The sequence below is a fragment of the Mesorhizobium loti genome, from assembly GCA_014189435.1.
GTDB classification, from domain to species: Bacteria; Pseudomonadota; Alphaproteobacteria; order Rhizobiales; family Rhizobiaceae; genus Mesorhizobium; species Mesorhizobium loti_G.
This window is the reverse complement of record CP050293.1, coordinates 1,840,003-1,955,072: the sequence shown is the minus strand read 5'-3', so window position 1 is coordinate 1,955,072 and position 115,070 is coordinate 1,840,003. Positions and strand designations below refer to the sequence as shown.

Below are 115,070 nucleotides of genomic sequence, written 5' to 3'. Positions count from 1 at the left end.
AAGCCGGGCATGCCGTGCATGGCTTCGACCTGATGCCGGAGAATCTCACCGTCGCGCGCGAACACGGCGTCGTCATCATGGCCAACGGGCCGGCCGCGGTGAAGGATGCCGACGTGGTGATCACCATGCTGCCTGCGGGCAAGCATGTGCTGTCGGTCTATGAGGACATCGCACCCAAGGCGAAAAAAGGCGCGTTGTTCGTCGATTCCTCGACCATCGACGTCGAATCGGCGCGCAAGGCGCACGCCATTGCCGCCAAACACAGCCTGCTGTCCATCGATGCGCCGGTCTCGGGCGGCACCGGCGGTGCCGCGGCCGGCACGCTGACCTTCATGGCCGGAGGTTCCGGCGATGCCTTCGCTGCCGCCGAGCCGATCCTGAAGCCGATGGCCGGCCGCATCGTCCATTGCGGCGGCGACGGCGCCGGCCAGGCGGCAAAGATCTGCAACAACATGATCCTCGGGATCTCGATGATCGGCGTCGCCGAAGCCTTTGTTCTGGCCGAAAAACTGGGCCTGTCGCATCAGGCGTTGTTCGACGTCGCGTCGACCTCGTCGGGGCAATGCTGGTCCTTGACCACCTATTGCCCGGTGCCTGGCCCGGTGCCGACTTCGCCCGCAAACCGGGACTACAACCCAGGATTTGCAGCGGCACTGATGCTGAAAGACCTGAGATTGTCCCAGGAAGCCGCGCAAAGTGCCGGCGCGGTGACGCCACTTGGTGCCGAAGCAGCCCAGCTCTATGCCTTGTTCAACGCCCAGGGACATGGCGGCACGGATTTCTCCGGCATAATTAATTTTCTCAGGGGTAACCCAGCGTAACCAACGGATTTGGTGGACTTTTTTCGATTTTCTTCGACAGAAGAAATGCAAATTTAGATTTGCTTAAGCTCTCGATAACTCCGCGGTAACGATGTCCCTATAAAACGGATTGCGAGGCGGACATATCGCATCCGCCCGGCGCTCCGGATCAGGTCTCGCGTACCGGAGCCCGTAAGTTTCGCAAAGTGTCTGAGTAGCGAAGCGCCATGCGTATCTGGCAAAGCCGCGTTCCCGATGGAGCGCGGTTTTTGCGTTTTGCCCTGCAGCGCGTTTCGAGGCATCGACCAACCCCGGATTGTGCTTCGGGATGCCTCACATACGCCCACGCGCGCCTTCCGGATCATAGGGCGAGTCGGCGATCACCTTTGCCGCGCGGCGCTCGCCGAGGATCGAAACCTCGAGCCCGGTGCCGGGCGACACAAGTTCCAGGGGCAGCAGCGCAAGTGCGATGTCGTGACCAAAAGTATAGGAGTAGCCTGCCGAAGTGATATGGCCGACGAATTCGCCTTTGCGGTAGACGCCCTCGAAGGCGAACGCGCTCGCATCGTCCGTATCGATCGACAGTGTGGCGATCCGGCGTGCCGTTCCCTGCTTCTGTTTTGCGACCAGTGCGGCGCGGCCGATGAAGTCCCCCTTGTCGAGGCTGACGAAGCGGTCGAGACCGCTTTCCCAGGCAGACAATTCGAGATTCATATCGCGATACATGGCGCGGTAGGATTTATCGAGACGGAGCGATTCCAGCGCTTGAAGTCCGACCAGCCTCAGCCCGTGCGCCTCTCCCGATGCCAGGAGTGCATCCAGCAAATGCCGCTGATAGCAGAGTGGGTGATAGAGTTCCCATCCCAGTTCGCCCGAATAGTTGACGCGCAGCAGGCGTACGTCGCTGGCCATGCCGACGGTCCCGGATTGCACGCTGAACCATGGGAAGGCTTCGTTGGAGAGGTCCATCTCCGTCAGCGGCTGCAAGATGTCGCGCGCCTTCGGTCCAACCACTGTGAAGCTGCCGCGATCCTCCGTGACGTTGCGCAGATGCACGCTGCCGTCCTTCGGCAGCAGCCGGCTGAGATCGTCAAGGTTCCAGCGCTCGGCGCGCGGCGTCGATATGAGATAGAACAAGTCGCTCTGCAGCCGTGCCACCACATACTCGGCCTGCACGCCGCCGGCCGGCATCAGGTGATGGGCAAGAGCGACACGGCCGGGACGAGGCAGTCTGTTGGCCAGGATTCCGTCGAGCCAGTCCCTGGCGCCCGGCCCGCTGACCTCGAACTTGGTCATGGGTGTCATCTCGACCAGGCCAGCGGCCTGGCGGACAGCCTGAACCTCTGCGGCGACGTGGTTCCCTTTGGGGGTCCAGCGCCAGCTATACACGTTGCGCGCTTCGACACCCGCTGGCGCGAACCAGCTTGGCATCTCCCAGCCGTTCAACACATCCCATACCGCGCCGAGCTGGCTTAGACGGTCGTAGGACGGGGCCGTTTTCTGCGGTCGCGCCGCTGGCATGTCCTGGCCCGGATAGTGCTGTGCGGCATGGGTGCCCCAAGCCTCCCGGACCTTTGCCCGGGTCCAGTTCTTGTTGGCATATTGGCCGAACCGGCGGGGATCCAGCTCCGCCGTGTCGATGCTGTTGCCACCCTCCACGATCCGTTCGGAGAGGTAATAGCCAATCGCACCGCCCCAAAGGATGCCTCCCGGCACCCCTTCGGCGAGCCAGACATTCTCCAGGCCCCACGCCTGCCCCATCAGCGGCAGTTCATCGGCTGTCATCTGGAAAGGTCCTCGCACATTCCGCTTGATGCCGGCGCGTCCGAGCGCGGGGACCAACTCGGTCGCGCGCTCCCAATTCCAGGAAACGGCGTCGAAATCCTCATCGAGCAGATCGGCGCCGAACCATTCCGGGACGCCGTTTTCGGCGAACAGCTTGAGCTGCTCGGTACGCTCATAGGGGCCGAACATCAGCCCGTCGCCTTCTTCGCGCAGATAGCCCTCGTAACCCTCGTCCCTGAGGATCGGCATCTCCGGAAGACCAAGCCGTTTGCGTTCCACAATTTCGGGAACCGCCTCGGTGATCCAGTACTGATGCAGGATCGGGATCGCGGGAATGTCCAGGCCCAGCATGGCGCCTGTCTGGCGTGCGTAATTGCCGGTCGCAAGGATGACATGCTCGCAGACGATGTCACCGCGTGAGGTCCTGACCCTCCACTCGCCGCTCGGCATGCGTTCGAAGCCCACAACCTCGGTATCAAGATGGACCTTCGCGCCGAGGTCGCGTGCGCCCTTGGCCATGGCCTGGGTGACATCGGCCGGTGCAATGTGGCCGTCATCGGGATGATAGAGGGCGCCCAGCATGCTGTTGTTGTCGAGCAGCGGCCAGATCTCTCGCGCTTCCGCGGGCGATACGATCCGGGCCCGCACACCCTGGACCTCGGCGACGTCCATATAGCTTCTGTACTCGTCCAGCCTGTCGCGCGTGTTGGCAATGCGCAGTTGGCCGCATTTATGCCAGCCGACGTTCTGGCCCGTCTCGGCCTCCAGGCCCTCATAGATTTCAATCGACCTGGCGATCATGCGGCCGACATTGCGGCTGCGCGCGTAAGAGGGGATGAGCCCCGCGGCATGCCATGTCGACCCAGCCGTAAGCTGTGTTCGCTCCAGCAATGCCACATCGGTCCAGCCGCGCTTTGCAAGGCCGTAGAGGATGCCGGCACCCACGCAGCCGCCACCGATCACGACCGCACGAACGGAACTCACCATATGCGCTTGCCCTTGTATGAGATGTCACCGGTCCACATGAACGTGTGCGCATACTGTCAGACAGCATATGGTTTTTCAGCACATTTCCTTGTCTGGAACGCAGCAGAGGTCACCCGCCTGTTGGGCCACAAAGCCAGCCGAACTGTTAGCTGTCGCGCTACGCGTAGGCCGTGGTTTTGCCCCTGCTATATTCCGATTGCAGCATTCGGGATCGGGACATGATCTTCGTTGATCAGCACGATCGGCGCGTCGGCTCCCTCGACCCTGACGACCAGCAGGCGCAGGCTCCACGTGCCGGCTGTGCGGACAGCGGTTGAGTAGGCGGTGCCCTTGCCTTTGGCGCCGTGGACCGGAATGCCGAACTGGGCGTCGCCCGCCCCATTCGCATTGACATTGAGATGGCCACCGACCCAGAAACTGTCGGCCAAATCATCACCCAGCGCCGCCTTGACGCGGTCGTCGGCGCGAAGCCTGTCCATCGTCATGTGGTAGGCATCGCTGCCTTTCAGCACGTAGGGGATGCTGCCGACCATCGTCGCGCAGCCGCCGATCCCGACCACCCAAACGGCAAGGCCGGCGATTGCCCAATTGCGTTGCGTCTTGCGAAACTGCTCGGCGTCGCGCCAGGCGCGGTTCTGCCAGGCCCAGCGGCTGCCGCGCGCGCCCAACACGATGATCATGATGATGTTGACGACAGGAATCAGCGCCAGCAGCGCGATGAAGGTGCTGTTGCCGATGCCCCAGATCCAGTTGAGGAAGAAGGCGCCCCAGTTCCAGCGGTCGAGTTCGGCTGGAATTTCAGCCGGCTGGTTGAGCGGTTGTCCGGCCATCGTGTCCCCCATCGGTAACTGCACCGACTGGTTCTAGCGCATGCGCTCCTCGATGCGCAAAATCAAAGTTTCTGCAACCTCGGTCAGGTCTTGTTGGACAGCCGGCGAAAATTCGCTTTCACGGCACGGCTTGCCGGCTTCAGCGCGGCGCTGATCGAGCGTTCCGCAGCGACACCGTTGAACAGCGACGGCGTGCGACCGGAAAAGACTTCCGGCCAGAACCGCGATGCCGACTGCAGGAAAGACATTTGCGCCGCAAACGCGCCTTCGGCCATGGCGGCGGTCTTTTCGTTCACCGCACGCGCCGTCTCCGTGCTCCATGGCTGGCTGCTCCCGCCATCCATGGCCATCAACGGCAGCCGCATCATTGCCACCAGCGGCGCCAGCATCAGGTCGCCGCCGATGCTGGCCGCTTCTTGCGTCCGTCGGCTCTTGCCGGTCTTTCTCATGCAAACAAACCCCTTGTCGCGGCCGAATCAGCCGCTGCCCCACACACTACGCGCTGGGGATGGAATTCGTTCCCTCGTCGCTTCAGCATGTTCTCCAGCCGGGCGCTCCTGCCGAGGAACGCCCGGTCCGGGGTCGAGCCCTACCGCTTGCGCAAATCCGTGTGCGCCAGATCCAGCGCCTTCAAAATGCGCTCGCAGGCCATGTCGATCGTATCACGGGTCCAGATCAGCGGCGGCGACAGGATCATCGTGTCGCCGGTGGCGCGCAGCATCATGCCGTTCGCGATCGCGTGGTCACGCACGGTCACCGCCGCACTTCCAGCCGGAAGGAAGCGCTCCTTGGTCGCCTTGTCCTTGACGATCTCGATCGCGCCCATCAGGCCGATCGAGCGCACCTCGCCGACCAGATCATGCCCGGCAATCCGCTCCTGCAACGCCTTGGCGAAGTAAGGGCCGGTATCGTTCCGGACGCGATCGACCAGCCCTTCCCGCTCGATGATCTCGAGGTTCTTCAGCGCCACGGCGCAGGCCACCGGATGCCCGGAATAGGTGTAGCCGTGATTGAATTCGCCGCCCTTCTCGACCAGCGTCGAGGCGATGCGGTCGCCGACCAGCAATGCCGACAGCGGCTGATAGCCCGATGTCAGCGCCTTGGCCGTGGTGATCGTGTCGGGCTCGATGCCGAGCGTCTGGGCGGCGAACCACTCGCCAGTGCGGCCATAGCCGGTGATGACCTCATCCAGCATCAACAGGACATCGTATTTGCGGCAGATGCGCTGCACTTCCGGCCAGTAGCTGGCCGGCGGTATCTTCACGCCGCCCGCCCCCATCACCGGCTCGCCGATAAAGGCGGCAACCTTGTCGGCGCCGGCTTCGAGGATGGCATCCTCGACGGCCTTGGCTGCGCGCAGGCCGAAATCATGATCGCTCTCGCCAGGCAGCGCCAGTTCATAGGCATAGGGCATCATCACATGGACGATGTTGGGCACCGCGCCGCCGAGCTGCTTGTGCATGCCGTCCATGCCGCCGAGTGACGTGCCGGCAACGGTCGAGCCGTGATAGGCCATCTTGCGCGAGATGATGCGGTTCTTCTCCGGCTTGCCCTCCAGCACCCAGTAGTGGCGCACAAGACGCAGCGCCGTGTCGTTGGCTTCCGAACCGGACGAACCGTAGAACACCTGGTTGACGTGCTTCGGCGCGATCTCCGCCAGTTTCTTGGACAGCAGCACCGGCGTCGGCGTCGAGCATTTGAAGAAGGAGTTGTAGTAGGGCAGCTCCTTCATCTGCGCATAGGCAGCCTCAGCCAGTTCATCACGGCCATAGCCGATGTTGACACACCACAGCCCGGCCATGCCGTCGAGGATTTCAGCCCCCTCGGAATCGTAGATGAACGGCCCATTGGCGTGGGTGATGATGCGCGAGCCGGCCTCGCGCAATTCCTTGTGGTCGGTGAACGGGTGGAGATGATGCGCGGCGTCGATCTGCTGAAGCTGCTTCAGCGAATAATTCTGATAGGTCATGATTGTGATCTTTCCTCTGGATTCTATCCGGCCCAGGCCGGGGCGAATGCGTCAGAGGCAAGCGGGTGGCGAATAGCCGATGCGGGCGCACAGCCGCAAAAGCTCGGCGCGCAGCGTGCGCGATGACGGTGTCACCGCGACCCGAAATGCACGAGCCTCAAATGCGCCAACCAACATCCTGACGAGAGCCATGGCCGGCACCTTAGAGCAAAGGATGGTCGAGGTGAACCACCCTTTGCGTCAGCAACGCTTGGTCTGCCGGTTATGCCGCCCCGCTTAGTGCCCTTTGCAGGAAGACGTATTTCATCGCCGTCTGCGCCGCCTGCGGCCGGCGGTCGCCACGCCCGCCATGCCCGCCTTCTGTCTCCTCGAAGAACAGCGTCTTGGCATGGCCGGCTTCCTGCAGGCTTGCGGCCATCTTGCGCGCATGGCCGGGATGGACCCGATCGTCAGCAGTCGAGGTGGTCAGCAGCACAGGCGGATAAGCGGCAGCGCCGTCGACATGCTGATAGGGCGAGTAGGCTGAAAGCCATTTCGCGTCTTCCGGTTTTGACGGATCGCCATATTCGGCCATCCACGAGGCGCCGGGCGGCAATTCGGTGTAGCGCAGCATATCGAGCAGCGGCACCTCGATGATGACGGCGCCGAACAGCTCGGGATGCTGCGTCAGGGAAACGCCGGTCAGCAAGCCGCCATTCGAACCGCCCTGGATGCCGAGCGACCTTGCTGTCGCGATGCCGCGCTTGACGACATCCTGCGCAACTGCCGCGAAATCGTCGAAGCCGTTCTGGCGATTGCCCTTGAGCGCCGCCTGATGCCAGGCCGGGCCGAACTCGCCGCCGCCGCGGATGCAGGCCTGCACATAGGCATTGCCCTTTTCCAGCCACAGCCTGCCGCGCACGCCGGCATAGCCTGGCAGCAGCGGCACTTCGAAGCCGCCATAGCCATAGAGCAGCGTTGGCACCGGACCCTTCTGGTCGCGCCGCCTGACGACGAAATAGGGGATCATCGTGCCGTCCTTCGAGCGCGCCTCGAACTGTTCCGAGATCAGCGGCGAGGCATCGAAACGCGCCGGCTGCGATTTCACGGTGGCGAGCGTCTCGCCATTGTCATCGGACCAGATGATCGAGCTCGGCGTCAGGAAATCGGTGAAGGAGAAGGAGACGGTCGAGCCGAAATGCTCGGCATGGCTGATGCCGACATTGCCGTTTTCGGGCAGCGCGACCGGTTTCAGCGACCAGCTGCCATCCCTTCGCTCGCAGACGACGACCTTGCCGCGCACATTGTCCATCAGGTTGATGAACAGCCGATCCTGCGTACGGGCAATGCCGGCGATGGAAACGCGATATGCCGGCTCGAACAAGGTTTCCACCGGGCCAAGCGCGCCGGTCTCGACCCAGTGCGCCAGATCCAGCGAATAGAGGCCGTCAGGCTTGCAAACCGTGCCGTCGGGCGCCGTCCACGGACTACGCACGCCGAACACGAGCTGATCCCTGAATATTGCCGTGTCGGTCATGTCGTCCGGCAGTGGCAGCTGTTTGTTTTCGCCGGAAGGCAGCCGCAGGAAGATGTGCGAAGCGAAAAAATTCAGCGTCCGGGCCAGGATCAGATAGCGTCTGTCACCGTCGTACTCCAGGGCGGCACCAACGGCGAGATCTTCTTTCTGCGCCTCGAAGATCGGTGTAGCGTCTTCAAGCTTGGTGCCGCGCTTCCACAGCTTGATCACGCGCGGATAACCGGAGTCGGTCTTGTCGGACTCTTCGAACGCGGCGGAAACAATCACGGTGTCCTTGTCCAGCCAGCTGAAGCCGGACTTGGAAGCGGGTGCGCGAAACCCGCCTTCGACAAAGGATTTAGTCGCGATGTCGAATTCGCGCATCTCGCTGGCGTCGCCGCCATCGGGCGACATGCTCACCAGGCAGCGGTTGAAGTCTGGATAGAGTCGGCTGGCGCCGCCAAAAACCCATTTGATCCCCTCCTTCGCCGCAAGCTGGTCGAAGTCGATGATCGTTTCCCAGTCGGGCTTCTCGGTCTTGTACGAAGCAACCGTCGTGCGGCGCCAGAGGCCGAGCACATTGGTCTTGTCCTGCCAGAAATTGTAGACATAGCCAGCGATGGCGGCACCGACAGCGATGTTGTCCTCGGCCGTCATCAGGTCGAGCGCGGTCTGGAACGACGCCTGATAGGACGGATCACCCTGCAGTTCGCCAACCGTGACCTCGTTCTGGCGATGCACCCAGTCGAGCGACTGCGCGGCTGTCCTGTCCTCCAGCCACAGAAAGGGATCATTGGTCGAAGAAGCGGAATTTGGCATCTTGTTGGCAGGCTTGGTCATGAGGTCTCCGATAAAACGCGTCGCTTTTGGCACCGCCAACATCGATATTAAATGTCCGATATTCAATATGTTCAGCGCACGATTGAGGCTTTCCGCCGACCGACGAGGCTCGCGATCGCCAGCGCAAGACACATCAGACCAAGCGTGATCGGTAGACCTCTCGCGCCCAGAATATCCATCGCGCCCCCCGCCAACGGCGGCACGGCGATGCCGCCAACGCCCCACATCAGGGAAAAGGCGGCGTTGCCGGCGACCAGTGTCGAGCCGGTAAAGCGCTCGCCGAGCTCGATGATCGACATTGTGTAGATACCGTAGGAAACCGCGCCCCAGACAAAGATCATCGGCCAGATCAGCGGTGACTCGATGAGGAGCGGCAGGAGCAGGCAGCCGAGCACCGTGATCGCGACGCAGGCAAGCCGCACGACGCGGGCGGAAAGCCTCTCCGCCAGCAGGCCGAGCGGCACCTGCATGGCGATGTTGCCGGCGATCATCACCGACAGCAGCGCCGACATGCGGGTTTCAGTGATGCCGTGATGCGTGCCATAGACCGGCAGCAGGGCCAGCGCGCCCTGCTCGAAGCCGGCGGCTACCACGACGGCAAACAACAGCAGCCAGGCCAGCGGAACGAAGCCAAGGACGGAAACTTGGTGCCCGGCCTCGTCGACCTTGGGCAGGCGCGGCAGCACCGAGGCCAGGCAGATGCCGCACAGCACGAAGGCGAAAATGCCGACCAGAAACGGCGGCCAGCCTTCCGTGCCGACGGCAAGCAGGCACAACGGTCCGGCGGCAAAACCGGCCGAGATGATCGTCGAATAGACACCCATGACGCGGCCGCGCCGCGCCGGCGGCGCCAGCGCGATCACCCAGATCTCGCTCAGCACATAAAGCGGATTGGTCACCACGCCGATCAGGAAGCGCAGCGGAAACCAGAGATAGACATTCTGCGTCCAGCCGATCAGCGCCAGCACGATTGCCGACAGGGCAGCACAAATGAGCGCCGTGCGCCCTGCCCCGAACCGCCGCGCCAGCGCCGGGATCAGCGGTGACGACAGGATGAAGCCGACCGGCGTCATCGCCGCCGACAGGCCGATCATCGCCGGAGAAACGCCCTGGCGCTGGAGAATGAAGCTCAACAGCGGATAAGACAGCCCCTGCGCGATGGCGAACACCGAGACGGTCGCGATCACACCGGTGATCGCGGCCCATTGCATGGTCTCGCCGTCGTTCGATTCCGCCAGAGTCATTGTGCGCACCACTATCGGGCTGCAGGATTAGCGATTGAGTTGGATGGTGGTAAGCCCCCGGCGGCCGAAAACCGCTTGCTCCAGACGATGCTTGTCAGGAGGCTGGGCTTGTCAGGAAGCTCGGCGCACCGACGAGCGATACAGCGCGAACAACACCAGCACCGCGTCGAGGCCGGCGATCACGACCGGCAGGCCGAGCGGGCCGATGCCTTGCATGAGCAGGCCGGCGCCAGGTGGGCCGACGATGCCACCGGCGCCCCACATCAGCGCAAAGGCCGCGTTGCCGGCGACCAGCACCGAGCCCTTGAACCGGCTGCCGAGCTCGACCAGCGCCATTGTGTAGACGCCGTAGCCAACTGCCCCCATCACCAGCAGCACCACCCAGATCAGCGGCGTCATGATCAGCAACGGCAGCAGGGCCGCGCAGGCGCTCGTTGCCAGCGCACAGACGATGATCATGGTGCGGCCGCCAAAGCGCTCCGCCAGAAGGCCGAGCGGTATCTGCAGCAGGATGTTGCCCAGCGACAGCGCCATCACCAGCGAGGCCAGCACGGCTTCGGCCAGACCGTAACTGGCGCCGAAGACCGGGACCAGCGCATAGGTGCTCTGCTGGACCGCCGCCGAGACCAGGACGGCAAGCAGCAGCGCCGGCGCCATTTTGGCAAAGCCGACAAGGCCGCTGGCAGGCTGGCCGTCATCCTCGAAACCGGTGAGCTTTGACGAGACGGCGCGCAGGATCACCGCGCAAAGCGCGAAGCCGCCGACGCCGACAAGGAAGGGCGCCCAGCCCGACGTACCCAGCAGGGTCAGCGCGAATGGCCCGGCAGAGTAACCGGCGCCCAGCATTGTGTTGAACACGCCCATCACCCGGCCGCGCCGCGACGGTGGCGCCAGCGACAGCGCCCACACCTCGCCAAGGATGTAGAGCGGGTTGATGACCACGCCGATGATGAAGCGGATGACGAACCAGGCCACCCAGTCCTGCAGATAGCCGATGCCCAGGAAGCAGAGCGCGCCGATCAGCGAGCAGCCTACCGCCAGGTTGCGTGCGCCGACCAGCCGCACCGCCGCCGGCACGAACGAAGCCGACAGGATCAGCCCGAGCGGCATCATCGCCGCCGACAGGCCAATCAGTGCCGGCGACATGCCTTGCTTCTGCATCAGGAGCGTGAACAGCGGCGAACTCAGCCCTTGCGCGGCGCCGAACATGGCAAGTGCCGCGGTGACGCCGGCAAGCGCTGCCCACTGCGTTCCCGCTTCGCCTTCGCTTGAGCCGGTCGCGACCATGCTGATGCTGTCATCCATATGAAGTGCCGGCCATCCGGCCGGCAAGCCCGACTAGCTACGGGTTGGACCTTGGGAAAGGAAGGGCCGGCGAGCGAAATCCGCTTGCGCCAACGAGGCAACGCAATCAAGCCGATGTCACGGCCGCGCACCTGCCGTTCCGGCATGTCGCTTCCCTCGCCCTAGTGGTCGCCGCCTCCGCAATAACTGGACGGCCGCCGGTCCATTATGCCGCCCGCTATCGCATCGTACGAGGACCATCATGACCGCCGCCCTACAACCCTCAGAACCGGCATTGGCCACCGACCGCGCCCGTCGCGGCGGCCGCGCCGGAAAGCGCGCCGGCGGCTCGGCCGCGTTCGAGCAGCCGGCTTTCCGCCAGCTGAAGAACCCGCTGACGCCAACCAGGCTGGTTTCGGACGACGAACTGGAATCGATCCACCTCGCTTCCTTGCGCGTTCTGCGGGAAATCGGCGTCGACGTGCTGCATGACGAGGCCCGCAGTATCATGAAGGCGCATGGCGCCGACGTGCGCGAAGGCAGCGAGCGGGTGCGCTTCGACAGCGACATGATCCTGGAACTGGTGTCGCACTGCCCGTCGGAGTTCACCATCCATGCCCGCAACCCCGCGCACAATGTGCGCTTTGGCGGCAACAATGTGATCATCTCGATGATGGCGTCGGCGCCCAATTGCTCCGACATCGATCGCGGCCGCCGGCCGGGCAACCAGCAGGACTATCGCAACTTCTTAAAACTCGCGCAGATGCACAACATCCTGAACTGCACGGGCGGCTACCCGGTCGAGCCGACCGATATCCATCCGTCCGTCCGCCACCTCGAATGCATCCGCGATCTCAGCGTGCTCACCGACAAGGTGTTCCACATCTATTCGCTCGGCAAGGAACGCAATGTCGACGGCATCGAGATCGCCAGGATCGCGCGCGGCATCAGCCACGAACAGATGCTGAAAGAGCCGTCCGTCTTCACCATCATCAACACCAATTCGCCGCTCAAGCTCGACGTGCCGATGATGGAAGGCATCATCCAGATGTCGAGCAAGGGCCAGGTCGTCGTCGTGACACCGTTCACCCTGTCGGGCGCCATGGCGCCGGTCACCATTGCCGGCGCGCTGGTGCAGCAGAACGCCGAGGCGCTGTCCGGCATCGCCTTCGCCCAGATGGTCCGCAAGGGCGCCCCCGTCGGCTATGGCGGCTTCACTTCCAATGTCGACATGAAGTCCGGTTCGCCGGCTTTCGGCACGCCGGAATACATGAAGGCGCAGCTCGTCGGGGGGCAGCTCGCCCGTCGCTACAACATCCCCTACCGCACCTCCAACACCTGCGCCGCCAACACGGTCGACGCGCAGGCGGCTTATGAAAGTGTGTTCTCACTGTGGGGCGCCATCCAGGGCGGCGGCAATCTGATGATGCATGCCGCCGGCTGGCTCGAAGGCGGCCTGCGCTGCTCCTACGAGAAAACCATTCTGGACATCGACCTGCTGCAGATGGTGGCTGAATTCCTGACCCCGCTCGACCTTTCCGAAGAGGCGCTCGGCTTCGACGCCATCCAGTCGGTCGGTCCGGGCGGCCATTTCTTCGGCACCCAGCACACGCAGGACCGCTACAAGACCGCCTTCTACTCACCGATCCTCTCCGACTGGCGCAATTACGAGACCTGGGCGGAAGCCGGCTCGCCGACGGCGCTCGAAAAGGCCAACAAAGTCTGGAAGGAACGGCTTGCGTCCTACGAAGAGCCCTATATGGACCCGGCTATCCGCGAGGAACTCAACGCCTTCGTCGCCAAGCGGCGGTCCGAGGGCGGCGCGCCAACCGATTTTTGACCGTCAGTATTGTTGATGAACTGATCATTCGTATGGACTTGATGAACGGTCGACCCCCACTCCGTCGAGCTGCGCTCGACACCTCTCCCCGATCGACGGGGTAGAGGAAGGGCGCGAAGCGATTCCAGCTGGCGCCTTTCCTCTCCCTCCGGAGGGGAGAGGTGGCGCCGCGAAGCGGCGACGGAGTGGGGGAAGCCGTTCATGAAACGCGCAGTCGTCGCAAAATGGGGACAACGAAGAGAGCGCGGAATCTCCGGCAAGCAGGCAATCAAGCGGAAGCGTTGCTTTGGCTTGAACTGAAGGCGCGCAACCTTGGCGGCTACCGCTTTACGCGTCAGTTCTCCATCGGCCCTTTTTTGCGGACTTCACCTGCCGCGAAAAATGGCTCGTCGTCGAGATTGACGGCTCACAACACGCCGGCAGTTCCTATGACCGCCGCCGCGACGACTTCATGCGCGCTGAAGGCTATTCGATCCTGCGTGTTTGGAACCACGACGTCCTGAAACATCGTACTCCGGTCTGTGAAACCATCCTCGCCGCGCTTGATGGCAGGCTGGCCGAGAACACCGCTGCATCCGATCACCGCTTTGTTTTCACACCCCGCTCACCCGATTCAATCTCTTCAAAAACGGACCTATCTTGATGAAATCTCACGTTAAAGCGGTTGTCATCGGCGGCGGCGTCGTTGGCTGCTCGGTTCTCTACCACCTGGCCAAGGCCGGCTGGACCGACATCATGCTGATCGAGCGCTCGGAGCTTACCTCCGGCTCGTCCTGGCATGCGGCGGGCGGCTTCCACACGCTCAACGGTGATCCCAACGTCGCCAAGCTGCAGGCCTATACGGTGCAGCTCTACAAGGAGATCGAGGAAATATCCGGCCAGTCCTGCTCGCTGCATTTGACCGGCGGCGTGATGATGGCCGATACGCCCGAGCGCATGGACTTCCTGCGCCTTGCCCACGCCAAGGGCCGCTATCTCGGCATGGACACAGAGCTGATTACGCCGTCCGAAGCCAAGGCGATGTTCCCGCTGATGGACGAGACCAATTTCGTCGGCGCCATGTGGGACCCGGTCGAAGGCCATCTCGATCCGTCCGGCACCACCATCGCCTATTCCAAGGCGGCTAAAAAACTCGGCGCCGAGATCGTGCTGCGCAACCGTGTCGTCGAACTGACGCAGGAGGTCGACGGCACCTGGAACGTCGTCACCGAACAGGGCACGGTGAAGGCCGAGCATGTCGTCAACTGCGGCGGCTTGTGGGCGCGCGAGATCGGCCGCATGGTCGGCGTCGAACTGCCGGTGCTGGCCATGGAGCACATGTATTTGCTCACCGAGCCGATGCCGGAGGTCGAGGAGTTCAACAAGTCGACCGGGCGCGAAATGATCGGCGTGCTCGACTTCAAGGGCGAGATCTACACCCGCCAGGAACGGAACGGCATCCTGCTCGGCACCTATGAGAAGGCCTGCAAGCCGTGGTCGCCGGTCAACACGCCATGGGATTTCGGCCATGAATTGCTGCCGCCGGACCTCGACCGCATCGCGCCGTCGCTCGAAATCGGCTTCAAGCATTTCCCCGGCATCGAGAAGGCCGGCATCAAGCAGATCATCAACGGCCCCTTCACCTTCGCGCTCGACGGCAACCCGCTGGTTGGCCCGGTACAGGGCCTGACCAATTTCTGGTGCGCCTGCGCCGTCATGGCCGGCTTCAGCCAGGGCGGCGGCGTTGGCCTCGCTTTGTCGAATTGGATGGTGCATGGCGATCCCGGCTTCGACGTCTGGGGAATGGACGTCACCCGCTTCGGCGAATGGGCCGGCCTGCGCTACACCAACGCCAAGGTGCGCGAGAACTATTCGCGCCGCTTCTCCATCCGCTTCCCCAACGAGGAACTGCCGGCCGCACGCCCGGCGCAGACGACGCCGCTCTACGACACGATGCTGGCCAACAATGCGGTCATGGGCGACTCGTGGGGCCTCGAAACCCCTCTCTGGTTCGCGCCGAAAGGCAAAGAGCCGAAGGACATTGTCTCTTTCCACCGTTCCAACGATTTTGGGCCGATCGGCGAGGAAGTGCGCGCCACGCGTGAGCGTGTCGGCGTCACCGAGGTCGCCAATTTCGCCAAATACGAAGTGGCGGGATCGGCTGCCGAGGATTTCCTCAACCGGCTGATGACCAATCGCATGCCGAAGACCGGCCGCATCGTGCTGACGCCGATGCTCAACGAATTCGGTAAGCTGATCGGCGACTTCACCATCGCCAAGGCGGCCGAAGACCGCTTCATGATCTGGGGTTCGTCGGCGGCGCAGAAATACCACATGCGCTGGTTCGAAAAGCACCTGCCGAAGGACGGTTCGGTTCGCATCCACCGCTTCGACCAGACGCTGGTCGGGTTGTCGATCGCTGGACCAAAGTCGCGGGATTTGCTGCAGAAGCTGGTCGACGTCGACATCTCGACCAAAGCCTTCCGCTTCATGGATTTCCGCGAGATGGCGGTCGGCGGCGCGCCATGCCTGGTCAACCGCATCACCTACACCGGCGATCTCGGCTACGAGATCTGGATGGCGCCGGCCTACCAGCGCCTCGTCTATCAGGCGATCAAGGACGCCGGCGAGGAATTCGGCCTGGTCGATTTCGGCATGCGCGCTCTGCTCTCCATGCGCCTGGAAAAGAATTTTCCGACCTGGTTCCGCGAGTTGCGGCCGATCTACGGACCGTTCGAAGGGGCGATGGATCGCTTCATCAAGCTGGAGAAGAACGACTTCATCGGCCGCGAGGCAGCCGCCAAGGAACAGGCGACGGGGCCAAAACTGCGCCGCGTTTCCTTCATCGTCGATGCTGCCGACGCCGACGTCATGGGCGACGAGCCGATCTGGGCCAAGGTCAGCAAGGACTACGGCACGGTTGAAAAGCCGCATGGCTATGGCGCGCCGCGTTTCGACAAGGGCGGCAAGGAAATACGCGGCTCCAAGGCTGCCGAAGGCGCGTCCGCCGTGCGCGGCATCGTCGACGGCGACTGGCGCGTTGTCGGCTGGGTCACGTCGGGCGGCTATGCCCACTATGTCCAGAAGTCGATGGCACAAGGCTATGTGCCGGCCGCTCTTGCCGAGGACGAAAGCGCCGGATTGTTCGAGATCGAGATCCTCGGCCATCGGCGCCCGGCCCGTATCAACGTCGAAGCGCCTTTCGACCCGAGCGGCGAGAAGATGCGGACCTGAGTTCGACCATGGACAGCGCGGGGCCAAAGGGCGGCTTTGGCCGCCACCGCAAGATCATGCCGTTCGAGCCCGGTTCGATCGAAGCCCTGCGCGAGGCCTCCCGCCGGAAGGCGGCTTCGCTCAACCAGCATGTGCTGGGCTATGGCGCGCAGGCAGAAGGTGAATGGGCAGCGGCAGGCATTGCCGCTCCCGACCTGTCTGCCATGCGGAAGTACCGGCTGGAGCGCATCCGCGCCGAGCTGAAGCGCCGTGGCTATGCCGGCGCCCTGCTCTACGACCCCGTCAACATCCGCTACGCCACCGACAGCACCAACATGCAGCTCTGGGTCGCGCACAACCCGACGCGGCATTGTTTCGTCGCCACCGAGGGGCCGGTGGTGCTGTTCGACTATTTTTCCTGCGAGCACCTGTCCGATCATTCCGGCGTCGTCGACGAAGTGCGGCCGGCGGTGTCGTGGATGTATCTCTATGGCGGCGAACTGACCGAGCAGAAGGTCCGCCGCTGGGCCGCCGGCATCGCCGATCTGGTCAGGGAACATGGCGACGGCAACAGCCGCATCGCCGTCGATCACATCAATCCGGAAGGCGTCGAGGAACTGGCGCGGCTTGGTATCTCCATCGGCAATGGCGAAGCGGTGATGGAGAACGCGCGACTGATCAAATCGCCGGACGAGATCCTCGCCATGCGTCGCGCCATCGTCGCTTGCGAGGCAGCGATGGGCGAGATGGAACAGGCGCTGAAGCCGGGGATTTCCGAAAACGAGCTGTGGGCGGAACTGCATCGCGGCAACATCGCGCGCGGCGGCGAATGGATCGAAACCCGGCTGCTGACGTCGGGACCGCGCACCAATCCATGGTTCCAGGAATGCTCGTCGCGCAAGATCGAGGCTGGCGATTTGGTCGCCTTCGACACCGACCTGATCGGCCCTTACGGCTTCTGCGCCGACCTGTCGCGCACATGGCTGTGCGGCGATGCAAAGCCGACCAATGAACAGCGAGACCTGTTCCGCATCGCCGCCGACCAGATCGAACACAACACGGCTCTGATGCAGCCGGGCATATCGTTTCGCGACCTTGTCGAACGCTCGGCGGTGCCGCCGGGAGACTGCTTCCCGACGCGCTACGGCGTGCTTTATCACGGCGTCGGGCTGGCCGACGAATACCCGACGCTGCCGCATGCCAACGACTGGACATCGGACACGCCGGACGGCGTGCTGGAACCAGGCATGGTGCTGTGCGTGGAAAGCTATATCGGCCGGCTTGGCGGGCGCGAAGGCGTCAAGATCGAAGAGCAGATCCTGATCACCGAGACCGGCAACGAAAAGCTTTCAACCTATCCGCTGGATGCGAGGCTGCTCGGCTAGTCCCGCAAGTGCTTCCCGCATTGCCCTGACTGTCTTTTCCGGCGTCGCCCTCGCCGTGATGAACGGCAGGCCTTTGCGCCGTCCTGTCCAGCCGACGACCGCCACCTTTTTCGCCGCCGGCTCGAAAAGCTGCGCCAGCGCCCAGCTTTCGCAGTCGATCGCCGCAACATCGGCCCAGCCTTCGGCAATGGCGACGATCGAAGCGCGGTGGCCGCCGCTTTCGCTGCGTGAGGCAAACATGTCCAGACTCTCGCCCATAGCATCGAGGTCGCGCGTCAGTCCGAGGAATCCCGACATCGAATCGAGACTGTTGAACGTGAAGCGCTTGCCACGGATCAGATCCAGCGGGAGCAAGGGGCTGCCATCCGCAGGCGATCGGACTTCCGGCCCCTCGCCTGTCCGCATCACCAGAGCGCTCGAATAGACCTCGCCCTGCCCGCCTTCATAGGCGTCGTAGCTCGGCTGGCCGACCACCTGCACATGCTTGGACAGGCCGAGTTCCATCGGCCCCCAGCAGGTTTGCGCGAAAAGTAGCGCCGGGTGCAGCCACAGTCTGTGAAAATCGAGTTCGTCCGGCGGCAATGTCGCCGGGTCGGGTGCGATCAATGCACCGGCAGCATCACGAATTCCGCCCGGCACCGGCGGCAGGTCGCCATTGCGGCGCACGATGGCTTGCGGCGCGTCGATGCCCTTTTGCCGAAAGGCGTCCCGCAACCGTACCCATTGCGCGTCGACCTCGCCGCGCACTTCGGGCCAGTCATACATCGGCAATGCCGCAACCAATTCACTCATGCCGACACTCAATCATCATGTCTGGAAAAAGGATCGCAGAAACGCGGCGTCCAATCAGAATTGGCCGACACGGATCCCGGATACGCCGGAAATTATTCCTTGGGCGGCTCGGCGGGAACCGGCGCACTGCCAAGCCCGTTGATGCTGCGCGCCCTGATGCGTGGCTTGAAGGCCCTGCCCGGCTCGGCTTGACGCCGCAGCACCGGGTGCACGATCGGCTCTTTCGCCTTGAAGGCATAGGCTTTGATCAGCGCGAAATAGTTGGGATAGGCATAGCCATTGTTCATCCGCAGCCATTCCTCGCGGCGGTCGCGAAACAGCTTGGGCAGTCTGTACCAGGCCACCGTCGGGGTCTTGTGGTGGACGAAATGCAGATTGTTGTTGAGGAACAGGAACGACAGCGGCGAGCGCTCGACGATCACCGTGCGGCCTTCCGGATGCTCCGACCATTGATGCTCGGCGAAAGTGCGGATCGAGATCAGCGACTGGCCGAGCCAGACCGGCACCAGAATGTAAAGCCACAGCGGGATGCCGAAGCCGAACTGGACGATCGGTATCACGATGGCGAGGCCGATCGCATGCAGCAGCCACGCCTTGCGGATCGCCTTGTCGCCGGCAATCATCTGCTTGGCGTCGTCGATGAAGAAACCGATGCAGGACAGCCAGGGGCCGAGCACGAAACGGCCGGCCATGGTGTTGTTGATCTTGAGCAGGAATTTCATCGTCGGCGGCAGCTCGTCATGCTGCCAGAGCGCCTGGTAATAGCTCTCTGGATCGTCCAGTGGATCGGTCAGCCGCTCGTCGGCGTGGTGGCGCAGATGGATGGTCTTGAAGCGGCGGAATGGCCAGACCAGACCGATCGGCAGGAACACAAAGGCTTCGTTGACCCGCGCATTGCGTGTCGGATGACCGTGCAGCACTTCGTGCATGATCGAAGATTGCAGTGCGGCGGTGAAAGCCAGGACGGCGAGCGCCAGGACGGGGTAGGATGGCCAGAGCAGGAAACCGGTGGCGAGCCATGTCGCGTAACAGAAGAAGGCGAGTACCACGGTCGGCCACTCGATGGCCGGTACGCTGTGTCGCCTGATGCTCTTGCTCGTCATGCTATCGACCACTGTCCCTCAGTCGCCGGAACCCCAATTGGTTCCTGACAGCATTGTGTCAGGAGAAATGATTCCACTCAACGAGACAAAGTGCACAAACTGTTGCGATTGCGCATTTTTGACCGCACATGTTATACATTGTAAACAGACTTAGGGATTCATTTACGCCTGAGACACGCCCAGAGGGGCTTCGGCGCAAATTTTTCCTCAATCGGCCTGGAGCACGGACATGGACAAGCGCGACCTGTCGACGATCTTCCGCGAACGCTTGAAAACGCTCTTGACACGCTCCGACCTCAACCAGTCGGCCTTCGCGACCGCGGTCGGCATCGACCGCTCGGCGCTGTCGCAGCTGTTGTCGGGCGCCTCGACCCGCCTGCCCCGCGCCGAAACGCTGCTCAACATCGCCGCCGAGTTCAAAGTGTCGCTCGACTGGCTACTCGGCCTCAGCCAGGACGAGGGCCTCACCGGCGAAATCCGCGAGAGCCTGGAGATCGAGGAGGCACCCGACGGCTTCGACCGCACGCTGCTGGCCAAATGGCATGCCGAGGCGGCCGGCACCAAGATCCGCTACGTTCCGGCCGGCATTCCCGATCTTCTGCGCACCGAAGCGTTGGTCGACTATGAGGCGGGCATCGCCAACAAGAGCCGCCTGGCCCAGGCCGGAGAAACGCAATACCGCATCGACTACAACAGGCGGCCGGAAACCGACATGGAAGTCTGCATGCCGCGCCACACGCTGGAGATCTTTGCACGTGGGCTGGGTGTCTGGGATCGTTTCCCGGAAGCCGACCGGCGCGCCCAGCTGCTGCATATGGCGACGCTGCTCGACGATCTCTATCCGACCTTCCGGCTGTTTCTCTATGACGGGCGGATGCGCTATTCGATCCCCTACACCATCTTCGGACCCTATCGTGCCGCCATCTATGTCGGCGACATGTATCTGGTGCTCAACGCCACCCAGCCGATCCAGACGCTGATCCAGCATTTCGACAATCTGATCCGCGCCGCCGACATCAACGCGCACGAAGCCTCCAGCTTCGCGCACAGACTGGCCGGCATGTCGTTCCCAACAGGCACTGTCTGAGTTTCGACAATCACCGTAAGGCCCCCCTCCGATTCAGCGATGTCAAAGCGGCAAATCATTGACTACACATAAAGACTTCTTTATATCCTTATTCGACTTCGAAACATGAAAGCCAATCCGATGACGACCACCAACCCGATCGATGCGCTGCTGGCTGAAAAGGGCGTGCTGCTGGCCGATGGCGCCACCGGCACAAATTTGTTCGCCATGGGTCTGGAGGCTGGCGAGGCACCCGAGTTGCTGAACGAGACGGCGCCCGACACCATCACCAGCCTGCACCAGAATTTCGTCGATGCCGGCGCCGACATCATCCTCACCAATTCCTTTGGCGGCACCCGTCACCGCTTGAAGCTGCACCATGCGCAGGACCGTGCGCATGCGCTGAACAAGCGCGCCGCCGAGCTCGCGCGGGCCGTCGCCGACAGAGCCGGCCGCAAGGTGATCGTCGCCGGCTCGGTCGGCCCGACCGGCGAATTGCTGGTGCCGCTTGGCGCCATGACCTATGACGAGGCGGTCGACGCCTTTGCCGAGCAGATCGAGGGCCTCAAGGAAGGCGGCGCCGAAGTCGCCTGGATCGAGACGATGTCGGCTCCCGACGAGATCCGCGCCGCCGCCGAGGCGGCGATCCGCGTCGGCCTGCCCTACACCTACACCGGTTCCTTCGATACCGCCGGCCGCACCATGATGGGCCTGCTGCCCAAGGATATCCACGGCGTCACCGACGGGCTTTCGCAGGCGCCGCTCGGCGTTGGCGCCAATTGCGGCGTCGGCGCGTCCGACATCCTCGCCTCGCTGCTCGACATGACCGAGGCGAAGCCGGAGGCAACGGTGATCGTCAAGGGCAATTGCGGCATCCCCGAATTCCGCGGCACCGAAATCCATTACTCTGGCACGCCCGAACTGATGGCCGACTATGTACGCCTCGCTGTCGACGCCGGCGCGAAAATTGTCGGCGGCTGCTGCGGAACCTCGTTCCAGCACCTTGCCGCCATGCGCAAGGCGCTCGACGCGCACACCAAGGCGGATCGTCCGACGGTTGCCGCGATCGTCGAGCGCATTGGTCCGATGCGCAACAAGGTGGCGACGGAAAACACCGCCGAGACCAGTGAAGCCCGCCGCGAGCGCCGCCGCGGCCGGGCCTGACCTTATCGGTTTTCGATTATTCGCTGTTGTCGGCGTAGCTTGACTGCGCCGACTTGAAGTCGACCACATTGTCGCCGCGCATGGTCATCAGCGCGCCGGATGAGATCGGGTCGGCTATCTGTTCCAGCATGGCGCGGAAACGGTCGTTGGTCAGCGCCGACATGGCGGTGTTGCGGGCAGCGGTGACGTTGTCGCTGATGCGCCTGGATTCTGATGATGGGGCTGATGAAACCGCCGAGGCGTCTCGTGCCGGTGGTATCGAGTTGGCGATAGTCCTGATCTGCAATTTCGGCTCCCTCAAGCCCAGTACACTTGTCCCGTGTAGCAAGAGGGAGTTGCGATCCAGTACCGGAAATGCTGTGCAATTTAACGATCATGCAGGTTAACGCTGCGCCTCGGATCTGTTGAGATTCAGGTCAGGCCGAGTCGAGAATGGTGGTTTTCGAGAACCGGAGCGGAGCGTACTTAAAGTACGTGAGCACCGGAAGCGCAGGGAACCCCCATTCGCAGGCCGGCCTCACCTGAATATCAACAGATCCGAAAAAAGCCGGCAAGGGAATGAACCCCTCGCCGGCCTGCCTCACCCGCCCGCGGTCGGTTTCCCGTATCAGAACGATCCCATCTGAAAGAAACCGGCCGTCATCACCACTACCGGTTACCGCCCAGCGCCGAGGCAAGGCGCACAAGCGAGAGGAACTCGGACCTGTACCCAAACGGGTCGGCTCCTCGAGCGGCAGTGGCAATCTCCATGATCTTGTCGTAACCGAACTTCGCGGTCGCATCCTCGTCGCGCAGCTTCTGGCCAAAGGCCGCAACCGCGACGGAGAAACGCTGGTCGGTGCTGGCCTGGTCGAAGGACGAAATCTCGTTGGCCGAGGTCACCGGCGTGGTGATCAGCTTCGAGACATCCTCATTCGGCAGCTTGTAGCGGATCTTGACGAAGGCATACTCGTCCGCATTGGCGACGCCGCCATTGTCCACCGACGCCTGGCCATAACGCAGCGGATCGATCTGCTCGCCACCGCTGCCCTTGGGCGTGATTTCATAGATCGCGGTGACCGAGTGACCCGAGCCGATATCGCCGGCATCGACCCGGTCATTGTTGAAATCCTCGCGGTTCAGCGCCCGGGTCTCGTAGCCGATCAGGCGGTATTCCGAGACCTTGTTGGGATTGAACTCGACCTGGATCTTCACGTCCTTGGCGATGGTGAACAGCGTCGAGGAGGCATCCTCGACGAGCACCTTTTCGGCCTCGGCCAGCGTGTCGATATAGGCGGCGGTGCCGTTGCCGTTCTGCGCGATGGTCTGCATCATCTGGTCGTTCAGATTGCCGCGACCGAAGCCGAACACCGACAGGAAGACACCGGTCTTGCGCTCGCTCTCGATCAACCGCTTGAGGTCGTCATCATCAGTCTGACCAACATTGAAGTCGCCGTCTGTGGCCAGCATCACACGGTTGACGCCATCCTTGACGAAGGACTTTTGCGCCAGCCTGTAGGCCTCCTTGATACCCGCCTCGCCAGCTGTGCTGCCGCCGGGCGTCAGATTGTCGATGGCATTGAGAATCTTGTCCTTCTCGGACGCCTTGGTCGGCTCCAGGACCGTGCCGGCATCACCCGCATAGGTGACGATCGAGATGGTGTCGTCGGCCTTCAGCTTGCTGACCAGCAGCCGGAAAGCCGATTTGAGCAGCGGCAGCTTGTCAGGCTCGTCCATCGAACCCGAGACGTCGATCAGGAACACCAGATTGGCCTTCGGCTGCTCGGTCGGCTTGACGTCAAAACCCTTGATGGCGACGTGCATCAGCCTGGTCTGCGTGTTCCACGGCGTCGGCATGACGCTGACGGTCGAGTTGAACGGCGTCGAGGCCGAGTCCGGACCCTTCCAGTCATAGGGGAAGTAGTTGATCATCTCCTCGACGCGCACCGTATCGGCCTGCGGCAGGGTGCCCTGCTTCAGCGAGCTGCGCACGAAGGAATAGGAGGCCGTGTCGACATCGATCGAGAAGGTCGAGACCGGGTCCTCGAGTGCTGCATGCACCGGATTGGTCTTGAAATCCTGAACGCGGTCGCGATTTTCCTCCTGCGGCTGCACCTGGTCGGCCGGCAAGGTCGACGGCGGCTGCACCATCAGCTTGGACTCGGCCGGCATGCGGGCAACCCGAGAGGTGCTGGGCGCGCTTGTCGTGCCATCCAGCGCAAACTCGCCGGTCGGGGCTGGCGCCGGGGGTGCAACGTTCGTCTTTCCTGCGTCGGCAGCATCCTGTCGGGGAGCGCCCGTCGCCGATTCCTGCTGCGCCGTGCCACCGGCAACGGTCGATTCGGATTTCGGCGGCGAGGCCGGCGCCACAAGCGCATCGGTGGCGTCGCGGCTTTCCACATCGGCGTCGGCTTTCTTGTCCTTCTCCAGCCCGGTCGGAGCCGGCTTCGGCTCGGCGGTCGTCGGCTTCAGGGTCGGCGGCTTGTCGGCCAGCGTCTCGCTGATCTTCTCGTCGCCGCCGAATTTGGGCGGCTGTTCCCTCAGCAAATGGAAGGTGGCGTATCCGGCGATCGGCAGGGCGACGAGCCCGGCAAGGGCCGGCGTGGCAATGAGTTTCTTTTGCATGATCTCGCTCCAGAGCTTTTGTGCTCGCTCTGTGAGACGAAGCCCGCCAACCGATCCTTGGGTGACAGCAGAAATATTTTCCTGATCGTAGGCGCGCAGGGCGGCTTCGAAAGCACGCGCCTTGGCGTCCTGGGCGGGCGCCGGCACTGCTGCATCGCGCAATCTCTTGAGTTCGTTGTCGTCGACCATGGTCACACTTCCCCGGCCGAGCGCATCAGCGTCTTCAGCCGTTTCTTCGCTTCATGGATGTGCCAGGAAACCGTCGTCTCCGAGATCGCCATCGCCTCGGCGGCGGCCGCGTGGCTCAGGCCCTCGCCATAGACCAGCAGCACCGCATCGCGCTGCTTGTCGGGCAATTGCCGCACCGCCGCCCACAGCGCCTCGGCCGGGTCTTCCGGTTCGGTCGACGTCTCGCCCGAGATCAGCGCATGAACGCCATAGGCCTCGGTCTTGACCGTCTCGCGCGCGGTCTTGCGCATCACGTCGCGCGCCGCGTTCATCGTCACGGAATAGAGCCATGTCGTGAAAGCGCCGCCGCCGCGATAGTCGCGGATCGCCTTGCCGAGCCGCACGCAGACTTCCTGGGCGATGTCTTCGGCATCGGCCTTCTTGCCGCACCAGCGATAGGCGGCGCGATAGACGAAGTCGTAGTGACGCTCCAGCAATTTGCTGAAGGCCCCCCTGTCTCCGCTCTTCGCCCGCCCGATCAATTCGGCGTCGGAGGCTTCGCTTTCATCCAGCATCATCGCCATCATTTGCCTGTTGGACGAAGGCTAATGGCTAATCCTTGGGGCAATGGAAAGATTTTTTTGGAAACGGCCCGATCGTGCCCCCCACGCTCCCGCTTGACACATACATATCTGGACGGTTATACGTCAATCAATAGCCACCGGGTTATCGATCCCAAATGACCAACGCTCACGATGTCCTCTTCAGAACGCTCTCCGATCCGACGCGCCGAGCGATCTTCGAGCGCCTGTGCCGGCAAGGCGAGCAGACGGTCGGCGCCCTGACGGCTCAGTCAGGGGTCTCGCAGCCGGCGGTGTCGAAGCATCTCAGCGTGCTCCGGCAGGCCGGGCTGGTGCGTGACCGCCATGAGGGACGGCAGACCCACTATAGCGCACAGCTCGCAGCGCTTTCTCCCCTGACCGACTGGACGAACCAGATGAACGCGTTCTGGCAAAGCCGGTTCGATGACCTCGAAAATTTGCTCAAAAGAATGGACCAATGACCAACACTGCGACCGAAACGCGCTCCGTCATCGTCGAACGTGAAATCCCCTATCCGCCGGAGAAGATCTGGCGTGCCCTTACCCAACCGCATCTGATCGAGGAGTGGCTGATGAAGAACAACTTCAAGCCAGTCGTGGACCACCGTTTCAATCTCAGCGCGGATTGGGGCGGCGTCGACTGTCAGGTCCAGACGGTCGAGCCCAACAAGACGCTGTCCTACACCTGGGACACCAAGGATCTCGAGAGTGTGGTCACCTGGACGCTCACCGCTACGAGCACGGGAACCCATCTGCGCATGGAGCAGACCGGCTTCCGGCCGGATCAGCAGCCCTATTTCCGCGGCGCCACGGTCGGCTGGCAAAGGTTCCTTACTGCCCTGGAAGACGTCCTGGCACGGCTGGATTGAAACCGCCGGCAAGCGGATCGCTGGTCCGCTTCGGCTCGCTTTGACGGGAGGTGCCATTGGACTGGAACAAGTGGATCCGGCAAATTCATCGCTGGCTGTCGATCATCTTTACGCTGACCGTCATCACCAACTTCGTCACCATGGCATTTGGTCAACCTCCCGCCTGGGTGGTCTACTCGCCGCTCCTGCCGCTCTTCCTGCTGCTGTTCAGCGGCCTGTACATGTTCGTGCTGCCCTATGCCGCCAAGGGGCGCGGCGCGCAGCGTGCGGGCGGATAGGAGTGGGCAGAATGGCCAAGACGCAGGGACAATCGACCAAGGCCAAGGCTGCGCCGGTCCTGCTCTCGGGCGGCAACCCGCAAATCGCCAAGGGCGACGGCGACGCCCCGGTGCAGGCCTACATCGCGGCAATACCGGGCTGGAAGCGCGGTCTCGGCGAACGCCTCGACGCGCTCATCGTGCGCAACGTGCCTGATGTGCGCAAGGCCGTGCGATGGAACTCGCCCTTCTATGGCATCGAAGGCCAGGGCTGGTTCGTGACGTTTCATGTCCTCACCCACTATTTGAAGGTGACCTTCTTCAGTGGCATGTCGTTGCAGCCGATCCCGCCCGGCGGCACGGCAAAGAGCAAGGAGGCGCGCTGGATCGACATCCGCGAAGACGACCAGTTCGACGAAGCGCAGATGGCGGACTGGGTGAAGCAGGCGGCCGCGCGGCCCGGCTGGATCTCGTAACGACCGAAGAATGTGAAAGAGGAGAAAGAGCCATGAAGATCAAGCTGACCAGCGTGTATGTGGACAACCAGGAAAACGCACTGCACTTCTACACCGACGTGCTGGGCCTCGCCAAAAAGGCCGATTTCAGCAATGGGCCCTATCGCTGGCTGACCGTGGCCTCGGCCGAAGAGCCTGATGGAACCGAGCTGCAGCTCGCGCTCAACGACAACCCGGCCGCCAAGGCCTATCAGGAAGCCATCTTCAAGCAGGGCCAGCCCGCGGTCATGTTCTTCACCGACGACGTCAAGGGCGATTATGAGCGCATCAAGGCGAAGGGTGGCGCGTTTATCAAGCCGCCGACCGAGGTGACCGGTTCGACTATCGCCCAGCTGAACGACAGCTGCGGCAACCTCGTTCAGATCACCCAGCTGGCGCGCTGGTAACGGGCGGCGGTTGAAACGCGCCGAGGCACGGGAAGGTATCCAATGAACCCATCCGAACAGATCGACCAGCTGCTCGCCGGCCTCACGGACTGGCGCGCCGAGACGCTCGCCGGCATCCGCAAGACCATCCTTGCAGCCGACCCGGACATCGTCGAGGAGTGGAAGTGGATGGGCAGCCCGGTATGGTGCCTCGACGGGAACATCGTGGTCGGCAACGCCCACAAGGACAAGGTGAAGCTCACCTTTTCCCATGGCGCGCGCCTGCCGGACCCCGACAAACTGTTCAACAACGGTTTTGGCGGCAAGGTCTGGCGGGCAATCGATATCCTTGAGGGCGATAAGCTCGATGAGCGTGCCCTGAAAGAGCTCGTCCGTGCCGCCATCGGATACAATCAGGCCAAAAAGAAGAAGAAGGCACCGGCGGCTGGAGCGAAGCCACAGAAGTAAGTCTATGCCGCCTGCCCCGCCACCCAGCCCGACGACCATGCCCACTGGAAATTATAGCCGCCCAGCCAGCCCGTGACATCGACGGCTTCACCGATGAAAAACAGGCCCGGCACGGATTTCGCCTGCATCGTCTTCTGGTCCAGCCCGTTGGTGTCGACCCCGCCCAGCGTCACTTCGGCGGTGCGGTAGCCCTCTGAACCAGCGGGCTTGATGCGCCAGTCATTGACCGCGGCGGCGACGGTTTTGATCTGGGCGTCGGAAAGATCGGCGAGGTTGCCGTCGATCCCGGTGCGCTCGGCGATCGATTGCGCCAGCCGCTTCGGCAGATGGTTTGCCAGCACTGTCTGCACCGCTTGCCGCCCATTGCCGCGCTTGGCGGCACGAACGAGATCCGCCACATCCACCCCCGGCAGCATGGCGATGCGGATTTCATCGCCCTCGCGCCAATAGGAAGAGATCTGCAGGATGGACGGTCCACTGACACCGCGATGCGTGAACAGCATCGCTTCGGAAAACCGCGTCTTGCCGCAGGCGACTTCCGCGTCGACAGCGTTGCCGGCCAGCGGCGCCAGCCGCTCGAGCGTGTTTGCATCGAAGGTCAGCGGCACCAGCGCCGGCCGCGTTTCGATGATGGCAAGGCCGAACCGTTCGGCAAGCTCATAGCCGAATCCGGTCGCCCCCATCTTTGGGATCGACTTGCCGCCGCAGGCCACCACCAGAGACTGGCAAGCAACCAAACCTGTGGAGAGGGCAAGCACAAAACCCTCTGCGGTTTTGCGGACATCCTCAACCCTGGTCGACAGTGCCAGCTCCACGCCCCGGCCCTGCATTTCCGAGACCAGCATATCGATGATCTGGCGTGCGGAGCCGTCGCAGAACAGCTGCCCCAGCGTCTTCTCGTGATAGGCGATGCGGTGGCGTTCGACGAGGGCGATGAAATCGCGCTGCGTGTAGCGGCTGAGCGCCGAAATGCAGAAATGCGGATTGCCCGAGAGAAAATTCTTCGGGCTGGCATGGATGTTGGTGAAATTGCACCGGCCGCCGCCGGAGATGCGGATCTTTTCGCCCGGCATTGCCGCATGATCGAGGATCAGCACCGAACGACCGCGCTTGGCCGCCTCCACGGCGCACATCATTCCGGCGGCACCCGCGCCGATGATCACGACATCATAGGATTGCATCAGGCTATTCGTTCCCGCTCGACCCGCTCATCCGAGGTCGCGCCATTTGTCTGCCTGATAGCGCGAACGGGCCAGACAGCCAACAGACAAGAACAGCCGAACGAAGGGCTCAGATCAGGGTTTCGGCGAACAGCGTCGTCAATCGCTTCCAGTGGCGTTCCGCACCCGCGGCATTGAAAACGCTATGATCGGGCACGCACCAGCCATGCGCCACGCCGACATAGTTCTCGATGACATGGTCGACTTCCGCGACCCTCAGCGCCTCGGCCAGTCGCGCCGACTGTTCCGGCGGAAAACTCCTGTCGACGCCTGATGTGCCGACATAGACACGCGCCTTGATGGAGGCTGCCTTGCGATGCGGGCTGTCGGCAGCGTCGCTGGCCAGATTGCCGCCATGGAAGCTCGCTGCCGCCCTTATCCTGTCGGGATAGGTTGCAGCCGCATTCAATGCCCGGCCGCCGCCCATGCAATAGCCGACGGTGCCGATCGGCCCGGTGATGCCCTCGGCAGCGAGTGCGTCGAGGAATGCACCGCTGTCGCTGATGGTCATGTCCTGCGTCGTGCCGGTGACCAGCGCCATCAGCGCCGCCTTGGTGTTTTCCTCGACAAAGGCGGTCTTGGCGTCGAAGGGCCCGTAAGGCGCATTGCGGTAGAACAGGTCCGGCACCAGCACCGCATAACCTTCATGTGCCAGCCGCTCGGCCATACTGTCGAGCGCCGGCCGCGGACCGAAGGCGTCCTGATAGAGAATGACGCCGGCCTTGGCAGGAGATGCTTTTGCCGAGCGGAAAAGCCCTGCTTTGGCAACGCCATCCCTGGTCTTGATCTGAAGGTCCTGCTTCGTCATCGCCCGCTCCGTTCGATTGATGCGCGATACATATCCGGCCAAGCCGATACGGCAAGGCGTTCCCTGAACCTGACAGTCAACATTTCGTGCAGGATTGCGTGACGCGCTATCGGTCGTCGGCGCGCACGGTCCGTGCGCCGACATGCAGCGCGCGGCCGGCGCCGAGCCCCATGACGGCTACGCCAAGCCCGAGCGCGACGAACAGGAACGCCGTTCCCGAAAAACTGCCGGTCCAGCTGCGGATCAGGCCCACCAGCAGCGGACCGAAGGCCGCCAGCACATAGCCGACGCCTTGCGCCATGCCCGAAAGATGCGCGGCGACATGCGAATCCGGCGACCGCAGCACGATGAGGCTCATGGCAGCCGCGATCAGGCCGCCCTGCCCGATGCCTTGCAGGACCGCCCAGAACAGCACCGTCGAGGTCGGTGCGAACAGAATGCCGAGCAGCGCTATCACCGCTATGGCAACGAGCGCCACATTGATGCCGCGCTGGTCCTTCAACCGCATCGCAAAGGACGGCACGGCAAGGCACGTGATGACCTGCGCCATCACCGAAACCGAAACCATGGCGCCGGCGGTGGCCGCATCGAAACCGCGCTCGCGCAGGATCGGCGCTAGCCAGCCGAAGATGCAATAGGCAAGCGCCGACTGCAGCCCCATGAACAGCGTGACTTGCCAGGCCAGGCGATCGCGCCAAAGCCCGACGACGCGAAATCCTTGATGGCTCACCTGCCGGCGGCTGCCAAGCGCCTGCGGAATCCAGATCAGCAACACGACCAGCGTCGGCACCGCCCAGGCTGCGAGCGCTCCTGACCATGAACCGGTGATAAAATGCTCGATCGGCAGGGTGAAGCCGGCGGCCGCCGCCGAACCGGCGCACAAGGCCATGGTGTAGAGCCCCGTCATGATGGCAGCCCTGTCGGCGAAATCACGCTTCACCAGGCCCGGCAGCAGCACGTTGCCGATGGCAATGGCGCCGCCGGCCAGGAAGGTGGCGACAAACAGCAGGGGAACCGATTCGAACCAGCGCAGCCCGGTTCCCAGCACCAGCAGCGCGAGTGCGCCGAGCAAGGTGCGTTCAGCCCCATAGCGTTGGGCAAGTTTTGGCGCGAACGGCGCGAACAGACCCAGGCACAGAACGGGCAGCGTCGTCAGCAGGCTGGCGCCTGTCGTCGAAAGCCCGGTCGCCTGCATCACTTCGGGCAACAGCACCGACAGGCTGGAAAACAGTGGCCGCAGGCTGAAGGCAATCAGCACGAGGCTCGCGCCAAGCACGATACGCGCGGCACGGCTGCGCAGTTCAGGCGGCTGCGGCGCGGGAAGGCTATCGGCTTCCGCATCGATGAGTTCCAGACCCTTGACGGCCTCGGATCGCGGCTTCGGGTCAGGGTGACGAAAACTCTGGTTCATTGCGAAAGCAGTCTTTCAAGCTGGGCAAGCACCGGCGCCATGAAGGCGCGGACGGCGGCAACCGCACGCTCGGGATCGCTCGCGGCAATGGCCTCGACGATTGCCGCATGCGCCTGCTGGTCCGGTTCGGGCAGATTGCCCTCGAGCGTGGCATGGATGGTCTCGGTGATGGCGGCGGTGAAGAAGTCGTAGAGCTCCATCATCGCTCTGTTGCCGGACGCTGCGACGACCGACTTGTGGAAGGCGAGATCGCGGCGGATGAAGGCATCGCTTCCGCCGTCGGCGACGGTGCCCCGCTCTGCAAGCAATTGACGCATCCGTTCGAGGTCGGCCGGCGTGTGACGCAAGGCGGCGAGCCGTGCCGCCTCCAGGTCCAGCGCTGCCCGCGCCTCCCATTGATCGCGCAGGCCGCTGCGCTTGACCCGGTCGAGCGCGGCGGAGGTATCGACGGCGGAGCGCACATAGGTGCCCGAGCCCTGGCGCGTATCGAGCAATCCCCGCGAGACCAGCACCCGCACCGCTTCGCGCACAGTGCCACGGCTCACCGACAGAAGGTCGGTCAGGGCTGCCTCATTGGGAATACGCTCGCCGACGCCCCAGCGGCCGCTGACGATCTCGGCACGCAGGCTTTCGGTGGCGCTGTCGGTAAGATTGGTTCTAATGGCGGGTTGCATCGGCCTATTCATCAAGTCATCAGATGACTTGATGAATAGGCCCGCTGCCATCAGCCGTCAAGCGACTACCTGGATCAGGGCTGCATTTCGATCAGCCGTCCACCGCCGCAAAGCTTGCCATGTGAAACGCCTGGACCTCCGGCGGGTAGCGATAGGCCGTGCCATAGGGACAGGCATTGCGGTCGAGACAGCCGCCGCTGCGGCAGGGTTCGCCATTCGCTCCCCGCACATGCGCCAGGCAGGATTGATAGGCGAAGCCTTGCTCGGAATAGGCGTCGACCGGGCAGGATTTCAGGCAGGGTTTTTCGACACAGCTATCGCAAAGGTGGGGCGCTGCCTCAGCGTCTTGAACCAAAAGCTCGTCCTCGAACAGCAGCGCGCCGCGATAGGCGTGCCAGAGCCCGTATCGCGGATGCATGAGGATGCCGAGCGGCGACGGCTTCAGCCCCTCCGCTCGCATCGCCCATTGCTGGAACGGCAGATAAGGCCTGTCGGAAGGCGAAACGGCCCGCGCCCCGAATGTGTCCGCCACGGCGCCGATCACTTCGCGCGACCACGTGTCGAGCGGATTGGCGGTTGCCCGTGGCTGTTGCTCCCGCCAACGCAGGAAATGCGGCCAAGGTGCTGCGCCCGCCTGCCCTACCAGCAGGACGGCCGCTGCCGGCGCACCCGATGATCCCGCTGGCGGCGCATCGCCTGGCGCAAAATTGAAACCGCCGCGAACAACAAGGCCGTTGGCAAGGAGCGCCGCAGCAATGCGGTCAACGCTGCCGGCAGGCGCAATCATTCCTTCTTGACCGGATCGGAGAACGCGCTCCGCCAGACTTCCTTGTGGATGATGTTGGCGACTTTAGCCCCGCCTGATTCGGGCTCCTTTCAAGTGAAGGCGTCGGGCATCGACCCCTTCTTCTTGGCGATGAAGTCCTTCAAGGCTTCGTCGATGCTCGGATCGAGATGCGGCGCCTCGTAGCTCTCCAGCCAGCGGCGGGCGAGATCGTTTGCGCGCTGCGGCGCGGTCTTCTCGCCTTCGGCCAGCCACTGCTCGTAGGAATTGTTGTCGGCGATGTTGGAGCGGTAGAAGGCGGTCTGGAAATTGGCCTGGGTGTGGTCGCAGCCGAGATAGTGGCTGCCCGGCCCGACCTGGCGGATGGCATCCATCGCCTGGCCGTTTTCCGACAGATCGACGCCCTCGGAGAATTTCTGCGTCATGCCGAGCTGGTCGATGTCCATCATGAATTTCTCGTAGCAGGACGCCAACCCGCCCTCGAGCCAGCCGGCCGAATGCAGCACGAAATTGGTGCCGGCCAGGATGGTCGAGTTCAGCGTGTTGGCGCTTTCATAGGCCGCCTGCGCATCCGGAACCTTCGACGCGCAGAGCGAACCGCCGGTACGGAACGGCAGGCCGAGGCGACGCGCCAGCTGTGCGGCGCCATAGGAAACCAGCGACGGCTCCGGCGTGCCGAAGGTCGGCGCGCCCGACTGCATCGAAATGGAGGAAGCGAAGGTGCCGAACAGCACCGGCGCGCCCGGCCGGATCAGCTGCGTGAAGGACGCGCCGGCCAGTACTTCGGCCAGAACCTGCGTCAGCGTGCCGGCAACCGTCACCGGGCTCATCGCGCCGGCAAGGATGAACGGCGTGACGATGCAGGCCTGGTTGTGGCGCGCATAGACTTTCAGCGCGCCGAGCATGGTCTCGTCGAACACCATCGGCGAGTTGGCGTTGATCAGGCTGGTCAGCACCGTGTTGTTCTCGACGAAATCGTCGCCGAACACGATCTTGGCCATGGCGACGGTGTCCTCAGCGCGCTCCGGCGCGGTCACCGAGCCCATGAACGGCTTGTCGGAATATTTGATGTGGCTGTAGATCATGTCGAGGTGGCGCTTGTTGACCGGCACGTCGACCGGCTCGCACACCGTGCCGCCCGAATGGTGGATCGACGGCGCCATATAGGCGAGCTTCACGAAATTCTGGAAATCCTCGATCGTCGCGTAACGCCTGACGCCGTCGAGGTCGCGCACGAAAGGCGGACCATAGACCGGCGCGAAAACGGTGGCGTTGCCGCCGATCTGCACCGAGCGCTCGGAATTGCGGGCGTGCTGGGTGTAGACGGACGGCGCGGTCTTGAGCAGCGAACGGCAGAGACCCTTGGGGAAGTGCACGCGCTCGCCCTTGACGTCGGCGCCGGCCTCTTTCCACAATTGCAGCGCTTCCGCGTCGTCGCGGAAGATGATGCCGATTTCCTCGAGCACCGTGTCGGTGTTCTTCTCGATCAGCGCCAGGCCTTCCTCGTCCAGCACCTCATAAACGTTGATCTTGCGCTTGATGTAGGTGAGCTGCGTGCCCGGACCACCGCCCGAACGTGCTGCCCGCCGGGCAGCGGCTCCGCCGCTGGCGCCGCGCCCACGTCGCGCGTTTGACGCTTCCTGATCGACTGCCGCGTGTTCGCTCATGGTGGTTCTTCCCTGAATTTGTTCTTGTCTGGAATCCATAGCGGCTGCCTCTCGCCGCTTCTTGCCAGATCGTAGCCATGCACCCTATTCGAAACGGCCCGCCAGCGCCAACGCCTGTCGCAAAATCGACAAGAATTCCAAGAGAGTTACGGTCGCTTTCCTTTTGCGGGAAGTCGCAAATCAGCTATGGATACATGCCCTCAGCGGGTTAGGTATGAACGCGAATATTTTGTGCTTTGCGACATGGTCGCGATGCCGGCAGGAGCTCGATACAAATGTCCGACGACGAGATCATCCTTTCCGAACTTTCCGACGACGAGTTGGTGCAGCAGATGCACGACGATCTCTATGACGGGCTGAAGGAAGAGATCGAGGAAGGTACCAACATCCTGCTCGAGCGCGGCTGGGTGCCCTACAAGGTGCTGACCGAGGCGCTGGTCGAAGGCATGCGCATCGTCGGCGAGGATTTTCGCGACGGCATCCTGTTCGTTCCCGAAGTGCTGCTGTCGGCCAATGCGATGAAGGCCGGCATGTTCATCCTGCGTCCGCTGCTCGCCGCCACCGGCGCGCCCAAGCAGGGCAAGATGGTCATCGGCACCGTCAAGGGCGACATCCACGACATCGGCAAGAACCTCGTCGGCATGATGATGGAGGGCGCCGGCTTCGACGTCATCGATCTCGGCATCAACAATGCGGTCGAGAAATATCTCGATGCGATCGAACAGCACCAGCCCGACATCATCGGCATGTCAGCCCTGCTGACCACGACCATGCCCTACATGAAGGTCGTCATCGACACGATGAAGGAAAAGGGCATCCGCGACGACTATGTCGTGCTGGTCGGCGGCGCGCCGCTGAACGAGGAATTCGGCAAGGCCGTCGGCGCCGACGCCTATTGCCGCGATGCCGCGGTGGCGGTCGAGACCGCCAAGGACTTCATGAAGCGCAAGCACAACGTCCGCGCTTCCGCCTGACCCAGGGCATCAGGATGGACCGACAAGAAAAGCCGCGCCTTGCAGCGCGGCTTTTTTGTTCCCAGATGGTGGACGAGGCTGCCGATCAGTTGGCGACAGTGTCCTTGACCGCCCTGGCCGTCGATTTGACGTCCTTGCCGACACCGCGGACGGTGTTCGCGCAAGCCGCAAGGGCCAAGGCGCAGGCCAGGATGGCAATCGGCGTGATGCGTAGCAGTTTCATGGACGGTGTCTCCCTCAACAGATAAATTAGCGCCCCAACAACGAAGGCCGGCTCGATGGGTTCCATGGCCAAGACGCAAAAAACGAAACCGAATCAAGACGACAGGCTGCTCGTTATCGCCTGTGGGATGATTGCGCGCGAAGTTCTGGCCGTCAAGGAACAGCTCGGACTGGATCACCTCGACCTGACCTGCCTGCCGGCGGAATTCCATTTCTACCCGGACCGCATCGCTCCAGCCATGGACAAGGCAATCGAAAAGGCCAAGGCCGAAGGCTACACCAACATCTTCGTCGGCTATGCCGATTGCGGCACCGGCGGCCTGCTCGACCGTATCTGCGAGAAGCACGGCGTCAAGCGCATGGCCGGCCCGCACTGCTTTGCCTTCTATCAAGGCATGGATGCCTACGCGAAAATCGCCGACGACGACATGATGTCTTTCTACATGACCGACTTCCTCTGCCGGCAGTTCGACGCCTTCTTTATGAAGCCGCTCGGCCTCGACAAGCATCCGGAGCTGATCAAGGACTATTTCGGCAACTACGAGAAGCTGATCTACCTGGCCCAGACCAACGATCCGGAACTCGACAAGGTCGCCGAAAAAGCCGCCAAAATGCTCGGTCTCGTCTATGAACGACGCGCGACGGGCTATGGCGACCTGACGGCTGGAATGGCGCAAGCCGCTGCTGTCGCGGGCTAGGCAGCCCCCTCTTCCGCACGCAGCGCCGCAAGCACATCGGCAAAGCTCGTCTTGCAGACGAAACCCAGCCTGTCCCTCGCCCGCGACGCGTCATAGACGCGGTCGATGGAGGAAAACATCGTCCAGCCTTTTCGCGCATAAAGCGCCGGAAAGTCCGGAAAATAGCGCGCGACGATGGACGGCGCATCGGCGATCAGATCAGCGCAATCATCGGGACGGAACGGTGTTGGCGCCGAGACGATGAAAATATCAAAGCCCAGTTGCGGCCCCTTTTCAAGGGCAAGGATGTGAGCCTCCGCCGCGTCCTCCACCGTCAATCGGCGAAACAACAGCTCGTTCGCCTTGGTGTTGGCGTCCGATTGTTCGATCGCATGCGCCATGTCGTCGGCCTCGGGAAAGAAGCGGGCCGTGCGCAGCACCACCACCGGCAACCCATGCTGGATATGATAGAGGCGGCAGAGATGCTCGGCCGAAAGCTTGGTGACGCCATAGATGTTGCGCGGCTCGGGCGACATCGCCTCAGTCAGCCAGGCAGCTTTCCGAGCGCCGCCGCTGAACCCGTCGCGTATCGCTTGCGAAATCATCAGCGAGGTCGTCGAGGTGAAGACGAAGCGCTGCACGCCGGCCGCCACCGCCGCGTCGAGCAGGTTCAGCGTGCCTTGCACATTTGTAGCGACGAAATCGCTGTTAGCGCGGTTCTCGATGTTGGGCTTGTGCAGCGCGCCGCTGTGGATGATCGCCTCGATCCGGTTGTCGCGGACGGTACGCAGGACAAGGTCACGGTCGGCGATCGAGCCGATCATCTGCGTCTCCGCCGATGGCGCAGGATCTAGCCCGGTGACATCGTGCCCAAGCGCGCGCAGCCGCGGCGCCAGCGCGCTGCCCAGCCAACCCGACGATCCCGTGAGCAAGATTCGCATTCGTCACACCATGATTTTTGACCGTGACGCTGTTAAGCACGGATGACAGGCGCCAGCGACCCGGTAAATTATGCACCAGGTGGCGGCGGCGCTGCTCAAAACATCAACCGGGAGGCCTCCGATGACACTTCGCCCGCTGCTCGCCCTTGTCGGCCTGCTCTGCTGCACGCTTCCCGCGCTCGCCGATGGCGAGGTGCAGAAATTGATCACCCCAGCCGACAAGGCACGGCTCGACAAATATGGCGAGACGCGCAAGGCAGCGCTCGCCGAGGCGAAAGCGGGCGATCCCGCCGAGGTCAAGCAACTCGATGCCTTGCTGGCAAAACCGCTGGTGGCCTTCTCCGACAAGGACCTGACCGGCAACTGGCGGTGCCGCACCATCAAGGCCGGCGGACCTTTGCCGCTCGTCATCTACGGCTGGTTCAAGTGCAAGGTGACTGATGACGGTTCCGGCTGGCGGCTGGAAAAGGTCAGCGGCTCGCAGCGCACCAAGGGCCGTTTCTTCGACGATGGCGAGAAACGCGCGATCTATCTCGGCTCCTTCTATGTCAACAACGATCCGGCAAAGCCCTATGGCAGCGGCCCGCAAACCGACCAGGTCGGCTATGCCTTCCGTAACAGCACCAAGGAATGGCGCATTGAATTCCCGGCGCCCTACTATGAATCGAAGCTCGATATCATCGAATTCAAGCGCTGACCGGGCATCGAAGAGCTGATCACCAAGGATTAACCCGGACGCCCTAGCATCCCGCCCATTGTCGAGAACGGGTTGCTTGGAGGGGGCAATATCCATGGCAGCATCAGAATCCAGTACGCGTCCGATCGTGGTCGTCACCGGCGGCGGCCAGCATGTCTGGGCTATGATCAATGCAATCGCCGATCGCGTCGGTCCTGTCAGCGTTGTCCTCGAAACACCTGAATCCAAAAAGCAATTGCTGCGTGGCCGGGCTCGCCGCCAAGGCTGGATCTCCGCCATGGGCCAGCTTGGCACGATGGTGCTGAGCAGGTTGGGCAAGCGATTCCTGGCCGGCCATAGCGCGCGATTGATTGCCGAGGAGAAGCTGGAGGTTGAGCCGCGGCCAGGCCAGGAGATCATCCAAGTAGCCTCGGCCAATGGGCTTGAGTGCCTGCAGGCGATCCAGAAGATCCGGCCAGGCGTTGTGCTGCTCAACGGTTGCCGACTAATCTCGGCTGAGATGCTGAGCAAAATGCCCTGCCCGGTGCTCAACTACCATGCGGGCATCACGCCGAAATATCGCGGCATGAATGGCGGCTATTGGGCTCTGGTATCAAGCGATGCGCAGAATTTCGGCACGACTGTCCACCTCGTCGACGCTGGCGTCGACACTGGTGGCGTGCTGAAGCAAGCGCGCGGCAGATCTAAAAAGGGCGACACCATCTCAAGTCACGCGCTACGCCAGACGGCGTTCTCGCGCGACATCTGCGTCGAGGCCGTCAGCGATGCACTGGCTGGAAAACTCACGACGATCGATCCCGGCCTGCCTTCGAAACTGTGGTATCACCCGACGATCTGGTTCTACCTCTGGACAGGCCTGAGAACCGGCATCTGGTAGCGCGTCCTTCGTCCCCGACAGCATGCCGCGCGCCGATTTTTCCGACGCCTCGAACATGGCGCCGGCACACGCCGCGAACGAATAAACCCACCTTTCTTTTTGCGACTTCCAATAGCGTCGCTTTTGAATGCGCGCGCGTCGTCCCATAACAAGCGGCCCTACCGCGCTTGCGGCAATGCTCGATCATTGAGGAGTGAGAGTTTCATGGCCGATCTGATCGTCGTCTACTGGCGCGACATCCCTGCCCAGGTCATCGTCAAGAAGGGCCGGCAGAACGCCAAGCGCGAACTGCCGCTGCGCTTCACCGAGGCAATCGACATGTGCGCCATGCGCACCGGCGCCGGCGGCACTGACGACTATCTGGCTGAATGGCGCAAGGCCGATCCCATTGCGGTCGGCGACGACCTAGAAGCCGAAGTCGAGAAGGCATTCAACGACCTCGACACGAAATATGACCGCGAGCGGCTGGTCGCTCTGGTCAAGGCGGGCGGCAAAGAAAATGTCTGACACCCAGCCGGCGGTTACCCAGGCCACTCTGGTCAAGAAGGCAGCGCCGAAATCCGACTACAAACCGGCCGACGTGTCGCCGCAGCGGCGCGTGCAGCGCTCCTTCGCGGTCCGGCTGTGGTCGATCAGGCACTCGCGCCTGCTCGAATGGTTCTACGGCAAGTTCGCCGACATGTTCCTGCTCCTTCATCCCCTGTGGAAGGGCATAGGCTACGGCCGCGTCGAAGGGCCGATCAAATTTGTCGAGAAGCGCGTCAAGGGCTTCATGTTCGACTGCCGCATGTGCGGCCAGTGCATCTTGTCGTCGACCGGCATGTCCTGCCCGATGAACTGCCCCAAGCAGCTGCGCAACGGCCCTTGCGGCGGCGTCCGCGCCAACGGCAATTGCGAGGTCGAACCCGATATGCCCTGCGTCTGGGTCAAGGCCTGGGAAGGCTCGCAGAACATGGTGCACAGTGACAGGATCCTGACCGTGCAGAAGCCGGTCGACCAGTCGCTGCGCGAAACCTCGGCCTGGCTTCGGGTGACCGCGCAGGCCGCCGCCGCACGCGAAGCCGCCGCTGCCGCCAAGAATGGGCCGGCAAACACCGGGGCATCGGCATGATCGGCCGCCAGCGCGACGAGAATCCGGCCGGCATCGATCTGCCGCTCGATCCCCTGCCCGGCCATACTTCGCGCGGCCGGCTGGAGCGCGTGCTTCGACGCGGCGAGTTCGCGGTGACGACCGAGCTCAATCCGCCCGACAGCGCCGATCCGGAAGACGTCTACAACAGGGCGAAAATCTTCGACGGCTGGGTCGATGCCATCAACGCCGTCGACGCCTCGGGCGCCAATTGCCACATGTCGTCGGTTGGCATCTGCGCGTTGCTGACCCGCATGGGCTATGCGCCGATCATGCAGATCGCCTGCCGCGACAAGAACCGCATCGCCATCCAGGGCGATGTGCTGGGCGGGGCCGCGATGGGCGTCGCCAACATGCTGTGCCTCACCGGAGACGGTGTGCAGGCCGGCGACCAGCCCGGCGCCAAGCCGGTATTCGATCTCGACTGCATGTCGCTCTTGGAAACCTGCCGCATCATGCGCGACAATGGCAAGTTCCTGTCCGGCCGCAAGCTGACGACGCCGCCGCAGCTTTTCCTCGGTGCCGCGATCAATCCTTTCGCACCGCCGATCGACTTCCGTCCGCATCGCCTGGGCAAGAAGATCGCCTCCGGCGCGCAATTCGTACAGAGCCAGTATTGCTTCGACGTGCCGATGTTCCGCACCTACATGCAAAAGGTGCGCGACCTCGGCTACACCGAAAAATGCTTCATCCTGGTTGGCGTCGGCCCGTTGGCCTCGGCCAAGACGGCCAAGTGGATCCGCTCCAACGTGCCTGGCATCCACATCCCCGATTCGGTCATCAAGCGGCTGGAAGGCGCGCAGGACCAGAAGAAGGAAGGCAAGCAGCTCTGCATCGACATCATCAACGAGGTGAAGGAAATATCAGGCGTTTCCGGCGTCCATGTGATGGCCTACCGGCAGGAGGAATATGTCGCCGAGATCGTCGATGAATCGGGCGTGCTCAAGGGCCGCCAGCCATGGAAACGCGAGATTCGCCGCGACGACCAGATGGTCGCCGATCGGCTCGAGCACATACTGCACGACGACATTACCGAAACGCAGGTGGATATGGTGAAGACCGCGCACTGACGGCGCGGACGGCCACCCATTCGCTTGAACGAAAACAGACAACGATATAAAGAAATCTTTATATCACGGCGGAGAGACTTCATGACCCGTACCATCGTCGCCTCGGCGACACGAGAAATCATCATCGGCTTCGACCAGCCGTTCTGCGTGATCGGTGAACGCATCAACCCGACCGGACGCAAGAAGCTGGCCGCCGAGATGATCGCGGGCAATTTCGAGACCGTCATCAGGGACGCATTGGAGCAGGCAGCCTGTGGCGCCACCATGCTCGACGTCAATGCCGGCGTTACCTCGGTCAACCCGAACGAGACCGAACCCGGCCTTCTGGTGCAGACGCTGGAGATCGTGCAAGGGCTGGTCGACCTGCCGCTCTCGATCGACAGCTCCGTCACTGCCGCGATCGAAGCCGCTCTCAAGGTCGCCAAGGGCCGCCCGCTGGTCAACTCCGTCACCGGCGAGGAAGAAAAGCTCGAAGCCATCCTGCCGCTGGTCAAGAAGTACAACGTGCCGGTCGTCGCCATTTCCAACGACGAGACCGGCATTTCGATGGACCCGGATGTCCGCTTCGCCGTCGCCAAGAAGATCGTCCAGCGCTGCGCCGATTTCGGCATCCCCGCGCATGACGTCGTTGTCGATCCTTTGGTCATGCCGATCGGCGCGCTGGGCGACGCCGGCCGCCAGGTGTTCGCGCTGCTGCGCCGGCTCCGCGAAGAGCTCAAGGTCAACACCACCTGCGGCCTGTCCAACATCTCGTTCGGCCTGCCGCATCGCCACGGCATCAACGCTGCCTTCATCCCGATGGTGATCGGCGCCGGCATGACATCGGCCATCATGAACCCGGTGCGGCCGCAGGAAATGGAAGCCGTGCGCGGCGCCAATGTGTTGAACGGCACCGACGAGAACTGCACCAACTGGATCCGCACCTACAAGGACTACAAGCCGGCCGAAGGCGGCCAGGCCGTTGCCGCCCCGACGCAAGTCAATGCGCCGGGCGACGGCGCCAGCAATGGCGGTCGCCGCCGTGGCGGCCGTGAAGCCCGGATGGGCCGAGGATAAGCGCGCAACCGTGAATTCACCTGCAAACATCACCGACCCGCTCGTGCTGTTCATGCCGTCGGGCAAGCGCGGGCGCTTTCCTGTCGGAACGCCGGTGCTCGATGCCGCGCGCCAGCTCGGCGTCTATGTCGAAAGCGTCTGCGGCGGACGCGCCACCTGCGGGCGCTGCCAGATCGAAGTGCAGGAAGGCAATTTCGCCAAGCACAAGATCGTTTCCTCCAACGACCACATCACGCCCAAGGGTGCCAAGGAAGAGCGCTATGAGCGCGTGCGCGGCCTTCCCGAACGGCGCCGCCTCTCCTGCTCGGCGCAGATCCTTGGCGACCTCGTCATCGACGTGCCGCAGGACACCGTCATCAACGCGCAGACCATCCGCAAGGATGCCGACACCAGGGTGATCGCCCGCGATGCGGCGATCCGCATGTGCTATGTCGAGATCGAAGAACCCGACATGCACAAGCCGCTCGGCGACCTCGATCGGCTGAAGATCGCGCTGATGCACGATTGGGGCCTGAAAAGCCTCGACTTCGATTTTTATCTGCTGCCGCAGGTGCAAGGCATATTGCGCAAGGGCAACTGGACCGCGACCGCCGCCATCTACAAGGATGCCGACTCAGAGACCGCGCGCGTCGTAGCGCTTTGGCCCGGCCTCAAGAACGAAGCCTATGGGCTCGCCTGCGACATCGGCTCGACCACCATCGCCATGCATCTGGTATCGTTGCTGTCGGGCCGCGTCGCCGCCTCGTCCGGCACCTCGAACCCGCAGATCCGCTTCGGCGAGGATCTGATGAGCCGCGTCTCCTATGTGATGATGAACCCGGATGGTCGCGAAGGCATGACGGTCGCCGTGCGCGAGGCGATCTCGGGTCTCGTCGACAAGGTCTGCGCCGAAGGCAATGTCCAGCGCAACGACATCCTGGATTCCGTCTTCGTCGGCAATCCGATCATGCACCATCTGTTCCTCGGCATCGATCCGACCGAGCTTGGCGGCGCCCCCTTCGCACTCGCCGTTTCGGGCGCGGTGCATATCAAGGCATCCGATATCGGCCTCAAGCTCAACCAGGGCGCCAGGCTCTATATGCTGCCTTGCATCGCCGGCCATGTCGGTGCGGACGCGGCGGCGGTGACGCTGTCGGAAGGCCCGCATCGCCAGGACGAGATGATGCTGATCGTCGATGTCGGCACCAATGCCGAAATCGTGCTCGGCAACCGCACGCGGGTCGTGGCTGCTTCTTCTCCCACCGGCCCGGCCTTCGAGGGCGCTGAAATTTCAGGCGGCCAGCGCGCAGCACCCGGAGCCATCGAGCGCGTACGCATCGATCCCGACACGCTGGAGCCAAAGTACCGCGTCATCGGCTCGGAGCTGTGGTCCGACGAGCCGGGTTTCCTCGACAGCGTCCAGGCGACCGGCGTCACCGGCATCTGCGGCTCCGGCATCATCGAAGTGGTGGCCGAGATGTATCTCGCCGGCATCATTTCCGAGGACGGCGTCATCGACGGCGGACTTTCGGCCCGCTCGCCGCGCGTCACCGCCAACGGCCGCACCTTCTCCTATGTGCTGAAGGAAGGCTCCGCCGCATTGAAGGAAGATGGGCCGAAGATCACCATCACCCAGACCGACGTGCGCGCCATCCAGCTTGCCAAGGCGGCGCTTTATGCCGGCACCAAGCTGTTGATGGAAAAGCAGAACACCGAGCATGTCGACCGCATCCACTTCGCCGGCGCCTTCGGCTCGTTCATCGATCCGAAATACGCCATGGTGCTGGGCCTGATCCCGGATTGCGATCTCGACAAGGTTTCCGCAGTCGGCAACGCCGCCGGCGCCGGCGCCCGCATGGCGCTGCTCAATCGCGGCTATCGCCGCGAGATCGAGGACACGGTCAGCAAGATCGAGAAGATCGAGACGGCCCTGGAGCCAAAATTCCAGGAGCATTTCGTCTACGCCATGGCGCTGCCCAACAAGGTCGATCCGTTCCCGAAACTGTCGGCGGCGGTGAAATTGCCGCCGCGCAAGACGGTCAGCGAGGATGGCGTTGCCGGCGACGCCACCCCGCGCCGGCGTTCGCGCGAAGGCCACGCCGCGAGGCGTGGCCGGGAATGACCAAGGCATAACGTCCGGCGGGAAATCATCAGACCCGCGACCAGGCGCCGATTTCGGCGCGGCCGATCACGACACTGCCCGATGCGACCACCTCATCGAGCACCCGAGACGGCAAAGTCTCGATGTCGATTTCGCCCTTCGCTGTGACGCCGAGGCGCTCCATGTCCGGCAGCAGCGTGGCAACCAGATCGGTAACCAGATGCACCCGGTCGATACCGGCTGGGCCGGAACCGATGACCGCCTCCAGGCGCATCGACGGCGGAGCTAGGCCGGCGGCAAGATAGGCGGCATGCAGTTTCAGACCCATGCTGGTCTCAGCACCGAGGCGGCGAATGGTCTCCATGCAAAGCGCGCAGCAACGGTCATAAAGCAAGGCCGGCGGCATCGACCGCGCGCCTTTCCAGTCAAGTTCGTGGAATATGATCAGACCGCCGGGTCGCAACTTGGCGGCCAGCTTGGCAAGCGCGGCGGCTGGGTCCGGCATGAATTGAAGCACATAGCGCCCGGCAATCGCATCGAACGGCTCGTCGAATGCCTTGTCGGTTGGGTCGACTTCCTCAAAGGACACATAGCTCAGGCCCAACTCCGCTACCCGATACCGGGCGACTTCCAGCGCCTTCGAAGACGTATCCGTCCCGATGACCGCACCGGCCGGGCCGACAATATCGGCAAGCAATATCGCGACATCGCCAGCGCCGGATCCAACATCAAGCACTCGCATGCCCTGCGCAATGCCCGCTTCGACGAAGAAACGCCTGGTGATCGAATCGATCAACCGCGCCTGCGTGGACAACCGCCTAAGTTCACCCTCGGAATGGCCAAGCGCATAAGGCATTTCGGTGTCGCTGGCCGCGTCAGCCTCGCTCATCACCACCCTCCATAGGTACGACAACACTTTACCGGCGCCAGGCTGACTGAACCAGAGCAGCAGGCCGTTCGCAAGCCGGCCGTCTGTAGGATCCCGCGAGCCCTCGTAGAATCATTTGCATGCAAATGTTTCCGGATCGCCTGATCCGGAAACCGAAACGCTGTTTTCGCGAAATCCATCCGATACATGGCAGGTGCATTACCCGGGCATCGAACGGCGGCCGAAGATAATCCTCGACCGCTGCCGTTCTTCAAGGGAGATGAAAATGTCGATGTTCGGAAATCTCGGTCGCTTCGGTGTGACCATCAGGCAGACCCACGCTAGGAACAAGGCGATCCGTGCGCTGAACAGCCTGCCGGCGCATGTCCAGAAGGACATTGGCTGGCCGGCATCGCCGCCTAACGATCCGCAAGCCGCACTTACCTCGCTGCTTCTGGGTACGCCGCGCTGATGACCTTCGCCGACAAATGCAAATTGCTCGGCATGCGCCGGGGGTCTCGCATGCCCCCGGCGATCATCAGCAACCGGCTGCGTGCCGCACTTTTACCGCGTCGCTGAGCACTGCGGCGCGGATCACACCACCGTGTAGACACAGCGTAAAACTTGACATTTTCGGCCGCGGTACGATGTTCGGAGATAGTGGGGGTTCTCTTAGTCGGCTTTGGCCGAAGTTCGTGTATTCGCATGCCAAGTTTGAAAAGCCACGTCGTGTCCTTCGTCCTGCGGCACAGCCGAAAGCAGGCGTTTGCCAGCCCGGAAAACCTGCAGCGCTGGATCGCGGCCGCGCGCAAGACCGAGAGCCACCAGCCCCCTGCCTCGCTGCATCAGCGTCTCGGCATCGAGATGCATACGGTCGATGGCTTCCCCGTCTATGAAATCGCTCCCAGGACCGGCGAGCAGAAGCGGATTCTGTACCTTCACGGCGGCGCCTATGTCTTTGAAATCACGCCCTATCATTGGCACCTGATCGCCGAAATGGCCGATCGGCTGGGCTTCGGCATAACCATACCGATCTATCCCATCGCCCCCGAACACGATTTCCACGCCATGTTCGGCATGGTTGGCGACGTCTACCGCCAGATGCTCGACGAGACGGAGGCTGAGGACATCGTCTTCATGGGTGATTCCGCCGGCGGCAACATGGCCGTGGTGCTGACCATGATGGCCGCGGAAGAGGCCCTGCCCCTGCCGTCGCGCCATGTGCTGATTTCGCCAGGCCTCGACATGTCGCTTTCCAATCCAAAACTCTTCGAGGCCGAACGCAACGACCCGTGGCTTGGCGTGCCCGGCGGACTTGAAGCGATCCGCATGTACAGCGCCGGCTTCGACCGCAGCGACTGGCACATCAGCCCGGTCTACGGCGATCTGTCGGTGCTGCCGAAAACGCTGCTGTTGACCGGCTCGCACGACCTGCTCAGTCCCGACAATCTGATCTTCGCCGAAAAGGCGCGTGCCGCCGGCGTCGAGGTCGATGTCGTCTACGAGGAAGGCATGTTCCACGTCTGGCCGTTGATCGATATGCCGGAATCACGCCGCGCCCGCCAACACATCGTAGCGTTTCTCAGCGAGAGCCCCTCGCCGATCAGGCAAGACACAAGGATAAGGTTCGAAGCGCCCTCCGCCGAGGCGGCGGAGTAGCGCTTTCTCTTCGGCCCTAGTCTAGTGGCGGATCAGAACTTGCCGGTTTCCCGGAACACTTCGAAGGTCGCGCGGATGTGGTCGGCGACAGCCTTGACCGGCGCGCTGGCGTCCGGCGCCACCACCATCGCCAGATTGTAGGTGCCGATGTCGGGCATGCCATCCTTCGGGCAGAGTTCGACCATGTCGTTGCCGAGAAACGACTTCGGCAGCGGCGCCACGGCGAGATCGGACATGATCGCGGCGCGCTGACCGGCCGTGTGCGCGCTCATATAGGCGATGCGGTAGTTGCGGCCTTCGCGGCCAAGCGCATCGAGCGCTCCGGCGCGCCAGGCGCACCCCTCTTCCCATAGCGATACCGGCAAGGGTTCGCGCAGATGCGCTGAGCCGCCCTTGGCACCAGCCCAGACGATCGGCTCGGTCAGCAGCACCTCGGCGCCGAGCGCGCTGGTCTTGTAGGAATTGGTCAGCAGCGTGAGGTCGAGCGCCCGGTCGTCCATGCGCCGGCGCAGATTGCTGCTCTGGTCGATGGTGACGTCGACGGCAATCGACGGATGCGATTGCGCAAAACGCTTCAGCACATGCGGCAGCACGCGCTCGCCATAATCATCCGGCGAGCCGAGCCGCACCACCCCGACGATCTCGGGAATGATGAACTTCGACACCACCTCGCGGTTGATCGACAGCAGCCGGCGGGCATAGCCGAGCAGCATTTCGCCGTCCGTGGTCAGCGACACCGAGCGGGCGTCGCGCGCGAAGACCGAGCGGCCGAGAATGTCCTCCAGCTTCTTGATCTGCATGGAGACGGCCGACGGCGTGCGGAACACGGCATTGGCGGCGGTGGTGAAGCTGCCGGTCTCGGCAATCGCCACGAAAGTGCGCAAAACGTCGAGATCGAGCAGTGGCAGCGGATGATTGAGCGGGGCGTTCATGGGAACCGACCTTCAATTTTTCTGATACAAAGCATCATTCCATTTCGTTTGATTGAACATCAGATTGGGAGGATAGTCAACTCCATCGAAGCAGGTAGCTGCCACAAGCAGCCATGAAACGACCACGACACAGACCTGCATTCGACACGAAATGAAGTTGAAACAAACCCGACGTAACCAACTCGTGGTCTGGCAGCCGCCAGACACCAAAGGAGAATGAAATGTCTATCCTGTCGTCCCTTGGTCGCATCGCGACCGAATTCAGCGCCGCCCGCGCCCGCTATCAGACCGAACGCGCCATCCGCTCCCTGCCGATCGAACTGCAGAAGGATATCGGCTGGCCTGAAGCTTCCGACACCAAGACCGGCACTCGCAATGGCGTCGGATCCTGGGCTGGAGCAAAGTAGATCGTGTGTACCATGTGCTGAAGGCCTGCCGCGCAGCCCGCCCGGCAGGCCTTCTCTGTTTTATTTGTAGGCAAATGAGTTTTGAAGCCATGTCGCCAGCGCATGACGCATATGAGCAACCCGCATAGCAGCCCGTATTTCCAATTAATGCCTTGTAAATAATCGCAAATTTCGAGCGCTGTGCCCAAATTTTCCGCATTCGGTGTCGCATTTCATATCAAGCGCTTCGCTTTTGCGATTTAGTTTTCCCTTACGCAAGCCTATATCAGCGTCAGCAAACGAGCTGCCCCACTCCATCAAGCGAAGGCGACCCGTCTGAGCAACAAATGGAGATGATCATGAAGCTTTTTGCACGCCTCTTTGCCCGCCGCGAAATGAACCTGACCACCGCTCTCGAGCGTCAGCGTCTTGCCAACACCATGCCCGGCCAGACCGGCGCCATGAATGCGGCGCGCCTCGGTTTCGTCGCCTGAAGATTTTTAGAGGCAGCGCATCCCTGCCGCTGCTTTAAGACTGTAACGCCGCCTGGCTCCAGCCAGAGCGGCGTTTTTGTTCTGCCTGCGGGCCTTGCGTTGCCCGTCCCTTGAACAGTTGAGTGTCACTTCCAGGGCTCGCTGCACGCGGATTGCCCATTTGCGACCCGTGTCGCAAATTTAATCTTGTCGCAGCGGCATAGCCGATTGACAGACATGGTTTTTCCTGATGTCGCTATGCTATTCGCGACATCCTGTTCGCGCCATGGCTGTGTGAGGTTCCCTTGAACGCCGTAAAGCATCCGATCAAGCGATCGTTTGTATTCTTCCTTGTTCCCGATTTCACCATGATCGCTTTTGCGACCGCGCTCGACCCGCTGCGCTCGGCCAATCGCATGCTTGGCTATGAGGCCTATTGCTGGCGCCTTGCCAGTATCGACGGCAAGCCGGTGCGTGCTTCGAACGGGGTCGAATGCGCGGTCAACACCTCGCTTGAGGATGAGCGCAAGAAGATGGCGGGCCCAGACCGCCCGAACATGGCCATCGTCTGCAGTGGCATCAATGTCGAGCGCTACCAGAACAAGTCCGCCTTCGCCTGGCTGCGCGAGGAATACAATCGCGGCGTCGCCGTCGGTGGCCTGTGCACCGGTGCGCATATCCTCGCCGCCGCCGGCCTGTTGTCCAACAAGCGCTGCGCCATCCACTGGGAGAACCTGCCGGGCTTTTCCGAGGCGTTCCCCAAGGCCAATGTCTTTGCCGACCTCTTCGAGATCGATCAGAACATCTACACCTGCGCCGGCGGCACCGCCGCGCTCGACATGATGCTGAAGCTGATCGGCGACGACTTTGACGAGAACCTCGTCAACCGCGTCTGCGAGCAGGTGCTGACCGACCGCGTGCGCAGCCCCACCGACCGCCAGCGTCTGCCGCTGCGCGCCCGCCTCGGCGTCCAGAACTCGAAAGTGCTGACCATCATCGAACTGATGGAAGGCAATCTTTCCGAACCGCTGTCGCTGATCGAGATCGCCGACCATGTCGACCTGTCGCGTCGTCAGATCGAGCGGCTGTTCCGCACCGAGATGGGGCGCTCCCCCGCCCGCTATTATCTCGAAATCCGGCTCGACCGCGCCCGGCATCTCTTGATCCAGTCGTCGATGCCGGTGGTCGAGGTGGCGGTCGCCTGCGGCTTCGTCTCGGCCTCGCATTTCTCCAAATGCTACCGCGAGCTCTACGCCCGCTCGCCGCAGCAGGAGCGCGTCGACCGCAAGCAGTTGCTGGCGGCCTGAGTAGGTGTTCGCATGAGTACGAGAATGACCCAACCTGAAAAACTGGCCGACCGGCGGAGCTTTCCCCTCGACGCAGAAAAATGGGTTGTGTTCATGGCGGCGCTCGACGCCCCGACGCGTGATCTTCCTCGTCTTAAGCGCTTGTTGAGCGAGCCAAGCGTCTTCCCGGCGCGGTCCGGCCCTTTTGCCGATGCTTCGGCCGCCTAGCGGCTGTCGAACATCCAGCTGCGGTCGCGCCACATCTTCTCGCCGACCAGGCAGTCGGCGGCGGGTCCCGCCTGCGCCAGTACCACTGGCGGATGCGCGGCTTCTTCCGCCGCCCATTGCGGCGAGGCCGGACCGGCGAGTTCCAGCACCAGCTTGCGGCGGATGGCTTCGGGAAACTGCGTCCAGTCGTTGACCGGGATCATGAAGGCTCCGGGACCACCGATGACGCAGTCGCTGTAGTAGCGATCAAGATTATTGACATCGTAGGCGCCAGAAAAACCGCCTCGGGTCATCAGCGGCAGGCCGTTGATGACGATGCCTTGCTTGATCAGATCGTCGCGGGTGAGGTTGACCGGTGCGCCCTGGTTGTTAGGGCCGTCGCCCGAAATGTCGATGACCCGCTTCGTCCCCTGGTAGCCGCTTTCGGCGAACAGGTCGTTGCCGAATTCCAGCGCGCCGGAGATCGAGGTGCGCCGCGCGCTGTTGGGGGGCTGCGCGGACAATTGCGCCACCACGCGCTCCGCATCCGTGCGGCTGGCGATCACCGTCCACGGCACGATGACGCGCTGCCAGGTGGTGCCGGCCCATTCGACATAGGTGACGGCGATCTTGCCATAGGCGCCATCGGCAATGGCCTGCAGCACATTGTCGTGCGTCAAGGCGGCTGCATAGCCGTGACGCTGGATCTCGAGTTCCTCCGGCGACATCGACAGCGACACATCGACGGCCAGCACCAACTCGACATCGACCGGCTCGTCCGCAAGGGACACTGGCGCCAGCCAGAGCGTCAGCGCGAACGCGGCGCAGCCTGAAAGGAAATGTCTTGCGCGAGCAAAAGCAGACATGCCGCAAGGGTAAGCGAGAATCGCTTGTTTAAAAAGAGAAAAGCCCGGCCATGAGCCGGGCTTTGCATTCACGCTGTTCCGCGCCCTGCGAGCACTCAGCTGCGCGGCTTCAAATTCTCCGGATCATAGAGCGGCTTGTAGCCGACAGCGGCCACTTCGACCGGATAGGTCTCGCCGAAATACTCGATGGTAAGCTTGCGGCCTTCCTGAGCATACGCCTTCGGCAGATAGGCGAGGCCGATGTTCTTGCCGATGGTCGGGCCATAGGCCATCGAGGTGGTGAAGGACCGCCGGCCGAGGTCGTCGACCAGCGTTTCGCCTGTCTTCGGGTCCATCACCGGCATCGTGCCGACAGGATAACGGGCAACGCCTTTCGCATCGACGTTTTCGGTCATCACCAGCGTGCACAGCATGGCCGGCTGGTTTTCGCGGGCACGGAACTCGACATGCCTGGCCTTGCCGCAAAAGTCGTTCTCCTTGACCTTCGGACGGGCGAGATCGGCTTCGAGCAGATTGTACTCGGTCAAAAGGTCGGCGTTCTGCAGGCGCAGGCTCTTCTCCATGCGGCGCGTGTTGGCGTAGGTCTCGACACCGAAAGGCATCACGCCGGTCGAGCGCAAGGCGTCCCAGACGGCCAGGCCGTCCTCGTAACGCATGTGCAGTTCCCAGCCCTGCTCGCCGACATAGGAGATGCGGAAAGCGGTGACGTCCTTGCCGCCGATCCTGACCGGCTTGATCGCCGCGAACGGGAAGTTCTCAACAGAGAGCCCAGCCGGATTCTCGACTACTTTCTGCAGGGTCGCCCTGGCGTTCGGACCCCAGATTCCGATGGTGACATACTTCTCGGTCACATCGGTGATGGTGACATCGAAGCCTTTGTCCTGCGCCGTGCGGCGCATGTACTGGAAATCGCGCGGGCCGGCATCCGCCCCGTCGATCAAACGACAGCGGTCGGCCATGCGGATGACGGTAAAGTCGGCGCGCACCATGCCTTCCTCGTCGAGGAAGTGGGTGTAGATGCCCTTGCCGATGTTGTTGTCGCCGCCGATCTTGGCCGCGCACAGCCATTCCAGCAGTGCGACATGGTCGGGACCTTCAATGTCGTACATGGCAAAATGCGACAGGTTGACGATGCCGCAATCCTCGCTCATGGCGAGATGTTCAGCATTGGAGACGCGCCAGAAATGGCGGTTGTCCCACTCGTTTGCGCGCACCGGCACCCGGTTGCCATACTTCTCCAAAAGGTGCTCGTTGGCGGCGTAGCCATGGGCGCGTTCCCAGCCGCCCAACTCCATGAAATAGCCGCCGAGCTCCTTCTCGCGCTCCCAGAACGGCGAGCGCCGGATGTTGCGGGCTTTGGAGAACGGCTCGCGCGGATGCACCGCCGGATTGTAGACCTTCATCGCCGTCTCGGTGCAGCGATCCCAGATGAACTGCTCCTTCGTCTGGTGCGGATAGAAGCGCGCATAGTCGATGGCGTGGTGGTCGATCGCGGTGCGGCCGTCGGTCATCCAGTCGGCGATCAGCTTGCCCATGCCGGGGCCGTCCTTGACCCAGATGGCGACGGCATACCACAGGCCCCGCACCTTCTGGCTTTCGCCCATCGACGGGCCGCCATCCGCCGTCACCTGCAGCAAGCCGTTGAAGGAATGGCTCTCATTGTAGCCGAGTTCGCCCAGGATCGGTGTCAGCTCCATGGCGCGTTCGAGCGGTGCCAGGATCTGCTCCATGTCGAGGTCGCGCTGCGAGGGCGAAAGCCGCGCCTGGTCCTTCTCCAGGAGGTCGCGCGGATGGCAAAGGCGCGGATTGGTCTCTTCGTAATAGCCCCATTCGATCTGCCCGCCCTCGGCCGTCTTGGGATCGCCGGTGTCGCGCATATAGGCCGAGTTTCCCTGGTCGCGCAGCAGCGGCCAGCCGATCTCCTTGCCGGTGCCGGCGAACTCGTTGTAGGGGCCAAAGAAGGTCAACGGATGGTCGATCGGCATGACCGGCAGGTCCTCGCCGACCATTTCCGCGATCAGCCGTCCCCAAATACCGGCGCAGACGACGACATAGTCGGCCTCGATGGTGCCGCGATCGGTCACCACGCCTGATATGCGGCCGTCCGTAACGACCAGCGACCGGGCCGACGTGTTGGCAAAGGATTTCAGCTTGCCCGAGGCTTCCGCCTGGTCGACCAGCTTGCCGGCGACGGTCTGCGAGCGCGGGATGACGAGACCGGCGTCCGGATCCCACAGGCCGCCCTGCACGATCTCTTCTTCGATGAGCGGAAATTTTTCCTTGATCTCAGCTGGTTCGATAAGGCGGGCGCGCGTGCCAAACGCCTTGGCCGAGGCGATCTTGCGCTTGATCTCTTCCATGCGGCTGTCGTCGCCGACGCGCGCGACTTCGAGGCCGCCGATGCGCGCGTAGTGGCCCATCTTTTCGTAGAAATCGATGGAGTAGAGCGTCGTCCAGCACGACAGGAAATCATGGCTGGTCGTGTAGCAGAAGTCGGAGGCGTGCGCGGTCGAGCCGATATCGGTCGGGATGCCTGATTTGTCGATGCCGACAATGTCATCCCAGCCGCGTTCGATCAGATGATGGGCGATCGATGCGCCGACAATACCGCCCAGGCCGACGATGACGACCTTCGCCTTTTTCGGAAACTCTGCCATTGCCCGCGACTCCAAAGTGATAAAGCGGGCGGACTATAGGGCCGAGCGATGGCGCTGATGAAGCCTGTTTGCGACATTGGCAAAAAGCCGAGCGACCAGACGGCAGAATGCTTCCCGTCCGGCGCCTTGGACGGTTCGCTTTTCGAGTGGGGGCTAACTCAGGCGAAGGCCCAGATGTCCTCGGCCTGGAAGCCGACCTGATAGCCTGAGGTCTTCAGCTTGACCACGACCTGGCCGATCTCGGCCGCGGGCAGCGCACCGACCTCGACCTTGATCATGCCGGGGCGGTAGCGCTTGAGGTCGAGCTGTTCGAAGACGATCCAGTCGGCGCCCTCGCAATCGACGAGGAAGGCGTCGATATGGGTGATGCCGTTGCGGTCGAGCAGCGTCTGCAGCGTTTCCGACGGCACCTCGATATCCCTGAGATGCGGGGCGAACTTGTTGAAATTGGCGTCGGCCTCGCCCCAGGCATTCTTGCCCGACATCAGATTGGTGTCGGTGACCGACGAGCAGCCGATGAACTCGATCGGCAGCGTACCTGCCTCGAGCGCGGCGGCATCGAAGGTGTGGACGGTGATCGTGCCCCTGGCCTTTGTCACCGCCACGGGCTCGATGATGAACCGGCTGGTGTCGGGATAGTTGGCGCGCAGCCGTTTCTGATTGTACGGGATCGGCTCGACCAGCATGGCCCGTGCACCGGGAATCCTGTGCAGCCAAGGTGTCACATCGTCGAACAGCGCGCCGTCGCAGGCGCCGACGTTGACCATCTGGAACGGTCGCGCTGCCCCACCGAAGCGCGCCTTCAGCGCCGCCTTGGCCAGGAATTTCGTGCCGCGCAGCGAAGGGCCGCGATCGAGAATGCCCTTGGGAAGACCAAGCGACAGGGCAACGCGCGCCAGGCTGGATAGCGAACTCATGACTTGTCTCCGGGAATGATTTGCATGGCAGCGCGATTCTGGCCGCGAGTGACGGCCGCCCACAGCGCCATGAACGGCGTCGCCAGCAGCAGGAATGGCGGGATCAGATGCGGGAAATAGATGCGCGTGTCGTGGATCGGGAAGACGGTGAACTTCGCCAGCGCACCGAGCACCAGCGCCGCAAACAGGATGCCGGCGCGGCGATCGAGGCGGAAGCCGGCGCGGGCGGCAGCAAACCAGCCGGCCAGTGCCAGCACCGACACGCCCACCCAGCTGTTCAGGCTGACGGCGCGCAACAGCGAGGTGGCAAACGCCCTGAGATAGGCCGTGACCGAGAATGGCGGCTCGAACCCGTCCATATTGTAGTGCTGTTCGATGCTGGAGAACCACAGATGCGGCCACCAGCCGGGATGATGCGCCCAGTGCGAGATGGCGAAGTAGGCAACGAAGGAAGCGGCAAAACCAGCCAGCGCACCCCATGCCCTCTGCCGGAACGCGACCAGCAGCACAGCGAAAATCGCAAGGAAAACAATGTTGTCCGGCCGCACCATGAAGGCGAGAAAGAGCAGGATCGCCGTCGCCACCTCGCGGCCGCGGACATAGGCATAAAGCCCACCCAGCAACAGCGCTGACGTGAGCAGATCCGGCGTCGAGGCACGCGCCGCATCGCCGAAATCGGCCATGATCAGCACCGCGCCGACGACAGGCGCCAAGGCCAGTGCCCCCTCGGATCGCAACCAGAGCAACGCAATCGCGCCGAACAGCAGAACGGAGAACACCGACACCAGGCGCATCGCCTCGACCGGCGACATCACCGCGCTCATCGTCGACAGGATCTCGGCATACAGAAACTTGATCCGGTACATGCCGAGCAGCGAATGGAAGTCGGCGGCATTCTCCGTCATGTGGCTGCGGAAGCCGCCGCCATCATCGGTCAGCGCCTTGTAGTCGCCCGCTGAAACGCCTGATTTGACAGTGCTATAGGCATAGTCGTGCAGCGCCTGGGCATCGGGATAGGTGCCCTCCTCTGCTATTGCGAGATAGGGCAGCATGTCCCAGTTGGCGTCTGGCATCACCCAGGCGGTGAACGCTGTAAAGAAGATGTAGAGCGCGAAGGCCGCCGCACCGATCGGTGCTGCCAACCGCGCATAGGTCCCCTCGCCCCACGCCAGACCGGCCGCGGTGAGCCGGTCGAGTGGGTTGTTCGGTGCGGGCGACCTGGTCAGCATTGTCGAACTCAGCGGGCTTCGTTTCTAACGGACTTGGCTTTTGACGAAATCCTTCACGATTCCCACGATGCCGCGCGACAGCAGGCTGTCGAAGGCATCGACGAAGCGGTCGACATGCTCGCGCTGGCAGATCAGCGGCGGCTCGAGCCGGATGACGTTGCGGTTGTATTCGGTGAAGGCGACGAGCACGTCATAGTCGCGCAACAGCAGCGCGCCGACGAAGCCCGACAACGACCCCTTCAGCTTGTCGTCGAGCACGCTGACGATCGGCCGCAGCACCATCGGTAAGGTCTGCGAGAAGTCGTGGAACTCCAGGCCGACCATAAAGCCTTTGCCGCGCACATCCTTGATGATCTTCGGGTATTTTTCCCTGAGCACCTGCAGCCGCTGCAGCAGATAGTCGCCGGTGACGGCGGCATTGTCGATCAGCCCCTCATCATAGAGCACGTTGAGCCCCTCGATCGAGGTGACGCAGGCCTCGCCCATGCCGCCGAAGGTAGCCATGGCATGGATCATCGCCGTCTTCGGCGTGCCATAGGCCTTCATGTAGACCTCGCGCCGCGCAATCATCGCGCCGACCGCCGCCTTGCCGGCGCCGAGCGACTTGGCCAGCGCCGTCACGTCGGGAATGACGCCGTAATGCTCGAAGGCATAGAAGCGGCCCGAGCGGCCATAGCCGCACTGCACTTCGTCGGCGACCCACAGCACGCCATACTGGTCGCACAGCGCGCGCAGCTTCTGCCAGTATTGCGCCTCTGCTTGGATGATGCCGCCGCCGCCCTGGATGGTTTCCAGCACGATGACGCCGACCTCCGGGTCGGAACGGAACAGGCGCTCGACCGCCTCGATGTCGGCAAACGGGATGCGGATCGTGTTGTCCGCCATCTTGAAGTCGGCGCGGTAGAGCTGGCCGTCGGTGATGCCCAGCACGCCCTTGGTCTTGCCGTGGAAGGAATTCTCGGCATAGACGATCTTCGGCCGCTTCGGGCCGGCGGCGCGCTCGGCGAGCTTCACCGCCGCTTCCATAGCTTCCGAGCCGGACGAGCCCAAAAACACCATGTCGAGATCGCCGGGCGAGCATTTGGCGATGTTGTGCGCAAGGGCGGCCGCGTATTGCGACATGAAGGCGATGGCGATTTCCTGGCGCTTCTCCTCCTGGAATTTCTTGCGTGCTTCCAGAATGCGCGGATGGTTGTGGCCGAAGGCCAGCGAGCCGAAGCCACCGAAGAAATCGAGGATCTTGCGGCCATTCTGGTCGATGTAGAACATGCCTTCGGCGCGCTCGATCTTGATCTTGTGGAAGCCGAGCAGCTTCATGAAATGAAGCTGGCCGGGGTTGAGATGCGCCTTGAACAGGTCGGTCATACGGGCGACATCCATCGCCTTGGCCTGCTCGACGCTGATCAGGTCGGGCTTGGCGATGGTGGCGGGCGACAGCGACGGCGCGCTGACCATGGTGCGCACGTTCGTCTGTTCGGGCTTGGCCATGACGGTCATTTCAATCTCCTGTCTGCACGCACGACCAGGATCGGGCGCAACGAAAGCTGTTTTGCGAGCCGCTATTCGGCGGGCACATGTTTGGTGGCGACAGCGTGACCGGCCTTCTTGGCGCGGTACTCGCTGTAGGCGGCGATCAGCATGTCCTCGTCGCGATACTGCGGCACCCAGCCGAGCTGACGCCCGGCCTTGGACACGTCGAGCACGCACTCCTCGTCGGCAATCAGATATTGCTCGGGATCCATGATCGGCATGTTCATCAGGTCGAGCAGGTCGAGCGTGCGCTTGACCGCCCAGCCCGGTGTCGGGATCAGGATCGATTTCGAGCCGGCGTGCCTGATCAGGTCGCCGAGCAGCTTCTTCACCGGCGGTGGGTTGAGTGAGCCGAGATTATAGGCCTCGTTGGGCACGCCGGCCTTCCAGGCCGCGCGGGCAGCTTCCGCACAGTCGAAAACGGAAATGAACTGATACGGGTTTTTGCCCGAGCCGATCATCGGCACGGGAAAATTCCAGTCGATCAGCTTGAACAGCTTTTCCAGGATGCCAAGCCGGCCGGGACCGATAATCAGGCGCGGACGAAACAGCGAGATCGACATGCCGCGCTTGCGCCATTCGGCCGCCAGTTCCTCGGTCCTCTGCTTCGACCAGCCATACTCGCCAAGCGGCGCGACCGGATGTTCTTCGGTCATCGGCTGGGTGACCGTGTGGCCGTAGATCATGTCGGTCGTGTAGTGGACAAGCTTGGCCGCGCCGGCTCTGTCCATCGCCTGCATGATGTGCTCGGTGCCATGGAAATTCACCGGGAAGAAAAAATCGTGCCGCTTGGCGCGCACCTGGATCGGCGACAGCATCTTGGCCGACAGATTGTAGACCATGTCGTCGGCTTTGAGCCCAACCGCGGCGACCGACGCCGGATCGGTGACGTCGCATTGGATAAAGCGGACGCTACGGTAATGCGGCAGGTCGCTCTTGACGATGTCGGCGACGACAACCTCTTCACCATCGGCCACAAGCTTCGGGGCAAGGTGGCGGCCGACGAAACCGTCACCGCCGAAAATCACATGTCTCATCGAACAGTCTCGTTTGCTTGGATCTTGTCGGGCGTGATGGAAGCCGTCTGGTCTTCATGCCCTCGCCCACTTTGGGCGATCAGCACCGTTCCGACGCAGATGAAGGCGATGCCGGCGATGCGCCAGCCATTGAGATCCTCGCGGAAGACGAAATAGGCGAAGATGGCGACAGCGACATAGGCGAGGCTGAGGAACGGATAGGCGAAGGAAAGCTCGACCTTGGACAGCACATAGAGATGCGAGGCCATCGAGATGACGAAGGTGCAGAGGCCCAGAAACACCCAGGGGCTGAAGACGATCTGCAACAGCTTGACGAGCGGATTGACGCCCTCGAACGAGATCGGCCCGAGCGACATCATGCCTTGCTTCAGCATCAGCTGTGCAGCAGCATTGGTCATGACCGTAAAGAGAATGAAGACGATGTATTTCATGTGTTCCAAGCCACCCCTTCACGCTTCCTATTACAAACCCGCAAACATTTCGTGAAGCCACAAGAATGTTTTGAGTGAATCGTGGATTTAACGATTCGGTAACCAAGAATTACTCGATTTTTATCTATTCCGCCGCCTCGACCGCACCTCGCCGCGTGTCCAGCTTCCTTGCCGTCCGCGCCCAGAAATCAGACATGAAGGCGGGATCGCGCAGTGCCTCCAGCCGTGGCCATTCGGCAAAGGACGAAGCGAAGACGTCGGCGCCCATGCGGGCGTCCTTGTAGGGGTTGACCGCGCCGCCGGCCTCGACCGCGATGCGATCGAGGTCCCGCAACAAGGCGAGCGTCGCTGCCCCCCTGTTGGGGAAATCCAGCGTCAGCGTGTAGCCGGGGCGCGGGAACGAGAGCAGGGCCGGCGAGCGGATGGAGCCGAAGCGTTTCAGCACGGTGAGGAACGAGCCCTGCCCGGCTTGCCTTGCAGCCGCCAGCAGTGCCGGCACGGCCTCGCGCGCCGCCGCTTCCGGCACCACGCTCTGGTGCTGGAACAGCCCTTTCGGCCCGTAAAGCCGGTTCCAGTCGCGCACGCCGTCAAGCGGAAAGAAGAAGCCCTGATATCCGGTCTGGCGCGCCACTGTTGCCCTGCCCTTCTTCCACCGATAGGCGGCGTTGAAAGCAGTCAGGAACGGCCGGTTGAGTACATTGAACGGCGGCTGGACCGGCACCGAGAGATTGCCGCCGGCACGCGAGGCGGCATGCGAGCCGTGCTCGGCGTGATTGCCTGACAACAGCAACCCGCGACCGCTGTTGCGGCCGCCGGCCAACTGGTCGATCCAGGCAACGGCGTATTCATTGGCCTGATCGGCAGCCTCGGCCAGGTCGAAAAATTCGCCGAGATCGCGAAACGGCGTCGCCTTTTCGACGATGTCGAGGGAAGGAACCCGCATCAGGCGGATCGAGGCCGACAGGATGAGACCGGTCAGCCCCATGCCGCCGATCGTCGCCGCAAACAGCCGCGCATTGCCCGATGCCGAGCAGCGATGGGTCTTGCCGTCGGACCTGAGCAGCGTGAAACTTTCGACATGGCAGCCGAAGGTGCCGCGCCGGTGGTGGTTCTTGCCGTGCACGTCATTGGCAATGGCGCCGCCGAGCGTAACGAACTGCGTTCCTGGAACGACCGCCGGGAAGAAGCCGTAAGGGGCAGCGTGGGCGATGATGTCGGACAACAGCACGCCGGCATCCGCCTCGAGAACACCGGTTTCGGCGTTGAAGGCGTGGATCCGGTTCAGCGATCGCATATCGACGACCGCGCCGGCCTGGTTCTGGCAGGAATCGCCGTAGGAGCGGCCATTGCCATAGGCAAGCAAAGACGCTGGCTTCGCCTGACCGCCCTTCAGCAGTGTGATCGCCTCATCGGCACCGATGGCGCACGGCGCCGGCGGTGTGGCAAGGCCAAAGCTCGGGAACCGCTCCATGGCCATGCCTACCAGCCCCCGATGACCAGCATCACCGCGCCGATCAGCACCACGATCTGGCTGCGCCAGTCGCTGATAATGAAGACGACCGGATCGTCATGCATCTCGTTGCGGCGTGCCAGGATCCAGACGCGCATGGTGAGATAAAGCACGATCGGCGCCAGCGGCCAGATCAGCCACGGATGCGGATAAAGCTCGCGCACGGCGACGCTGTCCATGTAAAGCGCCAGAACCAGCGCCGAGGAGAAGGCCGAGGCCATGCCGGCCTGGGCGACGATCTCCTGGTCTTCGGTGCGATAGCCGCGCCCGGCAATGCGCTCCCCAGGCGGAATGGCGGTGGTGCGCAGTTCGACGAAGCGCTTCACCAGCGCCAGCGACAGAAAGAAGAAGATCGAGAAGGCGAGCAGCCAGAACGAGACATCGACGCCGGTCGCCGCCGCACCGGCGATCACGCGGATCGAATAGAGGCCGGCAAGCGTCAGCACGTCGACCAGCAGCATGCGCTTGAACGACAGCGAATAGGCCGTGGTGACGACCATGTAGCCGCCGAGCACACCGAGGAATTGGATTGGCAAGAACAGGCTGGTGCCGATGCCGATCGCCAACAGCACGACGATCGCGCCGAGGCCGAACGGGATCGACAGTGCGCCGCTGGCGAACGGCCTGTTGCGCTTGGTGAGGTGCTTGCGGTCAAGCGCGAGATCGAAGAAATCGTTGAGGATATAGATCGCCGACGCCACCGCGCTGAATGAGACGAACGCCAGCAGGCATTCCCAGATCATGTCGGTGTTGAAGTATTCGTGCGAGAGCACCATCGGCACGGCGATCAGCGAATTCTTCAGCCACTGATGCACGCGCAGCATCTTGACGATGGTCCGCAAAGTCGGCTTCGGCACCGGTATCGTCTCGGCGCCATGTGCTGCTTGCCAGCGCGCGGCATGGCGGTCGGGTGCGACGACAATCGCGTTGCGCGCGGCGTCGAAGACCTGCAGGTCATGGCGACTGTTGCCGGCGTAGTCGAAGCCGCCATCGCCATAGGCCGCGATCAGCGAGGCACGCTTCCTGCCCGAGGTGAGATTGGCGAGGCCATCGGTGGCCAGCACCTGGTCGAAAATGCCGAGATGGGAAGCAATGGCGTCCGCGAACTTGCGTGGCGTACCGGTTGCCAGCACGATCTTGCGCCCCTCGCCGTGCTCGGTGCGGAGGCGGCAAAGCAGCACCTCGCGATAGGGCAACGATGCCGGATCGATGTCGATGCGCTGCGCGATCGCCTGCTTCAGCCGCGCCGGCCCGCCGGCGGCCCAGAACGGCACGAGGAAGATGTAGAGCGGGTTCTTCTTGAGAAGGATGAACAGCCCTTCCCACAACAGGTCGGTCGCGATCAGCGTGCCATCGAGATCGACCGCAAGCGGTATTGCGTTCCTGTCCGACCGCGCATCCATGTCCGTCCTGCCCTGCCAGCGTATGATCCGCAGAACGGATCTCGTTGCGCGCCGCGTTTCGGCGTCTTGAAGCTGGTATAGCCGGGAACGGCATAGCGAACGTTAAAACGCCCGGTTGTAGACGGCTGCCGCGGTGGTATTTCCGGCGTCATTGTTAAACAATCGCTACCGGAAACGATAAAAGGCCGAGCAAATTGCCCGGCCTTTCCTGTCATGCCGTCGGAATTACTTGATGCGGGCGACGCCACCCGAGATTTCGACCGTTTCCGAACCGGTCAGGGCTTCGAGGTCGCCGTTCGGCAAGGTGACGAAACAGCCATTCTGGCAGAACTCAACCGTTTCGCCTCCGGCCAGCGCGAGCTCGGTCTTGCTGCCGCCCTCCGTCACGACCAGCGTGCGGGTCTCGGCGTCCTTGTTGACCGCGCTCGCGGCATGGGCCGAGCCGATGGCGGCGACCAGGGCGACGGCAGCGACGAGAGACTTCCACATGGTGCAATATCGGTGTTCCCACCGCCTCTGTTGCATTTCGCAAGGCATTTTCGCCTTTGCATGGGAGCTTATATGAGATGGAAGCTGAACCGCAACTGAATGCCGCATTCATGCCGCAATTGGCTTTCGGCGGTTTGCGAGCGGCCCGTTGGTGGGCCGGCTGAACACAATACACCCTAGTCCGGATCGGGCTTGCGCACCTTGCGCCCTGTCTTGGCGGCTCGTTTTGCTTCGGCCGCGGCTTCCACCTTGGCCTGCTCCTGCTCAGCGAAGTCGGCCTCGATCTTGTCGTCGTCGGTCGGCCAGGCCTTGGGCTTGTGGGCATCGACGACGGCGCGCGGCGTCGACGGTATCTCGATGTGCTCGTCACTAAACTTTTCGAGGACGGCAAAACGAATGTCGTTCTGCGCGATGTTGCCGTTCATCACATCGGCCAGGAACACGCGGATCTCGAATTCGAGCGCTGCCGTGCCGAAATTGGAAAACAGCACGAAGGGTTCCGGGTTCTTCAGCACCAGCGGGTGGCTGCGTGCGATCTCCAGCAGGATGGCATGGACTCGGCTGACGTCGCTGCCATAGGCGACGCCGACCTTGATGTCGACGCGGCCGAGCTTGTTGCGGTGCGTCCAGTTGCCGACGGCGTTGTTGATCAGGTTCGAATTGGGCAGGATCACCGACTGCCGCTGGAAGGTCTCGATCTCGGTGGCGCGCACGCTGATCTTCTTGACCGTTCCGCTGACATCGCCGGCGACGATCCAGTCGCCGACCTTGAATGGCCGCTCAGCCAAAAGGATCAGGCCGGAGACGAAATTGGACACGACATTCTGCAGGCCAAAACCGATGCCGAGGGAAAGAGCGCCGGCGACCAGTGCAAGACTGGATAGGTCGATGCCTGCCGCCGAGATACCGACGAGTGCCGCAAGCGCGACGCCGGCATAGCCGACCGCCAGCCGGATCGAGTTGCGCACCCCGGTATCGACCTTGCCGCGCGCCATCACCGAACCGTCGAGCCAGCCCTGGAACCAGCGCGTCAGGAAATAACCGATGACGAAGACGACGATGCCCGAAAGGATGCCGGTGACCGAAATCGTCACCGAGCCGATATTGATCCCGGTTGCGAGCTTGTAGGCCCAGGCCTCGATGTCACCGGGCTGGAAGCCCCACATCAGCAGGATCAGCGGCAGGAACACCAGCACGATCATCAGATTGATGGCGACACTGACGACAAGGCCGAGCTGGTCGAGTGCCGTGTCCTCGTAGCTGGAATTGGCCGACAGCCAGCGCCCGACAGAGGTGTTGGCGAAAGCGCCCTCCTCGCCGATCGCGCGCGCCGACAGGAAGCCGATATAGGCGGTGATCAGCGCCGTGCCGGTAACGACCACCTGCAGCGAGACGAACAAGGCAAGGCCGATATAGCCGAGCAGCGCGGCGACGATGGTGAAAACACCGAGCGCAAGCGATGTGTAGCGCAGCCATGCCGGCCACGGCCGCCAGCTTCCGTCACGCGCCTTGAACGGCCTCAGCATCGCCATCAGGATCAGGATGACGCCGACGATGATGGTTGCGCCGAAACTGCGGGCGATGGTCAGCGACAGCGGCGAACCCATCTTGTCGTTGATGATCGACAGGAAGGTGTTGACGCTGATGACCACGGCCATGGCGGTGGCCAGGCGCACCAGCCAGCGCGCCGGCCCCGTTTCGACCGGGATGAGGCGCCAGTTCGGCAGCCGCGGCGACAGCGCCGCATTGGTCAGCCGGTTGACGCAGAACACCACCCCGATGACCGTCGCCAGCGCATTGAGGAAGAGACCAATATCTCCCCGCAACACGTTGTAATAGTTGAAAAAGAAGATGGTCGAGCCGAGAAAGGCGCCAACCGCCAAGGTCGGCAGCAAGGTCGACCAGAAGGCCACCGACAGGCGGCTGAGGTAGGACGGGTCTTCATTGGTGGGGTCGGCTTCGAACACGCGCCCGAACAGGCGCCTGCCGCCGACCAGCAGCACCAAGGCAAGCCCGAGCGCCACGAAGGTCGCCGCCAGTATGGCCTGGAACTTGAACTTGAACGCAAAGCTCAGCCAGGACGACACCGCCTTGTAGAAATTGCCGAATTCGTCCCTGGCGTCCGAGAAGACCTGCGGGCTCAGTGCATCGGACAGCACGTAGCGCTTGGTCAAAAGGTTGCGGAACAGCGCGCTGCGCATGTTGCCGATCTTGTCGATCAGCCCGCTGATGCGGATCGACAGGTTCTGCGCGCTGGCGACGACCGCGTTGATCTCGGCCTTTTCCGACGCCAGCGCCTGGCGTTCGCCGGTCACGATGTCAGGCTCCTGCGGCTGGCCGGCCGCCGGCGGCGCACCCAGCATCTCGATCCGATTGTTGATATCGGTGAGGCGCGAACGAAACGCCAGCGCACTGGTGAGCGCCGCGCGAGAGAGATCCTCCAGTTGCAGGCGGATATCCACCAGCGAGGCATCGTCCTCCCCGTCCTGCTGTATTTTCTTTTCGAGATCGTCAGTCTTGGCCGTCAGGCCCTGGATGACTTTCTGCTGATCGGTGATCAGTCCGGCGGCGCCCTGGCCGAGTGCTTGCGCCATCGCGTCGAACGAAGGCGGCGCCGAAACTATAAGCGCGAGGATCAAAATGAAGCGAAGCAATCGAAAAAGCATGATTTGTTGGCGACTCACCAGCGGCAAAGGCATTCAAAGAGCCTGTCCTTGATAAAGACGGCGATATCACGGGGCAAGTCGTCGTGGCCATCGCTGGCCAATCCCATCCCAAGCGTCGGCCAGCCGAAAGGCAATGGCGCAATATTGGCTTTGCGGATGCGGCCTGCTCTATAGTCTGCCGCATCGCCCGAACCGGATGACAATGATGGCAGAGTACTCGGCCTTTTCGCTGCTCGCGAATGCGCTCAAGGGAAACAAGGACTGGAAGCCGGCCTGGCGCAAGCCGGATCCGAAGGCGTCCTATGATGTCATCATCATCGGCGGCGGCGGTCATGGGCTGGCCACCGCCTACTATCTCGCCAAGGAACACGGCATCACCAATGTCGCCGTTGTGGAAAAGGGCTGGCTCGGTTCCGGCAATGTCGGCCGCAACACCACGGCTGTGCGCTCGAACTATCTGCTGCCGGCCAACACCCGCTTCTACGAACATTCGATGAAGCTGTGGGAGAACCTGTCGCACGAGCTCAATTACAACGTCATGTTCTCGCAGCGTGGCTGCCTGAACCTGGCCCACACGCCGGCCCAGTTCGACGACTACGCCAGGCGCGGCAACGCCATGCGTCATCTCGGCGTCGACGCCGAACTGATGACGAAGGCTGAGATCAAACGTCTGATCCCGGCGCTCGATATCTCCGACAGCGCACGCTTCCCGGTGGTCGGCGGCCTGATGCAAAGGCGCGCCGGCACCGCCCGCCATGATGCGGTCGCCTGGGGCTATGCGCGCGGCGCCGACCGTCGCGGCGTCGACATCATCGAAAACTGCGAGGTCACCGGCTTCCTGCGTGACGGCGACCGCATATCAGGCGTGTCCACCTCGCGTGGCGACATCCGCGCCAAGAAGGTGGCCGTTGCGGTCGCCGGCAGCACCGGACGCGTCATGCAGCTGGCCGGCATCGAGACGATGCCGATCGAGAGCCATGTGCTGCAGGCCTTCGTCACCGAATCGCTGAAACCCTTCATCGACACTGTCGTCACCTTCGGCATGGGCCATTTCTACATGTCGCAGTCGGACAAGGGCGGCCTCATCTATGGCGGCGACATCGACGGCTACAACAGCTACGCCCAGCGCGGCAACCTGCCCATCGTCGACGAGGTGATGAGCGAGATGCTGGCGCTGTTTCCGGGTCTTGCCCGCGTGCGCATGCTGCGCTCCTGGGGCGGTGTCTGCGACATGTCGATGGACGGCTCGCCGATCATCACCACTGGTCCCCTGCCTGGCATGTATCTCAACTGCGGCTGGTGCTATGGCGGCTTCAAGGCGACGCCGGCTTCCGGCTGGTGCTTTGCCTGGACCATCGCCAAGGACCAGCCGCACGACCTCAACGCGCCCTTCACGCTCGACCGCTTCCACCGCGGCCTGGTGATCGACGACAAGGGCCAGGGTGCAAACCCGCGGCTGCATTAGGCATTAGGTAGAGTCCAATGTTGATCACTTGCCCCTATTGCGGCCCGCGCGACGTCATCGAGTTCACCTATCAAGGTGACGGCAACCGTGAGCGTCCCGACCCCGCCTCGCAGAATTTCGAGGCGTGGAATGCCTATGTCTATGACCGACTGAACCCGGCCGGCGATCACAACGAGATCTGGCAGCATTCCGGCGGTTGCCGCACGCATCTGCGGGTCGTGCGCAACACGCTGACGCATGAGATTTCCAGCGTTGCCTTCGTACGGGGCGATCATGGGCGCGGCGATCATGGCTCGGCCGCGCGCCGCAAGGCGGAGGACAAGGCATGAGCCCGCGCCGCACCGACACTGGCGGCCGCGTCGACCGGCTGAAAACCATCCGCTTCACCTTCGACGGCGCGCCCTATACCGGCCATGCCGGCGATACACTGGCATCGGCACTGCTGGCCAAGGGCGTCACGCTTTACGGACGTTCGTTCAAATACCACCGCCCGCGCGGCCTGCTCACCGCAGGCGTCGAGGAGCCCAACGCCCTGGTGACGGTGCTGAAGGGCGAGGTCCGCGAGCCCAACATTCCGGCGACCATGGTCGAGATCCATGACGGGCTGGTCGCCATCAGCCAGAACCGCTTTCCCTCGCTTGCCTGGGACATCAATGCCGTCAACCAGCTCGGCGGCAAGATCCTGTCGGCCGGCTTCTACTACAAGACCTTCATGGGACCGGTGTTCGGTCCGCTCAAAGGCACGCGCTTCTGGATGTTCTGCGAGCATTTCATCCGCCGCGCCGCCGGCCTCGGCAGTGCCGGATCGGCAAAGGACCCGGCCCGCTACGAACGCATGAACGCCTTTTGCGACGTGCTGGTGGTCGGCTCGGGCCCCGCCGGGTTGATGGCCGCCAAGGCCGCCGCCGATCAGGGCGCGCGCGTCATGCTGGCTGATCTCGAGCCGCGCTTCGGCGGATCGGCCAACTGGTCGGATGAGACGATCGATGGCGCGCCGGCCACCGATTGGGCGCGCCGCATCGTCGCCCAGCTCGAAGGCCGCGACAATGTCCGACTTCTGCCGCGCACCACGGTGTGGGGCTACTACGACAACAACACGCTTGCCGCGCTCGAACGGGTCAGCGACCACAAGGAGCAGCCCGCCAAGGGCGAACCGCGCCATCGCAATTGGGCGATCCGCGCCAAATCCGTGGTCCTGGCCACCGGTGCTTTCGAGCGGCCGCTGATCTTCCCCGGCAATGACCGGCCAGGCGTGATGCTGGCGCATGCCGCCGAGCGCTATGCCAACGAGTTCGGCGTGCTGCCGGGCGAGCGGATCGCACTGTTCACCAACAATGACAGCGCCTATCGCGCGGCCGTCGCCTTGAAGAAAGCCGGTGCCGCGGTCGTCGCCATCGCCGATGTCAGGCCGGAGCTTTCCGCCGAAATGCGCAAGCTGGCCGCGGAAGCCGAGGCCGAAATCTTCGCTGGCCATGCTGTCGTCGCCACCGAGGGCGGCAAGGCGCTGTCCGGCCTCAAGCTGCAACGCTTCGACATGACCAATGGCGCGCTCATCGGCGATGCGCGCAGCATCCATGCCGATTGCCTGCTGATGTCAGGCGGCTGGTCGCCGACCATTCATCTGGCCAGCCAGGCCGGCGCCAAGGCGGAATGGAATGCCGCGCGGCAAGCCTTCCTGCCGCCAAAGCCGACACAGAGCTGGATCGGCGCCGGCGCCTTCACCGGCAGTTTTTCCACCACCGAAGCCTTCGCCGAAGGCCGCGCCGCCGGCATTGCCGCGGCCGGTGGACAGAGCACGCCTTCTGTATTGCCGATGGTAGAATCCGTACCCGGCGATCCCGATCCCGCCCCGGTGTTCGAGATCAGGGCCAAGGGCAAGAGTTTTGTCGATTTCCAGCACGACGTCACGGCCGAGGACGTGCGGCTGGCGCACCGCGAAGGCTTCGTCTCGGTCGAGCATCTGAAGCGCTACACCACGCTCGGCATGGCGACCGACCAGGGCAAGAGCTCCAACGTGCCTGGCCTTGCCATCATGGCCGAAGCGCTGGGCAAGCCGATCCCCGAGGTTGGCACGACGCGCTTCCGGCCGCCCTTTGCGCCGGTGTCGATCGGCTCGCTGGCGGCGGAACGCTTCGGCGACCTGAAGCCCGAGCGGCTGACGCCGATGCATGACTGGCACCTCGCCAATGGCGCGACGATGTACTCCGCTGGCCTCTGGTATCGGCCGATGATCTATGGCCATGCGGGCGAGACGGTCGAGCAGGCCTATGTGCGCGAAGCCAAGGCGACGCGCGAAAGCGCCGGCATCGTCGATGTCTCGACGCTGGGCAAGATTGCCGTGCAAGGCCCTGATGCGGCCGTCTTCCTCGACCGCGTCTACACCAACATGTTTTCGACGCTGGCCGTCGGCAAGGCCCGCTACGGTCTGATGCTGCGCGAGGATGGCCTCGCCTTTGACGACGGCACCACATGGCGGCTCGGCGAGCAGGATTTCCTGATGACCACCACCACGGCCAACGCCGGCAAGGTGATGCAGCATCTGGAATATTTCCTCGACGTCATCTGGCCGGAGCTGAAGGTCCACGTCACCTCGGTGACAGACGAATGGGCAGGTGCCGCGATCGGCGGGCCAAGGGCCAGGCAAATCCTCGCCACCTGTGTCACCGGCACATCGGTCGACAATGCCACCCTGCCCTTCATGGGCATCGTGCGCGGCGAGATAGCAGGCGTTCCGGTGATGATCTGCCGGCTCTCCTTCTCTGGTGAAATGGCCTTCGAGGTCTATTCCGGCGCCGGCCACGGCAGCCATGTCTGGGAAGCACTTGTCGAGGCAGGCAAGCCGTTCGGGCTGGTCAGCTACGGGCTCGAGGCGCTGGGCACGATGCGCATCGAAAAGGGCCATGTCACCGGCGCCGAGATCGACGGCCGCACCACCGCGCGCGACCTGCATCTCGACTGGATGCTGTCCAAGAAGAAGCCGTTCATCGGCTCGGCGATGATGGACCGCGAAGGCCTGATCGCGTCCGACCGGCTGGAACTGGTCGGCCTGATCGCCCTCGACAACCGGCCGCTCAACGGCGGCGCGCACATCGTAGAAGAGGTCGACGAAGCCAATCCGCACGGCTCGATCGGTCACATCACCGCCTGCTGCTATTCGCCGGCGCTCGGCAAGCACATCGCGCTGGCGCTGGTCAAGGGCGGCAAGGCACGGCAGGGCACACGCGCCCATGTCTCCGATCCGTTGCGCAACCGGTTCGGACCGGTCGAGATCGTCTCCAACCACTTCTACGACCCGGACGGGAGCCGCATGCATGGTTGAGCGCCAATCACCGCTTGAACCGGAATTTCACATCGGCTCGCACGGCAATTTCGAGCATGGCGTCGAGATCATCCTGACCGAGACACGGCCGGGCTCGATCGTGCAGCTCGCCGCCTGGCCGGGCGAAGAGAAGAAGCTGATATCAGCCATCCGCACCGTCGCCGGGCTTGCTCTGCCCGATGGCGCCGGCGGTGGCCTGAGCGACGGCGTGAAGTCGGTGTTCGGCTTCGCGCCAGGAAAATTCACCGTCGCCGACGAGGCCGAAGGTCTGGCCACGGCCTTTGCCAAGGTGGTGACCCCGGCCATCGGCACGGTCACCGACCTGTCGCATGGCCGCACCGCCATCCGCATTGCCGGGCCGAAGGCCGAATGGGTGCTGGCGAAATTCTTCGCCATCGACTTTTCGCTGCCGGCCTTTCCCGTCGGGGCTGGCCGCTCGACCACCCATCACGACGTCTTCGCCCAGATCCAGCGCACCGGCGCCGACCAATTCGACATCTATGTCTTCCGCTCGTTCGCGCGCTCGTTCTGGAAGACGCTCTGCCACGCCAGCGAGGAAGTCGGCTACGAGGTGCAATAGGACCCGCCCTGTCGACCAGCTAGGCCTGCTGCGCGACGGCGTGCCAATCGGCGTTCTGCAACACGACGCGATAGCCGTCGCAATCCTCGAAGGTGACCCCTTGCCTGTCCCAGTAGGGATTGAAGGACGGCACGGTGGCATAGCCGTGATCCTTCATGCGCTGCACGGCGGCTTCCCAGGCGTCACGATCCGGCATGTAGAAGACGACCAGATTGTCCGCTGTCGGCGCCCTGCCGGCGTCGTGGCCATGGGCGTGGGTGAATTCGAAATGATAGACGTCACCGGGCTGCCCGAGCATGACGCCGTCGAAGCCGTCATGGCCGCTGAAGCGAAACAGCTCCTGGAAACCAAGACCATCCCGATAGAAGCGGATGACCGCGGCAAGATCGTTCGTCGGCCGCGCCACGCGCAGGACGAGATGAGGTGTCATTGGGCGTCTCCTTTTTGGGTTGGATGCGAACCGGGCTGGGCTGCCTGCGGGGCAATCGTGCTTGCCCATTGCGTTACGACGAGCCCGGCTATGATGAACGCAAGTCCGGCGAAGCGGGCAATATTCACCGGCCGATGGGCAAAGCTCATCAAGGCGAAATGATCGATGACCAGCGAGGCGACCATCTGGCCGGCAATAACGGCAACGATGAAGCTCGCGGCACCGAGTCTCGGCGCCAGCAGCAGTGCGGCGGTGATGTAGACCACGCCTGCCGCGCCGCCGATCCAGATCCACCACGGACCTTTGAGCGCCATCCCGACGGAAGGAACCGGCAGCCTGAAGGCTATCATGACCGGGACGATCAGCACGACGCTGACACCCAGCGAGACGAAGGTCGCCCACAGCGGATGGCCAAGCAGGCGGCCAAGCATGGCGTTCGCCCCTGCCTGGAAGGGCACGGCGGCCCCCGCCAGCAAGGCGGCGACCAGAAAGGAAAAGGCGCTGGGCATGCGATTGTCTCCATATCGATCATGCCGAGATAGACCATCACGTTTACATATGGAAATTCGATCATCTCACACATACTATGCATGAGATGAATAGTCTCGCTGGTATCGATCTCAACCTCCTCGTCGTGCTGGAGGCCTTGCTTGCCGAACGCCACGTCTCGCGGGCGGCAATACGCTTGAACAAGAGCCAGCCAGCCGTCAGCCATGCGCTCGCCAGGTTGCGCCACCTTCTCGATGACCCGCTGCTGGTCAGGCGGGCGGGTGGCCTCGAGCCGACGGCACGCGCCATGGAAATCGCGCCGGCCCTGACCGAAGCGCTCGACCGCATGCGGCACCTCCTGGCACCGGCCGGCTTCGACCCGGCGACGGAGCGCCGAACGTTTCGGCTCGCCATGTCGGACTATGGCGCCGCCGTCATCCTGCCGGCCCTGCTGCCGCTCCTGCGGGCGCGGGCGCCGCATGTCGACCTCGTGGTCAGCCAGGCGAGCCGCGAGGTGATGGCTTCGCAAATCGTCGACGGCGAGAGCGATCTTGCCTTCGGCGTCTTTCCAGACCTCGATCGATCCGTGCGCTCGCATCGGCTGTTCGACGAGCACTTTGCCTGTCTCGCCGATGCGGCAAGCCTTGGCGCCGAGAAGGCGATGGATCTGGCGACCTATCTGGGCCGGCCGCACGCGCTGGTCGATTTGCGGCCCGAGCGTCAGAGCGAAGTCGACAAGGCTTTGGCCGAACTGGGCCACAAGCGGCGGCTCTGCCTCGTCATCCCGCATTGGGGCGTGGCGCCGCGCCTGATCGCCGGCACCGACCTGGTGCTGACCGTTGCCAGCCGGATACTGCCGGCGCCGGACAACGGGCTTTGCGTGTTCGCCCCTCCCTTCGAGATTCCGGCCTTTGAGTTCACGCAGATCTGGCACAAGCGGCGGGACGGTGACCCGGCACACCAATGGCTGCGATCGCAGCTTCAGCATCTGCTTGACGGTTGAATGGTCGGGCGGCGCACAATGTGTTCTGGCATCAACGCCAGCCGGCTCTGCCGCTAGAGAATCGCGCCGCGGACGCCCATGGTGGGGAAACGTGGCCGCCCAACCGGCCCAAGGGATAGAAATCCCGTCTCACAGTCGGCACATTCGTTTGGTTCGAACATCTCCATGACCGCAGAACTATCCGCCGGCGCCACGGATCGCGCCGATGTGCCGGCCAGAGCCTTGCTCCTGCTGCCGCTCACGGTCGCCTGCGGCGTGTTCATGACCAGCCTCGACCAGAATGTCGTGGTGACGGCGCTGCCCGGCATCAGCGAAAGCCTCGGCCGTCCGCCCAGCCAACTCGGCCTGCTCATCACCGTCTATGTCGCCAGCCTGATCATCTCGATGCCGCTTGGCGGCTGGGCCGCCGACCGCTTCGGCCTGCGCAACGTCTACTGCTTTGCCTTGCTGGTGTTCGCCGCCTCGTCGGCGCTCTGCGGACTGTCTGATAACATCTGGATGTTGGTCGGCGCGCGTGCGCTGCAAGGCTTCGGCGGCGCCTTGATGGGCACGCTCGGCCAGGTCGTCATCCTGTCGACCTTTCCGCGCAGCCGCACGCTCAAGATCAACATGTATGTCTCGCTGGCCGGCCAGTCCGGACCGCTGGTCGGCCCGCTCGTCGGCGGCGCGCTGACCACCTACATTTCCTGGCGCTGGATCTTCTTCATCAACGTGCCGTTCGCGCTGGCGGCGGCAATTCTTGCCGCCTCGCTGTTTCCGACGATGACCAAGCCGGTGCGCACGCCGTTCGACTTTCCGGGCTTTCTGCTGGTTGGCAGCGGCATGGTGCTGCTGGTCTTCGGTATGGATTCTGCTTGCCGCCAAAGACGCTGCCGGCGGTATCATCGCCGGCGAACTGGCGCTGGCGCTCGTCATCCTGACCATCGCCTCGTTCTACTGCCTGCGCGTGCGCAATCCGCTGCTCGATCTCAAGCTCTTGCGCATCCGCACCTTCCGCATTTCGTTCCTGACGGGTGGCGGGCTGGACACGATCGGCCTCAGCTCCGTCGTCTTCCTGTTGCCGCTGATGTTCCAGCTCGGCTTCGGCATGAGCGCGGTGCAGGCGGGATCGCTGACCTTCGTCGCCGCGGTCGGTTCGGTGGCGATGCGCTTCTTCATGCCGCGCGTCCTTAACCGCTTCGGCTTCCGCCGCGTTCTGGTGTTCAACACGCCGATCGTCGCCGCCATGGTCGCCGGCTTCGCCCTGATGCAGGCGACCACGCCCGTGTGGATCGTTCTTGCCTACATCTTCGTCTTCGGCGTCTTCCGCTCCGCGCAATGGGCCTCGACCGGCAACCTCGCCTATTCCGACATCGCGCCCGAGCAGCTCGCCCGCTTCAGCGCGCTTTACTACATTCTGTGGCAGCTGGCGGTGGCGATCAGCGTCGGCCTCGCCGCCGCGGCGCTGTCGTTTCTGGCCGGAGGCGGGCCAGCCGTCGCCGACGACTTCCGCATCCTGTTCGTGATCGAGGGCGTCATCACGCTCTGCGCATTGCTCGCCTATCTCAAACTGACGCCGCAGGACGGCGCCCATGTCAGCGGCCACGGCGCCCAGATGAATACCGAATAGTGCATGTCGGCCGACTGGCCAGAGCAGCCGCTATTCGCTGAACGTCACCCACTCTTCCAGTGGCACGCGGTCGGTGCGGAAGGTGTTTTCCGGTTTTGACGTGTCTTCATGGCCAAGCGCCATACCGCAGACGACGATCTCTTCGTCGGGAATGTCGAGCACCGGCCTGATCTGCCGGTGATAAGGCGCGAAGGCCGCTTGCGGACAGGTGTGCAGACCCCTGCCTCTAGCTGCGACCATGATGTTCTGCAGGAACATGCCGTAGTCGATCCATGAGCCCTGGTTGAGCCGGCGGTCGATGGTGAAGATCATGCCGATCGGCGCGTCGAAGAAGACGAAGTTGCGGTCGTGCTGGGCGCGCATCTTGTCGACCTCGCGGCGACCGATGCCGAGCGCGCCATAAAGGCCGAAGCCGTTGGCGCGGCGGCGGGTCAGATAAGGCTCGAAGAACTGCGTGGGATAGTAGCGATACTCGTCCCAGTCGGCTTTTTCGGCGCGAATGCCGGAATTGAGAATGGCGTCTGATATCCGCTGCTTGGTCTCGCCCTTGGTGACGTAGACCTTCCACGGCTGCATGTTAGTTCCCGATGGAGCGCGCGCCGCGACCGCCAGAATGGCGCGGATCGTATCGTCGTCGATCATGTCGGGTAGAAATGCGCGCACCGAGCGGCGCGACAGGATCGCCTCGTCGACAATCTCGGCATCGCCCGCAATTCGGGTGTTGTTTTTCAGCATGGGCCGTCCCTTAACCCTCGTCTCGACCAGACGTCCCCACTCGCCGTTCGTGCCCGAGCCTTTGCATGAACCGCCAAAATCGCGCAAGCAAATCTTGTGCATCCGTGAAAATCCACTTGATTTTTTCATGAGCTTCATTTCTCATGAAATTTGACCGGATTTTTTCATGAAGTGAGCGTTTTGGCTTCGCCTACAGCAAGAACATTGCAGGGACCTGACGAACGCGTGCTGGCCGGCGATATCAGGGCCTTGCGCAGGGGGCGCGGGCTGACGCTCGCCGAGATCGGCCTGAAGCTTGGCCGTTCGGTCGGCTGGGTCAGCCAGGTCGAGCGTGGCCTGTCGACGCCGTCGCTCAGTGATCTCAGAGCATTTGCCGAACTGTTCGGCGTGCCGATCAGCCTGTTCTTCAGCCATGACGTGCCTGTCGAAAGCGAGCGCGGCGTGGTTGTGCGTGCCGGCCGGCGCCGCACGCTTGGCACAAGCGAATCCGGCCTGGTGGAGGAGCTTCTGTCGCCCGATCTCGGCGGTAGCTTCGAGATGGTACGTTCGGTCTTCGCGCCGGGCGCCGAACTGAAGATCGAGGCGCAGCGGCCCACCGAGGAAGCCGGATACGTCGCGTCCGGACTGTTCGACATCGAGATAGCAGGCATCTGGCATCGGCTTGGCGAAGGCGACTCCTTTCGCTTCGAAGGCAAGCCCTACCGCTGGCGCAATCCGGGTGCGGAGCCGGCAATTGTCATCTGGGTGGTTTCGCCGCCGGTTTACTAAGTCAGGATTTGGGAGAAGAACATGGCGGGTTTGCCGAGCACGGCGCGCGTGGTGATCATCGGAGGCGGCGCCGTCGGCACCTCCTCGCTCTATCATCTCGCCAAGGCGGGTTGGACCGACTGCGTGCTGCTCGAAAAGAACGAGCTGACCTCCGGCTCGACCTGGCATGCCGCCGGCAACGTGCCGACCTTCTCTTCGTCCTGGTCGCTGATGAACATGCAGCGCTATTCGACCGAGCTTTATCGCGGGCTGGCCGACGCGGTCGACTATCCCATGAACTATCACGTCACCGGCTCGCTGCGCCTTGCTCATACGAAAGAGCGCATGCAGGAATTCCAGCGCGCCAAGGGCATGGGCCGCTACCAGGGCATGGACATCGACATTGTCGGCGTCGACGAGATCCAGCGCCGCTATCCTTTCATCGAGACGCACGACCTGAAAGGCGCGCTCTACGATCCGAGTGACGGCGACATCGACCCGGCGCAGCTCACCCAGGCGCTGGCCAAGGGCGCGCGCGACATGGGCGCGAAGATCATCCGCTTCTGCCCGGTCACAGGCGTGCGCCGTGAGAACGACGAATGGGTGGTCGAGACGGCACAAGGCGAGATCCGCTGCGAGATCGTCGTCAATGCCGCCGGCTACCGCGCCGCCGAAGTCGGCCGGATGTTCGGCCGCGACGTGCCGATGATGGTGATGAGCCACCAGTACATCCTGTTCGAGGAGATCCCCGAACTGGCGGCATGGTCGAAAGAACAGGGCAAAAAGCTGCCGCTGCTGCGCGACGTCGATACCTCCTACTACCTGCGCCAGGAAAAGAACGGCATGAATCTCGGCCCCTATGAGCGCAATTGCCGTGCGCACTGGGCGACCCACAACGATCCGATGCCGGAGGATTTTTCCTTCCAACTGTTCCCCGACGATCTCGACCGGCTGGAACATTACCTGGCCGACGCCGTCGCCCGCGTGCCGATCCTTGGCACCGCCGGCCTGTCCAAGGTCATCAACGGGCCGATCCCCTACACGCCGGACGGCAATCCGCTGATCGGGCCGATGCCCGGCGTTCCCAACGCTTTCGAGGCCTGCGTCTTCACCTTCGGCATCGCCCAGGGCGGCGGCGCCGGCAAGGTGCTGGCCGAATGGGTGACCGAGGGCCAGACCGAATGGGACATGTGGTCGTGCGATCCGCGCCGCTTCACGTCCTTTGCCTCGGCGCCGGACTATTGCGTCGCCAAGGGCATGGAGATCTACGGCAACGAATACGCCATCCAGTTTCCGCGCCATGCCTGGCCGGAAGGCCGCGACCGTAAGCTGTCGCCGATCCATGATCGCATCAAGGCGCTCGGCGGCCGCTTCGATGCCTACAATGGCTGGGAGCGCGCCACCTGGTATGCGCAGGACGGCGATGATGTTTCGGAGGAAGCGACACTGACCTTCCGCCGCGAAGGACCGTGGCACCATCGGGTGCGTGAAGAATGCCTGGCCGTGCGTGACGCCGCCGGCATTTTGGACCTGCCGGGCTTCTCCCGCTTCAACCTGGAAGGCCCGGGTGCCGCCGAATGGCTCAGCCTGCAGGTCACCGGGCTGGTGCCGAAGCCAGGCCGCATCGGCCTCGTCTATTTCGCCGACGACAAGGGCCGCATCGTGACTGAAATGTCCGTCGTGCGCCACGACGAGAACGTGATGACGCTGATCACCGCGGCGGTCGCGCAATGGCATGATTTCGAGTGGTTGAAGTCGCGCATGCCCAAGGACGCGCCGTTCAGGCTGATCGACCGGACAGAGGAATTCTCGACCCAGATCCTGGCTGGCCCCAACTCGCGAAAAATCCTCGCCGATGTCTGCGAAGCCGACCTCACTTTGCCATGGTTGACGCATCAGGAGACAAAGATCGCCGGTCGCTGGGCGAAGCTTGTGCGCGTCTCCTTCGCCGGCGAACTCGGCTGGGAAATCCACACAAGGGTGGACGACACCGCTGCTATCTTCGATGCCATCTGCGCGGCAGGCCAGCAGCACGGGCTGAAGCCGTTCGGCATGTATGCGCTGGATTCGCTGCGGCTCGAAAAAGGCTACCGCACCTGGAAGGGTGACCTGTCGACCGACTATTCGATCCTGCAAGGCGGGTTCGAACGCTTCGTCAAATGGGACAAGCCCGATTTCCGTGGCAAGGCGGCGTTGCTGAACGAAAAGCAGCAAGGCGTGAAGAAGCGCTTCGTCACGCTGGTCGTCGAGAACCCCGGCGATTGTGACGCCCCTTCGGTGTCGACGCTGTGGCATGACGGCAAGATCGTCGGCGAGACGACGTCGGGCGGCTGGGGCCATCGCATCGACAAATCGATCGCGCTCGGCATGCTGCGCGCCGACCTGGCCGAGCCGGGCACTGCAATCGAAGTCGAAATCTTCGGTGACCGTTTTCAGGCGATCGTGCAGAAGGACGAGCCACTGTGGGATCCGAGGAACGAAAGGCTGCGCGCATGAAGAAAGTCATCCTCACCGATGGCGGCATGGGCCAGGAACTGGTCCGCCGCAGCCAATCCGAGCCGACGCCGCTATGGTCGGCCAGGGTGCTGATCGACGAGCCGGATCTGGTGCGTGACCTGCACGCGGAATTCATCCGTGCCGGCGCCCGTGTCATCACCATCAACACCTATTCGGCGACACCCGAACGCCTGGCGCGCGAGGGCGCGGAAGACCTCTTCAAGCCGTTGCAGAAACGCGGCATCGAATTGGCCAGGCAGGCTCGCGACGAGGCCGGTGAGGCAACCATCGCCGGCTGCCTGTCGCCGCTGTTCGGCAGCTATGCGCCGGCACTGACCATTTCATATCAGGATACGCTCGACATCTACCGCCGCATCGTTGCCGAGCAGGCGGATGGCGTCGACCTGTTCCTGTGCGAAACCATGGCGTCCACCGAGGAGGCACGCGCGGCAGTCACCGCGGCATCGGAAAGCGGCAAGCCGGTATGGGTCTCGTGGACGCTGGCCGACCACGGCAAGCCGCGACTGCGCAGTGGCGAGACGATAGAAGCAGCGGCAAGCGCGCTTGACGACCTGAGCGTCGCGGCGCGGCTGCTCAACTGCTGCCGGCCCGAAGCGATCGCCGCGGCCTTGCCTGAACTGATCGAACTCGGCGGCCCGGTCGGCGCCTATGCCAATGGCTTCACCTCCACCGAAGCGCTCAAGCATGGCGGCACCGTCGATGTGCTGCATGCCCGTCACGACCTTGGTCCGGACGCCTATGCCGACCAGGCGATCGGCTGGGTCGAGGCCGGCGCTGACATTGTCGGCGGCTGCTGTGAAGTCGGACCGCCGCATATCGCTGCTCTGCGCGACCGGCTCGAACAAGCCGGCTACGAAATTTCGGGAGTTTTGCATGCCTAGACCATCATCGCGCATTTCCGGCATCGTGCCCTCCGGCAAGGACGGCTGGGAAGTCCATTCGGCTGCCTGGGCCCGCAAGGAGGCCGGCGAGGACATCATCATGCTGTCGGTCGGCGATCACGACTTCGACACACCTTCGCAAACGATCGAAGCGTGCGTGACCGCGGTTCGCGGCAGCAATCACCACTACACGCCGCTTTCCGGCCTGCCGCGCCTGCGCAAGGCGATGGCGGCTGCCTCGAGCGCCTGCACCGGCGTCGAGACGACGCCGGATCAAGTTATCGCCACGCCGGGCGGCCAGGCCGCCCTCTACGCGGCCGTGCAAGCAGTGCTCGACCAGGAGGACCACGCCATCGTCGTAGCGCCCTACTACGCCACCTATCCCAACACGTTCAGCGCCGCCGGCGCCAGTTTCACCGTGGTCGAGACACCGGCCGAGGACGGCTTCCAGCCGCGTGCCGAGATGATCCGCGCGGCACTCCGGCCCAACACGCGCGCCATCCTGATCAACACGCCGAACAACCCCACCGGCGCGGTCTATTCGCGAGAGCGGCTGGAGCAACTTGCCGAGATTTGCCGGGAGCATGACCTCTGGCTGCTGTCGGACGAAGTCTATTGGACGCTGGGCGGCGGCGAGCACGTCTCGCCACGCTCGCTGCCAGGGATGGCCGAGCGCACTCTGGTCATCAATTCGATGTCCAAGAGCCACGGCATGACCGGCTGGCGCATGGGCTGGCTGACAGGTCCTGAAGCGATGATCACGCTGCTCACCAATCTCAATCTGGTGACGACTTACGGCCTGCCGGCCTTCATCTCGATCGCCTGCGCCGAGGCGCTTGAGAACCGCTATGGCGTCAAGGACATCGCCGAACGCTATGCGGCGCGCCGCTCCGTGTTCCTCGATGCCGTGCGCGGTATGAACGACGTCACCGTGCGCGGTTCCGAAGGCGGCATGTATGTCATGCTCGACATATCCGCCGTCGAACCCGACGACGAGACATTCGCCTTCGCTTTCCTCGACAAGGAGAACGTCGGCGTGATGCCGGGTTCCAGCTTCGGTGAAGCCGCCGCCGGCCATATCCGCATCAGCCTCTGCCAGCCCGAACCCATGCTGCAAGAAGCAGCGCTCCGGCTGCGCCGTTTCGCTTCCAGCTACCGCCGCGAGGCCGCATGACCGCCAAAGCCATTCCCGCCAAAGCGAGGGCCGTCATCATCGGTGGCGGCGTTTCCGGCTGCTCGGTCGCCTATCATCTGGCAAAGCTCGGCTGGACCGACATCGTGCTGCTGGAGCGCAAGCAGCTGACGTCAGGCACGACATGGCATGCCGCCGGCCTGATCGGCCAGTTGCGCGGTTCGCAGAACATGACCCGGCTGGCGAAATATTCCGCCGACCTCTACGTCAAGCTGGAAGCCGAGACCGAAGTCGGCACCGGCATGCGCCAGGTCGGCTCGATCACCGTGGCGCTGACCGAGGAACGCAAGCACGAGATTTACAGGCAGGCGTCGCTCGCCCGCGCCTTCGATGTCGATGTCCGCGAGATTTCTCCCAATGAAGTCAAGCAGATGTATCCGCATCTGAATATCTCCGACGTCGTCGGCGCCGTGCATCTGCCGCTCGACGGCCAGTGCGACCCCGCCAACATCGCCATGGCGCTGGCCAAGGGCGCGCGCCAGCGCGGCGCCACCATCGTCGAGAATGTGAAGGTGACGAAAGTTCACACCAAGGCAGGCCGTGTCACCGGCGTGTCCTGGGCACAGGGCGAAGACCAAGGCACCATCGAAGCCGACATCGTCGTCAACTGCGCCGGCATGTGGGCGCGCGAACTGGGAGCGCAGAACGGCGTCACCATCCCGCTGCACGCCTGCGAGCATTTTTATCTCGTCACCGAGCCGATCCCCGGCCTCACTCGTCTGCCGGTGCTGCGCGTGCCCGACGAGTGCGCCTACTACAAGGAAGACGCCGGCAAGATGATGCTCGGCGCCTTCGAGCCGGTGGCAAAGCCATGGGGCATGGACGGCATCCGCGAGGATTTCTGCTTCGACCAACTGCCCGAGGATATGGACCACTTCGAGCCGATCCTCGAAATGGGCGTCAACCGCATGCCGATGCTGGCAACCGCCGGCATCCACACCTTCTTCAACGGGCCGGAGAGTTTTACCCCCGACGACCGCTACTATCTCGGCGAGGCGCCGGAGCTGTCCGGCTACTGGATGGCGACCGGCTACAATTCGATCGGCATCGTCTCCTCCGGCGGCGCCGGCATGGCGCTGGCGCAGTGGATCAATGACGGCGAAGCCCCGTTCGACCTCTGGGAAGTCGACATCCGCCGCGCCCAGCCATTCCAGAAGAATCGCCGCTATCTCAAAGAGCGCGTCTCCGAGACGCTCGGCCTGCTCTACGCCGACCATTTCCCCTATCGACAGATGGCAACGTCGAGGAATGTCAGGCGCTCGCCTTTGCATGAACATCTGAAAGCGCGCGGCGCCGTGTTTGGCGAGGTCGCCGGCTGGGAGCGCGCCAACTGGTTCGCCCGCGAAGGACAGGAGCGCGAGTACCGCTATTCCTGGAAACGGCAGAACTGGTTCGACAACCAGCGCGAAGAACATCTGGCGGTCAGGAACGGCGTCGGCCTGTTTGACATGACCTCTTTCGGCAAGATCCGTGTCGAGGGCCGCGACGCCTGTGCTTTCTTGCAAAAGCTCTGCGCCAACGACATGGACGTCGCGCCGGGCAAGATCGTCTACACCCAGATGCTCAACCAGCGCGGCGGCATCGAGAGCGACCTGACGGTGTCGCGGCTGTCCGAGACGGCGTTCTTTCTCGTTGTGCCGGGCGCCACGCTGCAGCGCGACTTGGCCTGGTTGCGCAGACATATCACCGACGAATTCGTCGTCGTCACCGACGTAACGGCGGCCGAAAGCGTGCTCTGCCTGATGGGACCGGACGCGCGAAAACTGATCCAGAAGGTCAGTCCGAACGATTTCTCCAACGAAACCAATCCGTTCGGCACGTTCCAGGAGATCGAAATCGGTATGGGCCTGGCCCGCGCGCATCGCGTCACCTATGTCGGCGAACTCGGCTGGGAGCTCTATGTCTCGACCGACCAGGCGGCCCATGTTTTCGAGGCAATCGACGAGGCCGGCGCGGATGTCGGCCTGAAGCTCTGCGGCCTGCACACGCTGGATTCCTGCCGCATCGAAAAGGCTTTTCGGCATTTCGGCCACGACATCACCGATGAGGACCATGTGCTGGAAGCCGGCCTTGGCTTCGCCGTGAAGACGGCCAAGGGCGACTTCATCGGCCGTGATGCCGTGCTGCGGAAGAGGGAAGCGGGGCTGAACCGCCGGCTCGTCCAGTTCCGGCTGAAGGATCCAGAGCCGCTGCTTTTCCACAACGAGGCGATCCTGCGCGACGGCAAGATCGTCGGTCCGATCACCTCGGGCAATTATGGCCATCACCTCGGCGGCGCCGTCGGGTTGGGCTATATCGAGTGCCAGGGCGAGAGCGAGGCGGACGTGCTGGGCTCATCCTATGAGATCGAGATCGCCGGTGAGCGTTTCGCGGCGGAAGCGTCGCTGAAGCCGATGTATGACCCGAAGGCCGAGCGGGTGAAGATGTAGTGCCTCTTACCCTCCCCCTTGTGGGGAGGGTCGGCTCGCAGTCGGAGCGAAGCGGAGATTGCGAGACGGGGTAGCGCCCTACGAGACCCCCACCCCGCTTCGCAAAAGCCGCCTTCGCGACTTTTGCTGCGCGACCCTCCCCACAAGGGGGAGGGTAAGGAACTCAAAACCTTTCCAGCTTCGCTCGCACCTTCGCCAGAAACGCCGCCCGCGTCGTCGGCGTCGAAGCATCCATCAGATAGTGCGCCAGGAAAAAGGTCCGGCAGCGCGTCGCGCACAGTGCCCGCATGCCGCGCAAAAGGGTCTTGCGTCCCGGCTGGCCGACGACGACGCTCCACCAGGTCGGCGCACCGCAAGTGGTGATGACGCCGACCCTGGTCACATGCGTCATCAGCGACTTGATCCGGCCTTTGCCGGCCGGCAGCTTGAAGGCGACGTCCGTTGCCCACACCCGGTCGAGCCAGCCCTTCAGCATCGCCGGCAGCCCGTACCACCAGGTCGGATAGACGAACAGGATCGCTTCGGCCCAGTTGAGCAGCTCGAAATGCGGCCTCAGCGCTGGATCCTGCGGCGCCTGGTCGTTGTAGGAGCGCCGCTCGTCGCAGCCCATCACTGGGTCGAATTTCTCGGCATAGAGGTCGAGCAGCCGCACCTCCCAGCCCCTCGCCTTCAGCACGTCCACGGCGGTGTCGCGTATGGCGGCGCAAAAGCTCTCGGGCACCGGATGGCAGTAGACCACCAGCGCGCGCATCAGAAGGCGTCCATGCTGGCCGCGACCTTGGCCGTGAAAGCCTTGCGCGTTTGGTCGGTAGACAGGTTCATCGCGTAGTGCGCGAGGTAGGTCACCGGCGCGCCGGGTTTTACGGTGGCGCGCAGCATCCGCTTGATCAGCCTGCGCGGCGGATCGCCCATCAGCATGGCGCGGAAGCGGCTGCCGCCATAGGTGGTCACCGCCGCAACTTTTTTATGTTGTGCAGCGACGGCTGCACCTTGCCGTCGACCAGCTTGAACGACACGCCGGGCAGGAAGACGCGATCGAAAAAGCCCTTCAGGATCGCCGGAAAGCCATAGTTCCAGACCGGATAGGAGAGCACCAGCGCATCCGCCCGCAGCAGGCGCTCGACGTAAGGCGCAACCGCATCGGCGGGGCCACGCTGATTGTGATAGTCCAGCCGCTCCTGGCGCGTCAGCCGCGGATCGAAATCCTCGGCATGGAGATCGCAGTCGTCGACCGTATGGCCCGCCGCCGTCAACCGCTCGACGATCATCCGGTGCAGGCCGGCATTATAGCTGGTCTCGACCGGATGGGCGTAGAGGACAAGGATGTTCATCAGCCGGCCTTCTGCAGCCCCTTGAACAGAAAAGTCCGGCCCGAACGGTAATCATAATCCGGGTTCTCCCAGGCGATCATCTTGCCTGGGTTGAGCAGGCCTTGCGGATCGGTCTCGCGCTTGAAGGCAAGCTGCACCGCGTCGGTCTGCTTCATGCCGCCCTCTTCCAGCGTGTAGCGATGCGGATTGAAGATCGGGCAGCCGTTCTCCTCATGCAGGCGCACGATCTCGTCGAGCCGCGCCTCGCTGGTGAACTTCACCAGCGGCAGGCCAAAGCAGGTGATGTTGCCGTCCAGCCGCACGAATTCCAGATGCGAGAACACCTCGCCTGGAAACATCGCATCCATCTTCTCGACCAGCGCAAGCTGATTGGGGAAGGGATAGAGCGACTGCAGATAGGTAATCGAAGGATCGACGCGCAGCGCCCTCAGCGTCGTGTGGTTCCAGGCCAGCTCATAGGCCGGCGGCAGGCCCTTTTTCTCATCCGGCGTCGCTGTGGCTGCATTGTAGATCACCTCGCCGCCGGCACGCCGGGTGAAGGCCAGGAAGGCATCCAGCCCATGCTGCGCCACCATGACGACGCATATGCTCTGCCCTTCCCGGAAGAATTTCTGGTGCCGCTTGAAATAGAGCTGCGGCACGGGTGCGGCTATCGGCGTGATCAGCTTGGTCAGGATGCCGTCCTGGCAGGCCAGCGCATTGCCGTAGCGGGCCGCATCCATGAAAGCGTCGAAGCCGACGATGACGTCGACCCAGTCATAAGCAGCGGTCAGCGGCATCTCGACTTCGGTGATGATGCCGTTGGTGCCGTAGGCATGGGTCACCTTGTGCAGGTCCTCGCCGGTGAGTTCGAGTGCTTTCGGCTCGGCCTCCATGGTCACCACGCGCAGCCGCAGCACATTGCCGAAATCGCGCAGGCCGCCGAAATTGATCGAGCCGACGCCGCCCGAACCGCCGGCGATGAAGCCGCCGATCGAGGCGGTGTTGTAGGTGGACGGTGACAGCCGCAGCTCCTGCCCGGAATGCGCCCGCGTCGCCTTGTCGATATCGGCCAGGATCGCCCCCGGTCCGGTCACAACGCGACCCGGCGCGATCGACTTGATCTCGTTCATCTCGGCAAGGTTGAGCACGACGCCGCCGGAGAGCGGCATCGCCTGGCCGTAATTGCCGGTGCCGCTGCCGCGCGGTGTCACCGGCACGCCGTGGCGGTGACAGGCGGCAAGCACGCGGATCAGTTCGGCCTCGGTCTTCGGCGTCACGATCAAATCGCCGGTGACATGGTCGAGCTGCTGCTTCAGCACCGGGCTGTACCAATAGAAGTCGCGGCTCTTCTGCTGGACGATGGCCGGATTGTCGTCGATCTTCAGGCCTTCGAGATCGCGTTTGAGCGCCGAAACGTCCATCATTCCACCATCAGTTCGTCGAGTTCGGCATAGTCGGGCAGTTGCCGGTCGATCGCGCGCCCAGCGCGCACGACGATGCGATCCGATTCGGGCCGCGACAGCAATTCCGTCCAGCTTCGACCTTTGAACAGGATGAAATCGGCATCGCCGCCGGCGGCCAGCGTGCCGAAACCGTCGAGCCGCATCACCTTGGCGGGCGTCGCGGTGACGGCTTGCGGCCAGTCGGCGACCGGATGATCGAAGTGCAGGATGCGCGTCGCCATGCGGTAGACCTCCAGCATGTCGAGATCGCCATAGGCGTAGAAGGGATCACGCGTGTTGTCGGAAGCGACCGCCACCGGAATGCCCCTCGCCTTCATCTCGTGCAGCAGCGTCACGCCACGCCAGCGCGGCGTGGTGCCGTCGCCGCGCCGATCCTGCAGATAGAGATTGCACATCGGCAGCGAGACGACGGCGAGCCCGGCCTTCGCCACCTTGTCCAGCGTGTCGAGCACATCGAGGTCCGGCTGGCGCGCCAGCGAACAGCAATGGCCGACAAGGATCTTGCCTTCGAAGCCATTCCAGATTGCCGCCTCGGCGATCTTCTTCAGCGATATGGCGGAAATGTCGTCGGTCTCGTCGGCATGGAAATCGAGATCGAGGCCATGCTTGATGGCTTGCGCGAAGACATGGTCGAGCAGCTCTTCGAGATCCGGCACCATATAGGTGACCACACCGAGCACGCCTTTGGCCGCGGCAACCCTTTTTGCCAGCCTGTCGAACCATTTCCTGTCGCGCACGCCCTCGATGCCGAGCAGGCAGGCGCCCTGCAATTCGATGCGGCCGCGCCATGTCTCGCGCATCGTCTCGAACACCGGCCAGGAGATTTCCTCCTGCGGCGCGACGCTGTCGAGGTGAGTGCGCAGCGCCCTGGTGCCATGCGCGTAGGCTGAGCGCAGCGAGAAATCCATGCGTTTGGCAAGGTCCTCGGCGCTCCAGCGCGCGACGCGGTCGGCGCCGGCGGCATTCAGCGCGCCCATGAAGGTGCCGTCGGGATTGGGTTTTCGCGGCCAGATATGACCCTTGTCGATATGCGTGTGGCAGTCGACGAAGCATGGCAGCACGATGCGGCCGCCAAGATCGACAGCGTCCGCCGGCACTGCTGCACGCCCATGCGCGATGATGCCTGCGACCTTGCCGTCAGCGACGGCTATGTCGGCAAGCGCAAAGCCATCGCTGTCGAAGGTGGTGGCAAGGTCGGGCGTAACGGATGCATGAACCCGAACGTTGGAAAGTACGAATTGGCCGGTTTCTGGAATGACTGCGGAGGTCATCGCTGCCCCTCATCCGCCTACCGGCACCTTCTCCCCGTATAGTGACGGGGAGAAGGGACTTGGGCGCAACGATTGCGCCTTTGCTGCGACGCCGGTGATTGGCGAAACCCTTGATGATGGCGTCCTTCTCCCCGTCACTATACGGGGAGAAGTGCCCGGCAGGGCGATGAGGGGCGGCGCCAACGGCGGTATGGGCGAGAGCCAGCTTTCGACCAAAACACAAAAGACCATCACCGCTCCTGCTTCAGTGCGCTTTCGTGCCAGCGCCGCAAAATGAGATGCGAAATCAGCGACAGCACGAGGAAGATCAAAATGCCGGTGAGCGAGATCAGGAACAGCGCCGCGAACAGCCGCGGCGCGTTGAGCCGGTAGCCGGCCTCGATGATGCGCGAGGCAAGGCCCGACGACTGGCCAGTGGTGCCGGCGACGAACTCGGCCACCACGGCGCCGATCAGCGACAGGCCGCCGGCGATCTTCAGCCCGCCAAGGAAATAGGGCATCGCCGCCGGCAGCCTGAGATAGCGCAATTGCTGCCAGCGCGTCGCGCCATTGAGCTTGAACATGTCGCGCAGATTGCGGTCGACGGAGTTGAGGCCAAGCGTGGTGTTGGACAGGATCGGAAAGAAGGCGACGATCCAGGCGCACAGCAGAAGCTTGGTCGTCTGGTCGTTCACATAGATGTTGATGAGCGGAAAGATCGCCACGATCGGCGTCACCTGCAGCACGATGGCGAAGGGGAAGAACGACATCTCGACCCATTTCGATTGCGCGAACAGCACCGCCAGCCCGACCCCGCCGATGACCGCCAGCGCCAGGCTGAGGAAGGTAATGCGCAAGGTGACCAGCAGTGAGGAGAACAGCAGGCCGGCATCGTTGTAGAGCGTCCACAGCACCACGCCGGGGCGCGGCAGGATGTATTGCGGAATCGCGTTCCAGACGCAGATGCGATCCCACAGCCAGATCGCCAGGATCATGATCGCCAGCGGCAGCACCCAGCGGCCGATCCGCTCGAACCGCTCCTGGCGCACGCGGCGCGCTTCCTCGGGGTCGAGTTCGAGCACGCGCTCGTCAATGGCCGTCATGATGCGCGCCTGCTGTTGAATTGATGGCCTGGACCAGCACATCGGAGGTCTGACGGCACAGTGCCGCATAGTCAGGCGAGGTGCGAAACACCTCGTCGCGCGGATAGGAGGCCTCGATGGCGAGTTCGTCGAACACTCTGCCCGGCCGCGCCGCCATGACGACGACGCGGTTGGAGAGGAACACGCTTTCAAAGACGCTGTGGGTGACGAAGACGACCGTGAAGCGTTCGTCCTGCCACAGTTCCAAGAGATCGTTGTTGAGCTTGAAGCGAGTGATCTCGTCGAGCGCCGCGAACGGCTCGTCCATCAACAGCACGCGCGGTTTGGTGACCATGGCGCGCGCAATGGAAACGCGCATCTTCATGCCGCCGGACAGTTCGCGTGGCACCGCGTCTTCGAAACTGGTCAGGTGAACCCGCGCCAGCATTTCCGTTACCGCTGGTGCCGCCTTGGCGCGGCTGATGCCCTTCAGCCGCAGCGGCAGCCAGACATTGTCGAAGACGCTGGCCCAGGGCAGCAGCGTCGGCTCCTGGAAGACGAAGCCGATGTTCGAGCGGTCAAGCGAGCCGCCGCCGCGCCAATCAAGCACGCCGGAGGTTGGCGTCGACAGGCCGGCGATCAGCCGCAGCGCTGTCGACTTGCCGCAACCCGACGGCCCGAGCAGGCTGAGGAAATCGCCTTCCCGGATCGTCAGGTTGACGTCGCTCAGCGCCGTCACGCCGTTGGAGAAGACCTTGCCGACGCCTCTCAGCGCCAGCAATGTCGAAGCAACGTCCGAGGCCGGCGCTTGCGCCACCTTTTCCCTTATCATGCCGGGACCGGCCTATTTCTTCAGGTCGAGCCCGACGCCCTTGTTGACGAAGGTCAGCGTGTAGGCCTTCTTGATGTCGATGCCGTCAGGCGTGACCTTGGCCTTGACCATCTTGTCGTAAAAACTCTTGACCCGCTCGTCGGTCATGGCGCCGATGCCGAGCTTTTCGGTGTCGCCGGAATCGGCCAGGCCGAACTTCTTCATCTGCTCGATCGAGAACGCGATCTGCTCGTCGCTCATGTCGGGATTGTCTTTCTTGATCATGTCGTTGGCGGCCTTGTTGTCGCCGTAGAGATATTTGTACCAACCCTTGGCCGAGCCATCGACGAAGCACTGGACCACCTCCGGCTTCTTGTCGATCGTGTCCTGCATCACCTCGATCGTCGTCGAGTAGGTGTCCCAGCCATAGTCGGCAAGCAGGAACTGGTTCGGCACGAAGCCGCCCTCCTTCTTGACCGCGAATGGTTCGGAGGTGACGTAGCCCTGCTGGATCGACTTCTTGTTGGCGAGGAAGGGAGCGGTGTTGTAGGTGTAAGGCGCGCGCTTGGAGGCGTCGAAGCCGAGTTCGATGACCATCCACTGGAAGAAGGTCTGCACGCCCTCGTCGCCCAATATGTACTGGTCGGCGTTCTTCAGGTCCTCCCATTTGTCGAGCCCCTCGCCGGGGTGGGACATGATGACCTGCGGGTCCTTCTGGAAATCCGCCGCCACCACGCGCATCGGAATGCCTTGCTGGACGGCATCGAAAGCCGACAACAGATTGCCGCCCATGTAGAAATCGATCTTGCCGGCAAGCAGCATCGGCCGGCCGCTGACCTGCGGACCGCCCTGCATGATGGTGACGTCGAGGCCGCAGGCAGCGTAGGTGCCGTCCGCCACGGACTGATAATATCCGCCATGTTCCGGCTCGGCCAACCAGTTGGTGCCGAAGGTGACTTTTTCATTCGCAGCCGCACCCAGCGTGCTGGCTGCAAGCAAGGCCACAACCGCCACCGAGATCTTCTGTCTTCCGTACATCGACACCACCCTTTGTTTGCTCCGGCGCGCCACGCGCCAGGCTCGACACCAAAGATTCAAGAAGCAAGACACATGCCACCGGCGCCTTGCGCCGGGACCGCCCGCTTGAAAGGCATTGCACTGCCAAGGGCGGACGGGTCATGCTGTACGGAAGGCATCGTGCCTATTTTTTGAACGCCTGTCCACAATCGCCCGGGCAACATGCACCGCCATCTTGAAGGTGCAATGGGTCAGGCCTTAGGCTGCGCCAAACCGGAGATTGCGATGTTCAAATTCCTCACCCCGAAGTCGATCAAGCAGCCCTTTGCCCGCTACAGCCACGGCGTCGAGGTGCCAGCGGGTAAGCGGCTGGTGCTGTGCTCGGGTCAGGTCGCCATCACCGCGGACGATCAGATACCGGAAGACGCCGGCGCGCAGGCCGAACTTTGTTTCCGCAACATCGAAGCGGTGCTAGGCGAAGCTGGGCTGGGTCTGCAAGACATCGTGCGCATCAACGCCTATGTCACCGACCGCGCGCATCTGCGGCCGTATATGGACGTTCGCGACCGGCTGTTTTCCAGCCCCGCGCCGGCATCGACGCTGATGATCGTCTCGGGATTTGCCCGGCCCGAATTCAAGGTCGAGGTCGAAGCGATCGCGGCCGGGTGATCGGCCTAAGCGAGGCGCTACGAATCGACAGGCTGGCAATCTGAAGCTACACCACACCAAAGTCTGCGCTGCCCCTCATCCGCCTGCCGGCACCTTCTCCCCGTATAGTGACGGGGAGAAGGGTGAAGCTCCAACGCTGGCGCCCCCTCTCCCCGTTCTTCACAGGGAGAGGGTAAGGGTGAGGGGCAGCGCCGACGCCAGATCAATTCCGTCGAGGCTCGAAATGAACGAAACAAAAAGACGTGTGTGGTGGGGCGACTACCGGACCACCGAATACGCCTCGATCGACCCGGAGGCGACCATCGCCGTGCTGCCGGTGGCGGCGATCGAGCAGCATGGTCCGCATCTGCCGGTTTCGACCGACACTTCGATCATGAACGGCATGCTCGACACTGTCATTTCGCGCCTGCCCGACGACCTCGACATCCGTATCCTGCCGGTGCAGGCGGTGGGCAAGTCGAACGAGCATCTTCACGCGCCGGGCACTCTTACTCTGCCGGCAACGACGCTGGTTGAAGCCTGGACCGAACTTGGCCTCTCGATCGCGCGCGCCGGCGTGCGCAAGCTGATCGTCGTCAATTCGCATGGCGGCAATGAAGAGATCATGGGCATCGTCACGCGCGAACTGCGCGTGCGCGAAAACATGCTGGCCGTGAAGACCAGCTGGCAGCGCTTCGGCCGCCCGGCCGGCATGTACACCGAACTTGAGGACCGCCACGGCATCCATGGCGGCGATGTCGAGACCTCGCTGATGCTGCATTTCCGACCCGATCTTGTCGACATGGGCAAATCAGACAATTTCGTTTCCAACGTCGCGAAGGCCGAGAAGGAATTCTCGCTGCTGCGCCACACCGGCACCCACGCCTTCGCCTGGATCGCCAGCGACCTCAACCCGAACGGCGTGGTCGGCGACGCCAGCATTGCGACATCAGAAAAGGGCCGGCTGACGGCAGAATATCAGGCCGACGGTTTCATCAGCCTGCTGCGGGATGTGCGCAAGGCGAAACTCGCAGAGTGGTTGAAGTAGCCTCCAAACCAGTGGCCTGGCATCGAAAGGCAGGCGCTGTCACAGGAGATTTTGACAAACTTTGCCAAAATGGACCATACTGGACGGGATATGGAGGCCAGTATGGCAACAATGAACGTATCATTGCCCGACCCGATGAAGGATTGGGTTGAGGCGCAAGCCGAAACGGGCCGCTACGCCAACGCGAGCGATTATGTGCGCGATTTGATCCGTCGGGATCAGGAGCGCAATGACAAGATTGCCGCCATGCAGCGCTTTGTCGATGATGGCTTGAGGAGTGGCATCGGCAATCGATCCAGGGACGCGCTTTTCACTGAGGCGGTTAAGCGCGCTGAAAAGACACCCGGGTAGTGGGATTTCGCCTTTCTTCAGCTGCGGAAGAGGACATTGTCGGTATTGCCGAGCAAGGGGTACGCCTGTTCGGCGCTGTGCAGGCCAGACAGTATCATGACGAGTTGTTCGCGATCTTTGACCTGATCGCCGCCAGTCCCCGAATAGCGCGGGAGCGGCTTGAATTGGCGCCACCGATGCGTATCCATCCCTTCAAGGCCCATCTTGTCGTCTACCGGATCGAAGCCGACGGCGGCGTGTTCATTGTCCGGGTGCGCCACGGGCATGAAGATTGGGCGAATGAAGGCACTCGATAGCCCAACAACGATATATAGGCAGCTAACTGTCGATCTTCAGCGCGAAGGGCGTGCCCTCAAAGGCATCCGCGCCACGCCCGATCGATTCGATCGCCTCGACCATGCGGCCCTTTCTATCGAGCAGCGCGTCGGCCACGGCGATCAGTCGCGGATTGGGCGTCGCCGATGGCGACAGCGCCCGTAGCGTCCGCGCCAGCTCGGCCTCGTCACGCTTTGGCGCCAATGCCGCGGCGATGATGTAGGCCGAAGCGGTCGAGCGGCTGATGCCGGCATAGCAATGCACGAGCATCGGCCTTGCCCGGTCCCAGCGGCGCGCGAAATCGAGCAGGTTGCGGACATGCTCCTCGCCCGGCATGGTCATGCCGTCCTGCGCCACCGCAATGTCGTGCATGACCAGATGGAGGTGGTTCTCCCTCAAGATCGACGCCGGCCGCACCACCTCCGTGCCGGCGGCGAGCAGCGACAGCATGCGGTCGGCGCCGGTCCTGGCCACCGTTTCCTCGATCTTTGCCAGCGAGCAGACATGGATCATTGTTTCAAACCCTTCGATCGATCCTCGCGCCGTGCCGCCCATTCGGCAAGAGCGGATTCGAGCCGCTGCCACTCCAGCTCACTCCCCGGCAAGCCGGCGCGCAGAACGTCAGGCCGGTCGGCAAAATGCCGAAGCAGGATGCCGCGCTCGCCAAGTGCGGAAAACAGGCCGGCCGCATCGGCCAAGCGGAGATAGCGGAACAGCGTGGTGCCGCCCGCGACGGGAACGCCGAAGCGACCGAACAGTGCATCGAGCCGCGCCGATTCACCGGTCAGCGACGTCCGCATTGCGTCCTGCCAGCCGATATCGGCAAGCGCGCGGATGCCATATTCCAGCGCCGGGCCGGCGACGGCCCACGGTCCGAATTGCGTTTCCAGCCGTTCGACCGTCGCAACGTCGGAAAGTGCAAATCCAAGCCGCAGGCCGGCCAGACCGAAGAACTTGCCGAACGACCGCAGCACGACGATGCCGCGCCGATCGACATCGCCCGCGAGGCTGTGTTCGCGCGGGCCGACATCCATGAACGCCTCATCGACGACCAGCAGCCCGCCCTTCGCGCGCAATCCGGCGGCCAGAGCCAGCAACCGGTCGCGCTCTATGACACGTCCGTCCGGATTGTTCGGATTGACGATGATGGCAAGGTCGGCGCCGGCCAGATCAGCGAAATCGCCAACCTCGGTCACCTCGTGCCCCGCGATCACTGCCGCGCGGGCATGTTCGGCATAGGTCGGCCCCAGCACCAGCGCCTTGCCGGGCGCGATCAGCGAGGCGACGCGCGGCAACAGGATTTGCGTGCCCGGAGCCGCCGCGACATTGGCTGGCGACAGCGCGCCATAGGTGCTGGCCGCGATCTCTATCAGGTCACGCGTGCGCGCGGCTTCCGGCAAGCGCGACAGCGAGGTGGCGGGCAGGTCGAAAAGCGGATAGGAGTGCGGATTGATACCGGTCGAGAGGTCGACGAAAGGCAGCATGGCGTTGGGGAAAAGCGCCCTCGCCCGGCCAAGACTTCCACCATGGTCCACCGCTCCTTCAAGAAGCTTCATGTCAGTCCTGATCGCTTTCCTGTCATTGGCCGTCGAATTTGTCCTGGGCTACCCGGACTGGCTGTTTCGCGCCATCGGCCATCCGGTGACGTGGTTCGGCAGGCTGATATCCTTTCTCGACCGCAGGCTCAACCACGCCGCTGATCCCGACGCGCTGCGTCGCAAGCGTGGTGTCCAGGCGCTGCTGGTCATCGTGCTGGTGCCGGCGGTGATCGGCCTCGGCGTGCAGATTCTGTTTTGGTTCGTTCCCATGGGCCTGATCATCACGGCCCTCCTGGCAACGTCGCTTCTGTCGCAGAAGAGCCTTTATGAGCATGTGGAGGCGGTAGCCGACGCGCTCGACACCGGCGGCTTGGCTCTGGGCCGCGTGGCCGTCTCGCGAATCGTCGGCCGCGATCCCGAAACGCTGGATAGAGCCGGTGTCTGCCGCGCGGCGATCGAGAGCCTGGCCGAGAATTTTTCCGACGGCATCGTCGCCCCCGCCTTCTGGACCGGTGTCGGCGGCCTAGCCGGCGGCGCGGCCTACAAGGCCGCCAACACCGCCGATTCGATGATCGGCCACCGCACCCCGCGCCACGAGGCCTTCGGCTGGGCGGCAGCGCGCTTCGACGATTGGATCAACCTGCCGGCATCGCGGCTGACGGCATTGCTGATCGTGCTGGCGGCGTTCCTGGTCAGGGGCGCCGATCCGCGCGATGCCTGGCACGCGGTGTGGCGCGACGCGAAAAAACACCGCTCGCCCAATGCCGGCTGGCCGGAAGCGGCGATGGCCGGCGCACTCGGCCTGGCGCTCGCCGGGCCGCGCAGCTACGGCGGCGTCCTGGTTGACGATGTCTTCATGGGCGAAGGTGGGCGGCGCGAAGCCGACAGCGTCGACATAAGGCAGGCGCTGAAACTCTATCGCGTCGCCGACTACCTGCTGATCACGCTGTTTGGGTTGGTCGCGGTCGTCGTTGTTCTGGCGTGACCTCACCCTCCCCCTTGTGGGTTCTCTCCCGAAGGTGAGGAAGGGAGCCGGGCTGCAACAGGTTCGCGCCTTTCCTCTCCCCCGTCGATCGGCTACGCTATGCACACATCTTCTTTGACTGGCATGACTGATCGGCCCGAGGCTTGATTGCCAGGTGGTTCCCCCAATCCGTCGCTGCTTCGCAGCGCCACCTTCCCCCTCCGGAGGGAAAGGAAGGGAGCGTTGCTGGACGAGCGTTGACGGCAAAAAGCTTGGCGCCTTTCCTCTACCCCGTCGATCGGGGGAGAGGTGGCTCGGCGAAGCCGAGACGGAGTGGGGGTCGACCTGCTCGTCAGTCGCGTTTTCGCACCCGCCGGGTGGCGCCTGCCAATCGGCGGCCGCGCGTTCGATAACCGCCTTCCCCCAATCCGTCGCTGCTTCGCAGCGCCACCTTCCCCTCCGGAGGGAAAGGAAGGGAGCCCCGCTGGGAGCGTTGGCGACCAGACTTGAATGCTTACCCACAAAAGGGGACAACAGATCTCAGAACTCGATCCCCTGCTGGGCCTTCACGCCCGCGGAAAAATGGTGCTTGGTCACGCCCATCTCGGTGACGAGGTCGGCGGCCTCGACCAGCGCCGGCTTGGCGTTGCGGCCGGTGACGACCACATGCAGCCCCTCGCGGCGGGCTTTCAGCGCCGCAACCACCTTGTCGAGATCGAGATAGTCGTAGCGCAGCGCAATGTTCAGTTCGTCGAGCACCAGAAGGCTGATCGACGGATCGGCCATCAGTTCGAGCACCTTGGCCCACGCGGCTTCGGCGGCGGCGATGTCGCGCTTCAGGTCCTGCGTTTCCCAGGTGAACCCCTCGCCCATCGCGTGCCAGACGACGCGGTCGCCGAAAGCGGCGAAGGCGTCCTTCTCGCCGGTGTGCCACTTGCCCTTGATGAACTGGACGACGCCGACGCGCTTGCCATAGCCGAGCATCCGCAGCGCCAGGCCGAAGGCGGCCGTGGTCTTGCCCTTGCCCGGACCGGTGTTGACGATCAGCAACCCCTTCTCGACCGTCTTGCTCGCCACCTCGGCATCCTGCACCGCCTTGCGCTTGGCCATCTTCGCGCGGTGGCGTTCTTCGTCCTTATTGTCGATGTCGGTCATGTCATTTCACCTTGAGCGGCAGCCCCGCCACCATCAGCAGCACCGTATCGGCGATGGCAGCGACCTGCTGGTTGAGCCGGCCGGCGGCGTCACGGAAACGGCGTGCCAGTGCATTGTCCGGCACGATGCCCTGGCCGACTTCATTGGACACCACGAACCAGGGTCCACGCGGCCGCGACAGCACGTCCGCCAGCCGACGGCATTCAAGCTCGATATCGTGATCGGCCAGCATATGATTGGTCAGCCACAGCGTCAGGCAGTCGACAAGCACAGGCTGGTTGTCGGGCAAGGCCCCGAGCGCGCCGGCGAGATCGAGCGGTGCGTCGATGGTCGTCCAGCCTTCGCCGCGCCGTGAGCGGTGCAGCGCGATGCGCTCACGCATCTCGTCATCATAGGCTTGCGCGGTGGCGATATAGGTCCAGGGCGGCGGCAAACCCGTCGCCAAGGTTTCGGCGTGCACGCTCTTGCCGGAGCGCGCGCCGCCAATGAGGAAGGTCAGCTTCCTGTGATCAGGCAAAGCTGTCGCGCAGGCTGGTCGCCGTGCCGGTGAAGCGGCCGCGCACCACGCCGACGACCGCGCCGAGCACCAGCCAGAACACCAGATTGGTCACAGTCACCGCCACCACGAACTGGTGATGCAGGCCTTCCGGAATCGCCGTCTTGTAACTGTCGGGCTGCGGCGCGCCGACAATATGCGGCGCGACGATCAAGGCCACGGCCAGGATCGCCAGCGGCAGCGATTTTCGGAAGGCGATCAGGCCGAGCCCGGCCGCGGTCGCCGCCACCGTTGCCCACCACCAGATCTGGCGCTGGGTGAGATCGGCAGCCGGCATGGCCGGCAGTTCCGGTGGCAGGCCGAGGGCAGGCGCCAGCGTAAACACGGCAAAGCCGGCCAGGCCCCAGAACACGCCCTGGCGCCAATTGCCGATGCCGCCGGCGAATTCCGAAACCGCGACCAGGATCAGCGCGAAGCCGATACCGGTGACGATATTGGCAAGCACGCTAAACGCGAAACGCTCGAAACCGTCTGCCGGCGCCCAACCCTCGTCTTCCGCGGGTGCGGCCGCTTCCGCCGGTGCCGGCGTGGCAGCGCTCATGGAATTTGTTGCCGGTGCGGCCGAGCTCATCGCGTTGCCTGTGGTGGCATCGGCAGGCGCCGCCGGAGCGGCAGCGTGCTCATGTTCATGGCCGCCTCCGGCCTGTTCGTAGACTTCCGCCTTGAGGATGAGTGGCACGGTGGCATAGGCCTGCATGCAGGCGAGAACGACGCCGGCCACGAGCCCTGCGATCGCCGCGATGAACACGACGTTGCGAAACAGGTTCATGATGTCAGATCCTCGTCAGTGGCAGGGAAACGCCATCGAATGGCGATAGTCGTGAGCCGCATTGTGGACCGCATCGATATGCGAGAAGCCGACAAAGCCCATCACGAAAATGCCGAGAAACGCAGCAAGAGCGAGCTGCATGAAGCGCGACTGCGAGGAGACGGAGGCGCCGAGGGAGACGGAAGCGGTAGTCATATCTTGTCCTTTCGCCCTCCACCCGAGGGCATCGAAGTCAGTTTCCTGTCGCCGGCAGGTCTCCTGGCTCGCGGATCAGCGCCCTTCCCCACCTTCCCGAAGAAAAGATCTTCAGTGGCATATGGAGAGGACTACCGCACACAGTTGCGGGGGCAGCCACGGCATTGGGTGAAACTCACCCGCACCGCATTCCCTCTTGGCTCCAAAATGGAACCGACGACATCGGCGACTATAGGCAGAATCCTCGCCTCCGGCAAACCAAATTCCGCCGACAACCATCGCGAATGCGTCGTACCAGCCGAGGCCCGCCGGTGCTGCAATTGACAATTTTCCTGGCCGGGTGTCGGCTGGCATCTCTAGAGGAAGCCAGCCATGCAGCCCATTGCCAGCGAGCGCGATCCCTACAACGGCTTGACCCGGGCCGAACCGACGCTGCCGTCATCGGCCTATTGGGATGCAGGCGCCTACCAAAAAGATCTCGACGCCATCTGGTACAGAAGCTGGCTGCTGGTCTGCCGCGAGACCGACCTTGCGCAACCGCTGGCTTTCCGCCGATTCCGCATCGGCACGCAGGATATCGTCGTGCTGCGAGACGAAACCGGCGAACTGCGCGCCTTTCACAATACCTGCCGCCATCGCGGCTCGCAGCTTTGCCAGGAAAGCGAAGGCCGGCTGAAGGCGCGGCTGATCACCTGCCCCTACCACGCCTGGTCCTATTCCCTGCGTGGCGACCTCGTGCGCGTGCCGTCGAAATCGCTGCCGGAAGGCTTCGACAAGGCCGACCACTCGCTCTATCGCGTCGCACTCTCGGTGTGGCGAGGTTTTGTTTTCGTCAATCTGCAGGAGGACGCGGCCGGCTCGGCGCAAACGTCCTTCGATTCGGCCTCCGGCGACCTCGGCAACTGGCCGCTGGAGACGCTGGTCAGCGGCCATGTGCTGCGCAAGGTGATGAACTGCAACTGGAAGATTTTTTGGGAAAACTTCAACGAGTGCCTGCATTGCCCAGGCGTCCACAAGGAGCTGTCGCGGCTGGTGCCAATCTATGGCCGAGGCCTGATGGGTCGCCACGACGACCCCGAATGGGTTCGCCATGCCGACAATGACGCGCCGGAGTTCTCCGGCGGCTTGCGCACCGGCGCCGAAACATGGTCGCGCGACGGCCAGGCGCATGGGCCGGTCTTCGCCGACCTCACACCAGCAGAGCGCGCCGCCGGCCAGACCTACGCCACCAGCCTGCCGTCGATGTTCGTCGTCGGCCATGTCGACTATGTCAGGACGGTGCGGCTGGTGCCGCTCGGCCCCGAGCAGACCGAGCTTGTCGCGGAGTGGCTGTTCGCGCCCGAAGCGCTCGCCACGACCGACATCGACAACATCGTCGCCTTCGGCACGCAGGTGCTGGAGGAGGACGCTGATATCTGCGAGGTCAATCAGAGAGGCCTGCGCTCGATGCGCCACACGGCGGGCGTGCTGATGCCCGAGGAATACGACCTGCACCGCTTCCACAACTGGGTGCGCGAGCGGCATGCGGCAACCGCCTAGTCGGCCTTCAGAATTCGCTCCGGCGAGGCATATGGAGTGGTTTTCGAGAACCGGCGCGCAGCGGACTTTTGGGTCCGTGAGCACCGGAAGCGGAGAAAATCGCGACAGATGTCCGCCGGAGTAGAATTATCAAGGTCGACTAAAGCGATTTCGGCAGATAGCGCCATGTCACAAAGCCACAGACTGCCGCCAGCAGGCCGAGCGTGACGAACACCGAGCCGAGCCCGAAGAAGGCCAGCACCACGGAATAGACCAGCGGCGGCGTCAGCTCGGAAAAGTCGAGATAGGTGCGATAGACCGCCGCCATCTGCGATCTTTCATAGGAGCGCACCGAGCGCATGAAGGCGGTCGAGCCGAGTGCATCGAGCGCGATGGTGAAGAAGGCGCCGCAGAGAAGGAAGGCGCCGGTGAGCAGCGGCACGGTTTCGCCCACGAAGCCTGCCGCCAGAAGCGTGGCCGACATGGCGAAATAGGCAAATGTCATGGTCCTGCGGCCGCCGAAGCGCTTTCCTGCCTTGCCCCAGAAGATGGCCATGAACAAAAGCGCGTTGCCGGCCGAGACCAGCAGGCCGCCGGCCAGCTTGCCCTCGCCGGTGATCACCATGAACAGCGGCCCATAGACAAAGAACGTCGTCCAGAAACAGGAGCGGCCGAAGGCGATCAGCCAGGCCAGCCTCAATCTGGGCTGGGCAATGAAGCGGCCGATATTGGCGAGCGGATTGGCCGGGCGCGTCTTGCCCGGGCGGATCGACGGGTTGTCGCCGAGCCGGTAGGTCCAGAACAGCGCCAGCAGGGCAAACGCGAACACCGCCACCGCACCATGCGCGGCATAGATGCCGAAGCGCGTGTAAAGGAAGATGCCGAGCGTCGGCCCACCGGTCCAGGCCAGCATCGACCACGCCATACGCAGCGATTCGGCCTGCATGAAATCGGTCTTGCGGATGTGGTCCATGATGTAGAGGTTGAGCGTGATCGACAGCGCGCTGGCGCCCATCACGCGGCACAGCATGCCGGCCAGTTGCCCGGCAAGCGTGTCGGTGACGAAGAACAGCGAGCCGATGGCCAGCAGGCAGGCGCCTGCCGTGTAGACCCAGCGGCGGGCAAAGCGGCGGATCAGCATTGGCATGAACAGCGTCACCGACAGGCCGAGCATCGCCACGACGGTGTAGAGGATCGAGACGATCTGCTCGTTGTGGAGGATCTCGTAGGCCTGGATCGGGATGACGCTCGACACGGTGGCGCGGGCGAAGGATTCGACCGCATAGAGCGAAGCGAAGGTGCGCGCATCCGCGGCCTTGAGGGCCGGTAGCCAGATCGGATGGCGCACATGGGTGGACATTGCTTCCCCAAAGCAGAATCACCGGTCAAATCTGCCGTGGCGATCCCCGCGCCAATAAGAGGAAACCGACGCGCAGCCGGCAAAAAGCAAAACCGGCCAAAGGCTTCCCACCACTGGCCCAATGCGGCGGCTGATCGGAGCTCCCGGTCTTCTTTTGTCCGGGGCAACCGTGATAGTCCTCCAGCGGGGCTGAATCAGAATGCGAGACCATGAGCATCCAAACGCCGACCGCACCCGTTCAGGATCGACCAAAGCGCATCGTCGCCATCGACATCGTGCGCGGCATCGCGCTGATCGCCATGGCGAGCTACCATTTCACCTGGGACCTGGAATTCTTCGGCTACACCGACCCCGGCCTGACTGCCTTCGGCTGGTGGAAGATCTACGCGCGTTGCATCGCCTCGACCTTCCTGTTCCTGGTCGGCGTCAGCCTGTACCTTGCCCATGGCCAAAAAATCCGCTGGAACGGCTTCTGGAAGCGGTTCGCCATGGTCGCCGGAGCCGCGATCGCGATTTCGGTTGTCACCCGCATCGCAACGCCCGACGGCTTCATCTTCTTCGGCATCTTGCATGAGATAGCGCTTGCCAGCCTGCTTGGACTCGCCTTCCTGCGGCTGCCGGCTTTGTTGACGCTTGTCGTTGCCGCGCTCGTCATCGCAGCGCCTGTCTATCTGCGCTTCGAGGCGTTCGATCACCCGTGGCTGTGGTGGGTCGGCCTGTCGGCGAACAATCCGCGCTCCAACGACTACGTGCCCCTGTTTCCGTGGTTCGGCGCTGTGCTTCTCGGCATCGGCGTCACCAAGCTTGCCACGGGCGCGGGTGTCTTGACTCGGCTGGCGAACCTCAGGCCCGGCCGCTGGGCCAACCCGCTGCTTTTCATCGGCCGCCACAGCCTGGCCTTCTACCTGATCCACCAGCCGCTGCTGATCGGCTGCGTGTGGCTGTTCTCGCAAATCATGCCGGCACAGGTCGAAACCCCGCAGGTGAATTTCCTCAAAACCTGCCAACTGTCTTGCGAACAGTCGCGCGACACCGAGTTCTGTTCGAGCTACTGTGTCTGCATGCTCGATACGCTCGAGGGCGAGGCCACGCTTGATCGGCTCTACAACAACGACCAGACCGCGGAATGGAAGGCACATTTGTCCGATCTTGCCGGCATGTGCACTGCCAAAACCGACAGCAAATTGATGGAGGAAGGGGGCAAATGACCGAGAACCAGCCGAAGCCGGGGCTCATACCGTGGCCGCCGCTGATCTATATCGCCGCCATCGCCATCAGCATCGTGCTTGGCCTGCTCTATCCCCTGCCCTGGATCGGCGACCTCCTGGGCGATATTCTGTTCGCCGCCGGCTGGGTCGCACTGCTCGGCGTCGCCGCACTCTGGTTCACCGCGATCCGCACCATGATGCGCGCCAAAACCACGCTCAACCCCAACGCGGTGCCCGATCACCTCGTCACCACAGGTCCCTTCGGCGTCACCCGCAATCCGATGTATCTGGCCAACACGCTGCTGCTGATCGGCGTCGCCTTTGTCTCAGGCATCGTCTGGTTCCTGCCGCTCGCGTTCATCGCCGCCTATGCCACGCAAAAGGTCGCGATCGAAGGCGAGGAAAAGGTGCTGGCAGCGAAGTTCGGCAAGAAATACCGCGACTACGCGAAAAGGGTGCGCCGCTGGATTTGAGCTGGCGCCCTGGTTTCCATCGCGCAGAATTTCGACAGGCCGCTTCGCTGATGGGGTCGCCGCGTTCGGCGATTAGCCGAAACATCCATCCCGTCGTCATCCACGGGCGAAGCAAGGAGCGTAGCGACGCAGCGCAGACCCGAGGATCCATGCCGCGACGTTAAAGCGTTGAAACGGTGCAGAATTCTGCACCGCGGCACTCCAGACCAATGTCACGGAATGGATTCTAGGGTCTACGCGACGGAGCTTCGCTCCTGCTCCGCCCTAGAATGACGAAGGTTCAAGTATTCACACCAAGCTCGACCAACCGCTCCACACAAGATTCCTCGGCCTGGTCGAGTTCGGCCAGCGTCTCCTCGAGGTCGCGGCGCTTCTGGCGCAGGTCCTCGCGCTTTTCCTCGATGCGCTTGATCATCAGCTTGAGTTGACCGACCTCGCCGGGCGGCGCCTTGTACATCTGGATGATTTCGCGGATCTCGTTGATCGAGAAGCCGAGCCGCTTGCCGCGCATGATCTGGCGGATGAGGTGGCGGTCGGACGGGCGAAACAGCCGCGTGCGGCCACGCCGCACCGGCTGCACCAGCCCCTCGTCCTCATAGAAGCGCAGCGTCCGCGTCGACACGTCGAACTCGCGAGTCAACTCGGTGATCGAATAATATTCTCGCATTATCACTCCCGCATGCCGGAATCCCGGGCGATCGCCATGCGGCGTCGCCCTTCCGTCCCGAACCAAAACCCATGCCATGCCGGAATCGACATTGGCGCCCCGCGCAAGCCTCGCATGGCATTTACGTAAAAGTCAATTGAGGCACGCCCGATGCCTTCAGGGCACACCGAACCACCATGTGGCAATGCCGAGAAAGGCAAAGAAGCCGACGACATCGGTAACCGTGGTGACGAAAACCGCCGATGCGACCGCCGGATCGACCTTGAAACGGTCGAGCAGCAGCGGGATCAGGATGCCGGCCAAGGCGGCCGCGAACATGTTGATGATCATCGCCGCTGCGATGATGCCGCCCAGATTGGGGTCGCGGAACCAGGCTGCGGCCACGATGCCGATCAGGATGGCGAAGACGATGCCGTTGATGAAACCGACGCCCATCTCGCGGCGAATGATGCGGCCGGCATTGTAGATATCGATATCCTTGGTCGCCAGCGCCCGCACCGTCACGGTCATGGTTTGCGAGCCGGCATTGCCGCCCATGCCGGCGACGATCGGCATCAGCACCGCCAGCGCCACGATATGCTCGATCGTACGATCGAACAGACTGATCACCGATGCGGCCAGGAATGCCGTCAACAGATTGATCAACAGCCATGGAACGCGCGAGCGCGAGGTGGAGAAAACACTGTCGGACAGTTCTTCATCGCCGACGCCGCCCATGCGCATCAGATCTTCCTCGGCCTCCTGCTGGATGACATCGACGACGTCATCGATGGTCAGCACGCCGACCAGCCGCTCGTTTTCGTCGACGACGGCGGCCGACAAAAGGTCATACTGCTCGAATTCCCGCGCCGCCTCTTCCTGGTCCATCGTGGCGGGAATGGCGTGCCGTGTCTCGTGCATCACCTCCTCGACCTTGACCGAGCGCCTTGTGCGCAGGATCTGGTCGAGATCGATGGCGCCGAGCAGCTTGAAGGTCGGATCGATGACGAAGATCTGGCTGAAGCGCTCAGGCAGGTTCTTGTCTTCGCGCATGTAGTCGATGGTCTGGCCGATCGTCCAGAACGGCGGCACCGCGACGAACTCGGTCTGCATGCGGCGGCCGGCCGTCTCTTCGGGATAGTCGAGCGAGCGGCGCAGCCTGATCCGCTCGGTGAACGGCAGCTGCGACAGGATCTCGTCCTGGTCCTCCTTCTCGAGGTCTTCGAGAATGTAGACGGCGTCGTCGGAATCGAGCTCCTGCACCGCCTGGGCGATCTGCGCATTGGGCAGATTGTCGACGATATCCATGCGGATCGCCTCGTCGACCTCGGTCAGCGAGGAGAAGTCGAAGTCGGCGCCCAGGAGCTCGACCAGCGCGCGGCGCTGTTCGGGATGCAGCGCCTCGAGCAGGTCGCCGAGTTCCGACTGATGCAGGTCGTCGACTTCATGCTTGAGGGTCAGCGTATCGCGGTCGGCGATCGCGGCACCAATCCGCGCAAGGAAGGACGAAAGGACGGCGCCGTCCTCGCCATAGATATCAGCGTGATGCTCCTCGGCGGCCCTGGCGCCGGTCGTCCGTTCGTCCTGGCCTTCCACCAGCGCCTCCCGCCATCGCAATCCCGGAAAAGGTGCGTCTCAGGTCTAGAGCATCGGCCCCCAAAGTGGAAACCGGTTTTGGGGAAAATCCGACGCTCATTCCAGAGATAGCGCGGCAGCATGAATCGATTTGGGAATTTGTCGCCCTAACGCACGGAATATCAAACGAAATGCCCACTCTCCTACCTGGTTCCCTTCACCGGGAGACGGTATTGCCGATGCCCGACCTGGAATGCCGATCCCGTCAAAACCAGCGGGATACCGGTTCAGGGGACGCGACAGCGCATGTCGCTGGGGAAAGAGCACCCTTGTGCGGTTGCGGCGATTGTCATGGCACAGGGTCCGGATATCAGCCGGATCCGCCCATGTCCGCAACCGGTCCAGAACGGAAGCCCTTGAGCGCAAGGTCGGCGACAACGAACAAGGTCACATCAGGACAGCAACGCGTTCGCGTCGTTGTCGCCGAGCGCAATCCGCTTGTCATCTCGGCGCTACGCGAAATGCTGGAATGCGACGGACGTTTCGAATTGCAGGGCACTGTCCAGAGCGGCAAGCAACTCCTGGAACTGGCGGTGAAGACCAAATTCGATGTCGCCGTCATCGGCTGGAGGCTCGCCGACATGGACGGCGCGGATGTTCTGGCCGAGGTCCAGAACCGCAAGCTCGATATGCGTATCACGGTGTTTTCCAACGACCATGACATCGGCATCCTGAAGCAGTGCGTGCGGCTCGGGGCTCAGGGCTACTGCTTCCAGTTCGACGATCCGCATATTATCTTCGAGACGATCCTGGCGGTCGCGCATGGCCGCATCTGCATCCCCTATATCGACATCAACAAGGTCAACGACACGCCTTTGGCGCAGCTCACGGTGCGCGAGCGCGAGCTGCTGGCGGTGCTTTCCGACGGCTGGACCAACCTTCAGATCGCGACGCGCACGGGAATTTCCGAGAATACGGTGAAATACCACCTCAAGAATCTTTACGACAAGCTTGACGTCCGCAACCGGGCGATGGCCGTCGCCCTCTATTCGAGCGAGAAGCGCCGCAGTCCCAGACTGCCTGTCGGGTAGGCCCAATGGGTAGGCCGACCGGGTAGGCTCGCCCCACCCGCGCGCGGCGAGAACTTACCCACCAAGGTGTTGTTGCCCCTCGCCGTCGAGACGACACTCCCTCCATAAATCTCAAACATCGGAGGAGTTCGCGCATGGCTGGGTTCACCCACCTTTTATTCCAGGACCCACCAACATTCCCGAGCAGGTCCGGCAAGCGATGAACCTGCCGATGGAGGACATGCGCGCCGCCTCGTTCCCAGATCTCACCCTGCCGTTGTTCGAGGACATCAAGAAGGTCTTCAAGAACGAAACCGGCCGCGTCTTCATCTACCCGTCGTCGGGCACCGGCGCCTGGGAGGCGGCCATGACGAATGTGCTCAGCCCCGGCGATCGCGTGCTGATGTCGCGCTTCGGCCAGTTCTCGCATCTGTGGGTCGACATGGCCGAGCGCCTCGGCTTCGAGGTCGACGTTATCGACTGCGAGTGGGGAACCGGCGTGCCGCTCGACCTCTATGCGGAAAGGCTGAAGGCGGACAAGGCACATCGCATCAAGGCGGTCTTCTGCACGCAGAACGAGACCGCGACCGGCGTCACCAGCGATGTCGCCGGCTGCCGGGCCGTGCTCGACGCGGCGAACCACCCTGCCCTGCTGTTCGTCGACGGTGTGTCGTCGATCGGTTCGATCGACTTCCGTCAGGAAGAATGGGGTGTCGACTGCGCCGTCAGCGGCTCGCAGAAAGGTTTCATGCTGCCGGCCGGCCTCGGCTTCCTCTCAGTCAGCAAGAAGGCGCTCGTCGCTTCCAGGGTCGCCTCTCACCGCCGCTGCTTCTTCTCGTTCGAGGACATGATCCGCGCCAACGACGCCGGCTATTTCCCCTATACGCCGGCCACGCAACTGCTGCGCGGCCTGCGCGCTTCGCTCGATCTGATCGCCGAGGAAGGGCTCGACAACATCTTCGCCCGCCACCATCGCCTCGCCGAAGGCGTGCGCAAGGCGGTCGACGCCTGGGGGCTGAAGCTCTGCGCCAAAGCGCCGAAATGGCACTCCGATACGGTCAGCGCCATCCTGGTGCCCGAAGGCATCGACAGCGCCGACATCGTCAAGCGCGCCTACGGCACCTACCAGACGTCACTCGGCGGCGGCCTCAACAAGGTGATGGGCAAGGTCTTCCGCATCGGCCATCTCGGCTGGCTGAACGAGGTGATGGTGCTGGCATCACTGTCCGCCGCCGAACTGGCGCTGCTCGACTGCGGCGTCAAGCTGGCGCCGGGTTCCGGTGTCGGTGCAGCGATCGCGCATTTCCGCCGCTCGCCGCAGTCCGCCATCGCCGAAGCCGCCTGATCCGGGAGCGAGCCATGAGCCACACCATCAACCATCTGAAGAAACTGAGGCTGCAGCGCAGCGAACTTGCTGTTCCCGGCTCCAGTCCCGAGATGATCGAGAAGGCGGCGAACAGCGCCGCCGACTTCGTCTTCCTCGACATCGAGGACGCGGTGGCGCCGCCGGACAAGGAACGCGCCCGCAAGAACATCATCCAGGCGCTCAACGACATCGACTGGCGCGCTAAGGGCAAGACCGTTTCGGTGCGCATCAACGGCCTCGACACGCACTACATGTATCGCGACGTGGTCGACGTGATGGAACAGGCTGGCGACCGGCTGGACACCATACTGGTGCCGAAAGTTGGCGTGCCGGCCGACCTCTATATGGTCGAAGCCATGGTCAACCAGATCGAGATGGCCAAGGGTTTTAAGACCCGCGTCGGCCTCGAAGCCCTCATCGAGACGGCGCTCGGCATGGCCAATGTCGAGGCGATCGCCGCTACATCAGGCCGCCTGGAGGCAATGCATTTCGGCGTCGCCGACTATGCAGCCAGTTGCAAGGCGCGCACCGTCAACATCGGCGGCCTCAATCCCGACTATCCGGGCGACCAGTGGCATTTCGCTCTGTCGCGGATGACGGTTGCCTGCAGGGCCTACGGCCTGCGCGCCATCGACGGGCCGTTCGGCGATTTCTCCGACCCTGAGGGCTACATCGCCGGCGCAAGGCGCGCCGCGGCATTGGGCATCGAAGGCAAATGGGCGATCCATCCCTCGCAGATCGCGCTCGCCAACGACGTCTTCTCGCCGCCGGAAAAGGAAGTCACTCGCGCCAGGCGCATCCTCGAAGTGCTGAAGGAGGCCGAGGCGCAGGGCAAGGGCGCGGCGGCACTCGACGGCAAGATGATCGACGCGGCGTCGGAACGCATGGCGCGCAATGTGCTGGTGGTCAACGAAGCCATCGAACGCGCCGGCCAAGCACACGCCGCCGCACACTGAAAGCTTTGGGAGGACAAGATGGACATTCACGAATACCAGGCCAAGGAACTGCTTGCCCGCCACGGGATTCATGTTCCGCGCGGCGGCCTCGCCTACAGCCCCGAACAGGCGAGCTATCGGGCGCGCGAGATCGGCGGCAGCAAATGGGTGCTAAAGGCGCAGGTTCATTCCGGCGCGCGCGGCAAAGCCGGCGGCATCAAGCTCTGCGCCAACGACGAGGAGATCGCCAACGCGGCCGAAGCCATGCTCGGCCGCAAGCTCGTGACCCAGCAGACCGGCCCGCGTGGCAAGCTGATCTCGCGGCTCTATCTCGAGGAAGCCGTCGACATCGCGCAGGAGCTCTATCTCGGCTTTGTACTGGACCGCAAGGAAGAGCGCGTGATGATCGTGGCGTCGGCCGCCGGCGGCATGGAGATCGAGGAGATCTCTGAAAAAAACCTGATTCCATCATCCGCGCCACGGTCGATCCCGGTGTCGGCATGCAGCGCTTCCAGGCGCGGGAGATCGCCTTCGGGCTCGGCCTGGACCAGAATCTGATCGGCAAGGCAACCGAAACCATCTTCAGCTGCTACCAGGTGTTCCGCGACTATGACGCTTCGATGCTTGAGATCAATCCGCTGGTGGTGACCCGCGACGGCAATCTCGTCGCCCTCGACGCCAAGATGTCGTTCGACGAGAACGCGTTGTTCCGGCGGCCGGAAATCTCCGAGCTGCGCGACAAGAGCCAGGAAGACCCGCGTGAAACCTTCGCCAGCGACCGTGGCCTCTCCTATGTCGGCCTCGACGGCAATATCGGCTGCATCATCAACGGCGCCGGCCTCGCCATGGCGACGATGGACATGATCAAGATCGCCGGCGGCGAGCCGGCCAACTTCCTCGACATTGGTGGCGGCGCCTCGCCCGAGCGGGTGGCGAAATCCTTCCGCGCCGTGCTCGGCGACAAGAATGTCGAGACCATACTGGTCAACATCTTCGCCGGCATCAACCGCTGCGACTGGGTCGCTGAAGGCGTCATCAAGGCGATACGCGAGGTCGGCGTCAACGTGCCCTTGGTGGTCCGGCTTTCCGGCACCAGGGCCGAGGAAGGCCGCCGCATCCTGGCTGATTCCGGCGAGGCGGTGATCGTCGCCGACACGCTGGCCGAAGCCGCCGAGAAAGCCGTCGCCGCCTGGCGCGCGGCCACCAAGAAAAAAGCAGCCTGAGGGAGGTCGAGAAAATGGCAATCCTGCTCAACCGCAGCACCCGCGTCATCGTCCAGGGGTTTACCGGCAAGATCGGCAGCTTCCATGCCGACGACATGAAACGCTACGGCACCAAGCTGGTCGGCGGCGTCACGCCCGGCAAAGGCGGCCAGAAGCATCTCGGCCTGCCGATCTTCAACACCGTCAAAGGCGCGGTGCGCGAGACCCGTGCCGAGGCCAGCATCGTCTTCGTGCCGCCCCCCTTCGCCGCGGACTCGATCATGGAAGCCGCCGATGCCGGCATCAAGCTGTGCGTCTGCATCACCGATGGCATTCCCTCGCAGGACATGATGCAGGTGAAGCGCTACATGCGCCGTTACCGCTTCGAGGACCGCATGCGGCTGATCGGGCCGAACTGCGCCGGCGTGATCACACCCGGACAGGCACTGATGGGCATCATGCCGGGTAACATCTATCTCCCCGGCCGCATCGGCATCGTCGGGCGCTCGGGCACGCTCGGCTACGAGGCAGCCTCGCAGATGAAAGCACTTGGCATCGGTGTCTCGACCAGCGTCGGCATCGGCGGCGATCCAATCAACGGCTCGTCCTTCAAGGACATGCTGAAGCTGTTCGAACAGGACGACGAGACCGATGCCGTGGTTATGATCGGCGAGATCGGCGGACCACAGGAGGCGGAAGCCGCGCTCTGGGCCCGCGACAACATGCGCAAGCCGCTGATCGCCTATATTGCCGGGCTTTCCGCGCCGAAGGGCCGGCGCATGGGCCATGCCGGCGCCATCATCTCCGCCTTCGGCGAGTCGGCGCAGGAAAAGGTCGAAATCCTGAAAGAGGCCGGCGTCGTCATCGTACCGACGCCATCTTCCTTCGGCGAGGTCGTGGCCGACACCCTGGCCCGGATGAAGAAGGCCGCCTGACCGCCACGAGCAAGCCCACTTTCCGGGGCAACTGAAAAAGCGAAGCGGCGGCGGGTCTGGATGACCCGCCGCCGCTTCCGTTTCGATCCTCGGCAAGCCGTGTGGCCGCGACGTGTCGTCGCTTGCCGCCTCGGCTCGCCAGAAGCAATCTGTCAGGGAAATCTTGGTGCGGTCGAGAAGACTCGAACTTCCACGGGTTGCCCCACAGCGACCTCAACGCTGCGCGTCTACCAATTCCGCCACGACCGCACGTGGTAGAGCCGGAACCGACCGGCTCGCGGCGTGTAGCAAATCGTTTCCGGCGAAACAAGTGCGCGGCAAGCAATAATATCAGGCGATTGGCATAATGCTCCGCAGGGCTCGAATGCAGTGCCGGAACTGGACGTTTCGGCCCGATATCGCCATATGGAGGACAAATGCATGTCGCCCAAAAGTGCAAGGCGGTTTTGGGGCCACGACAGGTAGAAGCAAAAAGCGACACGTCATGCCAGAACGCAGCCAGATCGCCACGTCGTTCCTGCCGCTCCCCGGTTCGGCACCGGTCGATTGGCGCATTGAGCCCGGCCTCACCGCCTATCCCGATGCGCTTGCCTTCATGGAGGCGCGCGCCGAGGCGGTCCGTAGCGGGGCTGCCGGCGAAATGGTCTGGCTGGTCGAACACCCGCCGCTCTACACCGCCGGCACCAGCGCCCGCGGCGAGGACCTGATCGACGCCAACCGCTTCCCGGTCTTCGCGGCAGGACGCGGCGGCGAATACACCTATCATGGGCCGGGCCAGCGGGTCGCCTATGTGATGCTTGATCTCAAGCGGCGGCGCGAGGATGTTCGTGCCTTTGTCGCCGCGCTCGAACAGTGGATCATCGGCACGCTCGCCGCCTTCAACGTGCATGGCGAACGCCGCGAGGACCGGGTCGGCGTCTGGGTGGTGCGGCCGGATCGCCCCTCCTTGCCGGACGGCTCGCCGGCCGAGGACAAGATCGCGGCGATAGGCATCCGGCTGCGGCGCTGGGTAAGCTTTCACGGCATCGCCATCAATGTCGAGCCGGATCTCGACCATTTCAGCGGCATCGTGCCCTGCGGCGTGCAGGACCACGGCGTCACTAGCCTCGTCGACCTCGGCCTTCCCCTGACTATGGCCGACCTTGACCTGGCGCTGAAATCCGCCTTCGAGGATGTTTTCGGTCCCGCCACGGTTTTGCCTGTCGAAGCGGCGCGCAAGGCCGGTTGAACTTTCCGGTCGGGGAACGGCTCAGATCAGCTGCGCGGAGGCCCACAGAACGCCGTAGCCATGGATGGCGAACACCGCCAGCAACGCCGCCGCCATGGCGAAGCGGTCTATGGTATGGATCGGCTTCAGCTCGTGACGCGGCTTTACCCCGCTGCTCATCGTCAGCAGGCTGAGGATCGAAAACACCGCTCCTGTCGCGAGCAGGAAATTGGAGGAAAAGCCGGCCTGCCAACCCACAGCCAGAAAGGCCGAGAGCAGGAAGAACGATGCCAGCGACAGCGCGATCGGCCCCGGGCAGATCTGGCGCAGCACCTGACCGCCGTCGAACTTCCACACCGGCACCAGATTGGCGATGTTGAACAGGGCGGCAAAACCAGCCAGAGCCGCCAGCAGCATTGCCGCCAGCCGATGTCCTTCAGCGCCGGCAAAGGTACTTGCGGCGATTGCGATCGGCACCAGGAAGGCGGAGAAGCCGGCGCCCATCAATGCCACGAAGGCGACCTCGAAACGGCTGTCATAGGGCCGGCCGCCAATGGCGATGCCGCCGAGCAGCGGGATGAAGATCATCCGCGCCCTGTTGTGGCCCATCAGGCGAAACGCCGCCATATGGCCGAGCTCATGCAGGGCGACCACCGATGTCAGGATCGCGGCGAGCGCCAGCCCGCCGAAATGAAGGCCGAAGAACGGCCACAGGATCAATGCCGACAGCGCGGCGAAGCCGACCTGGCTCAGCGGATGCTCGAACCAGCCGCCCTTGCGATACTGCCCGGTCCGCGCCCAATGCTGCAGCTTGGAGAGTTCACGGCGCATGGCGAAATAGCGGAAGACCAGGAAGGCAACGCCGCGGTAGCGATCGGTCTGGCTGAGGGTGACCCGCGTACCATTGCCGTTGGAGACGAGTTCGGTGGTTTCGCGAAAATCCTTCCAGAACGAAGCGTCGAGCGCGGTGTCCTCGAGGACCCGCATCGAAAAGCTGCTGCCCTCGACCACCTCTTCAAACCGCGACTTGCGCTCGATCGGCTTGCCGTCGCGGCCTTCCCAGGACAGCATGATTCGAGCCACGCCCTCACCGTCCGGCGCTTCGGCCGAGAGTATCTCGCCGGACCAGCCGGCATCGTTGCCAATCGGCCACAGCGCCTGCCAGAGGCGCTGCCGGTCCGCTGCTATCACGCGGCTGAGCCGGACCGTGCGCAGACCAAGCGGCACGGTCATCAAGAGAAAGATCAGCCCGAGATTGCTGGCCACGAGAATGGCCGTGACGATGGGCGACACGCGACGTTTCTCCCTGTCTTTCAGGGCACCCTAACGTCGCGGCGGCAAGAAAAGCTTAACGGCGGAACGGGTCATAGCCCGCTCAGAATCACGGCGGCGAATGCCGCCAAATCACATGGCTCCGATCCAAATCGCCATGGAAACGAGGAAGGTGCTCATGCAAACCAGTGAGATGACATCCTGAACCAGATCGGTCATAACTCTCTCCTGTTGTTGATATGTTCGTAGTTTGTTCTAATTTTGTTTCAATGTCAACGAGCACAATCCGGCCGCGACAGAATTTTCCGGCGATCAAATCGGCAGGGTTAAGGAAAGGTTGACGGGCGAACGAAGGTTGCCCAGCGCCCACCAGGGCACGTCGAGACTCAGGTCAGGCCAAGCCGAAAATGGTGGATTTCGGGGTCGCCTTGCGACGAGCGGAGCGTACTTTTGGGTACGTGAGCTCAGTTCTACCGCGACGCGGTAGAACGGGGAAGCGCAGGAGCCGGCTTTCGCGGGCCGGCCTCACCTGGGTATCGCCGTGCCCTAAGGCTTGTTGAGATTCAGCGTGAGTTTATGACGGCGGCTGCGAGATTGATGAAGGCAGCGAAGCTCTGATCGGTTTTATCGGCTCGCATGGCGATACGCTTGAATTCCTTGAGTTTGCAGAAGAAGTTCTCGATCAGGTGGCGCCATTTGTAGAGTTCCTTGTCGAGCGGCAGGGGAAAAGTACGACGTGAGTGCTGTGAAATAACGATCTTGGCGCCGCGCTCATTCAGGTCGGCAATGATGGTGTTGCTGTCGAAGGCTTTGTCGGCGATCAAGCCGCCGAAGCAGACGCCACCGATAAGCGGCGCGACGCCCACCGTATCGAACCGCTGGCCGGGCAAGAGGACAAAGCGCACCAGATTTCCAAGTGCATCGGTGAGCGCCAGAATTTTGGTGGTCATACCGCCCTTGGAGCGGCCTATGGCCTGGCTTTGAGTCCCCCTTTTGCGCCCTGTCCATGGCGGTGGACCTTGACGATGGTGGCATCGACCATGGCGTATTCCATGTCCGGTTCATCCGAACAAGCCTCGAAAAGCCGAATGAAAACATCGGCTTTGACCCAATCGCGGTAGCGTTTGAAAACGGCGTTCCAGCCTCCGAAGAAGGCTGGAAGATCACGCCATGGACTTCCTGTCCGCACGATCCAAAGCAAGGCTTCGATGAAGCGGCGATTGTCACTCCCACTTCGTCCGGGATCGGTTGGTTTACCCAGGCAATGCGGTTCCATCTTCGCCCATTGGGCGTCCGTCAGCACAAATCGTTCCATCCAAAGCTTGAATCACGATCCAAGCTCAGAGGGAATCCTGAATCTCAACAAGCCTTAGAGCGGCACGACCTTGCCGTCGGCCAGCGTGACGCGCCGGTCCATGCGCGATGCCAGTTCGTGATTGTGGGTGGCGATCAGCGCCGCGAGGCCCGATTGCTTGACCAGCGCCGCCAGCGCCTCGAACACATAGGAGGCGGTGACCGGGTCGAGATTGCCGGTCGGCTCATCGGCCAGCAGCACCAACGGCGCATTGGCGACCGCACGCGCAATGGCGACGCGCTGCTGCTCGCCGCCGGAGAGTTCGGATGGCCGGTGCGATGCGCGCTTGCCGATCTGCATGTAATCGAGCAGCTGCGCCGCGCGCTCGGCCGCGTCCTTGCGGCTCAGCCCTTTGATGAGCTGCGGCATCATGATGTTTTCCAGCGCCGAGAATTCTGGCAGCAAATGATGGAACTGGTAGACGAAGCCGACATCGTTGCGGCGGATCGCCGTGCGCTCGTCGTCGGAGAGCCGCCCGCAGGCACGGCCGGCCAGAATGACGTCGCCGGCGTCGGGACGCTCCAGCAGGCCGGCAGTGTGCAGCAGCGTCGACTTGCCGGTGCCCGACGGCGCCACCAGCGCCACCATCTCGCCGCGCTTCAGCGAGAAATCGGCGCCGTTGAGAATGGTGAGCTTGCGCGGCCCCTGGACATAGTGCCGCTCGACGCTCTTCAGCTCGATAATGACCTCGGCCACTACTCGTACCTCAAGGCTTCGACCGGATCGAGACGCGCGGCCCGCCATGCGGGAAACACCGTTGCCAGGAAGGACAGGCCGAGCGCCATCAGGATGACATAGGTCGTCTCGCGCGGATCCATCTTCGCCGGCAGCTGGCTGAGGAAATAGAGTTCCGGGTTGAACAGCACCTTGCCGGTCATCCAGGAGAAGAACTGGCGGATCGATTCGATGTTGGTGCAGATCAGCACGCCGAGCAGCACGCCGGCGAGCGTGCCGGTCACGCCGATCGCCGCCCCCGTCATCAGGAAGATGCGCAGGATGGCGCCACGCGACGCCCCCATGGTGCGCAGGATGGCGATGTCATGCCCCTTGTCCTTCACCAGCATGATCAGGCCGGAGATGATGTTGAGCGCCGCCACCAGCACGATCAGCGTCAAGATCATGAACATGACATTGCGCTCGACCTGCAGGGCGGAGAAAAAGGTCTCGTTGCGCTGGCGCCAGTCAACCATGTCGATCGGCCGCTGCGCCGCCGCCTCCACCTTCGGTTTCAGCGCGTCGACATCGTCGGGATTGTCGACATAGATCTCGATCGTCTGCGCTCGCCCGTCCATGTTGAAATAAAGCTGCGCTTCGGAGAACGGCATGTAGACGATGGAGGTGTCATATTCGGACATGCCGACTTCGAAGATCGCCGCGATCTTGTAGCCCTTCATGCGCGGCGTCGTGCCAATCGGGGTCACGTCGCCGTCCGGCGAGATCAAGGTGATGGTGTCACCGAGCGTCAGGCCGAGATTCTCGGCCATGCGCTTGCCGATCGCAACGCCCTCGCTGGTGTCGAAATCGGCGATCGAGCCCTGCTTGATGTTGCTGGCGACGATGGCGATCTTGCTGAGATCCTCACCGCGTATGCCGCGCACCAGCGCTCCGGTGCCGCCGCCGACATTGCCCTGCGCCAGCACCTGGCCGTCGATCAGCGGGATGGCGTATTTGACACCCGGCACGCCATTGATGCGGCTAGCGACCTGAGCATAGTCCTCCAGCGGCGAATCGAGCGGCTGCACGATCAGATGGCCGTTGACGCCAAGGATGCGCGTCAACAGCTCCGCCCTAAACCCGTTCATCACCGCCATCACCACGATCAGCGTGGCGACGCCCAGCATGATGCCGAGGAAGGAGATCGAGGCGATCACCGAGATCACCGTCTCCTTGCGCCGCGAACGCAGATAGCGCCAGGCGACCATGCGCTCGAAGATGGAAAAGGGTCCGGCGCCGACCGATCTTGCCGCCACCGCCTCGCTCATGCAGCGACACCGAAGCGCTTTTTCGCGTCCGCGATCGGCAGCGTCTCGCGCTCGCCGGTCTTGCGATTCTTAATCTCGATCTCGCCGGCAGCGACACCACGCGGCCCAACTATCACCTGCCATGGCAGGCCGATCAGATCGGCGGTGGCGAACTTGCCGCCGGGCCGCTGGTCGGTATCGTCGTAGAGCACGTCATTGCCGGCGGCGACGAAAGCGGCATGCAGTTCGTCGCAGACGCGGTCGCATTCGGCGTCGCCCGCCTTCATGTTGATCAGCCCGATGTCGAACGGCGCCACGGCTTCCGGCCAGATGATGCCGTTGTCGTCATGGCTGGCCTCGATGATCGCCGCGACCAGGCGCGAAGGACCGATGCCGTAGGAGCCGCCGGAGACGAAATGATCCTTGCCGTCAGGCCCGGTCACCTTGGCGCCCATCGGCTTGGAATATTTGTCGCCGAAATGGAAGATGTGGCCGACCTCGATGCCGCGCGCCGAAACCTTGTCGCTCTCGCCGATCTTTTCCCACGCCGCCTCGTCATGCATCTCGTCGGTGGCGGCGTAGGGCGTCGTCCATGTCTTGACGATGTCGGCAATCTCGGCGTCGTTGGCAAAGTCGGTGTTGGCGCCGGGCACATCGAGCG

General features: G+C 63.2%; 105 protein-coding genes, 1 tRNA gene, 4 pseudogenes and 1 riboswitch (2 of these 111 only partly in view). Of the genes and pseudogenes, 52 read left to right on the top strand and 58 right to left on the bottom strand.

Annotated features, from left to right (window positions below):
* Positions 1-821 carry the 3' portion of a 3-hydroxyisobutyrate dehydrogenase gene (gene mmsB / locus HB777_09420; protein ID QND64108.1) on the top strand. The gene continues 64 nt to the left of window position 1, outside the view, so the window shows 821 of its 885 coding nt (coding positions 65-885); its start codon lies beyond the left edge, outside the window; the stop codon is at positions 819-821.
* A gap of 312 nt (positions 822-1,133) precedes the next feature.
* Here the strand turns inward: mmsB and HB777_09415 are convergent, their stop codons facing one another.
* The 7 genes from HB777_09415 to HB777_09385 form a co-directional block, all read right to left on the bottom strand.
* Positions 1,134-3,572: an FAD-dependent oxidoreductase gene (locus tag HB777_09415; protein QND64107.1), complete on the bottom strand. Its 2,439-nt coding sequence runs from the start codon at positions 3,570-3,572 to the stop codon at positions 1,134-1,136.
* Positions 3,573-3,757: 185 nt separating this feature from the next.
* On the bottom strand, positions 3,758-4,402 hold the full coding sequence (locus HB777_09410) for a hypothetical protein (GenBank protein ID QND64106.1): 645 nt from the start codon (positions 4,400-4,402) through the stop codon (positions 3,758-3,760).
* 83 nt (positions 4,403-4,485) lie between these two features.
* On the bottom strand, positions 4,486-4,851 hold the full coding sequence (locus HB777_09405) for a hypothetical protein (GenBank protein QND64105.1): 366 nt from the start codon (positions 4,849-4,851) through the stop codon (positions 4,486-4,488).
* A gap of 140 nt (positions 4,852-4,991) precedes the next feature.
* Positions 4,992-6,371: an aspartate aminotransferase family protein gene (locus HB777_09400; protein ID QND64104.1), complete on the bottom strand. Its 1,380-nt coding sequence runs from the start codon at positions 6,369-6,371 to the stop codon at positions 4,992-4,994.
* A 262-nt stretch (positions 6,372-6,633) separates the two neighbouring features.
* Positions 6,634-8,706, bottom strand: coding sequence for a S9 family peptidase (locus HB777_09395; GenBank protein ID QND64103.1), 2,073 nt, complete (start codon positions 8,704-8,706; stop codon positions 6,634-6,636).
* A 71-nt stretch (positions 8,707-8,777) separates the two neighbouring features.
* A complete protein-coding gene (locus HB777_09390; protein QND64102.1) occupies positions 8,778-9,950 on the bottom strand; it encodes an MFS transporter in 1,173 nt (390 codons plus the stop codon).
* A gap of 111 nt (positions 9,951-10,061) precedes the next feature.
* Positions 10,062-11,237, bottom strand: coding sequence for an MFS transporter (locus HB777_09385; GenBank protein QND68717.1), 1,176 nt, complete (start codon positions 11,235-11,237; stop codon positions 10,062-10,064).
* A gap of 259 nt (positions 11,238-11,496) precedes the next feature.
* Here HB777_09385 and HB777_09380 point away from each other — a divergent pair, with 259 nt between their 5' ends.
* The 4 genes and pseudogenes from HB777_09380 to HB777_09365 all read left to right on the top strand — a co-directional run bounded on the left by HB777_09380 (position 11,497) and on the right by HB777_09365 (position 17,651).
* A complete protein-coding gene (locus HB777_09380) occupies positions 11,497-13,074 on the top strand; it encodes a trimethylamine methyltransferase family protein (GenBank protein QND64101.1) in 1,578 nt (525 codons plus the stop codon).
* A 224-nt stretch (positions 13,075-13,298) separates the two neighbouring features.
* A pseudogene (locus tag HB777_09375) lies at positions 13,299-13,717 on the top strand (endonuclease domain-containing protein).
* Entirely contained in the window at positions 13,717-16,287 is a 2,571-nt protein-coding gene (locus tag HB777_09370; GenBank protein ID QND64100.1) for an FAD-dependent oxidoreductase, read from the top strand. The pseudogene HB777_09375 and the gene HB777_09370 overlap by 1 nt, the downstream one beginning before the upstream one ends.
* Before the next feature lie 8 nt (positions 16,288-16,295).
* A complete protein-coding gene (locus HB777_09365; GenBank protein ID QND64099.1) occupies positions 16,296-17,651 on the top strand; it encodes an aminopeptidase P family protein in 1,356 nt (451 codons plus the stop codon).
* Here HB777_09365 and HB777_09360 read toward each other — a convergent pair.
* Positions 17,616-18,443, bottom strand: a complete 828-nt coding sequence (locus tag HB777_09360) for a PhnD/SsuA/transferrin family substrate-binding protein (protein QND64098.1) — start codon at positions 18,441-18,443, stop codon at positions 17,616-17,618. The two genes, HB777_09365 and HB777_09360, sit on opposite strands and share 36 nt — an antisense overlap.
* Positions 18,444-18,535: 92 nt before the next feature.
* Positions 18,536-19,546, bottom strand: coding sequence for a fatty acid desaturase (locus HB777_09355; protein QND64097.1), 1,011 nt, complete (start codon positions 19,544-19,546; stop codon positions 18,536-18,538).
* 229 nt (positions 19,547-19,775) lie between these two features.
* On the opposite strand from HB777_09355, the gene HB777_09350 reads away from it, so the two are divergent.
* Both HB777_09350 and bmt read left to right on the top strand, forming a co-directional pair.
* Positions 19,776-20,633, top strand: coding sequence for a helix-turn-helix domain-containing protein (locus tag HB777_09350; protein QND64096.1), 858 nt, complete (start codon positions 19,776-19,778; stop codon positions 20,631-20,633).
* A gap of 120 nt (positions 20,634-20,753) precedes the next feature.
* Complete coding sequence (gene bmt, locus HB777_09345) at positions 20,754-21,776, top strand: betaine--homocysteine S-methyltransferase (protein QND64095.1); 1,023 nt, start codon at positions 20,754-20,756, stop codon at positions 21,774-21,776.
* Positions 21,777-21,792: 16 nt separating this feature from the next.
* On the opposite strand, the gene HB777_09340 is transcribed toward bmt, so the two are convergent.
* From HB777_09340 to HB777_09330, 3 genes are all read right to left on the bottom strand, one after another.
* A complete protein-coding gene (locus tag HB777_09340; protein ID QND64094.1) occupies positions 21,793-22,062 on the bottom strand; it encodes a hypothetical protein in 270 nt (89 codons plus the stop codon).
* 362 nt (positions 22,063-22,424) lie between these two features.
* Complete coding sequence (locus tag HB777_09335) at positions 22,425-24,569, bottom strand: DUF3520 domain-containing protein (protein ID QND64093.1); 2,145 nt, start codon at positions 24,567-24,569, stop codon at positions 22,425-22,427.
* A gap of 2 nt (positions 24,570-24,571) precedes the next feature.
* A complete protein-coding gene (locus HB777_09330) occupies positions 24,572-25,132 on the bottom strand; it encodes an RNA polymerase sigma factor (protein ID QND64092.1) in 561 nt (186 codons plus the stop codon).
* A gap of 155 nt (positions 25,133-25,287) precedes the next feature.
* Here HB777_09330 and HB777_09325 point away from each other — a divergent pair, with 155 nt between their 5' ends.
* Genes HB777_09325 through HB777_09300 form a run of 6 tightly spaced genes read left to right on the top strand, consistent with a single transcriptional unit; the run spans position 25,288 to position 27,623 of the window.
* Positions 25,288-25,611, top strand: a complete 324-nt coding sequence (locus tag HB777_09325) for a helix-turn-helix transcriptional regulator (protein ID QND64091.1) — start codon at positions 25,288-25,290, stop codon at positions 25,609-25,611.
* The gene (locus HB777_09320) at positions 25,608-26,018 is read left to right on the top strand and encodes an SRPBCC domain-containing protein (protein QND64090.1); all 411 of its coding nucleotides are present in this window, start codon (positions 25,608-25,610) and stop codon (positions 26,016-26,018) included. The genes HB777_09325 and HB777_09320 overlap by 4 nt, the downstream gene beginning before the upstream one ends.
* Before the next feature lie 56 nt (positions 26,019-26,074).
* Positions 26,075-26,296, top strand: coding sequence for a hypothetical protein (locus HB777_09315; protein QND64089.1), 222 nt, complete (start codon positions 26,075-26,077; stop codon positions 26,294-26,296).
* Positions 26,297-26,307: 11 nt separating this feature from the next.
* Complete coding sequence (locus HB777_09310) at positions 26,308-26,751, top strand: hypothetical protein (GenBank protein QND64088.1); 444 nt, start codon at positions 26,308-26,310, stop codon at positions 26,749-26,751.
* A 32-nt stretch (positions 26,752-26,783) separates the two neighbouring features.
* Positions 26,784-27,176 (top strand): VOC family protein, encoded by a 393-nt coding sequence (locus HB777_09305; GenBank protein QND64087.1) that lies wholly within the window; start codon positions 26,784-26,786, stop codon positions 27,174-27,176.
* Between the two features lie 42 nt (positions 27,177-27,218).
* Entirely contained in the window at positions 27,219-27,623 is a 405-nt protein-coding gene (locus HB777_09300) for a DUF1801 domain-containing protein (GenBank protein QND64086.1), read from the top strand.
* A 2-nt stretch (positions 27,624-27,625) separates the two neighbouring features.
* Here the strand turns inward: HB777_09300 and HB777_09295 are convergent, their stop codons facing one another.
* From HB777_09295 to HB777_09270, 6 genes are all read right to left on the bottom strand, one after another.
* The gene (locus HB777_09295; GenBank protein ID QND64085.1) at positions 27,626-28,804 is read right to left on the bottom strand and encodes an NAD(P)/FAD-dependent oxidoreductase; all 1,179 of its coding nucleotides are present in this window, start codon (positions 28,802-28,804) and stop codon (positions 27,626-27,628) included.
* Between the two features lie 109 nt (positions 28,805-28,913).
* On the bottom strand, positions 28,914-29,651 hold the full coding sequence (locus tag HB777_09290) for a dienelactone hydrolase family protein (GenBank protein ID QND64084.1): 738 nt from the start codon (positions 29,649-29,651) through the stop codon (positions 28,914-28,916).
* Between the two features lie 106 nt (positions 29,652-29,757).
* A complete protein-coding gene (locus HB777_09285) occupies positions 29,758-31,062 on the bottom strand; it encodes an MFS transporter (GenBank protein QND64083.1) in 1,305 nt (434 codons plus the stop codon).
* Positions 31,059-31,736 (bottom strand): FadR family transcriptional regulator, encoded by a 678-nt coding sequence (locus tag HB777_09280; GenBank protein ID QND64082.1) that lies wholly within the window; start codon positions 31,734-31,736, stop codon positions 31,059-31,061. Before HB777_09280 ends, HB777_09285 begins: the two co-directional genes overlap by 4 nt.
* Before the next feature lie 91 nt (positions 31,737-31,827).
* Positions 31,828-32,523, bottom strand: a complete 696-nt coding sequence (locus HB777_09275; protein QND64081.1) for a 4Fe-4S dicluster domain-containing protein — start codon at positions 32,521-32,523, stop codon at positions 31,828-31,830.
* Positions 32,524-32,612: 89 nt separating this feature from the next.
* On the bottom strand, positions 32,613-34,187 hold the full coding sequence (locus HB777_09270) for a trimethylamine methyltransferase family protein (protein ID QND64080.1): 1,575 nt from the start codon (positions 34,185-34,187) through the stop codon (positions 32,613-32,615).
* 275 nt (positions 34,188-34,462) lie between these two features.
* Here HB777_09270 and HB777_09265 point away from each other — a divergent pair, with 275 nt between their 5' ends.
* Positions 34,463-35,161, top strand: coding sequence for a cobalamin-binding protein (locus HB777_09265; protein QND64079.1), 699 nt, complete (start codon positions 34,463-34,465; stop codon positions 35,159-35,161).
* A gap of 85 nt (positions 35,162-35,246) precedes the next feature.
* Here the strand turns inward: HB777_09265 and HB777_09260 are convergent, their stop codons facing one another.
* Positions 35,247-35,384, bottom strand: a complete 138-nt coding sequence (locus tag HB777_09260) for an EncA/B family entericidin (GenBank protein QND64078.1) — start codon at positions 35,382-35,384, stop codon at positions 35,247-35,249.
* Positions 35,385-35,448: 64 nt separating this feature from the next.
* On the opposite strand from HB777_09260, the gene HB777_09255 reads away from it, so the two are divergent.
* On the top strand, positions 35,449-36,081 hold the full coding sequence (locus HB777_09255; protein ID QND64077.1) for a DUF1638 domain-containing protein: 633 nt from the start codon (positions 35,449-35,451) through the stop codon (positions 36,079-36,081).
* Here the strand turns inward: HB777_09255 and HB777_09250 are convergent.
* Entirely contained in the window at positions 36,078-37,001 is a 924-nt protein-coding gene (locus tag HB777_09250; GenBank protein QND64076.1) for an NAD(P)-dependent oxidoreductase, read from the bottom strand. The two genes, HB777_09255 and HB777_09250, sit on opposite strands and share 4 nt — an antisense overlap.
* 121 nt (positions 37,002-37,122) lie before the next feature.
* Between HB777_09250 and HB777_09245 the strand changes: the two genes are divergently transcribed.
* The 7 genes from HB777_09245 to HB777_09215 all read left to right on the top strand — a co-directional run bounded on the left by HB777_09245 (position 37,123) and on the right by HB777_09215 (position 43,931).
* Positions 37,123-37,698 (top strand): DUF4893 domain-containing protein, encoded by a 576-nt coding sequence (locus tag HB777_09245; protein ID QND64075.1) that lies wholly within the window; start codon positions 37,123-37,125, stop codon positions 37,696-37,698.
* 94 nt (positions 37,699-37,792) lie between these two features.
* On the top strand, positions 37,793-38,575 hold the full coding sequence (locus HB777_09240) for a formyl transferase (GenBank protein QND64074.1): 783 nt from the start codon (positions 37,793-37,795) through the stop codon (positions 38,573-38,575).
* 204 nt (positions 38,576-38,779) lie between these two features.
* Positions 38,780-39,082: a hypothetical protein gene (locus tag HB777_09235; protein QND64073.1), complete on the top strand. Its 303-nt coding sequence runs from the start codon at positions 38,780-38,782 to the stop codon at positions 39,080-39,082.
* Positions 39,075-39,686, top strand: a complete 612-nt coding sequence (locus tag HB777_09230; protein QND64072.1) for a methylenetetrahydrofolate reductase — start codon at positions 39,075-39,077, stop codon at positions 39,684-39,686. The genes HB777_09235 and HB777_09230 overlap by 8 nt, the downstream gene beginning before the upstream one ends.
* Positions 39,683-40,774 (top strand): methylenetetrahydrofolate reductase, encoded by a 1,092-nt coding sequence (locus HB777_09225; GenBank protein QND64071.1) that lies wholly within the window; start codon positions 39,683-39,685, stop codon positions 40,772-40,774. The genes HB777_09230 and HB777_09225 overlap by 4 nt, the downstream gene beginning before the upstream one ends.
* 81 nt (positions 40,775-40,855) lie before the next feature.
* A complete protein-coding gene (locus HB777_09220) occupies positions 40,856-41,830 on the top strand; it encodes a methyltetrahydrofolate cobalamin methyltransferase (GenBank protein ID QND64070.1) in 975 nt (324 codons plus the stop codon).
* Positions 41,781-43,931 carry a DUF4445 domain-containing protein gene (locus HB777_09215; GenBank protein QND64069.1) on the top strand — a complete coding sequence of 717 codons (2,151 nt, stop codon included), beginning with the start codon at positions 41,781-41,783 and terminating at the stop codon, positions 43,929-43,931. Before HB777_09220 ends, HB777_09215 begins: the two co-directional genes overlap by 50 nt.
* 28 nt (positions 43,932-43,959) lie before the next feature.
* Here HB777_09215 and HB777_09210 read toward each other — a convergent pair whose 3' ends face one another.
* Positions 43,960-44,799: a class I SAM-dependent methyltransferase gene (locus tag HB777_09210; protein QND64068.1), complete on the bottom strand. Its 840-nt coding sequence runs from the start codon at positions 44,797-44,799 to the stop codon at positions 43,960-43,962.
* 265 nt (positions 44,800-45,064) lie between these two features.
* Between HB777_09210 and HB777_09205 the strand changes: the two genes are divergently transcribed.
* Both HB777_09205 and HB777_09200 read left to right on the top strand, forming a co-directional pair.
* Entirely contained in the window at positions 45,065-45,250 is a 186-nt protein-coding gene (locus HB777_09205) for a hypothetical protein (protein ID QND64067.1), read from the top strand.
* Positions 45,251-45,483: 233 nt separating this feature from the next.
* Entirely contained in the window at positions 45,484-46,437 is a 954-nt protein-coding gene (locus HB777_09200) for an alpha/beta hydrolase (protein ID QND64066.1), read from the top strand.
* A gap of 32 nt (positions 46,438-46,469) precedes the next feature.
* Here the strand turns inward: HB777_09200 and HB777_09195 are convergent, their stop codons facing one another.
* Positions 46,470-47,369: a LysR family transcriptional regulator gene (locus tag HB777_09195; protein QND64065.1), complete on the bottom strand. Its 900-nt coding sequence runs from the start codon at positions 47,367-47,369 to the stop codon at positions 46,470-46,472.
* A 221-nt stretch (positions 47,370-47,590) separates the two neighbouring features.
* Here HB777_09195 and HB777_09190 point away from each other — a divergent pair, with 221 nt between their 5' ends.
* The 3 genes from HB777_09190 to HB777_09180 all read left to right on the top strand — a co-directional run bounded on the left by HB777_09190 (position 47,591) and on the right by HB777_09180 (position 49,742).
* A complete protein-coding gene (locus HB777_09190) occupies positions 47,591-47,776 on the top strand; it encodes a hypothetical protein (GenBank protein QND64064.1) in 186 nt (61 codons plus the stop codon).
* Positions 47,777-48,533: 757 nt separating this feature from the next.
* Positions 48,534-49,535 carry a GlxA family transcriptional regulator gene (locus HB777_09185; GenBank protein ID QND64063.1) on the top strand — a complete coding sequence of 334 codons (1,002 nt, stop codon included), beginning with the start codon at positions 48,534-48,536 and terminating at the stop codon, positions 49,533-49,535.
* A 12-nt stretch (positions 49,536-49,547) separates the two neighbouring features.
* A complete protein-coding gene (locus tag HB777_09180) occupies positions 49,548-49,742 on the top strand; it encodes a DUF1778 domain-containing protein (GenBank protein QND64062.1) in 195 nt (64 codons plus the stop codon).
* On the opposite strand, the gene HB777_09175 is transcribed toward HB777_09180, so the two are convergent.
* The 11 genes from HB777_09175 to HB777_09125 form a co-directional block, all read right to left on the bottom strand.
* Positions 49,739-50,587 carry a DUF1194 domain-containing protein gene (locus tag HB777_09175; protein QND64061.1) on the bottom strand — a complete coding sequence of 283 codons (849 nt, stop codon included), beginning with the start codon at positions 50,585-50,587 and terminating at the stop codon, positions 49,739-49,741. The genes HB777_09180 and HB777_09175 overlap by 4 nt on opposite strands.
* A 95-nt stretch (positions 50,588-50,682) precedes the next feature.
* Positions 50,683-53,244 carry an FAD-dependent oxidoreductase gene (locus tag HB777_09170; GenBank protein ID QND64060.1) on the bottom strand — a complete coding sequence of 854 codons (2,562 nt, stop codon included), beginning with the start codon at positions 53,242-53,244 and terminating at the stop codon, positions 50,683-50,685.
* A 158-nt stretch (positions 53,245-53,402) separates the two neighbouring features.
* Positions 53,403-54,161: an FkbM family methyltransferase gene (locus HB777_09165; GenBank protein ID QND64059.1), complete on the bottom strand. Its 759-nt coding sequence runs from the start codon at positions 54,159-54,161 to the stop codon at positions 53,403-53,405.
* On the bottom strand, positions 54,158-55,390 hold the full coding sequence (locus tag HB777_09160) for a DUF2029 domain-containing protein (GenBank protein ID QND64058.1): 1,233 nt from the start codon (positions 55,388-55,390) through the stop codon (positions 54,158-54,160). Before HB777_09160 ends, HB777_09165 begins: the two co-directional genes overlap by 4 nt.
* 24 nt (positions 55,391-55,414) lie before the next feature.
* Positions 55,415-56,887 carry an aspartate aminotransferase family protein gene (locus HB777_09155; GenBank protein ID QND64057.1) on the bottom strand — a complete coding sequence of 491 codons (1,473 nt, stop codon included), beginning with the start codon at positions 56,885-56,887 and terminating at the stop codon, positions 55,415-55,417.
* A gap of 62 nt (positions 56,888-56,949) precedes the next feature.
* Entirely contained in the window at positions 56,950-57,957 is a 1,008-nt protein-coding gene (locus HB777_09150; GenBank protein ID QND64056.1) for an NAD(P)-dependent oxidoreductase, read from the bottom strand.
* Positions 57,954-58,388 carry an EamA family transporter gene (locus HB777_09145; protein ID QND68716.1) on the bottom strand — a complete coding sequence of 145 codons (435 nt, stop codon included), beginning with the start codon at positions 58,386-58,388 and terminating at the stop codon, positions 57,954-57,956. Before HB777_09145 ends, HB777_09150 begins: the two co-directional genes overlap by 4 nt.
* A 124-nt stretch (positions 58,389-58,512) precedes the next feature.
* A complete protein-coding gene (locus HB777_09140) occupies positions 58,513-59,865 on the bottom strand; it encodes an FAD-binding oxidoreductase (GenBank protein ID QND64055.1) in 1,353 nt (450 codons plus the stop codon).
* 2 nt (positions 59,866-59,867) lie between these two features.
* Positions 59,868-61,301, bottom strand: coding sequence for a UbiA family prenyltransferase (locus HB777_09135; GenBank protein ID QND64054.1), 1,434 nt, complete (start codon positions 61,299-61,301; stop codon positions 59,868-59,870).
* Positions 61,302-61,526: 225 nt separating this feature from the next.
* Positions 61,527-61,790 (bottom strand): hypothetical protein, encoded by a 264-nt coding sequence (locus HB777_09130; protein ID QND64053.1) that lies wholly within the window; start codon positions 61,788-61,790, stop codon positions 61,527-61,529.
* A 176-nt stretch (positions 61,791-61,966) separates the two neighbouring features.
* Positions 61,967-64,456, bottom strand: a complete 2,490-nt coding sequence (locus HB777_09125) for a mechanosensitive ion channel family protein (GenBank protein ID QND64052.1) — start codon at positions 64,454-64,456, stop codon at positions 61,967-61,969.
* 205 nt (positions 64,457-64,661) lie between these two features.
* Here HB777_09125 and HB777_09120 point away from each other — a divergent pair, with 205 nt between their 5' ends.
* The 4 genes from HB777_09120 to soxG are packed head-to-tail and all read left to right on the top strand — an operon-like array spanning position 64,662 to position 69,820.
* Positions 64,662-65,921 (top strand): sarcosine oxidase subunit beta, encoded by a 1,260-nt coding sequence (locus tag HB777_09120; GenBank protein ID QND64051.1) that lies wholly within the window; start codon positions 64,662-64,664, stop codon positions 65,919-65,921.
* 17 nt (positions 65,922-65,938) lie between these two features.
* Positions 65,939-66,250 (top strand): sarcosine oxidase subunit delta, encoded by a 312-nt coding sequence (locus HB777_09115; GenBank protein QND64050.1) that lies wholly within the window; start codon positions 65,939-65,941, stop codon positions 66,248-66,250.
* A complete protein-coding gene (locus HB777_09110) occupies positions 66,247-69,240 on the top strand; it encodes a sarcosine oxidase subunit alpha (protein ID QND64049.1) in 2,994 nt (997 codons plus the stop codon). Before HB777_09115 ends, HB777_09110 begins: the two co-directional genes overlap by 4 nt.
* On the top strand, positions 69,233-69,820 hold the full coding sequence (gene soxG, locus HB777_09105) for a sarcosine oxidase subunit gamma family protein (GenBank protein QND64048.1): 588 nt from the start codon (positions 69,233-69,235) through the stop codon (positions 69,818-69,820). Before HB777_09110 ends, soxG begins: the two co-directional genes overlap by 8 nt.
* A gap of 19 nt (positions 69,821-69,839) precedes the next feature.
* Here the strand turns inward: soxG and HB777_09100 are convergent, their stop codons facing one another.
* Both HB777_09100 and HB777_09095 read right to left on the bottom strand, forming a co-directional pair.
* Positions 69,840-70,250, bottom strand: coding sequence for a VOC family protein (locus HB777_09100; GenBank protein ID QND64047.1), 411 nt, complete (start codon positions 70,248-70,250; stop codon positions 69,840-69,842).
* Entirely contained in the window at positions 70,247-70,759 is a 513-nt protein-coding gene (locus tag HB777_09095; protein ID QND64046.1) for a DMT family transporter, read from the bottom strand. The genes HB777_09100 and HB777_09095 overlap by 4 nt, the downstream gene beginning before the upstream one ends.
* A gap of 86 nt (positions 70,760-70,845) precedes the next feature.
* Here HB777_09095 and HB777_09090 point away from each other — a divergent pair, with 86 nt between their 5' ends.
* Positions 70,846-71,742 carry a LysR family transcriptional regulator gene (locus HB777_09090; protein QND64045.1) on the top strand — a complete coding sequence of 299 codons (897 nt, stop codon included), beginning with the start codon at positions 70,846-70,848 and terminating at the stop codon, positions 71,740-71,742.
* Between the two features lie 165 nt (positions 71,743-71,907).
* Positions 71,908-73,351: pseudogene (locus HB777_09085) on the top strand (multidrug efflux MFS transporter).
* A gap of 30 nt (positions 73,352-73,381) precedes the next feature.
* On the opposite strand, the gene HB777_09080 reads toward HB777_09085, so the two are convergent.
* Complete coding sequence (locus HB777_09080; GenBank protein QND64044.1) at positions 73,382-74,086, bottom strand: nitroreductase; 705 nt, start codon at positions 74,084-74,086, stop codon at positions 73,382-73,384.
* A 225-nt stretch (positions 74,087-74,311) separates the two neighbouring features.
* Between HB777_09080 and HB777_09075 the strand changes: the two genes are divergently transcribed.
* From HB777_09075 to HB777_09055, 5 genes are read left to right on the top strand one after another with little or no spacing between them, the layout of a single operon-like run.
* The gene (locus HB777_09075) at positions 74,312-74,854 is read left to right on the top strand and encodes a helix-turn-helix domain-containing protein (GenBank protein ID QND68715.1); all 543 of its coding nucleotides are present in this window, start codon (positions 74,312-74,314) and stop codon (positions 74,852-74,854) included.
* Between the two features lie 21 nt (positions 74,855-74,875).
* Positions 74,876-77,329 (top strand): FAD-dependent oxidoreductase, encoded by a 2,454-nt coding sequence (locus HB777_09070; protein QND64043.1) that lies wholly within the window; start codon positions 74,876-74,878, stop codon positions 77,327-77,329.
* Entirely contained in the window at positions 77,326-78,231 is a 906-nt protein-coding gene (locus HB777_09065; protein ID QND64042.1) for a homocysteine S-methyltransferase family protein, read from the top strand. The genes HB777_09070 and HB777_09065 overlap by 4 nt, the downstream gene beginning before the upstream one ends.
* Complete coding sequence (locus HB777_09060; protein ID QND64041.1) at positions 78,224-79,405, top strand: pyridoxal phosphate-dependent aminotransferase; 1,182 nt, start codon at positions 78,224-78,226, stop codon at positions 79,403-79,405. Before HB777_09065 ends, HB777_09060 begins: the two co-directional genes overlap by 8 nt.
* A complete protein-coding gene (locus tag HB777_09055) occupies positions 79,402-81,852 on the top strand; it encodes an FAD-dependent oxidoreductase (GenBank protein QND64040.1) in 2,451 nt (816 codons plus the stop codon). Before HB777_09060 ends, HB777_09055 begins: the two co-directional genes overlap by 4 nt.
* 163 nt (positions 81,853-82,015) lie before the next feature.
* Here HB777_09055 and HB777_09050 read toward each other — a convergent pair whose 3' ends face one another.
* The 7 genes and pseudogenes from HB777_09050 to HB777_09020 all read right to left on the bottom strand — a co-directional run bounded on the left by HB777_09050 (position 82,016) and on the right by HB777_09020 (position 88,809).
* Positions 82,016-82,603 (bottom strand): NAD(P)H-dependent oxidoreductase, encoded by a 588-nt coding sequence (locus tag HB777_09050; GenBank protein ID QND64039.1) that lies wholly within the window; start codon positions 82,601-82,603, stop codon positions 82,016-82,018.
* A pseudogene (locus HB777_09045) lies at positions 82,603-83,183 on the bottom strand (NAD(P)H-dependent oxidoreductase). Before HB777_09045 ends, HB777_09050 begins: the two are co-directional and overlap by 1 nt.
* On the bottom strand, positions 83,183-84,586 hold the full coding sequence (locus HB777_09040; GenBank protein QND68714.1) for an FAD-binding oxidoreductase: 1,404 nt from the start codon (positions 84,584-84,586) through the stop codon (positions 83,183-83,185). The pseudogene HB777_09045 and the gene HB777_09040 overlap by 1 nt, the downstream one beginning before the upstream one ends.
* Positions 84,586-85,899 (bottom strand): cytosine deaminase, encoded by a 1,314-nt coding sequence (locus tag HB777_09035; protein ID QND64038.1) that lies wholly within the window; start codon positions 85,897-85,899, stop codon positions 84,586-84,588. Before HB777_09035 ends, HB777_09040 begins: the two co-directional genes overlap by 1 nt.
* 230 nt (positions 85,900-86,129) lie before the next feature.
* The gene (locus HB777_09030; protein QND64037.1) at positions 86,130-86,981 is read right to left on the bottom strand and encodes an ABC transporter permease; all 852 of its coding nucleotides are present in this window, start codon (positions 86,979-86,981) and stop codon (positions 86,130-86,132) included.
* Positions 86,968-87,792: an ABC transporter ATP-binding protein gene (locus HB777_09025; protein QND64036.1), complete on the bottom strand. Its 825-nt coding sequence runs from the start codon at positions 87,790-87,792 to the stop codon at positions 86,968-86,970. Before HB777_09025 ends, HB777_09030 begins: the two co-directional genes overlap by 14 nt.
* A 12-nt stretch (positions 87,793-87,804) precedes the next feature.
* Complete coding sequence (locus HB777_09020) at positions 87,805-88,809, bottom strand: ABC transporter substrate-binding protein (protein ID QND64035.1); 1,005 nt, start codon at positions 88,807-88,809, stop codon at positions 87,805-87,807.
* Between the two features lie 264 nt (positions 88,810-89,073).
* Between HB777_09020 and HB777_09015 the strand changes: the two genes are divergently transcribed.
* The 4 genes from HB777_09015 (at position 89,074) to HB777_09000 (ending at position 91,131) form a co-directional block, all read left to right on the top strand.
* Positions 89,074-89,457 carry a RidA family protein gene (locus HB777_09015; GenBank protein ID QND64034.1) on the top strand — a complete coding sequence of 128 codons (384 nt, stop codon included), beginning with the start codon at positions 89,074-89,076 and terminating at the stop codon, positions 89,455-89,457.
* 223 nt (positions 89,458-89,680) lie between these two features.
* On the top strand, positions 89,681-90,484 hold the full coding sequence (locus HB777_09010) for a creatininase family protein (GenBank protein QND64033.1): 804 nt from the start codon (positions 89,681-89,683) through the stop codon (positions 90,482-90,484).
* A 102-nt stretch (positions 90,485-90,586) separates the two neighbouring features.
* Entirely contained in the window at positions 90,587-90,835 is a 249-nt protein-coding gene (locus tag HB777_09005) for a type II toxin-antitoxin system ParD family antitoxin (GenBank protein QND64032.1), read from the top strand.
* Complete coding sequence (locus HB777_09000; protein QND64031.1) at positions 90,835-91,131, top strand: type II toxin-antitoxin system RelE/ParE family toxin; 297 nt, start codon at positions 90,835-90,837, stop codon at positions 91,129-91,131. Before HB777_09005 ends, HB777_09000 begins: the two co-directional genes overlap by 1 nt.
* Positions 91,132-91,153: 22 nt before the next feature.
* Here the strand turns inward: HB777_09000 and HB777_08995 are convergent, their stop codons facing one another.
* Positions 91,154-91,663 carry a protein tyrosine phosphatase gene (locus HB777_08995; GenBank protein QND64030.1) on the bottom strand — a complete coding sequence of 170 codons (510 nt, stop codon included), beginning with the start codon at positions 91,661-91,663 and terminating at the stop codon, positions 91,154-91,156.
* Positions 91,660-92,685: a threonine-phosphate decarboxylase gene (locus HB777_08990; GenBank protein ID QND68713.1), complete on the bottom strand. Its 1,026-nt coding sequence runs from the start codon at positions 92,683-92,685 to the stop codon at positions 91,660-91,662. The genes HB777_08995 and HB777_08990 overlap by 4 nt, the downstream gene beginning before the upstream one ends.
* Positions 92,686-92,704: 19 nt before the next feature.
* Here HB777_08990 and cobD point away from each other — a divergent pair, with 19 nt between their 5' ends.
* Positions 92,705-93,673, top strand: coding sequence for a cobalamin biosynthesis protein CobD (cobD, locus tag HB777_08985; protein ID QND64029.1), 969 nt, complete (start codon positions 92,705-92,707; stop codon positions 93,671-93,673).
* Positions 93,674-94,192: 519 nt separating this feature from the next.
* Here cobD and cobO read toward each other — a convergent pair.
* Genes cobO through HB777_08965 form a run of 4 tightly spaced genes read right to left on the bottom strand, consistent with a single transcriptional unit; the run spans position 94,193 to position 96,327 of the window.
* Positions 94,193-94,807: a cob(I)yrinic acid a,c-diamide adenosyltransferase gene (gene cobO / locus HB777_08980; protein ID QND64028.1), complete on the bottom strand. Its 615-nt coding sequence runs from the start codon at positions 94,805-94,807 to the stop codon at positions 94,193-94,195.
* A gap of 1 nt (position 94,808) precedes the next feature.
* On the bottom strand, positions 94,809-95,324 hold the full coding sequence (gene cobU / locus HB777_08975) for a bifunctional adenosylcobinamide kinase/adenosylcobinamide-phosphate guanylyltransferase (GenBank protein QND64027.1): 516 nt from the start codon (positions 95,322-95,324) through the stop codon (positions 94,809-94,811).
* Positions 95,317-96,132, bottom strand: coding sequence for a CbtA family protein (locus HB777_08970; GenBank protein ID QND64026.1), 816 nt, complete (start codon positions 96,130-96,132; stop codon positions 95,317-95,319). Before HB777_08970 ends, cobU begins: the two co-directional genes overlap by 8 nt.
* A 15-nt stretch (positions 96,133-96,147) precedes the next feature.
* On the bottom strand, positions 96,148-96,327 hold the full coding sequence (locus tag HB777_08965; protein ID QND64025.1) for a CbtB-domain containing protein: 180 nt from the start codon (positions 96,325-96,327) through the stop codon (positions 96,148-96,150).
* A 35-nt stretch (positions 96,328-96,362) separates the two neighbouring features.
* Positions 96,363-96,560, bottom strand: a riboswitch (cobalamin riboswitch).
* A gap of 139 nt (positions 96,561-96,699) precedes the next feature.
* Between HB777_08965 and HB777_08960 the strand changes: the two genes are divergently transcribed.
* Entirely contained in the window at positions 96,700-97,866 is a 1,167-nt protein-coding gene (locus HB777_08960) for an aromatic ring-hydroxylating dioxygenase subunit alpha (protein ID QND64024.1), read from the top strand.
* Positions 97,867-98,005: 139 nt separating this feature from the next.
* On the opposite strand, the gene HB777_08955 is transcribed toward HB777_08960, so the two are convergent.
* Entirely contained in the window at positions 98,006-99,205 is a 1,200-nt protein-coding gene (locus HB777_08955) for an MFS transporter (GenBank protein QND64023.1), read from the bottom strand.
* Between the two features lie 209 nt (positions 99,206-99,414).
* Here HB777_08955 and HB777_08950 point away from each other — a divergent pair, with 209 nt between their 5' ends.
* Both HB777_08950 and HB777_08945 read left to right on the top strand, forming a co-directional pair.
* Positions 99,415-100,413 (top strand): DUF1624 domain-containing protein, encoded by a 999-nt coding sequence (locus HB777_08950; protein ID QND64022.1) that lies wholly within the window; start codon positions 99,415-99,417, stop codon positions 100,411-100,413.
* Positions 100,410-100,886 carry an isoprenylcysteine carboxylmethyltransferase family protein gene (locus tag HB777_08945; protein ID QND64021.1) on the top strand — a complete coding sequence of 159 codons (477 nt, stop codon included), beginning with the start codon at positions 100,410-100,412 and terminating at the stop codon, positions 100,884-100,886. The genes HB777_08950 and HB777_08945 overlap by 4 nt, the downstream gene beginning before the upstream one ends.
* Before the next feature lie 280 nt (positions 100,887-101,166).
* On the opposite strand, the gene HB777_08940 is transcribed toward HB777_08945, so the two are convergent.
* Together HB777_08940 and mgtE are read right to left on the bottom strand one after the other, a co-directional pair.
* On the bottom strand, positions 101,167-101,553 hold the full coding sequence (locus HB777_08940) for a MerR family DNA-binding transcriptional regulator (protein QND64020.1): 387 nt from the start codon (positions 101,551-101,553) through the stop codon (positions 101,167-101,169).
* Positions 101,554-101,709: 156 nt separating this feature from the next.
* Positions 101,710-103,128, bottom strand: a complete 1,419-nt coding sequence (mgtE, locus tag HB777_08935) for a magnesium transporter (protein QND64019.1) — start codon at positions 103,126-103,128, stop codon at positions 101,710-101,712.
* A gap of 365 nt (positions 103,129-103,493) precedes the next feature.
* Between mgtE and HB777_08930 the strand changes: the two genes are divergently transcribed.
* The 5 genes and pseudogenes from HB777_08930 (at position 103,494) to sucD (ending at position 108,615) form a co-directional block, all read left to right on the top strand.
* On the top strand, positions 103,494-104,198 hold the full coding sequence (locus tag HB777_08930; protein ID QND64018.1) for a response regulator transcription factor: 705 nt from the start codon (positions 103,494-103,496) through the stop codon (positions 104,196-104,198).
* 199 nt (positions 104,199-104,397) lie between these two features.
* Positions 104,398-105,522 (top strand): aminotransferase class V-fold PLP-dependent enzyme, encoded by a 1,125-nt coding sequence (locus tag HB777_08925; GenBank protein ID QND64017.1) that lies wholly within the window; start codon positions 104,398-104,400, stop codon positions 105,520-105,522.
* Positions 105,523-105,536: 14 nt separating this feature from the next.
* Positions 105,537-106,499, top strand: a complete 963-nt coding sequence (locus tag HB777_08920; GenBank protein QND64016.1) for a CoA ester lyase — start codon at positions 105,537-105,539, stop codon at positions 106,497-106,499.
* Between the two features lie 18 nt (positions 106,500-106,517).
* Positions 106,518-107,701 (top strand): annotated as a pseudogene (locus HB777_08915) (malate--CoA ligase subunit beta).
* A 14-nt stretch (positions 107,702-107,715) separates the two neighbouring features.
* Positions 107,716-108,615, top strand: a complete 900-nt coding sequence (sucD, locus tag HB777_08910; GenBank protein QND64015.1) for a succinate--CoA ligase subunit alpha — start codon at positions 107,716-107,718, stop codon at positions 108,613-108,615.
* 164 nt (positions 108,616-108,779) lie between these two features.
* Here sucD and HB777_08905 read toward each other — a convergent pair.
* A tRNA-Leu gene (locus HB777_08905) sits at positions 108,780-108,864 on the bottom strand.
* Positions 108,865-109,099: 235 nt separating this feature from the next.
* On the opposite strand from HB777_08905, the gene lipB reads away from it, so the two are divergent.
* Positions 109,100-109,843: a lipoyl(octanoyl) transferase LipB gene (gene lipB, locus HB777_08900; protein ID QND64014.1), complete on the top strand. Its 744-nt coding sequence runs from the start codon at positions 109,100-109,102 to the stop codon at positions 109,841-109,843.
* A gap of 21 nt (positions 109,844-109,864) precedes the next feature.
* Here the strand turns inward: lipB and HB777_08895 are convergent, their stop codons facing one another.
* The 5 genes from HB777_08895 to HB777_08875 all read right to left on the bottom strand — a co-directional run.
* Positions 109,865-111,115, bottom strand: a complete 1,251-nt coding sequence (locus HB777_08895; GenBank protein QND64013.1) for a site-2 protease family protein — start codon at positions 111,113-111,115, stop codon at positions 109,865-109,867.
* Positions 111,116-111,657: 542 nt separating this feature from the next.
* Positions 111,658-112,409, bottom strand: a protein-coding gene (locus HB777_08890) for an IS5 family transposase (GenBank protein ID QND64012.1) whose coding sequence is annotated in 2 segments (ribosomal slippage) — positions 111,658-112,079 and positions 112,079-112,409 — 753 coding nt in all. Because the reading frame shifts where the segments join, the coding sequence is not laid out codon by codon here.
* Positions 112,410-112,463: 54 nt separating this feature from the next.
* On the bottom strand, positions 112,464-113,144 hold the full coding sequence (locus HB777_08885; protein QND64011.1) for an ABC transporter ATP-binding protein: 681 nt from the start codon (positions 113,142-113,144) through the stop codon (positions 112,464-112,466).
* Positions 113,144-114,430, bottom strand: a complete 1,287-nt coding sequence (locus HB777_08880) for a lipoprotein-releasing ABC transporter permease subunit (GenBank protein ID QND64010.1) — start codon at positions 114,428-114,430, stop codon at positions 113,144-113,146. Before HB777_08880 ends, HB777_08885 begins: the two co-directional genes overlap by 1 nt.
* Positions 114,427-115,070 carry the 3' portion of a proline--tRNA ligase gene (locus HB777_08875; protein ID QND64009.1) on the bottom strand. 685 nt of this gene lie beyond the right edge of the window, so the window shows 644 of its 1,329 coding nt (coding positions 686-1,329); its start codon lies off the right edge, out of view; the stop codon is at positions 114,427-114,429. Before HB777_08875 ends, HB777_08880 begins: the two co-directional genes overlap by 4 nt.

Coding starts and splice junctions, on each gene's coding strand:
- HB777_09290 (QND64084.1), bottom strand. CDS start 29,651: ATGACGAAGCAGGACCTTCAGATCAAGACCAGGGATGGCGTTGCCAAA.
- HB777_09015 (QND64034.1), top strand. CDS start 89,074: ATGTTCAAATTCCTCACCCCGAAGTCGATCAAGCAGCCCTTTGCCCGC.
- HB777_09040 (QND68714.1), bottom strand. CDS start 84,586: ATGGACGTTTCGGCGCTCAAACGCGATCTCGAAGGCCTGAAGATCGAC.
- HB777_09200 (QND64066.1), top strand. CDS start 45,484: ATGCCAAGTTTGAAAAGCCACGTCGTGTCCTTCGTCCTGCGGCACAGC.
- HB777_09205 (QND64067.1), top strand. CDS start 45,065: ATGTCGATGTTCGGAAATCTCGGTCGCTTCGGTGTGACCATCAGGCAG.
- HB777_09390 (QND64102.1), bottom strand. CDS start 9,950: ATGACTCTGGCGGAATCGAACGACGGCGAGACCATGCAATGGGCCGCG.
- HB777_09270 (QND64080.1), bottom strand. CDS start 34,187: ATGAGCGAACACGCGGCAGTCGATCAGGAAGCGTCAAACGCGCGACGT.
- HB777_08960 (QND64024.1), top strand. CDS start 96,700: ATGCAGCCCATTGCCAGCGAGCGCGATCCCTACAACGGCTTGACCCGG.
- HB777_09125 (QND64052.1), bottom strand. CDS start 64,456: ATGCTTTTTCGATTGCTTCGCTTCATTTTGATCCTCGCGCTTATAGTT.
- cobD (QND64029.1), top strand. CDS start 92,705: ATGTCAGTCCTGATCGCTTTCCTGTCATTGGCCGTCGAATTTGTCCTG.
- HB777_09135 (QND64054.1), bottom strand. CDS start 61,301: ATGGATGCGCGGTCGGACAGGAACGCAATACCGCTTGCGGTCGATCTC.
- HB777_09195 (QND64065.1), bottom strand. CDS start 47,369: ATGAACGCCCCGCTCAATCATCCGCTGCCACTGCTCGATCTCGACGTT.
- HB777_09325 (QND64091.1), top strand. CDS start 25,288: ATGACCAACGCTCACGATGTCCTCTTCAGAACGCTCTCCGATCCGACG.
- HB777_09235 (QND64073.1), top strand. CDS start 38,780: ATGGCCGATCTGATCGTCGTCTACTGGCGCGACATCCCTGCCCAGGTC.
- HB777_09005 (QND64032.1), top strand. CDS start 90,587: ATGGCAACAATGAACGTATCATTGCCCGACCCGATGAAGGATTGGGTT.
- HB777_08965 (QND64025.1), bottom strand. CDS start 96,327: ATGACTACCGCTTCCGTCTCCCTCGGCGCCTCCGTCTCCTCGCAGTCG.
- HB777_09160 (QND64058.1), bottom strand. CDS start 55,390: ATGCTGACCAGGTCGCCCGCACCGAACAACCCACTCGACCGGCTCACC.
- HB777_09170 (QND64060.1), bottom strand. CDS start 53,244: ATGGCAGAGTTTCCGAAAAAGGCGAAGGTCGTCATCGTCGGCCTGGGC.
- HB777_09210 (QND64068.1), bottom strand. CDS start 44,799: ATGAGCGAGGCTGACGCGGCCAGCGACACCGAAATGCCTTATGCGCTT.
- HB777_09055 (QND64040.1), top strand. CDS start 79,402: ATGACCGCCAAAGCCATTCCCGCCAAAGCGAGGGCCGTCATCATCGGT.
- soxG (QND64048.1), top strand. CDS start 69,233: ATGGTTGAGCGCCAATCACCGCTTGAACCGGAATTTCACATCGGCTCG.
- HB777_08945 (QND64021.1), top strand. CDS start 100,410: ATGACCGAGAACCAGCCGAAGCCGGGGCTCATACCGTGGCCGCCGCTG.
- HB777_09255 (QND64077.1), top strand. CDS start 35,449: ATGGCCAAGACGCAAAAAACGAAACCGAATCAAGACGACAGGCTGCTC.
- HB777_09360 (QND64098.1), bottom strand. CDS start 18,443: ATGAGTGAATTGGTTGCGGCATTGCCGATGTATGACTGGCCCGAAGTG.
- HB777_09335 (QND64093.1), bottom strand. CDS start 24,569: ATGGTCGACGACAACGAACTCAAGAGATTGCGCGATGCAGCAGTGCCG.
- HB777_09025 (QND64036.1), bottom strand. CDS start 87,792: ATGATAAGGGAAAAGGTGGCGCAAGCGCCGGCCTCGGACGTTGCTTCG.
- HB777_09265 (QND64079.1), top strand. CDS start 34,463: ATGTCCGACGACGAGATCATCCTTTCCGAACTTTCCGACGACGAGTTG.
- HB777_09385 (QND68717.1), bottom strand. CDS start 11,237: ATGGTCGCGACCGGCTCAAGCGAAGGCGAAGCGGGAACGCAGTGGGCA.
- HB777_09115 (QND64050.1), top strand. CDS start 65,939: ATGTTGATCACTTGCCCCTATTGCGGCCCGCGCGACGTCATCGAGTTC.
- HB777_09120 (QND64051.1), top strand. CDS start 64,662: ATGGCAGAGTACTCGGCCTTTTCGCTGCTCGCGAATGCGCTCAAGGGA.
- HB777_09110 (QND64049.1), top strand. CDS start 66,247: ATGAGCCCGCGCCGCACCGACACTGGCGGCCGCGTCGACCGGCTGAAA.
- HB777_08920 (QND64016.1), top strand. CDS start 105,537: ATGAGCCACACCATCAACCATCTGAAGAAACTGAGGCTGCAGCGCAGC.
- HB777_09090 (QND64045.1), top strand. CDS start 70,846: ATGAATAGTCTCGCTGGTATCGATCTCAACCTCCTCGTCGTGCTGGAG.
- HB777_08955 (QND64023.1), bottom strand. CDS start 99,205: ATGTCCACCCATGTGCGCCATCCGATCTGGCTACCGGCCCTCAAGGCC.
- HB777_09400 (QND64104.1), bottom strand. CDS start 6,371: ATGACCTATCAGAATTATTCGCTGAAGCAGCTTCAGCAGATCGACGCC.
- HB777_09245 (QND64075.1), top strand. CDS start 37,123: ATGACACTTCGCCCGCTGCTCGCCCTTGTCGGCCTGCTCTGCTGCACG.
- cobO (QND64028.1), bottom strand. CDS start 94,807: ATGACCGACATCGACAATAAGGACGAAGAACGCCACCGCGCGAAGATG.
- HB777_09175 (QND64061.1), bottom strand. CDS start 50,587: ATGTCTGCTTTTGCTCGCGCAAGACATTTCCTTTCAGGCTGCGCCGCG.
- HB777_09035 (QND64038.1), bottom strand. CDS start 85,899: ATGACCTCCGCAGTCATTCCAGAAACCGGCCAATTCGTACTTTCCAAC.
- HB777_09365 (QND64099.1), top strand. CDS start 16,296: ATGGACAGCGCGGGGCCAAAGGGCGGCTTTGGCCGCCACCGCAAGATC.
- HB777_09280 (QND64082.1), bottom strand. CDS start 31,736: ATGCAACCCGCCATTAGAACCAATCTTACCGACAGCGCCACCGAAAGC.
- HB777_09030 (QND64037.1), bottom strand. CDS start 86,981: ATGACGGCCATTGACGAGCGCGTGCTCGAACTCGACCCCGAGGAAGCG.
- HB777_09145 (QND68716.1), bottom strand. CDS start 58,388: ATGAAATACATCGTCTTCATTCTCTTTACGGTCATGACCAATGCTGCT.
- HB777_08940 (QND64020.1), bottom strand. CDS start 101,553: ATGCGAGAATATTATTCGATCACCGAGTTGACTCGCGAGTTCGACGTG.
- HB777_09395 (QND64103.1), bottom strand. CDS start 8,706: ATGACCAAGCCTGCCAACAAGATGCCAAATTCCGCTTCTTCGACCAAT.
- HB777_09155 (QND64057.1), bottom strand. CDS start 56,887: ATGACCGTCATGGCCAAGCCCGAACAGACGAACGTGCGCACCATGGTC.
- HB777_09050 (QND64039.1), bottom strand. CDS start 82,603: ATGCGCGCGCTGGTGGTCTACTGCCATCCGGTGCCCGAGAGCTTTTGC.
- HB777_09240 (QND64074.1), top strand. CDS start 37,793: ATGGCAGCATCAGAATCCAGTACGCGTCCGATCGTGGTCGTCACCGGC.
- HB777_08880 (QND64010.1), bottom strand. CDS start 114,430: ATGAGCGAGGCGGTGGCGGCAAGATCGGTCGGCGCCGGACCCTTTTCC.
- HB777_09230 (QND64072.1), top strand. CDS start 39,075: ATGTCTGACACCCAGCCGGCGGTTACCCAGGCCACTCTGGTCAAGAAG.
- HB777_09190 (QND64064.1), top strand. CDS start 47,591: ATGTCTATCCTGTCGTCCCTTGGTCGCATCGCGACCGAATTCAGCGCC.
- HB777_08970 (QND64026.1), bottom strand. CDS start 96,132: ATGAACCTGTTTCGCAACGTCGTGTTCATCGCGGCGATCGCAGGGCTC.
- HB777_08925 (QND64017.1), top strand. CDS start 104,398: ATGAACCTGCCGATGGAGGACATGCGCGCCGCCTCGTTCCCAGATCTC.
- HB777_09060 (QND64041.1), top strand. CDS start 78,224: ATGCCTAGACCATCATCGCGCATTTCCGGCATCGTGCCCTCCGGCAAG.
- HB777_09095 (QND64046.1), bottom strand. CDS start 70,759: ATGCCCAGCGCCTTTTCCTTTCTGGTCGCCGCCTTGCTGGCGGGGGCC.
- HB777_09260 (QND64078.1), bottom strand. CDS start 35,384: ATGAAACTGCTACGCATCACGCCGATTGCCATCCTGGCCTGCGCCTTG.
- HB777_09215 (QND64069.1), top strand. CDS start 41,781: ATGGCGGTCGCCGCCGTGGCGGCCGTGAAGCCCGGATGGGCCGAGGAT.
- HB777_08950 (QND64022.1), top strand. CDS start 99,415: ATGAGCATCCAAACGCCGACCGCACCCGTTCAGGATCGACCAAAGCGC.
- HB777_09080 (QND64044.1), bottom strand. CDS start 74,086: ATGCTGAAAAACAACACCCGAATTGCGGGCGATGCCGAGATTGTCGAC.
- HB777_09285 (QND64083.1), bottom strand. CDS start 31,062: ATGAACCAGAGTTTTCGTCACCCTGACCCGAAGCCGCGATCCGAGGCC.
- HB777_08930 (QND64018.1), top strand. CDS start 103,494: ATGTCCGCAACCGGTCCAGAACGGAAGCCCTTGAGCGCAAGGTCGGCG.
- HB777_09380 (QND64101.1), top strand. CDS start 11,497: ATGACCGCCGCCCTACAACCCTCAGAACCGGCATTGGCCACCGACCGC.
- HB777_09165 (QND64059.1), bottom strand. CDS start 54,161: ATGAGTTCGCTATCCAGCCTGGCGCGCGTTGCCCTGTCGCTTGGTCTT.
- HB777_09250 (QND64076.1), bottom strand. CDS start 37,001: ATGCGAATCTTGCTCACGGGATCGTCGGGTTGGCTGGGCAGCGCGCTG.
- HB777_09140 (QND64055.1), bottom strand. CDS start 59,865: ATGGCCATGGAGCGGTTCCCGAGCTTTGGCCTTGCCACACCGCCGGCG.
- HB777_09130 (QND64053.1), bottom strand. CDS start 61,790: ATGTGGAAGTCTCTCGTCGCTGCCGTCGCCCTGGTCGCCGCCATCGGC.
- HB777_09010 (QND64033.1), top strand. CDS start 89,681: ATGAACGAAACAAAAAGACGTGTGTGGTGGGGCGACTACCGGACCACC.
- HB777_09410 (QND64106.1), bottom strand. CDS start 4,402: ATGGCCGGACAACCGCTCAACCAGCCGGCTGAAATTCCAGCCGAACTC.
- HB777_09300 (QND64086.1), top strand. CDS start 27,219: ATGAACCCATCCGAACAGATCGACCAGCTGCTCGCCGGCCTCACGGAC.
- bmt (QND64095.1), top strand. CDS start 20,754: ATGACGACCACCAACCCGATCGATGCGCTGCTGGCTGAAAAGGGCGTG.
- HB777_09150 (QND64056.1), bottom strand. CDS start 57,957: ATGAGACATGTGATTTTCGGCGGTGACGGTTTCGTCGGCCGCCACCTT.
- HB777_09225 (QND64071.1), top strand. CDS start 39,683: ATGATCGGCCGCCAGCGCGACGAGAATCCGGCCGGCATCGATCTGCCG.
- HB777_09065 (QND64042.1), top strand. CDS start 77,326: ATGAAGAAAGTCATCCTCACCGATGGCGGCATGGGCCAGGAACTGGTC.
- HB777_09020 (QND64035.1), bottom strand. CDS start 88,809: ATGTACGGAAGACAGAAGATCTCGGTGGCGGTTGTGGCCTTGCTTGCA.
- sucD (QND64015.1), top strand. CDS start 107,716: ATGGCAATCCTGCTCAACCGCAGCACCCGCGTCATCGTCCAGGGGTTT.
- HB777_09295 (QND64085.1), bottom strand. CDS start 28,804: ATGCAATCCTATGATGTCGTGATCATCGGCGCGGGTGCCGCCGGAATG.
- HB777_09415 (QND64107.1), bottom strand. CDS start 3,572: ATGGTGAGTTCCGTTCGTGCGGTCGTGATCGGTGGCGGCTGCGTGGGT.
- HB777_09405 (QND64105.1), bottom strand. CDS start 4,851: ATGAGAAAGACCGGCAAGAGCCGACGGACGCAAGAAGCGGCCAGCATC.
- HB777_09180 (QND64062.1), top strand. CDS start 49,548: ATGAGTACGAGAATGACCCAACCTGAAAAACTGGCCGACCGGCGGAGC.
- HB777_09275 (QND64081.1), bottom strand. CDS start 32,523: ATGATTGCGCCTGCCGGCAGCGTTGACCGCATTGCTGCGGCGCTCCTT.
- HB777_09220 (QND64070.1), top strand. CDS start 40,856: ATGACCCGTACCATCGTCGCCTCGGCGACACGAGAAATCATCATCGGC.
- HB777_09070 (QND64043.1), top strand. CDS start 74,876: ATGGCGGGTTTGCCGAGCACGGCGCGCGTGGTGATCATCGGAGGCGGC.
- HB777_09350 (QND64096.1), top strand. CDS start 19,776: ATGGACAAGCGCGACCTGTCGACGATCTTCCGCGAACGCTTGAAAACG.
- HB777_09330 (QND64092.1), bottom strand. CDS start 25,132: ATGGCGATGATGCTGGATGAAAGCGAAGCCTCCGACGCCGAATTGATC.
- HB777_09355 (QND64097.1), bottom strand. CDS start 19,546: ATGACGAGCAAGAGCATCAGGCGACACAGCGTACCGGCCATCGAGTGG.
- HB777_09370 (QND64100.1), top strand. CDS start 13,717: ATGAAATCTCACGTTAAAGCGGTTGTCATCGGCGGCGGCGTCGTTGGC.
- HB777_09305 (QND64087.1), top strand. CDS start 26,784: ATGAAGATCAAGCTGACCAGCGTGTATGTGGACAACCAGGAAAACGCA.
- HB777_08995 (QND64030.1), bottom strand. CDS start 91,663: ATGATCCATGTCTGCTCGCTGGCAAAGATCGAGGAAACGGTGGCCAGG.
- HB777_09310 (QND64088.1), top strand. CDS start 26,308: ATGGCCAAGACGCAGGGACAATCGACCAAGGCCAAGGCTGCGCCGGTC.
- lipB (QND64014.1), top strand. CDS start 109,100: ATGCCAGAACGCAGCCAGATCGCCACGTCGTTCCTGCCGCTCCCCGGT.
- HB777_09100 (QND64047.1), bottom strand. CDS start 70,250: ATGACACCTCATCTCGTCCTGCGCGTGGCGCGGCCGACGAACGATCTT.
- HB777_09320 (QND64090.1), top strand. CDS start 25,608: ATGACCAACACTGCGACCGAAACGCGCTCCGTCATCGTCGAACGTGAA.